The 111374-nt window shown below is 66.5% G+C and carries 108 protein-coding genes, 4 tRNA genes, 1 other RNA gene and 1 pseudogene (2 of these 114 only partly in view); 64 read left to right on the forward strand and 50 right to left on the reverse strand.

Going from position 1 to position 111374, the window contains the following annotated elements; genetic code table 11:
* From AC5P8D_RS10170 to AC5P8D_RS10185, 4 genes are all read right to left on the reverse strand, one after another.
* Window positions 1-589, reverse strand: the start of a protein-coding gene (locus AC5P8D_RS10170) for a phosphocholine-specific phospholipase C (protein WP_049455344.1). Its footprint begins 1520 nt before the window's first position; the window shows 589 of its 2109 coding nt (coding positions 1-589); the start codon lies at window positions 587-589; the stop codon falls past the left edge of the window.
* Between the two features lie 8 nt (window positions 590-597).
* Window positions 598-2976, reverse strand: coding sequence for a TonB-dependent receptor (locus tag AC5P8D_RS10175; protein WP_495203289.1), 2379 nt, complete (start codon window positions 2974-2976; stop codon window positions 598-600).
* Window positions 2977-3091: 115 nt separating this feature from the next.
* Window positions 3092-4018 (reverse strand): c-type cytochrome, encoded by a 927-nt coding sequence (locus AC5P8D_RS10180; RefSeq protein ID WP_019338296.1) that lies wholly within the window; start codon window positions 4016-4018, stop codon window positions 3092-3094.
* Window positions 4015-5361 (reverse strand): c-type cytochrome, encoded by a 1347-nt coding sequence (locus tag AC5P8D_RS10185; RefSeq protein ID WP_019338297.1) that lies wholly within the window; start codon window positions 5359-5361, stop codon window positions 4015-4017. The genes AC5P8D_RS10180 and AC5P8D_RS10185 overlap by 4 nt, the downstream gene beginning before the upstream one ends.
* Window positions 5362-5544: 183 nt before the next feature.
* On the opposite strand from AC5P8D_RS10185, the gene AC5P8D_RS10190 reads away from it, so the two are divergent.
* The gene (locus AC5P8D_RS10190) at window positions 5545-6663 is read left to right on the forward strand and encodes an alpha/beta hydrolase (RefSeq protein WP_071305417.1); all 1119 of its coding nucleotides are present in this window, start codon (window positions 5545-5547) and stop codon (window positions 6661-6663) included.
* A gap of 81 nt (window positions 6664-6744) precedes the next feature.
* Here AC5P8D_RS10190 and AC5P8D_RS10195 read toward each other — a convergent pair whose 3' ends face one another.
* Window positions 6745-7884, reverse strand: coding sequence for an MFS transporter (locus tag AC5P8D_RS10195; protein ID WP_010484275.1), 1140 nt, complete (start codon window positions 7882-7884; stop codon window positions 6745-6747).
* Between the two features lie 184 nt (window positions 7885-8068).
* Here AC5P8D_RS10195 and AC5P8D_RS10200 point away from each other — a divergent pair, with 184 nt between their 5' ends.
* Together AC5P8D_RS10200 and AC5P8D_RS10205 are read left to right on the forward strand one after the other, a co-directional pair.
* Complete coding sequence (locus tag AC5P8D_RS10200) at window positions 8069-8764, forward strand: alpha/beta fold hydrolase (protein WP_099559268.1); 696 nt, start codon at window positions 8069-8071, stop codon at window positions 8762-8764.
* A gap of 132 nt (window positions 8765-8896) precedes the next feature.
* Window positions 8897-11095, forward strand: coding sequence for a TonB-dependent siderophore receptor (locus AC5P8D_RS10205; protein ID WP_495203290.1), 2199 nt, complete (start codon window positions 8897-8899; stop codon window positions 11093-11095).
* A 113-nt stretch (window positions 11096-11208) separates the two neighbouring features.
* On the opposite strand, the gene AC5P8D_RS10210 is transcribed toward AC5P8D_RS10205, so the two are convergent.
* A complete protein-coding gene (locus AC5P8D_RS10210; protein ID WP_049434728.1) occupies window positions 11209-11910 on the reverse strand; it encodes a pirin family protein in 702 nt (233 codons plus the stop codon).
* Between the two features lie 140 nt (window positions 11911-12050).
* Between AC5P8D_RS10210 and AC5P8D_RS10215 the strand changes: the two genes are divergently transcribed.
* Window positions 12051-12971, forward strand: coding sequence for a LysR family transcriptional regulator (locus AC5P8D_RS10215; RefSeq protein WP_043402395.1), 921 nt, complete (start codon window positions 12051-12053; stop codon window positions 12969-12971).
* Between the two features lie 577 nt (window positions 12972-13548).
* Here AC5P8D_RS10215 and AC5P8D_RS10220 read toward each other — a convergent pair.
* From AC5P8D_RS10220 to AC5P8D_RS10265, 10 genes are all read right to left on the reverse strand, one after another.
* Window positions 13549-13625 (reverse strand) — tRNA-Arg (locus tag AC5P8D_RS10220).
* A 32-nt stretch (window positions 13626-13657) separates the two neighbouring features.
* Window positions 13658-13734: transfer RNA gene (locus tag AC5P8D_RS10225), tRNA-Arg, on the reverse strand.
* Window positions 13735-13792: 58 nt separating this feature from the next.
* Window positions 13793-13869 (reverse strand) — tRNA-Arg (locus tag AC5P8D_RS10230).
* A complete protein-coding gene (locus tag AC5P8D_RS10235; protein WP_099559270.1) occupies window positions 13860-14786 on the reverse strand; it encodes an alpha/beta hydrolase family protein in 927 nt (308 codons plus the stop codon). The genes AC5P8D_RS10230 and AC5P8D_RS10235 overlap by 10 nt, the downstream gene beginning before the upstream one ends.
* Window positions 14783-15592, reverse strand: coding sequence for a bifunctional hydroxymethylpyrimidine kinase/phosphomethylpyrimidine kinase (gene thiD / locus AC5P8D_RS10240; protein ID WP_019338316.1), 810 nt, complete (start codon window positions 15590-15592; stop codon window positions 14783-14785). The genes AC5P8D_RS10235 and thiD overlap by 4 nt, the downstream gene beginning before the upstream one ends.
* Before the next feature lie 65 nt (window positions 15593-15657).
* Window positions 15658-16326: a YoaK family protein gene (locus tag AC5P8D_RS10245; protein ID WP_010484284.1), complete on the reverse strand. Its 669-nt coding sequence runs from the start codon at window positions 16324-16326 to the stop codon at window positions 15658-15660.
* Window positions 16327-16338: 12 nt separating this feature from the next.
* Window positions 16339-16845 carry a hypothetical protein gene (locus AC5P8D_RS10250; protein ID WP_159360013.1) on the reverse strand — a complete coding sequence of 169 codons (507 nt, stop codon included), beginning with the start codon at window positions 16843-16845 and terminating at the stop codon, window positions 16339-16341.
* Window positions 16842-18242, reverse strand: a complete 1401-nt coding sequence (locus AC5P8D_RS10255; protein WP_010484287.1) for a PhoH family protein — start codon at window positions 18240-18242, stop codon at window positions 16842-16844. The genes AC5P8D_RS10250 and AC5P8D_RS10255 overlap by 4 nt, the downstream gene beginning before the upstream one ends.
* 84 nt (window positions 18243-18326) lie before the next feature.
* Window positions 18327-18806, reverse strand: coding sequence for a peroxiredoxin (locus AC5P8D_RS10260; RefSeq protein WP_495203291.1), 480 nt, complete (start codon window positions 18804-18806; stop codon window positions 18327-18329).
* A gap of 92 nt (window positions 18807-18898) precedes the next feature.
* The gene (locus AC5P8D_RS10265; protein ID WP_005409051.1) at window positions 18899-19459 is read right to left on the reverse strand and encodes a glycine cleavage system transcriptional repressor; all 561 of its coding nucleotides are present in this window, start codon (window positions 19457-19459) and stop codon (window positions 18899-18901) included.
* A 164-nt stretch (window positions 19460-19623) separates the two neighbouring features.
* On the opposite strand from AC5P8D_RS10265, the gene dapA reads away from it, so the two are divergent.
* Both dapA and AC5P8D_RS10275 read left to right on the forward strand, forming a co-directional pair.
* Complete coding sequence (gene dapA, locus AC5P8D_RS10270) at window positions 19624-20517, forward strand: 4-hydroxy-tetrahydrodipicolinate synthase (protein ID WP_043403360.1); 894 nt, start codon at window positions 19624-19626, stop codon at window positions 20515-20517.
* Window positions 20518-20549: 32 nt separating this feature from the next.
* The gene (locus tag AC5P8D_RS10275) at window positions 20550-21065 is read left to right on the forward strand and encodes a hypothetical protein (RefSeq protein WP_010484296.1); all 516 of its coding nucleotides are present in this window, start codon (window positions 20550-20552) and stop codon (window positions 21063-21065) included.
* 196 nt (window positions 21066-21261) lie between these two features.
* On the opposite strand, the gene fdxA is transcribed toward AC5P8D_RS10275, so the two are convergent.
* Window positions 21262-21585, reverse strand: a complete 324-nt coding sequence (fdxA, locus tag AC5P8D_RS10280; RefSeq protein WP_004153066.1) for a ferredoxin FdxA — start codon at window positions 21583-21585, stop codon at window positions 21262-21264.
* 191 nt (window positions 21586-21776) lie between these two features.
* On the opposite strand from fdxA, the gene AC5P8D_RS10285 reads away from it, so the two are divergent.
* Window positions 21777-23201, forward strand: coding sequence for a sugar porter family MFS transporter (locus AC5P8D_RS10285; RefSeq protein WP_054171462.1), 1425 nt, complete (start codon window positions 21777-21779; stop codon window positions 23199-23201).
* 526 nt (window positions 23202-23727) lie between these two features.
* Here the strand turns inward: AC5P8D_RS10285 and AC5P8D_RS10290 are convergent.
* Window positions 23728-23802: transfer RNA gene (locus AC5P8D_RS10290), tRNA-Glu, on the reverse strand.
* 52 nt (window positions 23803-23854) lie between these two features.
* Between AC5P8D_RS10290 and pcnB the strand changes: the two genes are divergently transcribed.
* The 9 genes from pcnB to AC5P8D_RS10335 all read left to right on the forward strand — a co-directional run bounded on the left by pcnB (window position 23855) and on the right by AC5P8D_RS10335 (window position 33452).
* Entirely contained in the window at window positions 23855-25234 is a 1380-nt protein-coding gene (pcnB, locus tag AC5P8D_RS10295; protein WP_054171463.1) for a polynucleotide adenylyltransferase PcnB, read from the forward strand.
* 3 nt (window positions 25235-25237) lie between these two features.
* A complete protein-coding gene (gene folK / locus AC5P8D_RS10300) occupies window positions 25238-25723 on the forward strand; it encodes a 2-amino-4-hydroxy-6-hydroxymethyldihydropteridine diphosphokinase (RefSeq protein WP_054171464.1) in 486 nt (161 codons plus the stop codon).
* A 34-nt stretch (window positions 25724-25757) separates the two neighbouring features.
* Window positions 25758-26573: a 3-methyl-2-oxobutanoate hydroxymethyltransferase gene (gene panB, locus AC5P8D_RS10305; protein WP_004153072.1), complete on the forward strand. Its 816-nt coding sequence runs from the start codon at window positions 25758-25760 to the stop codon at window positions 26571-26573.
* Window positions 26570-27409: a pantoate--beta-alanine ligase gene (panC, locus tag AC5P8D_RS10310; RefSeq protein ID WP_043402539.1), complete on the forward strand. Its 840-nt coding sequence runs from the start codon at window positions 26570-26572 to the stop codon at window positions 27407-27409. Before panB ends, panC begins: the two co-directional genes overlap by 4 nt.
* A gap of 66 nt (window positions 27410-27475) precedes the next feature.
* Window positions 27476-27973 carry a hypothetical protein gene (locus AC5P8D_RS10315; protein ID WP_049453343.1) on the forward strand — a complete coding sequence of 166 codons (498 nt, stop codon included), beginning with the start codon at window positions 27476-27478 and terminating at the stop codon, window positions 27971-27973.
* An 87-nt stretch (window positions 27974-28060) separates the two neighbouring features.
* Window positions 28061-28441: an aspartate 1-decarboxylase gene (gene panD, locus AC5P8D_RS10320; protein WP_005409061.1), complete on the forward strand. Its 381-nt coding sequence runs from the start codon at window positions 28061-28063 to the stop codon at window positions 28439-28441.
* Window positions 28438-29952, forward strand: a complete 1515-nt coding sequence (pgi, locus tag AC5P8D_RS10325; protein WP_414614563.1) for a glucose-6-phosphate isomerase — start codon at window positions 28438-28440, stop codon at window positions 29950-29952. Before panD ends, pgi begins: the two co-directional genes overlap by 4 nt.
* Before the next feature lie 315 nt (window positions 29953-30267).
* Window positions 30268-30474 (forward strand): DUF6229 family protein, encoded by a 207-nt coding sequence (locus tag AC5P8D_RS10330; protein WP_049483047.1) that lies wholly within the window; start codon window positions 30268-30270, stop codon window positions 30472-30474.
* A gap of 80 nt (window positions 30475-30554) precedes the next feature.
* Window positions 30555-33452: a type 2 lanthipeptide synthetase LanM family protein gene (locus AC5P8D_RS10335; RefSeq protein ID WP_414614562.1), complete on the forward strand. Its 2898-nt coding sequence runs from the start codon at window positions 30555-30557 to the stop codon at window positions 33450-33452.
* Between the two features lie 21 nt (window positions 33453-33473).
* On the opposite strand, the gene AC5P8D_RS10340 is transcribed toward AC5P8D_RS10335, so the two are convergent.
* Complete coding sequence (locus AC5P8D_RS10340) at window positions 33474-34037, reverse strand: response regulator transcription factor (protein WP_495203292.1); 564 nt, start codon at window positions 34035-34037, stop codon at window positions 33474-33476.
* Window positions 34034-35260 carry an ATP-binding protein gene (locus AC5P8D_RS10345; protein ID WP_495203293.1) on the reverse strand — a complete coding sequence of 409 codons (1227 nt, stop codon included), beginning with the start codon at window positions 35258-35260 and terminating at the stop codon, window positions 34034-34036. Before AC5P8D_RS10345 ends, AC5P8D_RS10340 begins: the two co-directional genes overlap by 4 nt.
* Before the next feature lie 114 nt (window positions 35261-35374).
* On the opposite strand from AC5P8D_RS10345, the gene ispG reads away from it, so the two are divergent.
* From ispG to AC5P8D_RS10360, 3 genes are all read left to right on the forward strand, one after another.
* On the forward strand, window positions 35375-36640 hold the full coding sequence (gene ispG / locus AC5P8D_RS10350) for a flavodoxin-dependent (E)-4-hydroxy-3-methylbut-2-enyl-diphosphate synthase (RefSeq protein WP_010484321.1): 1266 nt from the start codon (window positions 35375-35377) through the stop codon (window positions 36638-36640).
* Window positions 36621-37370, forward strand: coding sequence for a phosphatase PAP2 family protein (locus tag AC5P8D_RS10355; RefSeq protein ID WP_010484323.1), 750 nt, complete (start codon window positions 36621-36623; stop codon window positions 37368-37370). The genes ispG and AC5P8D_RS10355 overlap by 20 nt, the downstream gene beginning before the upstream one ends.
* Window positions 37371-37571: 201 nt before the next feature.
* A complete protein-coding gene (locus AC5P8D_RS10360; protein WP_495203294.1) occupies window positions 37572-38219 on the forward strand; it encodes a response regulator in 648 nt (215 codons plus the stop codon).
* A 295-nt stretch (window positions 38220-38514) separates the two neighbouring features.
* On the opposite strand, the gene eda is transcribed toward AC5P8D_RS10360, so the two are convergent.
* The 5 genes from eda to zwf all read right to left on the reverse strand — a co-directional run bounded on the left by eda (window position 38515) and on the right by zwf (window position 44514).
* Entirely contained in the window at window positions 38515-39174 is a 660-nt protein-coding gene (gene eda / locus AC5P8D_RS10365) for a bifunctional 4-hydroxy-2-oxoglutarate aldolase/2-dehydro-3-deoxy-phosphogluconate aldolase (RefSeq protein ID WP_043402561.1), read from the reverse strand.
* Between the two features lie 205 nt (window positions 39175-39379).
* Complete coding sequence (gene edd / locus AC5P8D_RS10370) at window positions 39380-41296, reverse strand: phosphogluconate dehydratase (RefSeq protein WP_010484327.1); 1917 nt, start codon at window positions 41294-41296, stop codon at window positions 39380-39382.
* A gap of 58 nt (window positions 41297-41354) precedes the next feature.
* Window positions 41355-42077, reverse strand: coding sequence for a 6-phosphogluconolactonase (gene pgl, locus AC5P8D_RS10375; protein WP_010484329.1), 723 nt, complete (start codon window positions 42075-42077; stop codon window positions 41355-41357).
* Window positions 42074-43081, reverse strand: a complete 1008-nt coding sequence (gene glk, locus AC5P8D_RS10380) for a glucokinase (RefSeq protein WP_010484331.1) — start codon at window positions 43079-43081, stop codon at window positions 42074-42076. Before glk ends, pgl begins: the two co-directional genes overlap by 4 nt.
* Complete coding sequence (gene zwf / locus AC5P8D_RS10385; RefSeq protein WP_010484333.1) at window positions 43078-44514, reverse strand: glucose-6-phosphate dehydrogenase; 1437 nt, start codon at window positions 44512-44514, stop codon at window positions 43078-43080. Before zwf ends, glk begins: the two co-directional genes overlap by 4 nt.
* A gap of 352 nt (window positions 44515-44866) precedes the next feature.
* On the opposite strand from zwf, the gene AC5P8D_RS10390 reads away from it, so the two are divergent.
* Window positions 44867-45949, forward strand: coding sequence for an ABC transporter ATP-binding protein (locus tag AC5P8D_RS10390; RefSeq protein WP_272774465.1), 1083 nt, complete (start codon window positions 44867-44869; stop codon window positions 45947-45949).
* A gap of 103 nt (window positions 45950-46052) precedes the next feature.
* On the opposite strand, the gene ygfZ is transcribed toward AC5P8D_RS10390, so the two are convergent.
* A complete protein-coding gene (gene ygfZ / locus AC5P8D_RS10395; protein ID WP_049453353.1) occupies window positions 46053-46928 on the reverse strand; it encodes a CAF17-like 4Fe-4S cluster assembly/insertion protein YgfZ in 876 nt (291 codons plus the stop codon).
* A 39-nt stretch (window positions 46929-46967) separates the two neighbouring features.
* Between ygfZ and AC5P8D_RS10400 the strand changes: the two genes are divergently transcribed.
* The 10 genes from AC5P8D_RS10400 to AC5P8D_RS10445 all read left to right on the forward strand — a co-directional run bounded on the left by AC5P8D_RS10400 (window position 46968) and on the right by AC5P8D_RS10445 (window position 54008).
* On the forward strand, window positions 46968-47138 hold the full coding sequence (locus tag AC5P8D_RS10400; protein ID WP_005409075.1) for a DUF1674 domain-containing protein: 171 nt from the start codon (window positions 46968-46970) through the stop codon (window positions 47136-47138).
* Between the two features lie 56 nt (window positions 47139-47194).
* Entirely contained in the window at window positions 47195-47587 is a 393-nt protein-coding gene (gene sdhC, locus AC5P8D_RS10405) for a succinate dehydrogenase, cytochrome b556 subunit (RefSeq protein ID WP_005409076.1), read from the forward strand.
* Entirely contained in the window at window positions 47584-47970 is a 387-nt protein-coding gene (sdhD, locus tag AC5P8D_RS10410) for a succinate dehydrogenase, hydrophobic membrane anchor protein (protein WP_005409077.1), read from the forward strand. Before sdhC ends, sdhD begins: the two co-directional genes overlap by 4 nt.
* Before the next feature lie 31 nt (window positions 47971-48001).
* Window positions 48002-49792, forward strand: a complete 1791-nt coding sequence (gene sdhA, locus AC5P8D_RS10415) for a succinate dehydrogenase flavoprotein subunit (RefSeq protein WP_010484342.1) — start codon at window positions 48002-48004, stop codon at window positions 49790-49792.
* Window positions 49793-49858: 66 nt separating this feature from the next.
* Window positions 49859-50644: a succinate dehydrogenase iron-sulfur subunit gene (locus tag AC5P8D_RS10420; protein WP_025878815.1), complete on the forward strand. Its 786-nt coding sequence runs from the start codon at window positions 49859-49861 to the stop codon at window positions 50642-50644.
* A gap of 73 nt (window positions 50645-50717) precedes the next feature.
* Window positions 50718-50966 carry an FAD assembly factor SdhE gene (locus tag AC5P8D_RS10425; protein ID WP_005409080.1) on the forward strand — a complete coding sequence of 83 codons (249 nt, stop codon included), beginning with the start codon at window positions 50718-50720 and terminating at the stop codon, window positions 50964-50966.
* A complete protein-coding gene (locus AC5P8D_RS10430; RefSeq protein ID WP_049453356.1) occupies window positions 50917-51366 on the forward strand; it encodes a hypothetical protein in 450 nt (149 codons plus the stop codon). Before AC5P8D_RS10425 ends, AC5P8D_RS10430 begins: the two co-directional genes overlap by 50 nt.
* Window positions 51367-51389: 23 nt before the next feature.
* Window positions 51390-52631: a lipoprotein-releasing ABC transporter permease subunit gene (locus AC5P8D_RS10435; protein WP_049453358.1), complete on the forward strand. Its 1242-nt coding sequence runs from the start codon at window positions 51390-51392 to the stop codon at window positions 52629-52631.
* Window positions 52624-53337, forward strand: coding sequence for a lipoprotein-releasing ABC transporter ATP-binding protein LolD (gene lolD, locus AC5P8D_RS10440; protein WP_019661204.1), 714 nt, complete (start codon window positions 52624-52626; stop codon window positions 53335-53337). Before AC5P8D_RS10435 ends, lolD begins: the two co-directional genes overlap by 8 nt.
* Window positions 53338-53558: 221 nt before the next feature.
* Window positions 53559-54008: a DUF6491 family protein gene (locus tag AC5P8D_RS10445; RefSeq protein ID WP_019338334.1), complete on the forward strand. Its 450-nt coding sequence runs from the start codon at window positions 53559-53561 to the stop codon at window positions 54006-54008.
* Window positions 54009-54075: 67 nt separating this feature from the next.
* On the opposite strand, the gene AC5P8D_RS10450 is transcribed toward AC5P8D_RS10445, so the two are convergent.
* The 3 genes from AC5P8D_RS10450 to ftsY form a co-directional block, all read right to left on the reverse strand.
* Window positions 54076-54345 (reverse strand): oxidative damage protection protein, encoded by a 270-nt coding sequence (locus tag AC5P8D_RS10450; protein WP_071305403.1) that lies wholly within the window; start codon window positions 54343-54345, stop codon window positions 54076-54078.
* Window positions 54346-54350: 5 nt separating this feature from the next.
* Window positions 54351-55475 carry an A/G-specific adenine glycosylase gene (gene mutY / locus AC5P8D_RS10455; RefSeq protein ID WP_495203295.1) on the reverse strand — a complete coding sequence of 375 codons (1125 nt, stop codon included), beginning with the start codon at window positions 55473-55475 and terminating at the stop codon, window positions 54351-54353.
* A gap of 83 nt (window positions 55476-55558) precedes the next feature.
* Entirely contained in the window at window positions 55559-56881 is a 1323-nt protein-coding gene (gene ftsY / locus AC5P8D_RS10460; protein WP_395136866.1) for a signal recognition particle-docking protein FtsY, read from the reverse strand.
* Window positions 56882-57010: 129 nt separating this feature from the next.
* Between ftsY and AC5P8D_RS10465 the strand changes: the two are divergent.
* Window positions 57011-57309, forward strand: a pseudogene (locus AC5P8D_RS10465) (hypothetical protein).
* A 168-nt stretch (window positions 57310-57477) separates the two neighbouring features.
* Here the strand turns inward: AC5P8D_RS10465 and htpG are convergent.
* Entirely contained in the window at window positions 57478-59370 is a 1893-nt protein-coding gene (gene htpG / locus AC5P8D_RS10470; protein ID WP_495203296.1) for a molecular chaperone HtpG, read from the reverse strand.
* 647 nt (window positions 59371-60017) lie between these two features.
* Between htpG and rsmD the strand changes: the two genes are divergently transcribed.
* The 6 genes from rsmD (at window position 60018) to AC5P8D_RS10500 (ending at window position 64833) form a co-directional block, all read left to right on the forward strand.
* On the forward strand, window positions 60018-60596 hold the full coding sequence (rsmD, locus tag AC5P8D_RS10475) for a 16S rRNA (guanine(966)-N(2))-methyltransferase RsmD (RefSeq protein WP_019338335.1): 579 nt from the start codon (window positions 60018-60020) through the stop codon (window positions 60594-60596).
* A gap of 26 nt (window positions 60597-60622) precedes the next feature.
* Window positions 60623-61132: a pantetheine-phosphate adenylyltransferase gene (gene coaD, locus AC5P8D_RS10480; RefSeq protein ID WP_010484372.1), complete on the forward strand. Its 510-nt coding sequence runs from the start codon at window positions 60623-60625 to the stop codon at window positions 61130-61132.
* A gap of 60 nt (window positions 61133-61192) precedes the next feature.
* The gene (locus tag AC5P8D_RS10485) at window positions 61193-61684 is read left to right on the forward strand and encodes a hypothetical protein (protein WP_010484374.1); all 492 of its coding nucleotides are present in this window, start codon (window positions 61193-61195) and stop codon (window positions 61682-61684) included.
* 132 nt (window positions 61685-61816) lie between these two features.
* A complete protein-coding gene (locus AC5P8D_RS10490; protein ID WP_010484376.1) occupies window positions 61817-62098 on the forward strand; it encodes a YfhL family 4Fe-4S dicluster ferredoxin in 282 nt (93 codons plus the stop codon).
* Window positions 62095-63825 (forward strand): gamma-glutamyltransferase, encoded by a 1731-nt coding sequence (gene ggt / locus AC5P8D_RS10495; RefSeq protein ID WP_495203297.1) that lies wholly within the window; start codon window positions 62095-62097, stop codon window positions 63823-63825. The genes AC5P8D_RS10490 and ggt overlap by 4 nt, the downstream gene beginning before the upstream one ends.
* Before the next feature lie 120 nt (window positions 63826-63945).
* On the forward strand, window positions 63946-64833 hold the full coding sequence (locus tag AC5P8D_RS10500; RefSeq protein ID WP_053442833.1) for an MBL fold metallo-hydrolase: 888 nt from the start codon (window positions 63946-63948) through the stop codon (window positions 64831-64833).
* A gap of 84 nt (window positions 64834-64917) precedes the next feature.
* Here the strand turns inward: AC5P8D_RS10500 and AC5P8D_RS10505 are convergent, their stop codons facing one another.
* Window positions 64918-65211, reverse strand: a complete 294-nt coding sequence (locus AC5P8D_RS10505) for a PsiF family protein (protein WP_019338338.1) — start codon at window positions 65209-65211, stop codon at window positions 64918-64920.
* 57 nt (window positions 65212-65268) lie between these two features.
* Here AC5P8D_RS10505 and AC5P8D_RS10510 point away from each other — a divergent pair, with 57 nt between their 5' ends.
* Both AC5P8D_RS10510 and AC5P8D_RS10515 read left to right on the forward strand, forming a co-directional pair.
* A complete protein-coding gene (locus tag AC5P8D_RS10510; RefSeq protein WP_231298841.1) occupies window positions 65269-65703 on the forward strand; it encodes an ArsR/SmtB family transcription factor in 435 nt (144 codons plus the stop codon).
* Complete coding sequence (locus AC5P8D_RS10515) at window positions 65675-66154, forward strand: SRPBCC family protein (RefSeq protein WP_019338340.1); 480 nt, start codon at window positions 65675-65677, stop codon at window positions 66152-66154. Before AC5P8D_RS10510 ends, AC5P8D_RS10515 begins: the two co-directional genes overlap by 29 nt.
* 59 nt (window positions 66155-66213) lie before the next feature.
* Here the strand turns inward: AC5P8D_RS10515 and upp are convergent, their stop codons facing one another.
* Window positions 66214-66846 (reverse strand): uracil phosphoribosyltransferase, encoded by a 633-nt coding sequence (gene upp, locus AC5P8D_RS10520; RefSeq protein ID WP_004153184.1) that lies wholly within the window; start codon window positions 66844-66846, stop codon window positions 66214-66216.
* Window positions 66847-67061: 215 nt separating this feature from the next.
* Between upp and AC5P8D_RS10525 the strand changes: the two genes are divergently transcribed.
* The 6 genes from AC5P8D_RS10525 to AC5P8D_RS10550 all read left to right on the forward strand — a co-directional run bounded on the left by AC5P8D_RS10525 (window position 67062) and on the right by AC5P8D_RS10550 (window position 75019).
* A complete protein-coding gene (locus AC5P8D_RS10525) occupies window positions 67062-69575 on the forward strand; it encodes a TonB-dependent receptor (RefSeq protein ID WP_277878494.1) in 2514 nt (837 codons plus the stop codon).
* The gene (locus AC5P8D_RS10530; RefSeq protein ID WP_159360025.1) at window positions 69575-70690 is read left to right on the forward strand and encodes an NHL repeat-containing protein; all 1116 of its coding nucleotides are present in this window, start codon (window positions 69575-69577) and stop codon (window positions 70688-70690) included. The genes AC5P8D_RS10525 and AC5P8D_RS10530 overlap by 1 nt, the downstream gene beginning before the upstream one ends.
* Before the next feature lie 14 nt (window positions 70691-70704).
* Window positions 70705-72054, forward strand: coding sequence for a purple acid phosphatase family protein (locus AC5P8D_RS10535; protein WP_495203312.1), 1350 nt, complete (start codon window positions 70705-70707; stop codon window positions 72052-72054).
* A 10-nt stretch (window positions 72055-72064) separates the two neighbouring features.
* Window positions 72065-72679 carry an inorganic diphosphatase gene (locus AC5P8D_RS10540; protein ID WP_043399251.1) on the forward strand — a complete coding sequence of 205 codons (615 nt, stop codon included), beginning with the start codon at window positions 72065-72067 and terminating at the stop codon, window positions 72677-72679.
* 89 nt (window positions 72680-72768) lie between these two features.
* Window positions 72769-74184, forward strand: coding sequence for a cryptochrome/photolyase family protein (locus AC5P8D_RS10545; RefSeq protein WP_043399254.1), 1416 nt, complete (start codon window positions 72769-72771; stop codon window positions 74182-74184).
* A gap of 139 nt (window positions 74185-74323) precedes the next feature.
* The gene (locus AC5P8D_RS10550) at window positions 74324-75019 is read left to right on the forward strand and encodes a YiaD family glycine zipper/OmpA-like lipoprotein (protein WP_010484399.1); all 696 of its coding nucleotides are present in this window, start codon (window positions 74324-74326) and stop codon (window positions 75017-75019) included.
* 332 nt (window positions 75020-75351) lie between these two features.
* Here AC5P8D_RS10550 and AC5P8D_RS10555 read toward each other — a convergent pair whose 3' ends face one another.
* Window positions 75352-76383 (reverse strand): LysR family transcriptional regulator, encoded by a 1032-nt coding sequence (locus tag AC5P8D_RS10555; protein WP_005409107.1) that lies wholly within the window; start codon window positions 76381-76383, stop codon window positions 75352-75354.
* Window positions 76384-76530: 147 nt separating this feature from the next.
* Here AC5P8D_RS10555 and AC5P8D_RS10560 point away from each other — a divergent pair, with 147 nt between their 5' ends.
* The 6 genes from AC5P8D_RS10560 to AC5P8D_RS10585 all read left to right on the forward strand — a co-directional run bounded on the left by AC5P8D_RS10560 (window position 76531) and on the right by AC5P8D_RS10585 (window position 84355).
* Window positions 76531-76758, forward strand: coding sequence for a hypothetical protein (locus tag AC5P8D_RS10560; RefSeq protein WP_010484401.1), 228 nt, complete (start codon window positions 76531-76533; stop codon window positions 76756-76758).
* Complete coding sequence (locus AC5P8D_RS10565) at window positions 76755-77525, forward strand: SDR family NAD(P)-dependent oxidoreductase (RefSeq protein ID WP_019338346.1); 771 nt, start codon at window positions 76755-76757, stop codon at window positions 77523-77525. The genes AC5P8D_RS10560 and AC5P8D_RS10565 overlap by 4 nt, the downstream gene beginning before the upstream one ends.
* Window positions 77526-77616: 91 nt before the next feature.
* The gene (locus AC5P8D_RS10570) at window positions 77617-78840 is read left to right on the forward strand and encodes an efflux RND transporter periplasmic adaptor subunit (RefSeq protein WP_159360026.1); all 1224 of its coding nucleotides are present in this window, start codon (window positions 77617-77619) and stop codon (window positions 78838-78840) included.
* Between the two features lie 127 nt (window positions 78841-78967).
* On the forward strand, window positions 78968-82138 hold the full coding sequence (locus AC5P8D_RS10575; RefSeq protein ID WP_495203298.1) for an efflux RND transporter permease subunit: 3171 nt from the start codon (window positions 78968-78970) through the stop codon (window positions 82136-82138).
* Window positions 82139-82202: 64 nt separating this feature from the next.
* Window positions 82203-82940, forward strand: coding sequence for an SDR family oxidoreductase (locus tag AC5P8D_RS10580; protein ID WP_414614557.1), 738 nt, complete (start codon window positions 82203-82205; stop codon window positions 82938-82940).
* A complete protein-coding gene (locus AC5P8D_RS10585) occupies window positions 82934-84355 on the forward strand; it encodes an efflux transporter outer membrane subunit (RefSeq protein WP_248854577.1) in 1422 nt (473 codons plus the stop codon). The genes AC5P8D_RS10580 and AC5P8D_RS10585 overlap by 7 nt, the downstream gene beginning before the upstream one ends.
* Window positions 84356-84396: 41 nt before the next feature.
* On the opposite strand, the gene AC5P8D_RS10590 is transcribed toward AC5P8D_RS10585, so the two are convergent.
* A complete protein-coding gene (locus AC5P8D_RS10590; RefSeq protein ID WP_414614556.1) occupies window positions 84397-84774 on the reverse strand; it encodes a VOC family protein in 378 nt (125 codons plus the stop codon).
* A gap of 140 nt (window positions 84775-84914) precedes the next feature.
* On the opposite strand from AC5P8D_RS10590, the gene AC5P8D_RS10595 reads away from it, so the two are divergent.
* Window positions 84915-85178 carry a hypothetical protein gene (locus AC5P8D_RS10595; RefSeq protein WP_021203970.1) on the forward strand — a complete coding sequence of 88 codons (264 nt, stop codon included), beginning with the start codon at window positions 84915-84917 and terminating at the stop codon, window positions 85176-85178.
* A 19-nt stretch (window positions 85179-85197) separates the two neighbouring features.
* Here AC5P8D_RS10595 and AC5P8D_RS10600 read toward each other — a convergent pair whose 3' ends face one another.
* The 6 genes from AC5P8D_RS10600 to AC5P8D_RS10625 all read right to left on the reverse strand — a co-directional run bounded on the left by AC5P8D_RS10600 (window position 85198) and on the right by AC5P8D_RS10625 (window position 90499).
* A complete protein-coding gene (locus AC5P8D_RS10600; RefSeq protein WP_414614555.1) occupies window positions 85198-86052 on the reverse strand; it encodes an endonuclease/exonuclease/phosphatase family protein in 855 nt (284 codons plus the stop codon).
* 138 nt (window positions 86053-86190) lie between these two features.
* Window positions 86191-86418 (reverse strand): hypothetical protein, encoded by a 228-nt coding sequence (locus AC5P8D_RS10605; protein WP_227200225.1) that lies wholly within the window; start codon window positions 86416-86418, stop codon window positions 86191-86193.
* A 59-nt stretch (window positions 86419-86477) separates the two neighbouring features.
* Entirely contained in the window at window positions 86478-86714 is a 237-nt protein-coding gene (locus tag AC5P8D_RS10610) for a hypothetical protein (protein WP_021203968.1), read from the reverse strand.
* Between the two features lie 87 nt (window positions 86715-86801).
* Window positions 86802-87506 (reverse strand): PA1136 family autoinducer-binding transcriptional regulator, encoded by a 705-nt coding sequence (locus AC5P8D_RS10615; RefSeq protein ID WP_019661232.1) that lies wholly within the window; start codon window positions 87504-87506, stop codon window positions 86802-86804.
* A gap of 5 nt (window positions 87507-87511) precedes the next feature.
* Window positions 87512-88384: a glyoxalase III HchA gene (gene hchA / locus AC5P8D_RS10620; protein WP_049483081.1), complete on the reverse strand. Its 873-nt coding sequence runs from the start codon at window positions 88382-88384 to the stop codon at window positions 87512-87514.
* 84 nt (window positions 88385-88468) lie between these two features.
* Window positions 88469-90499 carry an esterase/lipase family protein gene (locus AC5P8D_RS10625; protein WP_414614554.1) on the reverse strand — a complete coding sequence of 677 codons (2031 nt, stop codon included), beginning with the start codon at window positions 90497-90499 and terminating at the stop codon, window positions 88469-88471.
* Between the two features lie 153 nt (window positions 90500-90652).
* Between AC5P8D_RS10625 and AC5P8D_RS10630 the strand changes: the two genes are divergently transcribed.
* Window positions 90653-91114 (forward strand): methyltransferase family protein, encoded by a 462-nt coding sequence (locus AC5P8D_RS10630; RefSeq protein ID WP_049434929.1) that lies wholly within the window; start codon window positions 90653-90655, stop codon window positions 91112-91114.
* 14 nt (window positions 91115-91128) lie between these two features.
* Here the strand turns inward: AC5P8D_RS10630 and AC5P8D_RS10635 are convergent, their stop codons facing one another.
* The 4 genes from AC5P8D_RS10635 to AC5P8D_RS10650 form a co-directional block, all read right to left on the reverse strand.
* Window positions 91129-91614, reverse strand: a complete 486-nt coding sequence (locus tag AC5P8D_RS10635) for a hypothetical protein (protein ID WP_010484437.1) — start codon at window positions 91612-91614, stop codon at window positions 91129-91131.
* 143 nt (window positions 91615-91757) lie between these two features.
* Window positions 91758-93257 carry a S8 family serine peptidase gene (locus AC5P8D_RS10640; protein ID WP_227200222.1) on the reverse strand — a complete coding sequence of 500 codons (1500 nt, stop codon included), beginning with the start codon at window positions 93255-93257 and terminating at the stop codon, window positions 91758-91760.
* A 341-nt stretch (window positions 93258-93598) separates the two neighbouring features.
* Window positions 93599-93991, reverse strand: a transfer-messenger RNA (tmRNA) gene (gene ssrA / locus AC5P8D_RS10645).
* 264 nt (window positions 93992-94255) lie between these two features.
* Window positions 94256-95317 carry a substrate-binding domain-containing protein gene (locus tag AC5P8D_RS10650; RefSeq protein WP_495203299.1) on the reverse strand — a complete coding sequence of 354 codons (1062 nt, stop codon included), beginning with the start codon at window positions 95315-95317 and terminating at the stop codon, window positions 94256-94258.
* Window positions 95318-95636: 319 nt separating this feature from the next.
* Between AC5P8D_RS10650 and AC5P8D_RS10655 the strand changes: the two genes are divergently transcribed.
* Window positions 95637-95825: a hypothetical protein gene (locus AC5P8D_RS10655; RefSeq protein WP_049454717.1), complete on the forward strand. Its 189-nt coding sequence runs from the start codon at window positions 95637-95639 to the stop codon at window positions 95823-95825.
* A 139-nt stretch (window positions 95826-95964) separates the two neighbouring features.
* Here the strand turns inward: AC5P8D_RS10655 and AC5P8D_RS10660 are convergent, their stop codons facing one another.
* Window positions 95965-97953, reverse strand: coding sequence for an XVIPCD domain-containing protein (locus tag AC5P8D_RS10660; RefSeq protein WP_049454719.1), 1989 nt, complete (start codon window positions 97951-97953; stop codon window positions 95965-95967).
* A 154-nt stretch (window positions 97954-98107) separates the two neighbouring features.
* Between AC5P8D_RS10660 and AC5P8D_RS10665 the strand changes: the two genes are divergently transcribed.
* Both AC5P8D_RS10665 and AC5P8D_RS10670 read left to right on the forward strand, forming a co-directional pair.
* Window positions 98108-98539 carry a GNAT family N-acetyltransferase gene (locus AC5P8D_RS10665; RefSeq protein WP_043399309.1) on the forward strand — a complete coding sequence of 144 codons (432 nt, stop codon included), beginning with the start codon at window positions 98108-98110 and terminating at the stop codon, window positions 98537-98539.
* A 141-nt stretch (window positions 98540-98680) separates the two neighbouring features.
* Window positions 98681-99253 carry a hypothetical protein gene (locus AC5P8D_RS10670; protein WP_010484444.1) on the forward strand — a complete coding sequence of 191 codons (573 nt, stop codon included), beginning with the start codon at window positions 98681-98683 and terminating at the stop codon, window positions 99251-99253.
* A gap of 126 nt (window positions 99254-99379) precedes the next feature.
* On the opposite strand, the gene smpB is transcribed toward AC5P8D_RS10670, so the two are convergent.
* Window positions 99380-99883, reverse strand: coding sequence for an SsrA-binding protein SmpB (gene smpB / locus AC5P8D_RS10675; RefSeq protein WP_010484447.1), 504 nt, complete (start codon window positions 99881-99883; stop codon window positions 99380-99382).
* A gap of 57 nt (window positions 99884-99940) precedes the next feature.
* Here smpB and AC5P8D_RS10680 point away from each other — a divergent pair, with 57 nt between their 5' ends.
* Window positions 99941-100366 carry a type II toxin-antitoxin system RatA family toxin gene (locus AC5P8D_RS10680; RefSeq protein WP_010484449.1) on the forward strand — a complete coding sequence of 142 codons (426 nt, stop codon included), beginning with the start codon at window positions 99941-99943 and terminating at the stop codon, window positions 100364-100366.
* A gap of 3 nt (window positions 100367-100369) precedes the next feature.
* Entirely contained in the window at window positions 100370-100627 is a 258-nt protein-coding gene (locus AC5P8D_RS10685; RefSeq protein ID WP_010484451.1) for an RnfH family protein, read from the forward strand.
* 36 nt (window positions 100628-100663) lie between these two features.
* Here the strand turns inward: AC5P8D_RS10685 and AC5P8D_RS10690 are convergent, their stop codons facing one another.
* Window positions 100664-101056 carry an outer membrane protein assembly factor BamE gene (locus AC5P8D_RS10690; RefSeq protein ID WP_010484453.1) on the reverse strand — a complete coding sequence of 131 codons (393 nt, stop codon included), beginning with the start codon at window positions 101054-101056 and terminating at the stop codon, window positions 100664-100666.
* Between the two features lie 103 nt (window positions 101057-101159).
* Between AC5P8D_RS10690 and fur the strand changes: the two genes are divergently transcribed.
* Window positions 101160-101567 carry a ferric iron uptake transcriptional regulator gene (gene fur / locus AC5P8D_RS10695; protein ID WP_005409235.1) on the forward strand — a complete coding sequence of 136 codons (408 nt, stop codon included), beginning with the start codon at window positions 101160-101162 and terminating at the stop codon, window positions 101565-101567.
* 58 nt (window positions 101568-101625) lie between these two features.
* On the opposite strand, the gene AC5P8D_RS10700 is transcribed toward fur, so the two are convergent.
* A complete protein-coding gene (locus tag AC5P8D_RS10700; protein ID WP_100448347.1) occupies window positions 101626-102870 on the reverse strand; it encodes an SGNH/GDSL hydrolase family protein in 1245 nt (414 codons plus the stop codon).
* Window positions 102871-102967: 97 nt separating this feature from the next.
* On the opposite strand from AC5P8D_RS10700, the gene AC5P8D_RS10705 reads away from it, so the two are divergent.
* Window positions 102968-103885: a LysR family transcriptional regulator gene (locus AC5P8D_RS10705; RefSeq protein ID WP_010484459.1), complete on the forward strand. Its 918-nt coding sequence runs from the start codon at window positions 102968-102970 to the stop codon at window positions 103883-103885.
* 100 nt (window positions 103886-103985) lie between these two features.
* On the opposite strand, the gene recN is transcribed toward AC5P8D_RS10705, so the two are convergent.
* Complete coding sequence (recN, locus tag AC5P8D_RS10710; RefSeq protein ID WP_495203300.1) at window positions 103986-105647, reverse strand: DNA repair protein RecN; 1662 nt, start codon at window positions 105645-105647, stop codon at window positions 103986-103988.
* A gap of 115 nt (window positions 105648-105762) precedes the next feature.
* Between recN and hrcA the strand changes: the two genes are divergently transcribed.
* The 4 genes from hrcA to dnaJ all read left to right on the forward strand — a co-directional run bounded on the left by hrcA (window position 105763) and on the right by dnaJ (window position 110790).
* On the forward strand, window positions 105763-106827 hold the full coding sequence (hrcA, locus tag AC5P8D_RS10715; RefSeq protein WP_010484463.1) for a heat-inducible transcriptional repressor HrcA: 1065 nt from the start codon (window positions 105763-105765) through the stop codon (window positions 106825-106827).
* Window positions 106828-106890: 63 nt separating this feature from the next.
* Window positions 106891-107406, forward strand: a complete 516-nt coding sequence (gene grpE, locus AC5P8D_RS10720; protein ID WP_010484465.1) for a nucleotide exchange factor GrpE — start codon at window positions 106891-106893, stop codon at window positions 107404-107406.
* Window positions 107407-107588: 182 nt separating this feature from the next.
* Window positions 107589-109514: a molecular chaperone DnaK gene (dnaK, locus tag AC5P8D_RS10725; RefSeq protein WP_010484469.1), complete on the forward strand. Its 1926-nt coding sequence runs from the start codon at window positions 107589-107591 to the stop codon at window positions 109512-109514.
* Between the two features lie 154 nt (window positions 109515-109668).
* On the forward strand, window positions 109669-110790 hold the full coding sequence (gene dnaJ, locus AC5P8D_RS10730; protein WP_495203301.1) for a molecular chaperone DnaJ: 1122 nt from the start codon (window positions 109669-109671) through the stop codon (window positions 110788-110790).
* Between the two features lie 59 nt (window positions 110791-110849).
* Here the strand turns inward: dnaJ and AC5P8D_RS10735 are convergent, their stop codons facing one another.
* A protein-coding gene (locus AC5P8D_RS10735) for an AraC family transcriptional regulator (protein WP_495203302.1) crosses the window boundary here: on the reverse strand, window positions 110850-111374 show its 3' portion. 273 nt of this gene lie beyond the right edge of the window; 525 of the gene's 798 nt are visible here — the last part of the coding sequence; its start codon lies off the right edge, out of view — the gene reads right to left on this strand; it ends in the stop codon at window positions 110850-110852.

Consider the following 111374-nt stretch of genomic DNA (forward strand, 5'->3'; position numbering starts at 1 on the left):
GCGCGTGTGCATCATTGTGGCCGGTCCACAGGAACACCCGGTTCGGGTTGGTGCCGGCCTGCATCGCGCAGTGATAGGCGTCGCAGATGGTGAAGGCGTCGGCCAGCGCGAACTGGAACGGCAGGTCGCTGCGCTGGAAGTAGCCCATCGAGTGGTTCTGCTTGGCCTTCGGCCATTGCCCCATGCGCCCGTGGTCCCAGGCACGCTGTGCGTCCGGCCAGGTGTGCGGTGTGCCTTCCACCCGCATGTAGCCGAAGTGCGCGGCGGTATCCAGCGGGAACGGCGCGATCGCGCGCGCGCCGCTCGCGTCGGGCTGCAGCCACAGGCTGCGGGTGCGGCCGCCGGCCTGCAGTGCCGGCGCCGGGGCCACGAAGCGATCGCCGAATCCACGTACCCCCGGCAGCGTGCCGAAGTAGTGATCGAACGAACGGTTCTCCTGCATGAACACCACGATGTGCTGCAGGTCTTCCAGACTGCGGGTCTGCGCCGCAGGCGCGATCGCTGCGGCCCGGGCGATGCTGGGCAGCAGCGGGGAAAGGCCGGCGGCAACGCCGGCCTGCAACAACCGGCGTCGGCCGATATCGGTCACGGGCTCACTCACAGGTCCACACGGAAGGAGATGCCGACGGTGCGCGGGGCGCCGATGAAGGCGTTGTCGCGGCCGTCCACCCCTGCAAGATACCGCTTGTCGGTGAGATTGCTCACCACCAGGTTGGCACCCATGCCCTTCAGGCGCGGCGACAGCCCCTGCAGGTCGAAGCCGATGTTGGCGTTGAACACGGTGGCCGAGGGCAGCTTGTTGACGTTGGCGGCGTCGAGGTAGCGCGTGCCCAGGTAACGGCCGGACAGGCCGAAGTTCCAGTTCTCGCCCTGCCAGTCCGCCGACAGCACCAGGGTCTGTTCGGGCTGGCCGATCACCTTGGCGCCATCGACGATGCCCAGCTGGGTATCGCGCGCGGCATCGCCGCTGCCCAGGTACTTGGAGCGGTTGTAGGTATAGGCGGCGTTGAGGCGCCAGCCGTTGTCCCAACCGTAGCCGAACGCCGCTTCCAGGCCGTTGCTTTCCACGCCGCCGAAGTTCTCGTAGACACCGTCGGTCTCGCCGAGATAGTCGATGCCGCTGACGAAACCTGCCGGAAGGTAGACGATGCGGTTGTCGAACTTGATGTTGTACAGGGTCACCGAGGCGGTCAGCGGCCAGCGGCTGATGCGCATGCCCACTTCGATGTTGTCGGCGGTCTCCGGTTCGACGTTGCGGAAGCGCTGCGGGTCGGTCTCGCCGAGCACGCCTGAGGGAATGGCGGCGAAGTTCTGCGAGAAGCCGGCGAACAGCTCCATGCCTTCCACGCCCGGCGCCCAGGTGAAACCGGTCGACAGCAACGGGTCGGACTTGGAATCGGAGGTCACGTGTTCGCTGGCGCCGATCACGCGGCGACGCGACTGGTCGACGAAGAACTGCTTCACGCCCAGGCGTGCACTGAACGGCCCGAAGCGCGCCACGTCCTCCACGTAGTACATCTGCTCGTCGACCTTGTACTTGTCTTCGAACTGAACCCAGTACGGCTGGTGGTCGAAGTCGATGCTCTGGCCGACGTTGAGCAGGCGGTGCCAGTCGCGGCGCGCCGAACGGTCCAGCTTCTCTACCCACAGGCCGCCGCGGATCGTGTTGTCGACCGCGCCGAAGGTCTGCCGCCATTCGACGTCGGCGGTCACGCCCATGCGATCGTTGTCGTAGTGGGTGTGGCGATACGACTGCGCGCCCAGCACGTTGCCGGCGTAGCAGTTCGGATCGTACTCGGCGGTGAAGCCCAACCGTGGCGTGCAGTTGGCCAGCCGCTGTGCCGCGCTGCCATCAGGATTGACGAAGAAGATCTGGCCGCGGTTGCTGCCGCCGTACACGGTCTTGCCACCGAGGTACTCCGACTCGGGGCGGCCCGCACCATCATCGCTGACCTGCGCCAGGTACGGTGGCAGCCAGTCACCGCGGCCCTGCATGCGATGCCCATAGGCGGCCACCGACGCTTTGAAACGATTGCCGCCGTCAAAGGCCGCACGCAGGTAGCCGAAGGTGTTCTCGCGCAGGGCGCGTGAACCGGAGCGGTAGTTCTGGTCCAGGTAGGGAATGCCGGTGAGGGTGCCGACCAGGTTGTCGCGCTCCGGGTTGGTTGCGAAGCCCGTCGGCGAAACGCTGGTGTATTCGGGCTCGTCGGCGTCGTTGTAGGACAGGTAGCCGGTCAGCGTCCAGCGGTCCAGTTCGGTGATGAACTTGCCGGCGATGTGGTCGTTGCTGGCGTGGCCGGTGCCGTCGATCCAGTCGTGCACCTTCGACGAGGAGGCACTGACCCAGGCGCGGGTGTGGCCGCCGAGCAGGCCGGTGTCGTAGCGCACGTAGTACTTGCGTGCCTCGTTGTCACCGGCACCGACCACGAAGCGCAGGCGGCTGTCCTGCAGCGGATCGCTGGTGAGGAAGTTGAGCGTGCCGCCCAGCGCCTCGTTCGAGCGCGAGGAGATATCGGCGGTGCCCTGGCTCACTTCCACCGTCTCCAGATCAAGGGTGTCGATGTAGCGGTTGGCCAGCGATCCACCGCCGTAGCCCGAACCACCGTTCGGCAGGCCGTCGATGGTGGTGCCGATCTGCTGCGTATCGCGGTTGGTGACGAAGCCGCGCATGCTGATCTGCGTGCCCCACACCGACGAACCGGTGGCATCGGCCTCGCTGACCACCACGCCCGGCACTTCATTGAGCGCATCGTTGACGCTGCTCATCACCGTCTGCCGGTTCAGTGTTTCTGCGCGCACCGAGGTCTTGGCGTAGCTGGTGGCCTGGCCGATCACCTGCACCTGGTCGAGGGTGCGGGCATCGCTGCTGCGCGCTTCGGCCGTCTCGCCCTGCGGTGCTTCGGCCAGGGCGTCCAGTGCGGGGGCGATCAGCAGGGCAAGCAGCGAAACACGGGGAAAGCGCGCAATCGTTCGCATCGATACCGGACCTTGAAGGGAGAGAAGCCCCCGAGTGTCGGCAGCACCAATGACATCGACATGACGTAGAGATGCAGGAACCGTGTTGTGTGACGGCCGGCACCTGCTGCCTGCTTCAGTACCGCGCGTCCTTGGGTTTCGGGTCGCGCGGCCAGTCCTTGCCCTTGTTGGCGAAGTCCGGCCGCGGCTGGTTGATGAAATAGCCGGCGATGTCCACCGCGTCCTGGTCGGGCATCACCTGCTGTCCCAGTGGCGGCTCGCGGGTCACCGCCGGCGGCATGTTGTGCTTGACGAAGCCGGCGGCCTTGTACAAGCGCGCCATGCCGGCGCCGATGTTGAAGCTGTGGTCGCCCCATAGTGGCGGGAAGGCGATGTCACCGCTGGCGTCGCGCCGTCCTTCGCCGTTGTCGCCATGGCACGCGGCACACTGCACGGCGTACAGCGCCTGGCCACGGATCGGGTCCGAGGTCAGCGTGCTGTCGATCGGCCCCTCACTGGGGGCGGCCACCTTTGCACCCTCTGGCACAGGACTGCTCAACCACGCCATGTAATCGAGCATCGCGCGCATCTGCGGCGAGTCCTTCGGCAGCGGTTTGCCGTTCATCGAACGCTGCAGGCAGCCGTTGATGCGCTCGGTCAGCCCGATCACCTTGCCCGGGCGCGGCATGTAGCGCGGATAGGCGCCGCCGCCGGTATTGAAGTAGTGATTGCCGAACGGCCGCTTGCCTTCGGCCATGTGGCACGAGTTGCAGTTCAGATCGTTGCCGACATTGTCGGGCAGCAGCCGTGCGGTCTCGTTGAGGATGCGGCGGCCGAGCATCACCGATTCGGCATTGCCGAGCCCGGCGATCTCCTCGGCGCTGGGCGCGCGGTAGTGGCCGACCACCTTGCCCTGCGCATCGAGGATATCGATCGTGCTGGCCACAGCGGCATCCAGGTCCGGATACAGATGACGGTAGGCGAGGGCACCGGCGCCCGCCAGCGCCACGAGGGTGATCGCACTGCCGATCAGCAGGCGGGAACGCGTGCGCGAACGCTTCATTGTGCGGTCTCCTGCGGAACGTAGTGCACGGGCTTGTCGCGCACCACCCGGCGCATGCGCGCCACGTCGACCTCGCTCACTGCGCTGGCCTGGTTGCCCCAGCTGCTGCGGATGAAGGTCAGGATCTGTGCCAGCTGCGCGTTCGGCAGCTGCTCGAAGCCTGGCATGGTGAAGGCCATGCGGTCATGCGGGGTATGCGGCGTGCGGCCGCCGATCAAGGTCACCTGCACCAGCGAACTGGGGTCATCGGCGAACACGATCGAGTTGCCGGCCAGCGCCGGATAGACGCGGGGCATGCCGCGCCCGTCGGCACGGTGGCAGGCCTGGCAGTGCTCCGCATAGGCCAGCGAACCGGCAACACGGTAGTCGCCGCTGCGCAGTGCGGCGGTGGTGGTGTCGGTACCGGGGGACCACTGCGCACTGCGGCCCTCACGCGCCGGCAGCTGTTTCAGGTAGCGGGCCATGGCCAGCAGGTCGGCGTCGGACAGGTACTGCGTGCTGTGCTCGACCACATCGGCCATGCCACCGAAGGCCGCCGATCGATCGGTGCGACCGGTGCGCAGGAAGTCGACGATCTCGCCCTCGCTCCAGCTGGCCAGGCCGGTCGATTCGTTGCGCAGGTTCTTCGCGTACCAGCCTTCCAGCACCGAACCGGACAGGAACTGGCGGCTGCCATCGTCGGCCAACGCCTTTTCCTGGAACGCCAGGCCGCGTGGCGTGTGGCAGGCACCGCAATGGGCCAGGCCTTCCACCAGTTCGGCACCACGCTGCTGGCCGGCATCCAGCGACGGATCCGGGCTGAAGCTGCGCGGGCGTGCGAACAGCAGCTGCCACCAGGCCAGTGGCCAGCGCATGTTGGCCGGCCACGGGATCGTGCTGTCGGCGTTGTCCTGCTTCACCGGTTGCACCGAGCCCATGAAGTAGGCGTACAGCGCCTTGATTTCGGCATCGCTGGCGATCACGTACGAGGCGTACGGCATTGCCGGATACAACGGCTGCCCATCGTGACGGATGCCGCGACGTACCGCGCGCTCGAAGTCGGCGTAGTCGTAGGCGCCAATGCCGGTGTCCGGATCGGGCGTGATGTTGGTCGAGTAGATCGTGCCCATCGGCGTCTGCATGCCGAGGCCACCGGCGAACGGCTTGCCGCCGGGCGCGGTGTGGCAGGCCGCGCAGTCGGCCGCGCGCGACAGGTACTGTCCCTGCGTGATCAGCGCCGGATCGTGGATGTCGACCTGCGCCGTCTGTCGCGGTGCGAACCAGTAGGGCGTGGTGCGGGCGATGCCGTAGGCGGCGGCCAGCGTGGCGGCCAGGGCAATGGCGAGCTTGAACGAGGTGCGCATGGCGGCACTGTGGGGAATCCCGCGCGCGCGTTCATTGATCCGGATCAATGACTGAACGGATACAGCTTTTACACCAAGCTGAATCGTTCCTGCGTTGTCATCAAGCCGTCATCCACGCGCGATAGATGGCCCACGCGCGCGTCGCTAACCTGCCACGCTGTCGCACCTTTTCCCCGATTGCCCATGAAGCGCCTGCTGCTGTTGTTGCTGGCGTGCGCCGGCCTGTGGCTGGCTGCATGCTCGCCCTCGATCAATGCCTCGTCCACCTCGCTCGCCGATCGGCTGATCGCGCCGGGTGGCGTATCGACCCTGCTCGATCGTCCGCGCATTGCCGCAGCCATTGCCGAACTGCCCAATCGCCACGGCTTCGCGCCGGGCCGCGATGGCGTGCCGATCTTCTGGCGTGTGTTCGATCCTGGCGATTACGGCGCGCGTTACCACTACCTGCCGCAGCGCCACGAGAACGGCCTGCCGCTGGATACCGGGCTGAGCCTGGCGGTACCGCAGCCGTTCCGTGCGCAGGCGCCGCGCGGCACCGTGGTGCTGCTGCACGGCTGGATGATGAACGGTGATTCGATGTTGCCGTGGTCGCTGCAGCTGGCCGAATCCGGCTACCGCGTGGTCACGCTCGACCTGCGCAATCATGGCCAGTCCGGTGCGGGGCCGTCGGGCTATGGCACCTATGAATCCGACGATGTGGTCGATGTGATCAACGAACTGCGTGCACGCGGCGAAGTGACCGGCCCGCTGTATCTGTTCGGCGTGTCGTATGGCGCGGCCACCGCTGTGTTCACCGCCGACAAGCTGGGGGACCAGGTGGAAGGCGTGGTGGCGATGGAATCGTTCGCCAACGCCGGCGTGGCCATCCGCACGATGATTCCGCACCTGATGGGGCTGCAGCCGGAAGGCCTGAAGGCGCAGGCGGTCGCCTCCTACGCGCGCTGGCGCTATGGCGGCCAGGACATCAACCAGGTGATCGCCGCCGCCAGCCGCCGCATCGACGTCGATCTGGACCGTGTGGACGTGGCCCGCGCGCTGGCCGATACCCGCGCCTGCGTGCTGTTGCTGCACGGGCAGGGCGACCAGCACATTCCGGTCAGCCAGGGCCGCGAGTTGGCCCTGGCCAACCCACGCGCGCACTACATCGAGATGCGCGGCGAGGACCACATCACCCTGCCGCTGCGGCTGGACCTGCTGGCTGGCGTGGTCGACGACTGGATGGCGCGCGACGAGCACCACCCGAAGAGCGCCTGCCCGGCACCGCAACTGCCGGCCCAGGCCGAGTGGCTGACGCGTAGCTGAGAAAAGGGGACGGAGGGGATCAAGTCGTTTCCCGCACACCAAGGCAGGAAACGACTTGATCCCCTCCGTCCCCTTTTTCTGTCAGGCCACCCGTCGTGCCAGTGCTCGCGCGGATGCGGCTACGCCCAGCAGCAGCGCGGCCACGCACAGGAAGGCGAATCCGAGGCTGGTGCCGTGTGCCAGTGCACCGATCGCTGCCGGGCCGGCGAGGATGCCGGCGTAACCCAGCGTGGTCACCGCAGTGATGGCGATGCTCTCCGGCATCACCCGTTGCTGGCCGGCCATCGAGAACAGTGCCGGCACGATATTGGCGCAGCCCAGCCCGACCAGCACATAGCCCGCCAACGCCACCGGGAACGACGGTACCAGCGTGGCCAACGTGAACCCGGCTGCGGCGGTGATGCCGCCGAAGACCAGGGTGCGGGTGCGGCCGAGGCGCTCGACGATGCCGTCGCCGAACAGGCGCATCGCGGTCATCGCCAGCGTGAACAGCGCGAAGCCGGCGCCGGCCTGGTCACGCGGCACCTGCCGCACTTCGGCCAGGAACACCGCGCTCCAGTCCAGCATCGAGCCCTCGGCGAGGAACACCACGAAGGCCAGCACGCCGATGAACAGCACCACGCCGTGCGGCAGCGCCAGCAGTGGGCCTTCGTGCAGGATCCGTTGCGGTCGCCAGTGCGGCGCCGACAGCACCGCAACCAGCAGCAGTGCCGCCACCGACACCAGCGCGGCCAGCCACAGCGGTGTACCCAGGATCAGCAGGCCGGTCATGCAGCCGGCGCCGACGAAGCCACCGATGCTGTAGAAGGCGTGGAAGCCGGACATCATTGCGCGCCCGGCGTCGCGCTCGACCGCGACCGCCTGCATGTTCATCGCACAATCCAGCGCACCGACGCCGGCGCCGAACACGAACAGGGCCGCGCCCAGCGCCACCGGCGAGGGCGCCAGCACCAGCAAGGGCAGGGCGCACAGCATCATCGCGCAGGTGATCACCATCACCCGTCGGCAACCCAGCCGCCCGGTCAGCGCGCCCGCCAACGGCATCGCCAGCAGCGAGCCGAGCCCGAGGCACAGCAGCACGGCGCCAAGGCTGGCGTCGGACAGCCCGGCCTTGGCCTTGGCGTAGGGCACCATCGGCGCCCACGCGGCGGTGGCGAATCCGGGAATGAAGAAGGCGGCACGGGTGGCGTGCTGCTGGGCACGTGGGGATGAAGGCGTCATGCGCGATGCGAAGCTCCAGGGGACCTTCATGAAAACGTTTTCAGGCCGGATCGGCAAGTGCCATGCGTGACATCGGGCGACGCATACGATTGCAGTGACTCGATCGCGTCACCAGCGATTAACGTCGCCCACGGACAGTGGCTGCACGGTCGGCACCCCGCCGGCCGCTGCCGGAGATCCGTACATGAGCACGACACCGACCATCCTCCTCGTCCATGGATTCTGGGGCGGGGCCGCACACTGGGCCAAGGTGATCCTGGAACTGCATCGCAACGGCCACGACCGGGTGCAGGCGGTGGAATTGCCGCTCACGTCGCTGGCCGACGACGCAGGACGCACCCAGAAAATGATCCGGCAGATCGACGGTCCGGTGCTGCTGGTCGGCCACTCCTACGGCGGTGCGGTGATCAGCCATGCCGGTAACGAGCCCAACGTGAAGGGCCTGGTCTACATCGCTGCCTTCGCGCCTGATGCCGGCGAGAGCCCGGGTGGCATCACCCAGCAGCACCTGCCGGAGGCGGCGCCGAATCTGGCACCGGACAGCGATGGCTACCTCTGGCTGCGTGCGGACAAGTTCCATGAGAGCTTCTGCCAGGACCTGAGTGCCGACGAGGGCCGGGTGATGGCGGTGACCCAGAAGGCGCCGCTGGCCAGCACTTTCGGCGACACGGTCAGCGATCCGGCGTGGAAGCACCGGCCGAGCTGGTACCAGCTGTCCCGCCACGACCGCATGATCGCGCCGGAAAACCAGAAAGCCATGGCCGCAAGAATGCAGCCCAAGCGCCTGCTGGAGCTTGATGCCAGCCATGCCTCACTGGCCTCGCAGCCGAAGGAAGTGACCGCGCTGATCCTGGAGGCCTGCGCCGCCATCGGCGCCTGATCCCGCACCAGCACACCGCACGACAGCCGGGGCGCAGGGGAGTACACTCCTGCGCCTGCGGCCATTCGGCCGCGTCCCTCTCTTCCCTCCAGCCGCCGCCAGAGGATCCCACCCTATCGTGGAGGTCCCGCCGTGCTGTCTGTGCCTGTCCGTTTTCCGCGCTTGTTTCCGCGTCGCCTGCCGCTGCCGCATGCACTGGCTCAAGGCCTGCTACTGCTTGCACTGAGCAGCGGCACCGCTGCTGCCCAGTCCACCCAGGACGAGGACAAGGCCAAACCGGCACCCGCCTCGCAGACCCTGCAGACCGTGCAGGTCACCGCCAACCTGCTCGGTACCATCACCGAGGGCAGCGGCGCCTACACGCCCGGCACCATCGCCACCGCCACCCGCCTGGTGCTGACGCCGCGACAGACGCCACAGACCATCAGCGTGATCACCCGCGCACAGATGGATGACTTCGGCCTGCACGGCATCGATGACGTGATGCGGGTGACCCCCGGCATCAGCATTGTCACCTACGACAGCGAGCGCACCGAGTACTACGCGCGTGGCTTCGCGGTGCAGAACTTCCAGTACGACGGTATTCCGATGTCGCGTGACTCGGCCTACTCGGCGGGCAACACGCTCAGCGATACTGCGATCTATGACCGCATCGAAGTGCTCAAGGGCGCCACCGGCCTGCTGACCGGCATGGGTGATCCGGGCGCGACCATCAACCTGGTGCGCAAGAAGCCGGGCGAGGACTTCGCCGGCAGTGCCTCACTGGGTGTCGGCCGCTGGTATGACTACCGCGCCGAGCTCGATGTCGGTGGTCCGCTGACTGCCGATGGCCGCGTGCGTGGCCGAGCAGTGGGGGCCTGGGAAGACAAGCACTCCAACCTGGACAACTACCAGCGCACCAGCAAGGTCGGCTATGCCGTGCTGGAAGCCGATCTGGGCGAACGCACGCTGCTGTCGGTCGGTGGCGACGTGATGGACAGCGACCCGAAGGGCTCGACATGGGGCGGCATTCCGCTGCTGGACAGCGCCGGCAACTTCAACCGCATGCCGCGCTCGTTCAACAATGGTGCGCAATGGGCCGGCTGGCGCCAGTACGTGCGTACCGGTTTCGCTACGTTGGAGCACACGTTCGCCAACGATTGGATCGCCAAGCTGCAGCTCAACCACCAGGTCAACGGCTATGACGCCGCACTGGCCGGTGCCGCCGCCGGCAATCCCGATCCGTTGACTGGCGAGGGCGTCAGCCTGTGGCTCGGCAAGTACGTCGGCAAGACCGTCAGCAATGCCGCCGACTTCTATCTGAGCGGGCATTTCGGCCTGTTCGGCCGCGAGCATGAGCTGGTGGTCGGTGGCAGTGCCTCGCGCAAGCGCTGGACCAATACCGGCTACGGCCCGCAGGCGGGGTTCCCGGATACGGTGCCGGACTACCGCAGCTGGAATGGCGACATTGCCGAGCCGCAATGGCAGCGCAGCTACGAGAACAATGAAGTGACCCGCGAAAACGGCCTGTACGTGGTCGGCCGCTTCGACGTGGCCGATCCGTTGAAGCTGATCGTCGGCAGCCGTCTGGCCAGCTACCGTTCGCCGGACACGCGCGAGACCGGCGTCTATGTGCCATATGCCGGCGTGGTCTACGACCTCGGCGAGCACTATTCGGTGTATGCCAGCTACAGCACCATCTTCAAGCCGCACAGCGAGCGCGACGAGCAGGGCAAAGCGCTGGATCCGCTGGAAGGCCGCAGCTACGAGATGGGGCTGAAGGCCGAGTTCTTCGATGGACGCCTCAATGCCAGCGCGGCGCTTTTCCAGCTTGATCAGGACAACTTCGCCCAGCCCACCGGCGGTAAGACGCCGGATGGCCAGGATGCCTACCGCGCGTTGATGGGCGTGCGTACCAAGGGCTATGAGCTTGAAATGTCGGGCCAGCTGGCCGAGGGCTGGCAGGTGCAGGGTGGGTTCTCCCACAAGATCGCCCGCCAGGCAGGGACCAAGGTGACCACGCTGGAACCGGAGAACCAGTTCAGCCTGCACACCAGCTATCGCCTGCGCGGTGACTGGCAGGGGCTCACGCTGGGTGGTGGCGCACGCTGGCAGGATTCGACCTTCGGCGAGATCACCAATCCCGCCACCCAGGCCAAGGTGGTGCATCGCACGCAGCCTTACTGGTTGCTCGATGCGATGGCGCGCTACCAGTTCAACGATCGCCTGTCGGCCACGGTCAACGTCAACAACCTGCTCGACAAGCGGTACTACACGATCTTCAACTGGTACAGCACCTACACCTGGGGCGAGCCGCGCAATGTGCGGCTGACCTTGAACTACAGGTTCTGACGCGGGTTTTGTAGAGCCGAGCCCACGCTCGGCTGGCTGTCAAACCGCAGCCGAGCATGGGCTCGGCTCTACACATACGCCCGCGATGCTTTTCGGCATCGCGGGCGTTGTGGTTACAGCGGCAGGTCGAACACCAGCACTTCAGCGTCGTTGCCGTTTTCCAGCGTCAATTGGGCTTCGTCGCTGACCTGCAGTGCATCGCCGGCTTCCAGGGTGATGCCGTTGACCTGCAGCTGGCCACGCGCCACCTGCACATAGGCGCCACGGCCGTTGCCAAGCGCATGGTGCAGCTTCTGGCCGCCGTCGAGGATGGTGGCGAAGATGCGGGCATCCTGGTGGATGCGCAGCGAACCGTCGGCACCGTCCGGCGAGGCGATCAGGCGCAGCTGGCCGCGCTTGGTCTCCGGTGCGAAGTGGGTCTCCTCGTAGGACGGCGTGATGTTCTCGGTATCCGGGAAGATCCAGATCTGCAGGAAATGCACGGTCTCGTCGGCCGAGTGGTTGAACTCGCTGTGGCTGACGCCGCTGCCGGCGCTCATGCGCTGCACGTCGCCGTAGCGCAGCACCGAACCGGTGCCCATCGAGTCCTTGTGCTCCAGCGCGCCACCCAGCACGTAGGAAATGATTTCCATGTTGCTGTGGCTGTGGGTGCCGAAGCCCTGGCCGCCGATCACCTTGTCTTCGTTGATCACCCGCAGCGGGCCGAAGCTGACGTAGCGAGGGTCGTAGTAGTTGGCGAAGGAGAAGGTATGGCGCGAGGACAGCCAGCCATGCTCGGCCAGGCCACGGGTAGCGCTCTTGCGGATCTGCAGCATGATGGAATCTCCTTGTTCGATGGTTTCGATGGGGCGGGGTGGGCCGGTAGCCGCTGTGTTTCCCCGTTGAAGAGAAGTATCCGCTTGCGCCCGGGGTTTGAAAAACGGATAGTTTTGACAGCCATCATCGAAAAATTCGAATGCTCAAGCTCAGCCTCGATGCCCTGCAGATCCTGGATGCCATCGACCGTCGCGGCTCCTTTGCCGGCGCCGGCAAGGCCCTGCACAAGGTGCCCTCGACCATCTCCTACACCGTGGCCAAGCTGGAGGAGGACCTGGGCGTGCAGCTGTTCGACCGGGTTGGCCCGCGCGCCGAGCCGACCGACGCCGGCCGCGCGCTGCTGGACGAGGGGCGGCACCTGCTGCGCGCCGCCCGCGAGCTGGAACTGCGGGTACGCAGGGTGGCGTCGGGCTGGGAGACCGAACTGACCCTGGCGGTGGACTCGGTGTTCCCGACCTGGCTGCTCGGCCCGGACATCGCCGCGTTTCGTGAGGCCGAGGCACCGACCCGGCTGCGATTGATCGGCGAGGCCCTGTCCGGCACCTGGGAGGCCCTGCTGGACCGCCGTGCCGACCTGCTGGTCGGTGCACCGGGCGAGGGCCCCAGTGGCGGTGGTTACGTGGTCGAGCCGCTGGGCACGGTGGAGTTTGTGTTCGCGGTCGCACCCGAACATCCATTGGCTGCAGTACCGGGCGTGCTCGGGCGCGAGCAGCTGGTCGAGCACTGCGCGATCGCCGTCTCCGATTCGGCGCGCCGGCTGTTGCCACGCACGGTCGGCCTGTTGATGGGGCAGGAGATGCTGACGGTGCCTGACATGGCCAGCAAGCTGAAACTGCAGTGCGAAGGCGTGGGCTTCGGTTTCCTGCCCGAGCCGTGCGCGCGCGCCGCGGTCGCGCGCGGCCAGCTGGTGATCCGTGAGGTGGAGGAGCACAAGCCGGAAGAAACCTTCTGGCTGGCCTGGCGCACCGGCGAGGACGGCGCCGCGTTGCGCTGGTGGCGCGAGCGCCTGCGCAGGCCGGAGCTGCTGTCGCAGTGGTGGCAGGCAATGGCCAGGGGGTAGGGGTTTGGCAGGGCTGCGCCCTGCACCCGCCGAAGCAACAGCTATGGCCGAAGCAAAAGCAACAGCAACAGTTGGTTTCCTGAGGGATGGCGGGGTGGGTCCGGTTGCGGGAGACGCCGTAAACCCGTCCATGGGGGCTTGGCCGCGGCATCCATGCCGCGGACACTCCCGCAACCGGACCCACCCCGCCTTCGACAGAGTCCCGCTGCTGTTGGTAGGTGTCGACCTTGGTCGACACGGTAGATCCACGCCATGCGTGGATGCTCTTCGATCAATTATCGAAATACTCGAACTCGATGGAGATTCATCCACGCATGGCGTGGATCCATCAGATCGCGGAAATCTGTCAGAGGTGGGGCGGCATGGGCAGGCAGGACCGTTGGCGGCATGGATGCCGCCATCGAGCCCCCATGGATGGGTTTACGGCGTGTCCTGCCTGTCCATGTCGCCCCGCCAAACCACGGAATGCCAGCTTTTGCTGTTGCCTTGGCTTGAAGCCTCTGCAGGTGCAGGGTGCAACCCTGCCGGAAAACACACATAAAAAAACAGCAGGCCGAGGCCTGCTGTTTCGGTGTAATGGTGCGCCCGGAGAGATTCGAACTCCCGACCGCCTGGTTCGTAGCCAGGTACTCTATCCAACTGAGCTACGGGCGCCAATTACATAAACTTGTTGTGTTGACTGTGTATGGTGCGCCCGGAGAGATTCGAACTCCCGACCGCCTGGTTCGTAGCCAGGTACTCTATCCAACTGAGCTACGGGCGCGCGGTACACAATCAAATTTTAAAACATTTCCAGCGGCGGATGCTGAAAACCTGTCGAGTGGTGCGCCCGGAGAGATTCGAACTCCCGACCGCCTGGTTCGTAGCCAGGTACTCTATCCAACTGAGCTACGGGCGCCCTGCGACAGGAGCGGAATTATGCGGATGTCGGCGCGAACCGTCAACAGTTTTGTGAAAATTTTCATCCAACTGAATGAAAAAGCTGTCAGCCACGGCGTCCGGCGCCTTCAGCCACGCGAAATGATCGGCGCGTGTGCCCAGTTCCTGCGCGGACAGCACGCGCAGCTGCGCGTCCACATTCGGCAGCTTCGCCAGCAGCGTCTGCATCGATCCGGTGGGGGCCAACCAGTCGTGCTCCATCAGCACCGCCTGTGCGCTGCCATGCACGCGCGCCATCTGCGCATCGAGGTCTTCGTCCATGCCGGACGCGGCGTAGTGGTTGTTCAGGCCCACGCGCGCCCAGTCGGCAATCAGCCCGCGCGCTTCGGTGCCACCAAAGCCGAGGCGACGGCCATGCAGGACGCCCTGGCGCCGCGCGATCCACGGCAGGAAGCGGTAGACCAGTGGCAGCAGCCAGCCACGCGGTGGCGGGAACCCGCGCCAGAACGGTGAGCCACTGGCGACCAGCCATAGCCGGTTGAAGTAGTGCGGATTGCGGCCGGCATGCACGCAAGCCAGCTGCCCACCGAGACTGTGTCCACCGATGATCCAGGGCAGGGCGCCGGCGTCGTCATCCGCTGTGGCCAGGACCGCCTGGCTGGTTGGCAGATCCTGTTCGAGTACCTCGCGATAGCCCCAGTCCTGCGTGCGCGACGGGCGCAGTGAACTGCTGCCGTTGCCGCGCCACTCGTGCAGGTAGACCGCCACGCCCTTCGCCGCCAGCGCCAATGCCAGTGGCAGGTAGTGGCGCGCGGCCACGCCCAGTGCCGGCAGCCACAGCAGGCGCGCGACGGGATGTGCAGGCACGCAGGCGATCACTTCGTAGCGATGGCCATCAGCGCACTGCACGGCAAGGACGTCCGGTGTGAGGCTCATGCGTGTGGCGCCGCGCCGAAGTGATCGAGCACCAGCACCTCGCTGCGGCCGGGGGCATAGCCCTGCTGCAGGCCGCGCGCAACGTAGTCGATGCCGGCTTCGCAGGCATTGGCCAGGCTCAGGCCGTTGCACAGCTGCGCGGCGATGGCCGAGGCCAGCGTGCAGCCGGTGCCGTGTGCGTCCAGCGGCAGGCGGGCGTGGATGAATTCTTCGCTGCTGACGCCGTCGAAGTAACGATCGATCACGCGATTGCCCTCATGCAGGTGGCCGCCCTTCAGCAGCACGGCGCCGGCACCGAGGTCGAGCAGGGTGGAGGCAGCCTGTTCGGCGTCATCGCCGTTACCGATCTTCCGGCCGATCAGGAGTTCCGCTTCCGGCGTATTCGGCGTAACCAGCGTCGCCAGCGGCAGCAGGCGCTCACGCATGGCCTTGAGCGCACTTTCCTCCAGCAGGCGCGCGCCGCTGGTGGCGACCATCACCGGGTCCAGAACCACGTGTGGCGGGCGGTGCTTTTCCAGTGCGTCGGCAACGGCATGGATCACCTCGGCGTTGGCCAGCATGCCGAGTTTCACCGCATGGATATCGAAGTCATCGAAGCAGGCTTCGATCTGCGCCTGCAGGAATGCGATCGGTGGCACATGCACGGCGGTGACGCCACGGGTGTTCTGTGCGGTCAGTGCGGCGAACACGGCCAGACCATGCACGCGGTGCGCGGCGAAGGCCTTGAGATCGGCGGGGATGCCAGCGCCGCCACCGGAGTCGGAGCCGGCGATGGTGAGGGCGGAAACGGGGGTGGTCGGGCTCATCCAGCGATTGTGCCGTGGTCCCGCAGGGGAAGGTAGACCCACGCCATGCGTGGATGCGCTTCACCTCAATGCCGCCAGCGCGCCCACTGCTGGTACAGCACATAGCCCAGCCCGGTCAGGCCGGTCAGCAGGGCGGGGGCGAGCAGGGCGTCGTACTGCCAGCGCATGAACAGCCAGGCGCCGATGATGCCGCCGGCGAGGAAGCCGCTGATGATCAGGCCGCTGAGGGTCAGGCGTCGTACCTGCAGCGGCAGCCCACGCAGCAGGTGGCCCAGGCCGATGCCGAGGTCGGTGAACATGCCGCTGAGGTGGGTGGTGCGTACCACCGCGCCACTGAAGGTGGTGGCCATCGCGTTCTGCAGGCCGCAGGCCATGGCGGCGGCCAGTGCGCCCCAGATCTGGTGCTGTTCGAACAGCGGAATGGCCACCAGCAGCAGCGCCGATTCCAGTGCCAGGGCCACGCCGTAGCGACGGCCCAGCTGCAGGGTGCTGTCCTGGATCAACAGGCCGCTGAGCATCGCGCCCAGCGAGAACGCGATCAGCAGTCCCCACAGGTGGCCGACCGCGCGCCAGTCACCCTGGGCCAGCGCCATGCCCAACTGGCTGGTGCTGCCGGTCATGTGGCTGACGGCCTGGTGTTCGAAACCGAGGAAGCCGACGACATTCACCATGCCGGCCACGCACGACAGCGCGACCGCGCCGATCCAGACCCAGGTGGGCAGGCGAATTCCCATCGGCGGGGCCCCTCAGGGCCCGCCGAAGCCGCCGTTGAACTGCAGCTCGCTGAAGGTGTTGCTGGCCGGGTCGAACACCGCGCCCCAGAACTGCGTGCCGCCGTCACAGACGCGGATCGCTTCCCGTGCCGGATTGATGCCGCTGTCGTCGGGCAGGTGGAAGGCGTTGATGTAGATCAGCCGCTTGCCGGCGCTTTCGATGCCGACGTACTGGCGGTCGAAGTCCAGTACCTTCGGTACCTGTGCCTCCAGCGATGACAGCCGCGCTTCCAGCTGGTCGACCTGCTGCCGGCTGGGCGCCCAGTAGCCGCTGACCCGCCCGGCCTCGCGGCCGGGGCTGGGTCGCGAGCAGGTGTCGAGCACCTGCGCGGCGATGATCGGGCGGGTGACCACCCAGGACTGGCCAGTACGTTCGGCGGTCGGCACGCTGGCCGGGCCGCGCGTGGTGGTGCAGGCGCCGAGCACGGCTGCGAGCGTGATCGCAGCCGCGGGCAGCAGCAGGCGGGTGCCGCGGTTCACAACACCTCCGAAGCGTAATCGGCCAGGCGCGAACGCTCGCCACGGCGCAAGGTGATGTGTGCACTATGCGGCCAGTTCTTGAAGCGATCCACCGCGTAGGTCAGGCCCGAAGTGGTTTCGGTCAGGTACGGGGTGTCGATCTGCTCGACGTTGCCCAGACAGACGATCTTGGTGCCGGGGCCGGCACGGGTGATCAGCGTCTTCATCTGCTTCGGGGTGAGGTTCTGCGCCTCGTCCAGGATCAGGTAGCGCGACAGGAAGGTGCGGCCGCGCATGAAGTTCATCGAGCGGATCTTGATGCGGCTGGCCAGCAGGTCGTTGGTGGCCTGGCGGCCCCAGGTGCCGCCTTCCTGGTTGTGCGTGAGCACTTCCAGGTTGTCGGTCAGCGCGCCCATCCACGGCGTCATCTTTTCTTCTTCGGTGCCGGGCAGGAAGCCGATGTCCTCGCCGACGCTGACCGTGGCGCGGGTCATGATGATCTCGCGGTAGCGCTGCTGGTCCATCGTCTGCGCCAGGCCGGCAGCCAGCGCCAGCAGGGTCTTGCCGGTGCCGGCGGTGCCCAGCAGCGTGACGAAGTCGATCTCCGGGTCCATCAGTGCATTGAGCGCGAAGTTCTGCTCACGGTTGCGTGCGCTGATGCCCCATACGGCGTGACTGCCGTGGCGGAAATCATCCACCAGCGACAGCACCACCTTGCCGTCGCCGACCACGCGGCTGACACGCAGTTCGACCTCGTCTTCGCCGGGCAGATAGACGTACTGGTTCGGGTACCACTCCTCGCCATCCTGCGCGAGGATTTCGTAATGCGTGCGGCCCTTGTCGCTCCAGCTGCGCAGGTCGTCGCCGTGGCGCTTCCAGAAGTCTTCCGGCAGCTCGGTGGCGCCGGTGTAAAGCAGGCTGAAATCGTCCAGCGCGCGGTCGTTCTCGTAGTCCTCGGACACGATGCCGGCGATGGCGGCCTTGATCCGCAGGTTGATGTCCTTGGAAACGAACACCACCGGCAGATCCGGCGTCTCTTCCTTCAGGGCCAGGATCGCGCCGAGGATGGCATTGTCGGGAATGACCTTGCCAAAGCTCTTGCCCGCGTCGAAATGACTGGTCTGGAAGCGCAGCTTGCCGGCGCTCTGCTTGCCGCGCAGCTGCAGGCCGTTGGGGCGCTGCAGCGGAATGCCGTCGGCCAGGTTGTCCAGGCCGGATTCCTGCACCAGCTCGTTGAGGAAGCGGCTCACCTGGCGGGCATTGCGGCTTGCCTCGGAGGTGCCCTTCTTGCCGTTGTCCAGCTCTTCGATCACCTGCATGGGCAGGTAGACGTCGTGCTCCTCGAATTTGAACAGCGCGGTGGGATCGTGCATCAGCACGTTGGTATCCAGCACGTAGATGCGCTTGCCTCGGGTCATCGTCGATTCCTGGTTACGGACAGGGAAAAACCACCACGGCCTGCTGCGGGGCAGGGTGATGGCAGACACAGTAGGCAGTGGGACTCACTTGGACTGGGAGGCCTCCAGTTCGGCGAGAACGGCATCGGCATGGCCGGCAACCTTGACCTTGCGCCAGGACTGCACGATGCGGCTGTCGGGGGAAATCAGGAAGGTGCTGCGTTCGATGCCACGTACCTGCTTGCCGTACATGTTCTTCATCTTGATCACGTCGAAGGCGCTGCACAGCGCTTCGTCGCCATCGCTGACCAGCGGAAAGTTGAAGCCCTGCTTGGCACAGAAGTTGTCGTGCGACTTCACCGAGTCGCGCGAGACACCGAGTACCACCGCGCCTGCCTTCCTGAACTTCGGCAGCAGCGCGTTGAAGTCGATGCCTTCGGTGGTGCAGCCGGGGGTGCTGTCCTTGGGATAGAAGTACAGCACCAGCCAGTGGCCGGCGTAGTCGCCGAGAGTGGCCTGTTCGCCACCGGACAGCGCCAGCGGCAGGGAGAGGGTGGTGCTGTCCAGGGTATCGCCGTTGTTCATGAGGTCCTTCTGTCGAGCCTGGGTTCTTTCTACGACAATTGCATGAAACGCCACGCGCCCGTGAGAGGCGCGCGAAAAATCCGCACTTCCGATCAGAATTTCATCGGGTCCATGATCGCGTCCAGGTTCAGGTGGTCGCAGAACTCGAGGAAATCGTCGCGCAGCGCGGCGATGTGCATGTTGGCCGGCACGCCGATGGTGACCTGCGCGCTGAACATTTCCGCACCGGTCTGCATGGCGCGGTAGCGCGTGCTCTGCAGGTTCTCGATGGTTATGCCCTGGCGGTCGAAGAAATCGGCCAGCTGGAACAGGATGCCCGGCTTGTCGGCGGCGATCACCTCGACGATGTACGGCAGCAGGTTGGACTGCGCCTGCTTGGCGGCGGTGCGGTACCAGACCAGCTTCAGGCCTTCCTCGCGCTCGAGCCGGGTCAGCATCGCTTCCAGCTTGGCCACCGAGTCCCACGAGCCGGTGGCCAGGGCGGTGACCGAGACATCGCGGCCGACCGTGGCCAGGCGTGCGTCCACCAGATTGCAGCCGCTGTCGGCGATGCGGCGGGTGACGGACAGCAGGGGGGACTCCGGATGCGTCGTATAGGCGTTGATCAGGAGGTGGTTTTCGCTCGGCGCGGGGCGCGGGGTGGTGTCGGTCAAGGCGATTCCGGGTAATGCATGCGTTAGTCTGAATGCCCGCCAGAGGCGGGGATCCACCAGTGTCCAGCATACTTGCCCGTGCTTTCGCGCCGCAAGTAACATTCAAGTCGCCCCCGGCCTTTCATGGCGGGCGTTTTCCCTTCCCAGCCAAGAGCAGCACGTCCTTGTCCCTTTCCGGCCTCATCACCGCGCTGGCGACCCCGTTCCGGGCCGACGGCGCCCTCGATCCCGACGGTTGGCAGCGCCTGCTGCACCTGCAACTGGAAGGTGGCGTCCATGGCGTTGTCGTAGCCGGCTCGACCGGTGAAGCGGCAACCCTCACCGATGCCGAGTACGACCTGCTGCTGGCCAGCGCGGTCGAGCGCATCGGCGGCCGCATCCCGGTCATGGCCGGTACCGGCCTTTCGGGCACCGCCAAGACCATCGAACAGACCCGCCGTGCCGCCGCGCTCGGCGCCAGCCATGCGCTGGTGGTCACCCCGCCTTACGTGCGGCCGACCCAGGCCGGCCTGATCGCGCACTACCGCGCGGTGGCCGACCAGGGCGGGCTGCCGGTCGTGCTGTACAACGTGCCCGGCCGTACCGGCTGCGACATGCAGCCGGAGACCGTGGCCGAGCTGGCCAGCCATCCCAATATCGTTGGCATCAAGGAAGCGGTGGGTGACACCGGCCGGGTGCAGGCGCTGCTGGCCCTGCGCAGCCCGAAGTTCGCGGTGCTCAGTGGCGACGACGGTACCGCCGCGCGTTCGATCCGGGCCGGCATCGATGGCCTGATCTCGGTCGGTTCCAACGTTCTGCCGGGCGCCTATCGCCGGATGTGCGAGCTGGCCGCCGCGCACGACCACGAAGCTACCGAGTCCTGGGATGCGCGCCTGCAGCCGTTCCATGATTTCTGTGGCGTCGAACCCAACCCGATCCCGGTCAAGGCGCTGCTGCGCCGCATCGGCATCGGTCACGACCTGCGCCTGCCGCTGCTGCCGCTGTCGGCAGCGCATCATCCGGCCGCCGACCATCTTGCCGGCGACATCGCCGCCCTCGAAGCCCTTTCCAGCCACTGACCTTCCGTCTTGGTCTGACCCAGGAGATTCACATGCGTCAATCCGTTTCCACCGTCCGCGTGTTGTCCTACGCCCTGCTTGCCGTGGCTGTCGCCGCCGGTACCACCGGCTGCTTCAAGCGTGGCGTCAAGGGCGACTACGCCCTGGCCCCGGAAATGCGTCCGCTGGAAGTGCCGCCGGACCTGAACCTGCCGACCACCACCGGTGACAACAAGGTGCCGACGCTGGCATCGGCGACCAAGCCGGCCGCGCCTGCGGCTGCGGCCCCGGCCGTGGGCAACACCGGTTTCACCATCGCCGGTGGCAAGGACGAGGCTTTCGCCAAGGTCGGCACCGCGCTGGAAGGCGTGGAAGGTGTGACCATTGCCAGCCGCGCGCAGCTGCTGGGCTCGTATGACGTGGCCTACGAAGGCAGCAACTTCCTGGTCCGCGTGGTCGCCGTCGATGCTGGCGCCTACATCTCCGCGGTCGACCCGCGTGGCCTGCCGGCCACCGCCGAAGCGCCGGTGAAGCTGATCGCTGCGCTGAAGGCGAAGCTGGCGCAGTAAGGGCTGGTCGGGTGGGGGCGGGCCTTGGTCCGCACCCGCTCTGGTGGAGGCCGACCTTGGTCGGCGCTTCTGTGCCAACCAAGGTTGGCACCTACCGGATCGCAAGGTTGGCATACCGGATCTTGCGGTTGGCGTTTAGCGGAAAACAGAAAAGGGCGCCCGTGGGCGCCCTTTTCGTTGCCGCCGTGGGCGCTTCTCAGCGCTCCAGCAGCTTCAGCTTGTCCGGCTTGCCGTCCCATTCGCCGGCGTCGGCGGGCGGGTCCTTGCGCACGGTCAGCACCGGCCACTCCTTCGCCAGTTCGGCGTTGAGGGCCACGAAACTTTCCTGGCCGGCAGGAACATCGTCCTCCGGGAAGATCGCGTTGACCGGGCATTCCGGTTCGCAGAGGGTGCAGTCGATGCACTCATCCGGGTCGATCACCAGGAAGTTCGGGCCTTCGTGGAAGCAATCCACGGGGCACACTTCCACGCAATCGGTGTGTTTGCACTTGATGCAGTTTTCGGTGACGACAAAGGGCATGGGCTGGGGGTGGATCGATTCCTGAACCCGCCAATTCTAGAACAGGTTGGCCCCCGGTGTCGGCGCGGGGCGGAAATCGGGCGTCTGGCAGGCGCGGCCGTGGCGTCATTGGCGGCAGGGGGAGGCCTGTGCGACGCTGCGGGTCAGCCGGCTGCGTCGGATGGCCGGCCCCCTTCCCAGCAGGATCGTCCATGTCCCCAGCCCAGCCCAACATCGCCTCCCATGGCGGTGAGAACACTGCATTCATCGTCCTGATCAGCTGCGTGGCCACCCTGGGTGGATTCCTGTTCGGCTTCGACAGTGGTGTCATCAATGGCACGGTCGATGGCCTGCGCCAGGCCTTCAACTCCAGCGAGGCGGCGCTCGGTTTCGAAGTCGCCTCGATGCTGCTCGGCTGCGCAATCGGTGCCTTCCTGGCCGGCTGGCTGGGAGATCGCCTGGGCCGTCGTGGCGTGCTGATCGCCTCGGCGCTGATGTTCCTGGTTTCGGCGCTGGGTGCCGGTGCCGCACACGCCTCCTGGTTGTTCATTGCCGCACGGGTGCTCGGCGGCTTCGCGGTGGGTGCGGCCAGTGTGATGTCGCCGGCCTACATTGCCGAGGTGGCCTCGGCGCGCTATCGCGGGCGTTTGGCCACGGTGCAGCAGATGGCGATCATCTGCGGCCTGTTCGCCGCCTTCCTCAGCAATTACCTGCTGGCCCGTGCCGCTGGGGCCTCGACCGAGCCGCTGTGGCTGGGCCATGAGGCCTGGCGCTGGATGTTCTGGATGCAGGCACTGCCGTCGGGGCTGTTCCTGCTGTTGTTGCTGGTGATACCGGAAAGCCCGCGCTTCCTGGTCCTGAAGGGGCGTCAGCAGCAGGCGAGGGCGGTACTGTCGCGGCTGTACGGCGAGGCCGCGGCGGCGGCCAAGCAGGCCGAGATCGAAGCCAGCCTGGCCCAGGACCAGCACAAGCCGCGCTTTGCCGACCTGCGCGACACGGTCAGCGGCAAGCTGCGGCCGATTCTGTGGGTGGGCATCGGTCTGGCCATGTTCCAGCAGCTGGTCGGCATCAACGTGGTGTTCTACTACGGCGCGGTGCTGTGGCAGGCGGTGGGCTTCTCGGAAAGCGACGCGCTGCTGATCAATGTGTTGTCCGGCGCGCTGAGCATCGGGGCCTGTCTGCTGACGGTGCTGTTGATCGACCGCATCGGGCGCAAGCCGCTGCTGTGGATCGGCTCGGTCGGCATGTCGGTGGCGCTGGTGCTGATGGTGGTTGCCTTCGCCAGTGGCAGCCTGGCCGATGGTCGCCTGCAGCTGTCCGAGGGCATGGGCCGGCTGGCGCTGGTCGCGGCCAACGTCTACGTGGTGTTCTTCAATATGTCCTGGGGACCGGTGATGTGGGTGATGCTGGGCGAGATGTTCCCCAATCAGATCCGTGGTCCGGCGCTGGCGGTGGCCGGCGCCGCGCAATGGACCTCGAACTTCGCGATCACCGTGACCTTCCCGATGCTGCTGGCCGGCATCGGCCTGGCCGGCGCCTACGGCATCTACGCCGTCGTAGCGATCTTCTCGATTGTCTTCGTGGTCCGCTACGTACGCGAGACCAAAGGCAAGGAGCTGGAGCAGATGGAAGGCTGATGGCGACTGGCTTCGGTTGCATCCCGTCGGCGCCTGCTTGTCCAGAGTGTGAGGGGCCAGGCCGCCCTCTCCAGGACACGCAAAAGCCCATCCATGGTGCTCGATGGCGCCATCCATGGCGCCAACGGTCCTGGAGAGGGCGGCCTGGCCCCTCTTGACAGTTTCATGGTGCGTGCGGATGCGGCGAGGCGCTGGTCAGTTGTTGCCGCAGCTCGTGGGAGACCGTCCAGAGTCGGTGGGGTCACCCAGGGCAGGACCGTTGGCGCCATGGGTCGGGCGCATGCGCCCGACGGGTTGGGCAGGAGCCCAACCCTGGTCTTGCCGAGTGTGCAGGACAGCGCACGCGAGCAAGGCGCCATCGAGCCCCCATGGATGGGTTCACGGCGTGTCCTGCCCTGGGTGACCCCACCGGCTCAAGTCGATAGCAGGGAGGCGCTACTGCGACCAAGCCGATCGATGCCATCACAACCCCGGAAAACAGAAAAGCCCGCACAAGGCGGGCTTTTTCGGTTCCTGCTGCGGCGACTGGCGCTCCCTAGGGGACTCGAACCCCTGTTTTAGCCTTGAGAGGGCCACGTCCTAACCACTAGACGAAGGGAGCGTAACTGTGTCGCTGCCGAGGCAGGAGCGCTAGTATATGCACCTCGATGCCATTGGGCAATCCCGAAACTTCAACCGGAAGCGCCAACATCATTTCCTCTGCTACATCACCGTTCAGCCTGCGCGTCATCCCGCGCGACCAGCACACGATCTCCCGCAAGGACATCAGCCCGAACGCCCTGCGCGTGCTTTATCGCCTGCGCGATGCCGGCTTCGGCGCCTACCTTGTCGGCGGCGCGGTGCGCGACCTGCTGGTCAATGGCCAACCCAAGGATTTCGACGTGGCCACCGATGCCACGCCCGAACAGGTCAAGCAGCTGTTTCGCAACTGCCGCCTGATCGGCCGTAGGTTCCGCCTCGCCCACGTCGTGTTCGGCCGCGAGATCATCGAAGTCGCCACTTTCCGTGCCAACAGCGATGACGGCAGCGGCGACCGCGAGATGGAAAACGGCATGCTCGTGCGCGACAACGTGTACGGCACCATCGAAGACGACGCCATCCGCCGCGACTTCACCTGCAACGCCCTCTACTACGCCATCGAGGACTTCTCGGTGCGTGATTACACCGGCGGCTTCGAAGACGTGCAGGCGCGCCTGATGAAGCTGATCGGCGACCCCGAGCAGCGTTATCGCGAAGACCCGGTGCGCATGCTGCGTGCGGTGCGCCTGGCGGCCAAGCTCGGCTTCCAGATCGAAGAGGGCACCGCCGCGCCGATCCCGCATCTGGCCGGCCTGCTCAACGAAGCCGCGCCGGCACGCCTGTTCGAGGAAGTGCTGAAGCTGTTCCTGTCCGGGCACGGCGTGGCCAGCTTCGAAGGCCTTGAGCGTTACGGCCTGCTCGACGTGCTGTTCCCGGAAAGCGCCAAGGCATTGAAGTCCAACCGCACCGGCGCGCTCCGCCGCATGCTGGTCGAGGGCCTGGCCAACACCGATGCGCGCGTGGCCAACGACGAGCCGGTCTCGCCGGCGTTCCTGTTCGCGCTGCTGCTGTGGCCGGCGTTCTGCCGCGCGCAGGCGACCCTGCTCAAGCAGGGCGTGGCACCGGAGGAGGCACAGCGCCGTGCTGCCGACCGTGTGACCGTGCAGCAGCTGAGCACCATCGCGCTGCCGCGCCGCTTCTCGCTGCCGATGCAGGAGATCTGGCTGCTGCAGTCGCGTTTCGGCTCGCGCCAGCGCAAGCGTGTATTCCGTACCCTGACTCATCCGCGTTTCCGCGCCGCGTTCGACTTCCTCAGCCTGCGTCAGGTGGCCTCGGCCGAGCACGCCGCCGATGTCGAGTTCTGGCGCGAGGCACAGGCGCAGTCCGGCCGCGAGCTGGAATCGTCGCTGGACGTGATGCACAGCGAAGAGGGTGATGACGAGAGCGGGGCACCGCGCAAGCGCCGCCGTCGCCGCCGTCGTCCGGGCGCCCCGGCCGGTGCGGCTGGCGAGTAAACGATGACTCTTGCCTGGATCGGCCTCGGCGCCAACCTTGGCGACGCGGCCGCGACCGTGGGCGCGGCGATTGCCGCGCTCGACGCGCTGCCCGGTACCCGCCTGCGCCAGGCCTCGCGGCTTTATGCCACGCCGGCCTGGGGCAATGAAGACCAGCCGCCGTTCGTCAACGCGGTGGCCTCGGTCGAAACCACATTGCCGGCCGATGAGCTGCTGCAGGCGATGCTTGCGCTGGAGCAGGGTTTTGGCCGCGTGCGCGACCCCGCGATGCACTGGGGCCCGCGCGCGCTGGACCTGGACCTGCTGCTGTACGGCGCGCAGGTACTCGATCAGCCCGGCCTGCAGGTGCCGCATCCTTACCTGCACGAGCGTGCCTTCGTGTTGGTGCCGCTGGCCGAAATCGCGCCGGATCTGGCCATTCCCGGCCATGGCCGCGTGCAGGATGCAGTGATGCGGGTGGATGCCTGCGGGATCGCGCCGATAGGGTGATAATGCCCGGGTTATCTCCCCCGGTTATCAGCACATGAGCACCCACGCAGACAGCAAGCCCTGGACCGTTCCCGCCTTGGCCGAGGCCAAGCGCAATGGCCAGAAGCTGGTCATGTTGACCGCCTACGACGCCGGCTTTGCCCGTACCTTCGATGCCAATGGCGTCGACCTGATCCTGATCGGCGATTCGCTGGGCATGGTCGTGCAGGGCCATGATTCGACCCTGCCGGTGACCGTGGCCGACATGGTCTACCACACCCGCGCCGTAGCCCGTGTGCTGCAGCGTGCGCTGCTGGTGGCCGACCTGCCGTTCGGTGCCGATGCCACCCCGGAACGCGCGCTGGATGCATCGCTGCAGCTGCTGCAGGCCGGTGCCGAGATGGTCAAGATCGAAGGTGCCGGCTTCAAGGTCGACATCATCCGTTACCTGGTCGAGCGTGAGATTCCGGTCTGCGCTCACCTGGGCCTGACCCCGCAGTCGGTGCTGCGCCTGGGCGGCTTCAAGATCCAGGGCCGTGGCGATGCCGCGCGCCAGCTGGTGGAAGATGCCAGGGCCGTGGCCGCTGCCGGCGCCAGCATCATGGTGCTCGAATGCGTGCCGACCCCGGTCGCCGCCGAAGTGACCGCGGCGGTGGATGTTCCGACCATCGGCATCGGTGCCGGCCCGCAGTGCGACGGCCAGGTGCTGGTGCTGCACGATTTCCTCGGCCTGGACAGTGGCCATCGCCGTCCCAAGTTCGTCAAGGATTTCCTTGCCGAAGGCGGTTCGGTGGCCGGTGCCACCCGCGCCTATGCCGACGCCGTGCGCGACGGCAGCTTCCCCGACGAACAGCACGCCTACGCCCAATGATCCAGACCTTCAACGAGCTCGGCGCGCTGCGCGAGCAGATCGCCCAGTGGAAGCGCGAGGGCCTGCGCGTGGCGCTGGTGCCGACCATGGGCAACCTGCATGGTGGCCACCATTCGCTGGTGACCCTGGCCCGCCAGTACGCCGACAAGGTGGTGACGAGTATCTTCGTCAACCCGACCCAGTTCGGGCCGAACGAGGACTTCAGCCGCTACCCGCGCACGCCCGAGGCTGACGTGGCCGGGCTGGAGCAGGCCGGCTGCGATGCGGTGTGGCTGCCCAGCGTCGAGGCGATGTATCCGCTGGGCGTGGACAAGACCACGCAGATGCACGCGCCGGGTGTCAGTGAAGTGCTGGAAGGCGCCAGCCGCCCGGGCCACTTCGACGGCGTGTGCACGGTGGTGGCGCGCCTGTTCCTGCAGGTGCAGCCGGATGTGGCCGTGTTCGGCCGCAAGGATTACCAGCAGCTGGCCGTGATCAGGCAGATGGTGGCCGAGCTGTCGTTCCCGATCCAGATCGTCGGTGCCGAGATCGTGCGCGACGAGGATGGCCTGGCCAAGAGTTCGCGCAACCAGTACCTCAACGCCGAACAGCGACCGGTTGCGACGACCATTCACCGCACGCTGCTGGGCATGCGCGAAGGCTACGTGGCCGGGCACACGCGGGTGCAGATCGAGGCCGACGCCACGGCGGCGCTGCAGGCGGCCGGTTTCCAGGTCGACTACGCCGTGCTGCGCACGCCCGAGCTGGCCGAGCCGACCTTCGACGGCGGTGGCCGCGTGGCGCTGATCGCCGCGCGCCTGGGCACGACGCGCCTGATCGACAACCTGGAGTTCTGAGCCGCACGCGGCTTGGGGGCGCCCGCAACGGGCGCCTCTGCACTTCCCACGGACGGGAGACCGGAAATGAAAGCCCCCAGCACTGATACCGGCCGCCTCGCCCAGGCCTCGATCCTGGCGGTGCTGGCGGCAGGCATGCTGCCGGCCCAGCTGTTTGGCGGCCTGTTGTTCGCGCTCGAATTCAGGCGTACGCCGATGCCTGCGCTCACCGGTGGTGGGCTGATGTTCGTACTGGCCGTCTGCAATGCCATCGCGGTGTTGCTGCCGATGGCGCTGATCCTGCAGTCTCAGCAGCGCCTGCGCCGGGCCGGCTTCGTGCTGGTCGGCTTCGGGCTGGGCGCGCTGGCCATGGCCACCTGCGCCTGGCCGGGGGAAAACCAGGGGCCCTGGCTGCAGCGCCTGCGCTACGTCGATACCTTCGATGTGATCAGCTATGCCCTGCAGGTGCTGGCCGCGGGAGGCTTCGGGCTGGTCGCCGGGCTGGCCTTCCATACGGTGTTCCGGCTGTCTCTGGAAGGCAGTTCCGGGCACGCAGCGCCGCCGCCGCCGGGGGAGGGCACCTGAACAGCCTTCAGCGTCCTGCTGCAGCCCCCTGACGATGGTCAAGCGGGTGCTAGAATCCGCTCTTTCCTTTGCCGTTGCAGCGCCCCCATGCACCTGTCCCTGCTCAAGACCAAGATCCACCGCGCCACCGTCACCCATTCCGAGCTGAACTACGAAGGCTCGATCGCCATCGATGACAACCTGCTGGCTGCCACCGGCATCCGCGAGTTCGAACAGGTGCACATCTGGGACGTGACCAACGGTGCGCGCTTCTCGACCTATGCCATCCGCGCCGAAGCCGGCAGCGGCGTTGTCTCGCTCAACGGTGGCGCCGCGCGCCACGTGCAGGTCGGTGACATCATCATCATCGCCGCGTTCGCCAGCATGACCGAGCAGGAAGCTGACAGCTTCAAGCCGAAGCTGGTGTACGTTGATGGCAAGAACCAGATCACCCACACCAACGACACGATCCCGACCCAGGCCGCATGACAACGAACAACGGATTCGACTCGCTGCATTCCCATGCCCAGCGCCTGAAGGGCGCAAGCATCCCCAGCCTGCTCGCCGCCGAACCCGGCCGCGTGCAGGATCTGGCGCTGCGGGTCGGTCCGTTGTACGTCAACTTCGCCCGGCAGAAATACGATGCCGCGGCGCTGCAGGCATTGCTGGCTTTGGCCGCCGAGCGTGATGTCGGCGGTGCCATCACCCGCCTGTTCCGTGGCGAGCAGGTCAATCTGACCGAACGTCGCGCCGCGCTGCACACCGCGCTGCGTGGCGATGTGGTCGATGCGCCGGTGGCAGCCGAGGCCTATGCCACCGCGCGCACGATCCGCCAGCGCATGGGCGTGCTGGTGCGCGCGCTGGAAGACAGCGGCGTCACCGACGTGGTCAGCGTCGGCATCGGCGGTTCCGATCTCGGTCCGCGCCTGGTCGCCGATGCGCTGCGCCCGGTCAGCGGTGCGCGATTGCGCGTGCATTTCGTGTCGAACGTGGACGGCGCCGCCATGCAGCGCACGCTGGCTACGCTGGATCCGGCGAAGACCGCCGGCATCCTGATCTCCAAGACCTTCGGCACGCAGGAAACCCTGCTCAACGGCCAGATCCTGCACGACTGGCTGGGGGGCAGCGAGCGCCTGTATGCAGTCAGTGCCAATCCGGAACGTGCCGCCAAGTCCTTTGCCATCGCCGCCGATCGCGTGCTGCCGATGTGGGACTGGGTGGGTGGCCGTTATTCGCTGTGGTCGGCGGTCGGTTTCCCGATCGCGCTGGCGATCGGCTTCGAGCGCTTTGAACAGTTGCTGGAAGGCGCGGCGCAGATGGATGCGCATGCGCTGGATGCACCGCTGGAGCGCAACCTGCCGGTGCTGCACGGCCTGACCGACATCTGGAACCGCAACCTGCTGGGCCATGCCACGCACGCGGTGATGACCTACGACCAGCGCCTGGCGCTGCTGCCGGCCTACCTGCAGCAGCTGGTGATGGAAAGCCTGGGCAAGCGCGTGCAGCGTGACGGACAGCCGGTCACCACCGACACCGTGCCGGTGTGGTGGGGCGGGGCGGGCACCGATGTGCAGCACAGCTTCTTCCAGGCGCTGCACCAGGGCACCAGCATCGTTCCGGCCGATTTCATCGGCTGCGTGCACAACGATGATCCCTACACGATCAATCATCAGGCGCTGCTGGCCAACCTGCTGGCACAGACCGAGGCGCTGGCCAACGGCCAGAGCAGCGACGACCCGCACCGCGATTATCCGGGCGGCCGCCCGAGCACGCTGATCCTGCTCGACGCGCTGACCCCGCAGGCGCTGGGCGCACTGATCGCCATGTACGAACACGCTGTGTACGTGCAGTCGGTGATCTGGAACATCAATGCCTTCGACCAGTTCGGTGTCGAGCTTGGCAAGCAGCTGGCCAGTGGCCTGTTGCCGGCGCTGCAGGGTGAGGATGTGGCGATTGCCGATCCGATGACCCGCGAGATCCTGGCGCAGCTGAAGGGCTGACCCGGCCTGCGGATGTGCCGGCGCCGGCCGGCCATCCCATGCCTCTCCGGTTGCCTTCGATCCGGTCGCGCATGAAGGCCGCGCGGCCACGCATTCCGTCCCGTTTCCGCGCTGCGCATGCAGCGCTTCCGCGTGCCTGCCGCAGCGCAGCTTGACTGTGCATTGCGTGCCAATGCAGTGTGCACGGGCGGCTGTACCTGTCATCCAGTATCGCTCGCAGCATGATGTTGATGCCAGGGACTGGCCGTATCCGAAGGAACGTGGAATCGATCCACGTTCTCAACGCCTCATGTTGTGAATGACAGGAGATTGCGAATGGATCTGAATGACGATGTTGTGTCCGGCTGGCTCAACGGCGCGGACGATGTGGATGGATGCGCCAACCCTGCGGGTTCGCTGTTCATCTATGGCGCTGGGGCCACCGAGTCCGCGCTCACGTCGGCCTCCGACACCCTGATCACGGGTGGCGGTACCGAATGCACCACCACGATGTCGGTGGTCAATCACTGCCTGTGCTGTTGATGTAGCCCGAGCCGGCACGCAGCGGCTTGCGCTGCGTCCCGGCGACTGGAACAGACTCTGGACACTTTGCAGGGGGCGTAATGACCGCTTCTCCGGCTGCGGCCGCGTTTGCGCGCATCACCGAACATTTCCTTGCCGAGGCGCGCGCCGCGTTGGCGGCTGGCCTGCATGACCCCGCCATCGATCTGCGGCCGGACGAGCGCGCGCTCCTGCATGAGCAGGGCGATGCGGCGCTTCGTGAACATGCCCAGCTCAAGCTCAACCGCGTGCTGTTGCTGGAACTGCATGCGGCCGCGCGCGGTGGTGACATCGGCCCGCTTGAGGGCGCCGGTGCGCTGGACGAATTCGTGGCCCTCGCCACCGGCGAGGGCTTCCATGAGCATCTGCAGCGACGCTACCCGGTGCTGCTGCCGCGGCTGTCGCGCATGCTCGAAGGACAATGTGCGGCCGTGGTGGAGCTGGCCGCGCGCATCGGCCGTGATCGTGCGCTGCTGACGGACCTGCTCGGCAGTCCGGCAGGATCGCTGCGTGCCGTGTCGCTGGGGCGCGGTGACCTGCACGGTGGCGGACGGACCGTGGCGCGGTTGCAGTTCGACGGCGGTACGCTGATGTACAAGCCGCGCTCGCTGCGTATCGATGCCACGCTTGATGGCCTGCTTGCCGCCGTCTTCGGCGAGGGCCCTGGCCGGGTACGCGTGCCGCACGTGGTGGATCGTGGCAGCCACGGCTGGGCCGCATTTGCCGCGCACCGCTATTGTTCCGGTGACGAGGAGCTGCGGGCCTATTACCGCGGTCTCGGCCACTGGCTGGCCATCCTGCGCCTGGTGGGCGGGACCGACATCCACCTGGAGAACCTGATCGCGGTCGGGCCGGTGCCGGTGGTGGTCGACGCCGAAAGCGTGTTCTCGCAGGTCATCGACGTCGAACCCTCCGGTCTGGGCGATGCCTACGACACGGCCGTCAAGCTGATGCGCAATTCGGTGCTGCGGACCGGTATCGTGCCGTTCCGCACCACCGGCCTCGGCATGGAAGGCGTGGACCTGTCCGCCGCCGGCGCACTGCCGGGCGAGCAGCCGCGCGTGCAGGTGCCGGTGATCATCGAAGACGGGACGGCGCCGGCGCGGCTGGGCCTGGTCGAGGCAGAGGTCGCCATCGCACAGAACCATCCAAGCCCGCAGCCGGATGTTTCGTTGTACTGGGACCACATCAGCGAGGGTTTCGTCGATGCCAGCGGGCGCCTGCGTGCGCTGGATGCCAGGGGCGAACTGATGCCGTTGCTGGCCGGCTTCGAAGGCTGTCAGGTGCGCGACGTGCGGCGGCCGACAATGGCCTATGCAGAGCTCGGGCGGATGCTCTGGCATCCAGCCTCGCTGCACAACGAAGCCCAGGCGGTTGAACGCGCGATCGATCTGCTGGTGCGCAATGCGGCGGTGTCACCGGCTGCGCCATCGGACCTGGACACCGTCCGTAGCGAAGTGGATGACCTGCGCCACGGTGACATTCCGATCTTCACTTCGCAGCTGGACGCAGCGCGCATCCGCTCCATCGCCGACAACTGGCGTGCGATGCGTATCGACCTGGAAGACGTGACCATCCGCAGCACGCTGGTGGCCACCGATCTGAACCAGCATGCGCTGGCCCGCGCCGAGGCCCGGTCGGGCTACAGCTACGCGGCGCGGCAACCGCGCGCGGACGATCTGGATCAGCGCCGACGTACGCTGGCGGCACGTGCGGTGGAGAATCTTCTGCGGCTTGCCGTGCATGGTGAAGACGGTTCGATGACCTGGATCACGCCCGAGGTGACGCGTACCGGGTGGACGGTTCAGCCCGTGCAGCCTGACCTGTACTTCGGGCTGGGAGGCATCGCTTTCGCGCTGGCCGCCTACCGTCGCGAAGTGGAGCAGGGGCGCGCCGACGCCGTGGCGGGGCTGGATCCGGCCATCGAGGGCGCCATCGCGGTGTTCCAGACCATGTGCGAACGGCATCCCGCCGAGATTGATGGCGGATTCGTCGGTACGGGTTCCCAGATCTGGACACTGCTGGCACTGCACGATCTGCTGCAGCGGCCAGCCTTGCTGGCGTTGGCCGAGCACTGCGCGGACGCGGCGGAACGCCGCGGCTTCCAGGGGCTGGTGAAATTCGAACTCATTGATGGCGTGTCGGGCATGATCCTGCCGTTGCTGGCGCTCGCCGAGGCCACCGGCAATACGCGGTGGCTGGCATTGGCGGCTGCAGCGGGGCGCCGCATGCAGGAAGCGGCGATCGTCGATGCCGACGGCGCACGCTGGCCGACGCCACAGTTCCGAGAGCCGATCGGTGGCTTCGGCCACGGTGCGATGGGCATGGGCTGGGCGCTGGCACGGCTGGCGCGTTCGGATGCCGGCAGCGTGCCTGAGCGAGCGGCCTGGCGGCAGTTGGCTGAAGGAGCGTTTGCGTTCCAGGCGGCGCTGTTCGAACCGCATACCGGGCACTGGCGTGACATCCACCTGCAGGATGGGCAGAAGAACTTCCCGACCTGGTGCCATGGCAGCGTTGGTATCGGTCTGGCGGCGGCGGATCTGTATGCCCGCACCGGCGATCCCGCGCAGTTGCGTGACATGCGGCGGGCTGTGGCCGACGCGCGCGGCAAATGGGGGTTCAGCCACACCCTGTGCCACGGCGATGTGTCCACCCGGGAGCTGCTGGTGCTGGCGGCTGCGCTGGATCCGGAAGGATGTCCCTATCCGCAGGATGAGGCGGCCATCGAGATCGTTTCTTCGATCGAGGAGCACCGGGGCATGGTCGGCGGACTGACCCGCGCAGCCTTTACTCCGGGCCTGATGATCGGCCTGGCAGGTGCGATCTATGGCTTCCTGCGCATGCATCCGGCCTGCGCGCTGCCGTCGCCGTTGCTGCAGGAGACGTCAGCGTCGCCGGTCGATGCGTCGGCGTCGCGTTCCAGCGCCGCGCAGGACCGAGCGGTGCTGGCCGAGGTCTGAGCCGGACGGGGCCGGTCGCGATCAACGGCTGGGATCGCGCTCCGGGCTCGGCCGCTTGGCCAGCTTGCGCTGCAGCGAACGCCGGTGCATGCCGAGCAGGCGCGCTGCCGCGGACACGTTGCCACCGGTCTCATGCATCGCCTGCTGGATGTGTTCCCACTGCAGGCGGCTGATCGGCGTCATCGCGTCCGGTACTTCCATTTCGCCATCGTCGGCCGGGCCGTCATCTTCCTCGCCGAGGGCGCGCAGGATCATCGGCACCGTGGCCGGCTTCGGCAAGTAGTCGTCGGCGCCGAGCTTGATCGCCTCCACGGCGGTGGCGATGCTGGCGTAGCCGGTCACCAGCAGGATGCGCATGTCCGCGCGCAGCCCGCGCAGTGGTTGGATCAGTGCCAGGCCGGAATCGCTGCCCAGCTTCAGGTCAATCAGTGCGAACGCCGGTGGATGCTGGCGGGCCAGTGCCAGTGCACTGGCGGCGTCCTGCGCGGTCTGGGTTTCCAGCCCCTTGCGGGCCAGGCTGCGCTGCAGGGTGCGCAGGTACAGTTCGTCGTCGTCGACCAGCAGGCCGAGTGTTGAGGTGCTCATGGGGTTTCCTCGCGTGGGGCCAGCGGCAGGCGGAAGCCGACGCGGCTGCCGGCGCCCTGGGCCGGGCGCATCCACATCTCGCCGTCGAGGCGTTCGATGGTGGCATGGGACAGGGCCAGGCCGACGCCCATGCCCTCGCTTTTGCTGCTGCCGAACAGCTTGCCCGGCAGCACGGCAGCACGGGCGTCGAAGCCATGGCCATAGTCGCGTACTTCGCCGATCAGGTCGTTGCCTTCGATGCGCAGGTCCAGGTCCACGCGCGGCCGGCCGGCCTGTTCGCCGGCATCCGCGGCATTGTTGAGCAGGACCATCAGCAGATGGCCCACGCCGGGATCCAGCGGCAGCCGCAGCGGTGCATCGTCGTTGCGGTGCAGATCGATGGTCGGACGCACCAGTCGCCACTGTTCCAGCACCTGCTGGGCCGTGGATACCGCCCGGCCCGGGCCGTCCGCCGAGGCCGGTGCGGCCAGCGCCAGCACACGCTCGCGGCACTGCACCAGCAACTCGCGCAGGGTTTCCATGTCCTCGCGCACTTCCGGCTCTTCACTGCGCTCGGCCACGTCGTCGGCGAGCAGGGTCATGGTGGCCAGCGGTGTATTCAGTTCGTGCGCCACCGACGCGGCATGGGTCGCCAGGGCGACGATGCCCTCGTTGCGGGCGAAGCGTTCGCGCAGCGCCGACAGTTCCAGTTCGCGCTGGCGCAGCGCCAGTGCCAGGCGGGTGGAGAAGGCCAGCACCACTGCGGCGGAAATCAGGAAATTGGCGACCACGCCCCAGCGGTTGAGGTCCTGCGCACGGAAATAGCCATCCGGCAGCGACTGGCCGAAGATGCCGCTGGCGGCGTAGCCGAGCAGGCAGGCCAGCGCGACCGCCAGCGCCCAGCGCAGGGGCAGGGCGAAGGCGGCCAGTGCGATCAGGATCAGGAACAGTGAACTGAACGGGTTGGCCATGCCACCGCTCCAGCCCACCATCCAGGTCAGGATGATTACGTCCACCAGGATGTGGCCGAACGCGGTCAGTGGCGCGGTGTCGGCCGCTTCCGGGCGCAGTTGGGTATAGACGTTGAACAGGGTCAGCACGGCCACGCCGGCCCACAGCGGCAGCTGCGGCAACGGCAGGCCCAGCACCCAGGTGGCGACCAGGATGGTGGCGGCCTGGCCACCTACGGCAAGCCAGCGCAGGCTGCACAGGGTTCGGAGAAACGGGGCGTCGGGACCGGTCATTCACGCTCATCCTATGCGTTCACGCGTGACCGTGCCTGCGACAATCGGCCGCAGCCGTGCCGCCGGCTGAATGCGAGTCACCCGGAATGCGGGAGCGGGCGGTAGAATGCGCCCATGCACGACGCCGTCACCCGCCCGACTCCCCCCTCCGATGCCACCTCCTGGCCCCGCCGCCAGACCCATGCCGTGCAGATCGGCGGGGTCACCGTAGGTGGAGGCAAGCCGGTGGTGGTGCAGTCGATGACCAACACCGACACGTCCGACGTGGCCTCCAGCGTGAAGCAGGTGGCCGAGCTGTGGCGTGCCGGTTCGGAAATGGTGCGTTTGACCGTCAACACCGTTGAAGCCGCTGCGGCGATCCCGCGCATCGTCGACAAGCTGGCGATGATGGGCATCGACGTGCCGCTGATCGGTGACTTCCATTACAACGGCCACCAGTTGCTGACCGCCGAACCGGCGTGTGCCGAAGCGCTGGCCAAGTACCGCATCAACCCGGGCAACGTCGGCTTCGGCAAGAAAAAGGACCTGCAGTTCGCCCAGCTGATCGAGTTCGCGATCCGCTACAACAAGCCGGTGCGCATCGGCGCCAACTGGGGCTCGCTGGACCAGGCCCTGGCGGCGAAGCTGATGGACGAGAACAACCTGCGCGAACAGCCCTGGGACGCCGGTCGCGTGCTGCGCGAGGCGCTGATCCGCTCGGCGCTGGATTCGGCCGAGCAGGCAGTGGAACTCGGCCTGCCGCGCGACCGCATCGTGCTGTCGGCCAAGGTCAGCGGCGTGCAGGAACTGATCGCGGTGTATCGCGACCTGGCCCAGCGCTCGGACTTCGCCCTGCACCTGGGCCTGACCGAGGCCGGCATCGGCAGCAAGGGCATCGTCGCCTCGTCCGCGGCGCTGAGCGTGCTGCTGCAGGAAGGCATCGGAGACACCATCCGCATCTCGCTGACCCCGGAACCGGGCCAGTCGCGCACGCAGGAAGTGATCGTCGCCCAGGAACTGCTGCAGACCACCGGCCAGCGTGCCTTCACGCCGCTGGTCACGGCCTGCCCGGGCTGCGGCCGCACCACCTCCGAGTTCTTCCAGGAGCTGGCCAAGGTGGTGCAGAACCACGTGCGCGAGAAGATGCCGCTGTGGAAGATCCAGCACCCGGGTGCAGAGAACATGACCCTGGCGGTGATGGGCTGCATCGTCAACGGGCCGGGTGAGTCGCGCCATGCCAACATCGGCATCTCGCTGCCGGGCACGGGTGAAACGCCTGCAGCGCCGGTGTTCGTCGATGGCGAGAAGAAGGTGACCCTGCGTGGCGACAACATCGCCCAGGAGTTCGTCGCCCTGATCGACGATTACGTCGAACACACGTATGTCCGAAGCGCCGGATAAGCCTGCGATCCTCGCTGCACCGGAGTCCGCCTCCGGCTTCCGCCACTGGATGGCGCGCAACGCCTGGCGCCTGGTCCTGCTGTTCGGCGGTGTGTTGCTGCCGCTGGCCGGCTTCGTCGCCCTGGCTGACGAGGTGCACGAGTTTGAATCGTTCCATTTCGACGCGCCGCTGCTGTGGCAGATGCATGGCCTGCATTCGCCGCTGCTGGACCGCTTCTTCGTGCTCATCTCCAAACTGGGCTACGAATGGTTCCTGATCCCGGCCGACGTGCTGATCATCGGCGCGCTGCTGGGCTACCGGCGTTGGCGCGAGGCCACCTTCGTGGCGGTCAGCTTCGTCGGCTCGGCGCTACTGAACATGGGCAGCAAGCACTTCTTCCAGCGCCAGCGCCCCAGCCTCTGGGAATCGATCGCGCCGGAATCGACGTTCAGCTTCCCCAGCGGCCACGCGATGGGCTCGATGACCCTGGCGGTGACCCTGGTACTGCTGGCCTGGAACACCCGCTGGCGCTGGCCGGTGCTGCTGCTGGCGCCGGCATTCAGCCTGCTGGTCAGCGTGTCCCGGGTCTATCTGGGGGTGCATTACCCCTCCGATATCCTGGCCGGGTGGTGTGCCGCGCTGGTTTGGGTGGTAGGGTGCTATCTGGTCATGTTCAGTCGCCGGCACCCCTGGCGACGTCACGGCCCGCCGCCAGCGAAGGCCAGCGAAGCATCATCACAGGGGGATTGACGTGGATGGCCCTTGAGGGACGTCTACGTGATAGATCAGTTGTTTCGTTGCAGCAGGTTCTGCAAGACAGGGGGCAAGCACAACGCGCGGTACTGTGATGCGCAAGGCAGATTGCCGGGGTCGCATTCCGAACGCGCTTGCAGGGGTATCGGCACCCCACCTAGCTTGACCTGCAATGGCCGCATTCGAAGAGGTACGTGAATGACGATTCGAGTCTACCTGGTGGATGACCACGCGCTGGTCCGCACCGGGATGAAGATGATTCTGTCGGGGGAAACCGACATCGAGGTGGTGGGCGAAGCCGAGACCGGCGAGGACGCGCTGCGCGAGGTCCGCCAGCTGCTGCCGGACGTAGTGCTGTGCGACCTGCATCTGCCGGGTGTGAGCGGCATGGAAGTGACTGAGCGCATCGTGCGCAGCCACCGCAATACCCGCGTGGTGATCGTGTCGGTGCTGGAAGATGGCCCGCTGCCGAAGCGGCTGCTCGAAGCTGGTGCTGCCGGCTACATCGGCATGGGCTGCGATGCGCAGGAACTGCTGCGCGCGGTGCGCGACGTGGCCGGTGGCCGTCGCTACCTGGGTACCAGCATCGCGCAGAACCTGGCGCTATCGACGGTGGAAGGCAACGGTTCGCCGTTCGACAGCCTGTCGCCGCGCGAGCTGGAAGTGGCGTTGCTGCTGACCCAGGGCCTGCGCCAGGAAGACATCGCCCGCCGTCTGAGCCTGAGCGCGAAGACGGTGAACACGCATAAGGCGCGGTTGTTCGAGAAGATGGGGATCCACGACAACATCGCGTTGGCGCGGATGGCCAGCCAATACGGGCTGGTGGATCCGGCACGGCCGCTGTAAGGGATTCGGCCAACGGCTGAGCCCCTCGCGGTGGTGGTTCGGTTGGATTCTGGGGGATGGCCGGGCGGATGGGTTGAGCAGGGGACGCTGCAAGTACGTCCCTGTAAGCTCGGTCGCCGCATCCATGCGGCTCACGCCCCTGCACAACCCATCCGCCCGGCCACGGACAGTTTCCGTGCGCGTCCACCGCGGAATGAAGAAGGAAGAGCGGGAGCGGGTCGCGCGCTTTGCGCGCTCGTAGCTTGGAGTCGGATCCCTTTCCCGACGGGAAAGGGCTCTGACCCCGATCCTCTTGTCAGTGGCCGCGCACGCGCTTGATGATCTTGGCGGCGTCGGTGGCGCTGGCGCGCACCTTGTCCCATTCGCCATTGGCGATCCAGTTGCCCGGCACCATCCACGAACCGCCGATGCAGACCACGTTCTTCTGCTCGAGGTACTCGGCGGCGGTGTTTTCGGTGATGCCGCCGGTCGGGCACAGCTTCAGGTCGGCGACCGGGCCGGCCAGGCCCTTGATCATCGCCAGGCCACCCACGGCCGTGGCCGGGAACAGCTTGCACACGCGGAAGCCGCGCGCATAGAGCGACAGAAGCTCGGTCGGCGTGGCCGCACCCGGCACCACCGGTAGCGGCGCAGCGGCCAACGCATCGGCCAGCGCCGGCGGCGTACCCGGCGTCACCAGGAAGTCCGCGCCCGCATCGATCGACTGCTGCATCTGCTCCACGGTCAGCACCGTGCCCGCGCCCACCACCACATCCGGCAGCTCGCGCTTGAGCATCGCCAGCGCTTCCATCGCCACCGGTGTCCGCAGCGTCAGCTCGATGGCCGGCAGGCCACCTTCCAGCAGCGCCGCACTGACCGCCCGCGCCTGGTCCAGCGTATGAATCGTCACCACCGGCAGGATGCCCGCCGCATGCAACAGCTCCGCCGCCTTCACCTGATGTTGTTCGATACCCATGCTTTTGCCCTTGCCTTTGCTCTTCTTGATTCAGTGGCCGCAGCGCAGATGACGCGCCGGGAATTGTCCAAGGGCAGTAGAGCGCCCTGGCGGGGACCGTGAGCGGCATGGATGCCGCGATCGAGCCCCCATGGATGGGTTTACGGCGTGTCCCGGCCAGGGCGCTCTACTGCCCAGGCCGGGAAGCCTGCCGCGGCTTTTCGCTTCAGGCGTCCTTCGCCTCATGCGGTGCCGCCGCCGCCGCGGCATCATGTCCCAGCTCGTACTCCGCGTCGTAATCCCACGGCCCACCATCGGCCGCCGCCGGCCCACACGAAATCGAAATCGCCCCCTGGTCCGCCGGACCCACCATGCGACGGTTGATCGCAAACAGATTGCGGCCCAGGTCATGCGCGGCCGGCGCGGTGTTCGGCGCCAGCGGACGTGCTGCCCATTCCGCCGCATCCACCAGCACTTCCAGCGTGCCGGCCTCGCCATCCAGGCGGATCATGTCGCCTTCGCGCACTTTGGCCAGCGGGCCACCGCGCGCCGCTTCCGGCGTCACGTGGATCGCCGCCGGAATCTTGCCCGAGGCGCCGGACAGGCGGCCGTCGGTGACCAGTGCCACACGCCGGCCCTGGTTCTGCAGCAGGCCCAGCAGCGGCGCCAGCGAATGCAGTTCGGGCATGCCGTTCGCACGCGGGCCCTGGTATCGCACCACCGCCACAAAATCCTGCGGCAGCAGGCCACCGGCGTGCAGCTTGTTCAAAACCTGTGGTGCATCCACCACCACCGCCGGTGCTTCGATCGTGCGGTACTGCGGCTTCACCGCCGACAGCTTGATCAGCGACTTGCCCAGGTTGCCGCGCAGCAGGCGCAGGCCGCCCTGGTGTTCGAACGGGTTGTCGACACCGCGCACTACTTCGTCATCGGCGCTGCGTTCCAGGCCCGGCAGATAGACCAGCTGGCCGTCGCGCAGCTGCGGCTCGCGCGCATAGTCGGCCATGCCGCCACGCGCGACGCTCACGAGGTCGCCGTGCATCAGGCCCGCCTTGATCAGCTCGCCGAACACGAACGCCGGGCCGCCGGCCGCAGCGAAGCGGTTCACGTCGGCGTCGCCGTTCGGATAGACGCGGGCCAGCAGCGGGATCAGCTGCGACAGCTCGTCGAAGTCGTCCCAGGTCAGCACGATGCCGGCGGCGCGTGCCACGGCGATCCAATGGATGGTGTGATTGGTCGACCCACCGGTTGCCATCAGCGCGATGACCGCGTTGATGATCGCGCGCTCGTCGATGATCCGGCCCAGTGGACGGAAGTCATCGCCCAGCGCGGTGATGTCCAGCGCACGTTCGGTGGCTTCGCGGGTCAGTGCATCACGCAGCGGCGTGCCCGGGTTGACGAACGACGCACCCGGCAGCTGCACGCCCATCGCTTCCAGCAGCACCTGGTTGGAATTGGCGGTGCCGTAGAAGGTGCAGGTGCCAGCGCCGTGGTACGACGCGGACTCGGCTTCCAGAAGCTCTTCGCGGGTGGCTTCGCCGGCGGCGTAGCGTTCGCGCACTTCGGCCTTCTGCTTGTTCGGAATGCCCGGGGTCATCGGGCCGGCCGGCACGAACACCGCCGGCAGGTGGCCGAAGGCCAGTGCGCCGATCAGCAGGCCCGGCACGATCTTGTCGCACACACCGAGGTAGACGGTGGTGTCGAACATGTCGTGGCTGAGCCCGATGGCGGTCGCCTGTGCGATCACATCGCGCGAGAACAGCGACAGTTCCATGCCGCCTCGGCCCTGGGTGACGCCGTCGCACATCGCCGGCACGCCGCCGGCCACCTGTGCGGTGGCGCCCAGCTCGCGGGCGATCTCGCGGATCTGCTCGGGATAGGTCTCGAACGGCTGGTGCGCCGACAGCATGTCGTTGTAGGCGGTGATGATGCCCAGGTTCGGCGTCACGCCACCGCGCAGGCGGCTCTTGTCGGTGCCGCCACAGGCGGCGAATCCGTGGGCGAGGTTGCCGCAGCTCAGGCGGCTGCGGAACGGGCCCTCACGCAGGGAGGCATCGATCGCGGCCAGATAGGCGGCACGCGAGGCGGCGCTGCGGCGGATGACACGCTCAGTGATGGCTTGCAGTTGCGGATGGAGGCTCATTGGCTACCGGCGTTCGTGGTGGCGAGAGGCAAGCGGCGGCGCGGCGCCGCCGCCGACATCAATCAGCCCAGTGCACGCGCAGGCGCGCGCCGTCCAGGTTGATTGCATTGAGGATCGGGTACTGCTGGGCGTCGTTGCTGTCCAGCGCCTGGCGCAGCACCTGCAGCTTCTGCTTGCCGCGCAGCAGCAGCAGGCGCTGGCGGCACTGGCCCAGCCCGTGCGGGGTCAGCGTGATGCGCAGCGGCCACTGGTTCGCGCCCGGGCAGCCGGTGGCGTCCAGTGCCGCGTAGGGCAGGGTGCTTTCCAGTGCGCGGGCCAGGTCCTTCGAGCCCGGGAACAGCGAGGCGGTGTGGCCGTCGTTGCCCATGCCCAGTGCCACCAGGCTCGGCGGCTGGCTGTGCTGGGCCTGCAGGTTGGCGGTGTAAACGCATTCCGGCAGCGGCTTTCCGATCCGTACCAGCGGATCGAAATGCGCACCTTCGGCGCGCTTGAGCAGGTGCTCGCGCACCAGCCAGGCGTTGCTGTCGCGATCCTGCGGCGACAGCCAGCGCTCGTCGGCCAGGCTCACTTCCACCCGGTCCCAGTGCACGTCCAACTCGGCCAGCGCCTGGTAGACCGGCGCCGGCGTGGTGCCGCCGGACAACAGGATGCGGGCGCGGCCCACTTCGTTGATGTCGTGGTTGAGGGTCTGCGCCATCTCGGCGGCCACTGCCTCGATCCAGCCATCGGCATCGCCGTGGCTGATGAACTCGATGCGGTCGTCGTGGAAGGTGGGACTCATGCGGCAACTCCAGGTGCGTCACGTTCGGCGTCGGCGGCATAGGCGGCGGCGCCCAGCAATCCGGCGTGGGGATGCATCACGGCCAACGAGGGAACGCGCGCCATAATCGAAGAGAACCGCCCCTTGTGTTCGAAGCGCTGGCGGAAACCAGAGTGCTGCAGCGAATCGAGCATCTTCGGAGTCAGACCGCCGGTCAGGAATACGCCATCCCAGGCACCCTGGGTCAGTACCAGGTCGCCGGCAATGGCGCCGAACACCGCGCAGAACACGTCCACAGTGCGCATTGCCTGCGGATCGCCATGCAGGGCACGGGCGGTCACGTCCACCGGCTGCAGCTGGCCGGGATCGATACCGGCCATCTCGCACACCGCGCGATGGATGTTGACCAGGCCGGGGCCGCAGATCAGTCGCTCGTTGGAGACGCGGCCGAACTGCTCGGACAGGATTTCCAGGATGCGGATCTCCTCCGGGGTTCCCGGCGGGAAGCTGACATGGCCGCCTTCGGTTTCCAGCGGATAGCAGCGTCCGTGGCGCAGGATCAGGCCACCGACACCCAGGCCGGTGCCCGGACCGATCACCGCGTAGTTGCGCGGCTGGCCCGGCTTGCCCGGCACCCAGGCGGCACCGCCAACCTGGACCACGTCATCGGGCTGCAGCAGTGAAATCGCCATCGCCTGTGCGGCGAAATCGTTGATCAGGTGCAGTTCGTCGAACCCGAGCATCGCTGCGGTGCGGCTGCGCGAGATCACCCACGGATGGTTGGTGATGCGCGCTTCGTCACCATCAACGCGACCGGCCACTGCGAACACGCCGCGGCTGGCGGTGGCGCCGATCTGTTCCAGATGGTGGCGCGCGGCATCACCCAGCGATGGGAACTCCGCCACCGCGTACTCGCGGATGCTGTCCTTCTGCAGCGGTGCGTCCTGCGAGGTGTCGGCCAGGGCGAAGCGGGCGTTGGTGCCGCCGATGTCGGCGACCAGCACCGGCTGCGAGCTGGCACTCATGCCGAGGCTCCGCTGTCCGGCGCGTCCACGCCCTGCGGCAGGAACTCGCCCGCATTGCTCGGGCCCCATTGGCCGGCGGGGTAGGGCTCCAGCGGCAGCTTGGCGTCCTTCCAGGCATCGGCCACGCTGTCGATCCACGCCCAGGCGGCGCGCACTTCGTCATCGCGCACGAACAGCGTGTGGTTGCCGTTGAACGCATCCAGGAACAGGCGCTCATACGCGATGCGGCGGTGCAGGCCGGTCGGCACCGACAGCTCCAGCTCCAGCGGGTGCAGTTCCAGCGCGCCCCATTCCGGGCCGGCCAGGCTGCTCATCAGGCCCAGTTCGATGTTTTCCTGCGGCTGCAGCTGGAACACAAGGCGGTTCGGTGCGGCCTGCGCGCGCTGCGGGCGCTCGAACAGCCAGTGGGTGACCGGCTTCAGCGTGACCACCACGCGGGTGGTGCGCTCGGGCAGGCGCTTGCCGGTGACCAGGTGGAACGGCACGCCGCTCCAGCGCCAGTTGTCGATGTGCGCGGTGACACCGGCGAAGGTCTCCACGTCGCTGCCTTCCGGCGGCTGGTAGGCCTGGGCCGGCTGGCCGTTGATGGTGCCGGCGGTGTAGCGGCCGCGGATGCTGTCACGCGCGGCGTGCTTGGCATCAAGCGGACGCAGGGCACGCAGCACCTTGACCTTCTCGTCGCGGATGCGGTCGGCTTCCAGCGACGCCGGCGGTTCCATCGCCACCATGCACAGCAGCTGCAGGATGTGGCTCTGCACCATGTCGCGCAGCGCGCCGGAGCGGGCGTAGTAGGCGTCGCGGCCATCCACGCCTTCGCTCTCGGCCACCAGGATGTGCACCGATTCGATGTAGTTGCGGTTCCACACTGCCTCCAGCAGCGTATTGCCGAAGCGCAGCGCGATCAGGTTCTGCACTGCCGCCTTGCCCAGGTAGTGGTCGAGGCGGAACACGCGGTCCTCGTCGATCCACTGGCCGATGGTAGAGATGATCTCCTCGGCGCTCTCGCTGTCGCTGCCGATCGGCTTCTCCAGCATCAGGCGTGCCGGTGCGGCAAGTGCGCCGCCCTTGGCCAGGCCTTCGCAGGTGGAGATGTACAGACCCGGCGGGATGGCCAGGTAGCTGACGCACTTGCGGTGCACCAGGTCGGAGACCGCGGCGGCAACCGAGTCGACGTCGCGCAGGTCCACCGAACGGTAGTCGATGCGGCGCAGCAGGGCACTGATGTCGTCCTGCGTGGCCATCGGCATGGCCTGCTGCAGGCGCGGGCGCAGGATGTCATGGAAGGCTTCGGTGTCATGCCCGGACAGGGCCAGCGCACGGATACGGAAGTCCTCCGGCAGCAGGCCGTCGCCAAGCAGGCGAAGCAGCGAAGGGAACAGGTAGCGCTGGGCCAGATCACCTGTGGCACCGAACAGGAAGAGGGTGTCGTGCATCGCTCGAGTTTCAGATCCGGGTGACATCGTTGTCAATCGCTTCATGGCTGGGTTCGGGGGACATCCGCGCAACTGCCTGTCCGAGGTTCGTCAGGGGCGATCTCCGGGGTAGCGGGAGACCGTTCCATTCGAAACCACTGCTCCGGCGGAAGCTTCGTTCCACCGCCGACGCAGATCGGTGCGCACCGATCATCGGATAGTGCCACGTGAAAACGTTTACATGGCAGAATGGGCAACTGTATTCGATTGCAGTGCTCGCCGTCATGCCGCAAGCGCGCAATCATCACTGCCATCGGGAGGGCCGAGGCAGTCCCAAAAGACAGCCCGGCTTCGGGCGGACCGGATAGGTGATATGGCAAAAGTGCAGTTGCAGGGTGTGCGCAAGGTCTATGACAACGGCCAGGTCGCGGTGAAGGACGCCAGTTTCGAGGTCGCCGATGGCGAGCTGATGGTGCTGGTCGGTCCGTCCGGCTGTGGCAAGTCGACCCTGCTGCGGATGGTGGCTGGCCTTGAAGAAATCAGCGGCGGCACGCTGACCATCGGTGATCGCGTGGTCAACGACGTGGCGCCGAAGGATCGCGACATCGCGATGGTGTTCCAGAGCTACGCGCTGTATCCGCACATGACCGTGGCCGAGAACCTGGCCTTCGGCCTGAAGCTGCGCGGGCATGACAAGGCGACCATCGACAAGCGCATCGCCGAAGCGGCGCAGACGCTGGGCCTGACCGAGATGATGGACAAGCTGCCCAAGGCGATGTCCGGCGGCCAGCGCCAGCGTGTTGCGCTGGGCCGGGCGCTGGTGCGCGAGCCGGCGGTGTTCCTGCTCGACGAACCGCTGTCCAATCTGGATGCCAAGCTGCGCCACAGCGTGCGCACCGAAATCGCGCAGCTGCATCGCAAGCTGGGCACCACCATGATCTACGTGACGCACGACCAGGTTGAAGCGATGACCCTGGGCCAGCGCATCGTGGTGCTGAAGGACGGCATCATCCAGCAGATCGATACGCCGATGGCGCTGTACGACCGCCCGGCCAACCTGTTCGTGGCTGGTTTCCTCGGCAGCCCGGCGATGAACGTGCTGCGTGGCACGCTGCAGGGCGATGCCGGTGGCGTGACCGTGGTCGACGGCGAATGGCGTGTACCGCTGGGTCAGGCCACGATCGATCCGGCGTGGTTGCAGAAGCCGATCGCGGTGGGTGTGCGGCCGGAGCACCTGCAGCCGGCGGCCGCCGATGATGCGCATGCGTTCACTGCGCGCATCGAAGGCATTGAGCCGGTCGGCAACGAGATCTTCGTCAACCTCAGCAGTGGCCAGCATGCGCTGACCATGCGCGTGGCGCCGCAGGCGCTGCCGGCGGTGGGCGAGCAGATCCGCGTGGCGATCCACCCGCAGGGGTTGCATTTCTTCAACCCGGAAACCGGCGAGCGGCTCTGACTCTGTAGAGCCGAACCCACGCTCGGCTGCTTCGTTGCGGTGCGGACCAACGGTCCGCACCCACCATGGCGGCGGTAGCGCCGGGCCGTGCCCGGCGTGAATCTCAGCGCGCCAATCCATCCAGTAGCGGCACACGCTGCGCCACCGCACCACCCACCTGCAGCTCGGCGTCGCTAACCTCCAGCGGCAGCACCGCCAGCGCCAGTTCACCGGCCACGCTGGCAATCGTGCCCAGCGCTGCGCCGTCCTGTTGCACGCCATCGCCGGCCTGCGCCGGTGCTGCGGCATGCAGCAGCTGCACCGCGCGCTTGGCCTTGCCGAGGAAGTGGGTGCGCGCGACGATTTCCTGGCCGGGATAGCAGCCCTTCTTCACGCTGTAGCCGTTCAGGCGGTCCAGGCCCAGCTGCTGGGGGGTCCACACTTCGCGCTGGCTTTCTTCCAGTCGCGGCAACCCGTAGCGCAGGTCGGCCTGGCGCCAGGCCAGGGCGAAAGCGGCCTCATCGGTTTCGCTGCCGGCGGCAAATGCATCAGCTGCGCCAATGCGCAGGGTGCGCGGCAGCGCATCGCTGCCCAGGTCAAGTTCCCAGCCGTCCGCTGCGGCGTGCGCAATCGCGGCGTTGCTGGCGGCTTCGGGCGCGGTGAAGGCGCCGGCCACCGCCAGATCGCTGCGCACCTGCACCTTCACCTTGCGACGGAACACGAAGCGCTGCAGTTGCGACGCAATCGCATCGGCATCGCCGTCGGCCAGCACCAGCATCACGTGGTCGTCGGCCAGCCGAAGCAGCTGGAACACCGCCAGGGTGCGGCCTTTTGCGCTCAGCCAGGCGCTCCACTGCCAGTGCAGCAGGGGCAGGGCAGTGACGTCGCCGCTGAACTGGGCGTGGGCGAAAACGGCCGCATCCGTGCCCTGCAGGCTCAGCAACTGGTGGCCGGGCAGGCGCGGATATCCGACGAAAGCAGGGGGCAGGTTGTCAGGCACGTGAACGAGGTCTAAAATTTGTGCGTTGCGAGACCGAACATGATAGGCCAAACAACCCCCACTCCCGACGACGAATCTGAAGCCCCGCTGGTCCCCGCGGCACCCGTGCCCGTGGAACAGGAAAAAGCAGAGGAATTCGGCGGCCGCGGCGGACTTGATCCGGTGCGGTATGGCGATTGGGAGAAAAACGGACGCTGCATCGATTTCTGATCAGCATTGAGCCAACGCGGCCGTGTGCCGCCCAGCCGAGACAACGAGCCCAGCGAATGGCGACCAGACAACGCCCACTTTCCCCGCACCTTCAGGTGTATCGCTGGCAGATTCAGATGGCCACCTCGATCCTGCATCGAGCCACTGGCGTCTTTCTGTCTGTTGGTGCCCTCATCATCGCCGCCGGCCTGCTGGCCCTGATGATGGGGCCCGAGTCCTGGAACTGCTTCACCGGCCATGCCGGGGCCTGGTATGGCCGCGTGTTCCTGTTCGCGTGGACATGGTCGTTCGCCTATCACCTGTGCAATGGCATCCGCCACGTGGTGCAGGACTTCGCTATCGGCTTCAGCATCCCCGCCTTCATCCGCAGCAGCTGGCTGTCGGTCACCGGCAGCCTGGTGATCACCCTGCTGGTGTGGGCCTATGTGATGTTCGGAGGTGCCGCGTGAGCAAGTTCCGTACCCCGCTGAAGAACGTGCGCGGCCTTGGCTCGGCCAAGACCGGCACCGAGCACTTCGTGCACCAGCGCCTGACCGCCGCCGCGCTCGTGGTGCTGGGCATCTGGTTCCTGGTCTTCGTGCTGGGCCTGCTGGGCTCGGACTACGCGACCGCCGCCGCCGCCGTGGCCAAGCCGTGGAACGCAGTGCCGCTGATCGGCCTGCTGATCGCCATGTTCTGGCACGCGCAGCTCGGCATGCAGGTCGTGCTGGAAGACTACATCCACGAATCGCTGCTGGCCCTGGTGCTGCAGACCGCGGTGAAGTTCGTCGCCGTGCTCGGCATGATCGTCAGTGTGTTTGCGGTGGGCCGCATCGCCCTCGGCGTTGCCTGAGCCCAGGCACCAACACAGGAATCCAGATTAGATGTCCGCTTACAAGATCACCGAACACAAGTACGACATGGTCGTGGTCGGCGCCGGCGGCGCCGGCCTGCGCGCCACGTTCGGCCTGGCCGCCAAGGGCCTGCAGACCGTGTGCCTGACCAAGGTCTTCCCGACCCGTTCGCACACCGTTGCCGCCCAGGGTGGTATCTCGGCCGCACTCGCCAACATGGGCGAGGACGACTGGCGTTACCACTTCTTCGATACCATCAAGGGTTCGGACTGGCTGGGCGACCAGGACGCCATCGAATACATGTGCCGTGAGGCCATCCCGGCCATCATCGAGCTCGAACACTACGGCGTGCCGTTCTCGCGCACCGCCGAAGGCAAGATCTACCAGCGTCCGTTCGGTGGCATGACCACCAAGTACGGTGAAGGCCCGGCGGCGCAGCGTACCTGCGCGGCGGCCGACCGTACCGGTCATGCGATGCTGCACACCCTGTACCAGCAGTCGCTGAAGCACGACGCGCGCTTCATGATCGAGTACTTCGCGCTCGACCTGATCTTCGACGAGGAAGGCGCCTGCCGCGGCGTGCTGGCCCTGGACATGTCCGATGGCACGCTGCATCTGTTCCGCGCCCAGGGCGTGGTGCTGGCCACCGGCGGCTACGGCCGTGCCTACTTCAGCGCCACGTCGGCGCATACCTGCACCGGCGACGGTGGCGGCCTGGCCATGCGTGCCGGCATCGCCATGCAGGACATGGAGTTCGTGCAGTTCCACCCGACCGGCATCTACGGCGCCGGCTGCCTGATCACCGAGGGTGTCCGCGGTGAAGGTGGCATCCTGCGCAACAGCAGTGGCGAGCGCTTCATGGAGCGCTATGCACCGCACTACAAGGATCTGGCCTCGCGCGACGTGGTCAGCCGTTCGATGACGATCGAGATCCGCGAAGGCCGCGGCGTCGGCGAGCACAAGGATCACATCCTGCTCGACCTGACCCACCTCGGCCCGGGCGTGATCGACGACAAGCTGCCGGGCATCGCCGAAAGCGCCCGCATCTTCGCCGGCGTCGACGTGCACAAGCAGCCGATCCCGGTCATCCCGACCGTGCACTACAACATGGGCGGCATCCCGACCAACTACCACGGCGAAGTGGTGCAGAAGGTCGGCGACAACGACAATGCCGTAGTGCCGGGCCTGTACGCGATCGGTGAAGCGGCCTGCGTCTCCGTGCACGGCGCCAACCGACTGGGCTCGAACTCGCTGCTGGACCTGGTGGTGTTCGGCCGTGCGGTGGCCAACCGCTGCGCCGAGACCATCAAGCCGGGCGCGTCGCACAAGCCGCTGGCGTCTGATGCCTGCGACAAGGCGCTGGGCCTGCTGGACAAGCTGCGCCACGCCAACGGCGATACCCCGACCTCGGTCATCCGCGATCGCATGCAGCGCACCATGCAGGCCGACGCCGCCGTCTTCCGTACCAGCCAGACGCTGAAGGAAGGCTGCGAGAAGATGGACAAGATCTTCGATTCGTTCCAGGACGTGAAGGTCTCCGACCGTTCGCTGGTGTGGAACTCGGACCTGATCGAGACCTACGAGCTGAACAACCTGCTGCTCAACGCGGTGGCGACGATCAACTCGGCCGAACAGCGCAAGGAAAGCCGCGGCGCGCATGCGCACGAGGACTTCCCGGACCGCGACGACGTCAACTGGCAGAAGCACACCCTGGTCAGCGTCGACGAGAAGGGCAAGTGCAGCTTCGACTACCGTCCGGTGCACATGTACACGTTGACCGATGACGTGTCCGTGGTGCCGCCGAAGCCGCGCGTGTACTGATCCGACCCCGCCTAACATGCAATCCGCGCCTTCGGGCGCGGGCCGCCTGAGCCAACGAGAGCAGCCATGGCCGAGTTTTCACTCCCCAAGAATTCCAAGATCACGAAGGGCAAGCACTTCCCCGCCAAGACCGGCGGCAAGAACGTGCGCACCTTCAAGATCTACCGCTGGAGTCCGGACGACGACAGCAATCCGCGCACCGATACCTATGATGTCGATCTGGACGCCTGCGGCCCGATGGTCCTGGACGCGCTGATCAAGATCAAGAACGAGATCGACCCGACCCTGACCTTCCGCCGCTCGTGCCGCGAAGGTATCTGTGGTTCGTGCGCGATGAACATCGACGGCACCAATACCCTGGCCTGCACCCGAGCCATCTCGGACTGCGGCAAGAAGGAAGTGCCGATCTACCCGCTGCCGCACATGAACGTGGTCAAGGATCTGGTTCCGGACCTGACCCACTTCTACGCGCAGTACGCCTCGATCAAGCCGTGGATCCGCACCCAGACCCCGGCACCGCCGGACCGCGAGCGCCTGCAGTCGCCGGAAGACCGCAAGAAGCTGGACGGTCTGTACGAGTGCATCCTGTGCGCGTGCTGCTCGACCAGCTGCCCGAGCTACTGGTGGAACGGCGAGCGTTACCTGGGCCCGGCGATCCTGCTGCAGGCCTACCGCTGGATCATCGATTCGCGCGACGAGGACACCGGTGCGCGCCTGGACGATCTGGAAGATCCGTTCAAGCTGTACCGCTGCCACACCATCATGAACTGCGCCCGGACCTGCCCGAAGGGCCTGAACCCGGCGCTGGCGATCGCCGAGATCAAGAAGCTGATGATGGAACGCCGCGCCTGATACGGCGCAGGGTAGTTGCATGACCCCAGTAGAGCCACGCCATGCGTGGCTTTGCTGTGTCTGGAGAAGCACGATGGAAGAAGACGTTCTGCTGAAGAAGCTGCGCTGGCGCTGCCGCCGCGGCATGCGCGAGCTGGACCAGCTGTTCGGCCGTTACCTCGACCACGAATGGAGCACTGCGCCGACCGAAGAGCGCGAGGTTTTCCTGTTCCTGCTCGACTGCGAGGACGATAAGTTGTGGCGCTGGTTCATGGGTTATGAGGCCTGCCCGCATGCGCACGCGATCCCCCTCATGCAGAAGATCCTCGCCCTCAAGCCTTGAGTGGCGCCCCTCGCGGCTGCAGGCCGCCGCCCAGCTGGCGGTGCTGCTGGCCGCACCCTGGCTGCTGCGCGCATCGGATCTGCCGCCGCGGCTGTTGATGCCCGCGGTGTTGCTGGCCTGGGGCATCGGGTTGGCCGAACTGGCCTGGCGCCAGCGCAGGCCACGCGTGCAGGTGCTTCTGCCGGTACCGTCCGAGCCGCTGCAGGTGGCCGGGCAGGACGTCGATGCACCACAACTGGTCGTGCGCGGCCCCTGGCTGCTGTTGCTCTGGCGTGAGGATCGGCGCCGCCGGCGCCTGCTGTTCTGGCCGGATGTGCTCGATTCCGGGCAGCGACGTGAACTGCGACTGGCCGTCGCCGCACGCAGCGTTTCCCGTCAGCCCCGGTCGATGGCACCATAAGCTGAATTGACTGGCGTGCCTGCATGTTCAAACCCATTCCCGTGGCGATCGGCCTGCGCTACCTGCGCGCCAAGCGCCGCAACGGCTTCATCTCCTTCATCTCGATGGCATCGATCCTGGGCATCGCGCTCGGCGTGACGGTGCTGATCACCACCTTGGCCGTCATGAGCGGTTTCCAGAAGGAAATCCGCAGCCGCCTGCTGCAGATGACCGCGCACACCACCATCAGCCGCGACGGCGAGCCTATGCCGGACTGGATGCGCGTGGTGGACGTCGCCCGCAAGGACCCGCGCGTGGCCGGTGCCGCACCCTACATCGAGATCCAGTCGATGATCAGCGGCCCGCGCGTGCAGGGGGCGATCATCCAGGGCATTGATCCGGCGCTGGAGCCGAAAGTCTCGGTGATCGACAAGAAGGTCACCAAGGGCAGCTATGACAGCCTCAAGCCAGGCAGCTTCAACCTGCTGCTGGGCAAGGAGCTGGCGATCTGGCTGGGCGTGGACGTCGGCGACCAGGTACTGGTGACCTTTGCCGAAGTGCAGGGCACGCCCGCCGGCGCGGTGCCACGGATGAAACGCTTCACCGTCAGCGGCATCTTCGAGGCCGGCTACAACGAGGTCGATCGTGGCGTCGGCTTTGCCAACATGCAGGACCTGGAGCGCGTGCTGCGCAGCGATGGTGCCACCGGCGTGCGGCTGAAACTGCACGACATGGACCGCTCGCTGGAAGTGGGCGTGGACCTGGCGCAGAGCCTCGGCGGTGCTTACCGCGTGAGTGACTGGACCCAGCAGAACGCCAACCTCTACCACTCGCTGCGCATGGAGAAGGTGGTGATGGGCATCCTGCTGTCGCTGATCATCGCCATGGGTGCCTTCAACCTGGTGTCCTCGCAGGTGATGCTGGTGACCGACAAGCAGGCCGACATCGCCATCCTGCGCACCCTCGGCCTGACCCCGGGTGGCGTGATGCAGGTGTTCATGGTGCAGGGCTCGCTGATCGGCATCTTCGGCACGCTGGCCGGCCTGATCGGTGGCATCACCCTGACCCTCAACCTGGAGCGCATCCTCGGCGCCATCGAGAGCGTGTTCAACGTCAAGCTGATGCCGGAGGATGTCTACTACATCACCGGCCTGCCGACCGACATGCAGACCGGCGACGTGGTGGCGATCACCGTGGTCGCACTGCTGATGAGCTTCCTGGCCACCCTGTACCCCGCCTGGCGGGCAGCACGCACCCAGCCGGCGGAGGCCCTGCGTTATGAATAAGGTCTTCAACCGCGGCGATGAAGTGATCCGCGCCGAAGCACTGGGCAAGACCTACGCCGAAGGGCGCATGCAGACCCCGGTGTTCGATGGCCTGGACCTGACCGTGACCGCCGGCGAAACCGTGGCGATCATCGGTGCCTCCGGCGCCGGCAAGAGTACGCTGCTGCACCTGCTGGGTGGCCTCGACATTCCGACCGCGGGCGAGGTCTATGTGACCGGCCAGCGCATGTCGGCGCTGTCGGACACCGCGCGCGGCCTGCTGCGCAACCAGGCGCTGGGCTTCGTCTACCAGTTCCATCACCTGCTGCCGGAGTTCACCGCGCTGGAAAACGTGATGATGCCGGTGCTGCTGGCTGGCACCGCGGTGGCCGAAGCGAGCAGCCGCGCCACCATGCTGCTGGAAGCGGTCGGCCTCGGCCATCGCCTGGACCACAAGCCGGGCGAGCTGTCCGGCGGCGAGCGGCAGCGTGCTGCGGTGGCGCGGGCACTGGTCAATCACCCAGCCTGCGTGCTGGGCGACGAGCCTACCGGCAACCTGGATGACCGCACGGCGGCAACGGTGTTCGAGCTGATGCTTGAACTCAACCGCGCGCGCCATACCAGCCTGGTGCTGGTGACCCATGACCGCAGCCTGGCGCGTCGCCTGGACCGGGTGCTGGAACTGCGGGAAGGGCGCCTGCACGCACTGGCCCACGCCGACGTCTGAGCGGTCGGACGGACTCTGGTAGAAGCCGACCTTGGTCGGCTGCTCCTGCAGGGCAAGCGCCAACCAAGGTTGGCGACTACCGGAATCCGACGTTCTGGACCCGCTTTGGCAGAGGTCGACCCTGGTCGACCGCCGACCGGCGCCTGAATGGGGCCGTCGGCCGTCGCGCCGGCGTTGCCAGGCCAGGCGCATGATGGCGACAGTTCCCCGAGGAGATCGCCATGAAGACCCCGCTTCTGCTGGCCGGCCTCTGCCTGGCCCTGGCCGCCTGTGCCACCACCGGCCGGCTCAGCAGCGCCGAGAAGCTTGACCTTTACCGTGCCCACGCCGGTGCGCCGCAGAACGACATGCAGTTCTTCGGCACCCTCAATGGCTGGACCGAGCTGGGTGACAGCGCGCTGGCGGTGTGGACGCGACCCAGCGAGGCCTACCTGCTGGAGCTGAGAGGCCCCTGCCAGGACCTGCCGTATGCCACCGCCATCGGCCTGACCAGCCAGATGAACCGTGTCTCGGCGCGCTTTGACAAGGTGCTGGTGCGCGACCCCACCGGCGGCCCGCGCATGCCTTGCTTCATCAACAGCATCCGCAAGCTGGACGTGAAGGCGCTGCGTGCCTCCGAGCAGGAGCTGCGCCAGGCGCAGGTGCAGGAGCGCGAGGAATCCGGGAAATAAACGGGTAGCGCCGGGCCATGCCCGGCGGATGCCTGGACGCCGGGCATGGCCCGGCGCTACCGGCAGGTCAGGCTTCCGGAACGAAGCCTGCGGGCTTCTCCGCGTCCTTCTCGAACAGGAACTTGACCAGTTCGCCTTCAAGGAACGCGCGATGCTCCGGCGTGCGCGGTGACAGCCGGTTCTCGTTGATCAGCATGGTCTGGTGGGCCAGCCAGGCGGCCCAGGCCTGCCTGCCGATGTTGTTGAAGATGCGCTGGCCCAGCTCGCCGGGGTAGGGCACGAAGTCCAAACCTTCGGCATCGCGTTGTTCGTACTGGCAGAAGACGGTTCGGGGCATGGCACTCACTCGTGGTTGCGGGGCTTCTTGGAAGTTCGTTTCGACGTCTTGATCGTGGCGCCGTCGAGCAGTTTGCGGATCGGCGCAGGCAGGCCCAGCGCGGGAAGTTCATCGCTCGCGACCCAGCGCAGCGTGGGTTCTTCCACGCGCAGGCCGTGCACCTGCCGCGACAGTACCTGCAGATGCAGCCTGTAGTGGCTGAAGGTGTGCTGCAGCACGGGCAGCTCCTCGGCGTCTTCCAGCGAACCTTCAACATGCGCATCGAACCAGTCCTGCAGCACACTGCCGGCGTCGGCCTGCGGCAGCGTCCACAGCTGCGCCCAGATGCCGGTGTCCGGCCGCTTCTGCAGCAGCACGCGCTGCTGGGCGTCGCGCAGCAGCAGGGCCACTGCTTCGCGCTCGGGCAGGGTCTTGCTGGGCTTGGGCGTGGGTAGTTCAGCAGTGCGGCCTTCGCGGCGCGCCAAGCACGCGTCCTGCAGCGGACAGATCACGCAGGCCGGTTTGGCGCGGCTGCATACGGTCGCGCCCAGATCCATCTGTGCCTGGGTGTAATCGGCCATGCGCCCGGCCGGCACCTGCGCCACGTGCGCCTCGGCGATGGCCCACATCTGCTTCTCGATGGCTGGCAGGCCGGGGAAGCCCTCGACGCCGTGGTAGCGGCTGAGCACGCGCTTGACGTTGCCATCGAGGATCGCGAACGGGTCGTTCCAGGCCTGGCTGAGGATCGCGCCGGCAGTGCTGCGGCCGATGCCGGGCAGGGCGTGCAGTGCATCGAAATCGCGCGGCAGGTCGCCGTCGTGCAGTTCCACGCAGCGCTTTGCAGCGGCATGCAGGTTGCGTGCACGGGCGTAGTAGCCGAGCCCGGCCCACTGCGCCATCACCGCGTCGTTGCTGGCGGCGGCGAGGTCGGGCAGGGTCGGGAAGTGCTGCAGGAACCGCTGGAAGTACGGGATGACCGTGGCAACCTGGGTCTGCTGCAGCATGATTTCCGACAGCCAGACCCGATAGGGGCTGCGCGGGTGCTGCCAGGGCAGGTCGTGGCGACCGTGGTCGTCGAACCAGTGCAGCAGGCGGGCGACGAAACCGTCTTCCTGGGCAGTGCTGGCGCTGGCGTGCGGCTGGCGAGGCATCGGTGTTCCAGAGAGGCAGCCACCCGTGGGGTGGCTCTACCAGGCTGCAGTAGAGCCGCCCCATGGCTGGTTGCACGGGTGTATCAGGCGCCCAGCGCTTCGGGCAGCAGGGCGTCGACGAAGGCTTCCGGGTCGAACACGCGCAGGTCTTCCGGGCGCTCGCCGATGCCGGCGAAACGGATCGGAATGCCGAACTCGCGGGCCAGCGCGAACACCACACCGCCCTTGGCGGTGCCGTCCAGCTTGGTCACCACCAGGCCGGTCACGTTCACTGCGGCATTGAACTGGCGCAGCTGCGACAGCGCGTTCTGGCCGGTGGTGCCGTCGATCACCATCAGCACTTCGTGCGGTGCGGTGGGGTCGATCTTGCCGAGCACGCGGCGGATCTTGCCCAGCTCGTTCATCAGGCCGGACTGGGTATGCAGGCGGCCGGCGGTATCGGCGATCAGCACCGAGGTGCCGCGGGCCTTGCCGGCCTGCAGTGCGTCGAACGCCACCGAAGCGGCATCGGCGTTCTGCCCCTGGGCGACCACGGTCACGCCATTGCGCTCGCCCCAGGCCTGCAACTGGGCCACGGCGGCGGCGCGGAAGGTGTCACCGGCGGCCAGCATCAGGCTGTGGCCTTCGTCCTTGAAGCGCTTGGCCAGCTTGCCGATGGTGGTGGTCTTGCCGACGCCGTTGACGCCGACGGTCAGCACCACGAAGGGCTTGGCAGTGCGGTCGATCACCAGCGGCTTGGCCACCGGCTGCAGGATCGCGATCAGCTCGGCGCGCAGCGCGGCCAGCAGTGCATTGGCGTCGGCGAACTCGCGCGACTTCATGCGCTTGCGCAGGCCCTCGACCAGATCGGTGGTGGCACCTACGCCGACATCGGCGGTGATCAATGCAGTTTCCAGCTCGTCGAGCAGGTCGTCGTCGAGCTTGGGATTGCGCGAGAACAGGCCACCGAAGCTGCGCGCGATGACGCTGTTGCGCAGGCGCTCGCGCCAGCCGGGCTTGCCGGCAGTTGCGGGCACGGCGTCGACCGAGGCGGCGGCCGGCAGATCGTCGGTGACCGGTGCCGGTGCCGGGGTGGGCCCAGGCAGCGGCGCGGGTGCCGGTTCGATGGCCGGGGTCGCGATGGGGGCGACGTCGATCTGCGCCGTCGGCGCTGGAGCTGCCGGAACCGGTGCGGCTGGAGCCGGAATCACCGGGGTGGGTTCGACAGCGACTGGAACGACGGCTGCGGGGGGCGACTCGACCGGTGCAGGCTCGGCCGCTACGGCTGCCGGTGCCGGCTCTTTGTCCTCGACCGGCGCGGCCGACGGAAACGCCGCCGCCAGCTCTTCAGCCGAGTAGTGCTGGGTCTTGGGTGCCTCCGCTGCGGGGGCATCCTGGGGCTTCTTGCGGCGGAAAAAACTGAGCATTGGCAAAAGGCGCTGAAATCAGAGGGATATGCTACCACTCGGGCCTGTCGGGCCGATGTGGGCTCAAGGTTGCGGCCCATCGGCCGTTAACCGGTCCGGAGGGCTGCGCAGTGCGGTCCGGAGACCGCCATGAACAACGTGATGGGAACGGCACGCGGTGGCATGCGTGCAGCCCAGCAGGGGGTGCGCTGGCCGCGCACAACGTGGCCAATCTGGCGACCCCGGATGCCCAGCGCCTCCAGTTGCAGCGCAGTGCCGCCGAGCAGGGTGGGGTGCAGGCCTCGGTGATTCCCACCGGCACCGATGCCGCCGCACCGCTGGGAGATCTGCTGGCAGCGAAAGCCGAGGTGGTGGCCTTCGCCGCCAATGCCACGGTGATCCGCCGCCAGGACCAGATGCTGGGCTCGCTGCTGGATCGCGAAGCCTGAGCCCCCTCGGCAGGCGCCAACCGTCGCCCCTGGTGGGTGCCAACCCTGGTTGGCATGCTTGACCTGCCCTGGTAGGCGCCAACCTTGGTTGGCACGCTTTTGGTGCGCCAACCAAGGTGGGCCTCTACCAAGGCACCGCCGGGCCATGCCCGGCGACCACCGCCTCGATCAGGCCGACAGCTCCAGCAGCAGTTTGTTCAGGCGCGCCACGTAGGCGCCCGGGTCCTTCAGGCTGTCACCGGCGGCCAGCGCGGCCTGGTCGAACAGCACCCGGCCCAGGTCGTCGAAACGTGCGCCATCGCCTTCGGCATCCAGCTTGGCGATCAGCGGATGGCCCGGGTTGATCTCCAGCACCGGCTTGCTGTCGGGCACCTTCTGCCCGCTGGCCTCCAGGATCTGCCGCATCTGCAGGCCCAGGTCCTGTTCGCCGATGGCCAGCACCGCCGGCGAATCGGTCAGGCGGTGCGACACGCGCACCTCGGCCACGTCATCGCCCAGCACCGTCTTCAGGCGCTCCACCAGGGCCTGCTTGTCCTTGGCGGCGGCTTCCTGTTCCTGCTTGTCCGCTTCGGTCTCCAGCGCGCCCAGGTCGAGGTCGCCACGGGCGATGTCAACGAAGCCCTTGCCGTCGAAATCGGTCAGGTAGCCCATCAGCCACTCGTCGATGCGGTCGGTCAGCAGCAGCACTTCCACGCCCTTCTTGCGGAACACTTCCAGGTGCGGGCTGTTGCGCACCTGGCTGTAGCTCTCGCCGGTCAGGTAATAGATCTTGTCCTGGCCTTCGGCCATGCGGCCGATGTAGTCGGCCAGCGACACGGTCTGCGCATCGGCGTCGCCACGGGTGGAGGCGAAGCGCAGCAGGCCGGCCACCTTCTCGCGGTTGTTGTAGTCCTCGGCTGGGCCTTCCTTCAGCACCTGGCCGAATTCCTTCCAGAACGTGGCGTACTGCTCGGGCTTGTCGGTGGCCAGCTTCTCCAGCATGTCCAGCGAGCGCTTGGTCAGCGCGGCCTTCATCGAGTCGATGACCGGACCGGACTGCAGGATCTCGCGCGAGACGTTCAGCGACAGGTCGTTGGAATCAACCACGCCCTTGATGAAGCGCAGGTACAGCGGCAGGAACTGCTCGGCCTGGTCCATTACGAACACGCGCTGCACGTAAAGCTTGAGGCCCTTGGGCGCGTCGCGGTGGTACAGGTCGAACGGCGCGCGGCCGGGCACGTACAGCAGCGAGGTGTACTCCAGCTTGCCTTCGACCTTGTTGTGGCTCCACGCCAGCGGGTCGCTGTGGTCGTGCGCGACGTGCTTGTAGAACTCGGTGTACTCGGCGTCACTGATCTCGGTGCGCGGGCGGGTCCAGAGCGCGCTGGCGCGGTTGACGGTTTCCCATTCGACCGCAGCGCCTTCTTCGCCGCCTTCCTTCGGCATCTGGATCGGCAGGCCGATGTGGTCCGAGTACTTCTTCAGGATGCTGCGCAGGCGCCAGCCATCGGCAAAGTCATGCTCGCCTTCCTTCAGGTGCAGCACGATGCGGGTGCCGCGCTCGGCCTTGTCGACGGTGGCTACCTCGAAATCGCCTTCGCCGCGCGAGGTCCAGCGCACGCCTTCGCCTGCAGCCAGGCCGGCGCGGCGCGAGGTCACTTCCACTTCGTCGGCAACGATGAAGGCGCTGTAGAAGCCGACGCCGAACTGGCCGATCAGCTGCGAATCCTTCTTCTGGTCGCCCGACAACTGGCGCAGGAAGTCGCCGGTGCCGGACTTGGCGATCGTGCCGAGGTGGGCGATGGCTTCGGCGCGGCTCATGCCGATGCCGTTGTCTTCGATGGTGATGGTGTGGGCGGCGGGGTCGAAGCTGACGCGCACGCGCAGTTCGCTGTCGCCTTCCAGCAGAGCCGGCTGGGTCAGGGCCTCGAAGCGCAGCTTGTCGGCGGCGTCGGCGGCGTTGGAGACCAGCTCGCGCAGGAAGATCTCCTTGTTGGAGTACAGCGAGTGGATCATCAGCTGCAGCAGCTGCTTGACTTCGGTCTGGAAGCCAAGGGTTTCGGTCTGGATGGTGTCGGTCATCGATAGGGCTCCATGTGCAATGCCGCGCCAGCGCGTGCGGCCTCGCCAAGGGGTATGGCTGATTGTCCCGAAATCAAGGGGTTGGTCGGGCAGGGCTTGCAGCCCTGCACCTGCAGAGGCCGAAGCAACAGCAACAGCAACAGCGGGCTATCCGTGGGATGGCGGGGTGGTGTGGGTTGGCAGGACACGCCGTGAACCCGTCCCTGGGGGCTCGATGGCGCCATCCATGGCGCCAACGGTCCTGCCAACCCACACCGCCCCACCTCTGACAGGTTCACGCGGCTGTTGGTAGGTGTCGACCTTGGTCGACACCTCTGTCAGATATCGAAATAAAACTGGGGTCAGATCCGTTTTCCGCAGGAAAACGGATCTGACCCCAAGAGCCGTTCCGACAGATCGCAGGAAACTGTCGAAGGCGGGGTGGGTCCGGTTGAGGGGGCGTGAGCTGCATGGATGCGGCGACCGAGCTTACATGGACGTACTTGCAGCGTCCCCCTCAACCGGACCCACCCCGCCAACCCACGGATAGCCGGCTTTTGCCGTTGCTTCGGCCGCTGCCGTGGCTTCTGCGGGTGCCGGGCGCCGCCCGGCCGAACTACAATCCCGCTCATGCTGAAATTCTCGAATACCTCCCGCCGGGGGCGCCGGTGAGCGGCCGTGGGGGCAATGACGGTCAGGTCCGCATCATCGGCGGGCGCTGGCGCAATACCCGCCTGCCGGTGCCGACCCTGCCAGGGCTTCGGCCCAGCAGCGACCGCGTGCGCGAGACCCTTTTCAACTGGTTGATGCCCAGACTGGGAGGCGCGCGGGTGCTTGACCTGTTCGCCGGCAGTGGCGCGTTGGGCCTGGAGGCGGTCTCGCGCGGCGCCGCCCACGCCACTCTGGTCGAGCGCGACGCGCAGCTGGGACGCAATCTGACCGCGGCCGTGGCCAAGCTGCAGGCCTCCGGCCAGGTCACCGTCGTGCAGGCCGATGCCCTGCGCTGGCTGCAGGGCGCACCGGCACAGCAGGCCGATCTGGTGTTCATCGACCCACCGTTCGCCGATGGCCTGTGGCAGGACGTGCTGGCCCAGCTGCCGCGGCATCTGGCTGCCGATGCCTGGCTGTACCTGGAATCGCCGGCCGGCCACGTGCCGGTGCTGCCGTCGGACTGGCTGCTGCACCGCGAGGGCGGCACCCGCGAGGTGCGCTTTGCCCTGTACCGCCGCGCCACTGCTACACTTTGACCTCATCTGAACATCTGCAACCGCCCATGACCGTGGCCAACCGCCGCATCGCCGTTTATCCCGGCACGTTCGACCCCATCACCAACGGTCATATCGACCTGGTGAGCCGGGCCGCGCCGCTGTTCGAAAAGGTCGTGGTCGGCGTGGCGCAGAGCCCGTCCAAGGGCCCGGCGCTGCCGCTGGAGCAGCGCGTGCAGCTGGCACGTGGCGCACTCGGCCACCACAGCAACGTCGAGGTCATCGGCTTCGATACCCTGCTGGCCCATTTCGTACGTTCGGTCCAGGGCGGGGTGCTGCTGCGCGGCCTGCGCGCGGTATCCGACTTCGAGTACGAGTTCCAGATGGCCAGCATGAACCGTCACCTGATCCCCGAGGTCGAGACCCTGTTCCTGACCCCGGCCGAGCAGCACAGCTTCATTTCGTCCTCGCTGGTCCGCGAGATCGCGCGCCTGGGCGGCGACGTGTCCGGTTTCGTGCCGGCCGCGGTGCTCGAAGCCCTGCGCAAGGTCCGCGAAGCGAAGGCCGCACAGTCGTAAGCCCCGCTGTACCCGCACCCCATTACGTACAACACCACGCACCATTCCGGGAGGAAACCCATGAACACCACCATGCGCGCGATGCTGATCGCTTCGTTGGCCCTGGCCTTCACCGCCTGCAAGAAGGAAGAGGCCGCTCCGGTCGACGAGGCCAAGCAGGCCCTGGTCGCGCCGTCCAAGGACGACGATGCAGGCTGGAAGAAGTACCTGCAGGAAGTGGCCATCCAGAACATGGGCAACATCAGCAACAGCCCGTTCCTGTACTACCTCTCGCCGGAATCGGACCCGGACTTCCAGGCCAAGTACGAGCGCCAGACCGAGAGCGCGACCCAGGCCGTGGCCCGTGGCGTGCAGCCGGGCAACATGCTGGCCTTCGGTTCGTCGGCCTCGGGCAAGATGGCTGACATGATCCAGGCTGTGTTCAAGGACGTGGCCCCGGATTCGATGAAGGGCGTGCGCGTCGTCTTCATCGGCCAGTCGGCCGACAACGCCCGCGTGCAGGCGGCGGTCCAGCCGACCGGCGCCGAGTACATTTTCGTCGAAGCCAAGTAATACCGAGCCATGGCGGCCATGCTCCGGCATGGCCCGGGCGGCACCCCGCAAGGGTGCCGCTGATGACCTGACCGGCCCGCGCGCCCGCGCTGGCCGGTCCTTTGTCCCAAGGCGCGGGCGAGGAGTATCGCCATGTCGCTGAAAATCAACGAGCTCTGCGTCAACTGCGACGTCTGCGAGCCGGCCTGCCCGAACCAGGCCATTTCGATGGGTGAAACCATCTACGTGATCGACCCTGCGCGCTGTACCGAATGCGTCGGTCATTTCGACGAGCCACAGTGCGTGGTCGTCTGCCCGGTCGAGTGCATCGACCCGGATCCGGAGATCGTGGAAACGGAAGACCAGCTGCTGGCCAAGCTGCGCCAGCTGCAGCACGATCACCCCGAACTCTACGCGGAGCCCCCATCCGAATGAAGACGCTGATCGTCCGCCCCCTGTTGCTGCTCGGCCTGCTGCTGAGCCCGATGGCCTGGGCCGACAGCCCGGCCCGTGCCGAGCGCCCCGATGGCGCAGCCATTGCCAGCGGCCACGCGCTGGCCACCCAGGCAGGTATCGATATCCTGGTGCAGGGCGGCAACGCCTTCGATGCCGCGGTCGCGGTGTCATCCACGCTGGCGGTGGTCGAGCCGATCAGTTCCGGGCTGGGCGGCGGCGGCTTCTTCCTGCTGCACGACGCGGCCACCGGCAAGGATGTGATGCTGGATGCACGCGAGACCGCACCGGCCGCGGCAACTCCGCAGGCCTTCCTCGACAAGCAGGGCAACCTGGACCGTGATCGTTCGGTCAACGGCGCCTGGTCGGCCGGTATCCCGGGCCTGCCTGCAGCGCTCGTCGAGCTGTCGGCCAAGCACGGCAAGCTGCCGCTGTCTGCATCGCTGCAGCCGGCGATCCGCATCGCGCGCGAAGGCTTCCCGGTGTACGACCGCATGGCCAAGGGCTATGCGTCGCGCCGAGAAGTGATGGAGCGCTATCCCGGCACGCGCGAGGTCTACCTGCGCAACGGCAAGCCGATCGCCACCGGTGACCTGTTCAAGCAGCCGGAGCTGGCACAGACGCTGGAGCGCCTGGCCGCGGGTGGCTTCGATGGGTTCTACAAGGGCCAGACCGGAAAGCTGTTGCTGGCCGGCGTGAAGCAGGCTGGCGGCAAGTGGAGCGCCGAAGAGCTGGCCGGCTACCGCGTGAAGCAGCGCGAGCCGATCGTGTTCAACTACAACGGCTGGAAGATCACCACCGCGCCGCCGCCGTCGTCCGGTGGCATCGCACTGGCCAGCATGCTGCAGATCCTGGAAGGCTGGGACATCAGGAAGATGGACCCGGCGCACCGTACCCACCTGGTGGTGGAGTCGATGCGCCGCGCGTACCGCGACCGCACCTTCTTCCTCGGCGATCCGGACTTCGTGCAGATCCCGCAGAAGGTGCTGACCAGCAAGGACTACGCACAGGGCCTGCGCGCTACCATCCATCCGGAGAAGGCCACGCCCAGCGACCTGCTGTCGGGCAATCCGACCCCGCTGGAAGACGACGAGACCACGCATTTCTCGATCATCGACCGCGACGGCAACCGCGTCGGCGCCACCCAGACCGTCAACCTGCTGTACGGCTCGGGGTTGATTCCCAAGGGCACCGGCGTGCTGCTGAACAACGAAATGGACGACTTCGCGCTGAAGCCGGGCACGCCCAATGCGTTCGGCGTGATGGGCTACGAGGCCAATGCGCCGAAGCCGGGCAAGCGCATGCTCAGCTCGATGACCCCGACCTTCATGGAGAACGCCGACAAGGTGGTGGTGCTGGGCACCCCGGGTGGCAGCCGCATCATCACCATGGTGCTGCTGGGCATCCTCGGCTACGACGACGGCCTGGATGCGCAGCAGGTTGCCGCGCTGCCGCGCTACCACCACCAGTGGCTGCCGGACCTGATCGAAGCCGAGGACGATGCGTTCGACGCGGCGACGGTGAAGCAGCTGCAGGCGATGGGGCACAAGATCGACCTGCCGGGCAATGTGGCCGCAGGCGGCCGCGGGTCCAGCCATGTGTGGGGCAACCTGCAGACCGTGGAATGGGACCGCAAGTCGAACAAGCTGTTCGGCGGCAGCGACCCGCGCAATCCGGTGGGCAGTGCCCAGGTCGTCCCGGCGCGCTGATCCGGTCGTGCCGGCTGCTGGCCGGCAATCCGGCTGATTATCGAAACCCCGCCTTTGCCGGCGGGGTTTTCTGTTTCCCTTCTAGCGATTATTTAACGAGCCGGCGCCGATAATCGACACATGAAACTCTGGTCAATTCGTGGAAACTCGCAGCGCCTCGATGGCGGCGCGATGTTCGGCAACGCGCCGCGCGCGTTGTGGGAAAAATGGGCGGCACCGGACGAGCTCAATCGCATCGAGCTGGCCTGCCGTGCGCTGCTTGCCAGCCCGCTGGAAGGCAAAACCGTGCTGTTTGAAACCGGTATCGGCGCGTTCTTCGACCCGCGCATGCGCGAGCGCTACGGCGTGCAGGAAAGCCAGCATGTGCTGATCGATTCGCTGCGCGAAGCCGGCTTCGAGCACGAGGATATCGACGTGGTGGTGCTCAGCCACCTGCACTTCGATCATGCCGGCGGCCTGCTGGCGGCGTGGAGCGAAGGGCGTGAGCCCGAGCTGCTGTTCCCCAACGCAACCTTTGTGGTCGGCGCGCAGCATTGGCAGCGCGCCGTGCAGCCACACCCGCGCGACCGCGCCAGCTTCATTCCGGAACTGCCGGGCCTGCTGCAGGCCAGTGGCCGGCTGGAAGTGGTGGACGGGGAGTACTCGAAGGCGCTCGGCCGCAGCGTGCGCTTCAGCTACAGCGACGGGCATACGCCGGGGCTGATGCTGGCCGAGATCGTCGGTCACGCGCATGCCGGCGAAAGTGCGCACGGTGGCGTGGTGTTCTGTGCCGACCTGATCCCGGGGCGCTCATGGGTACACGTGCCGATCACCATGGGCTACGACCGCAATGCCGAGCTGCTGATCGACGAAAAGCGGCAGTTCCTTGAAGACAAGCTGGCGCGCAACGTGCGGCTGTTCTTCACCCACGACCCGCAGGTGGCGTTGGCGCAGCTGGGCAGGGATGACAAGGGGCGTTTCGTGACCCTGCACGAACAGGGCGAGCTGAAGGCACGCGCCCTGGGGTAATGGAAAGGCCGGGCAACGCCCGGCCTTCACTGATGGCGGCAGGTCCACGCCATGCGTGGATGGCGTTTCATCCGGATGCGACCGTTACGATGCCTTCAGGCAACTGCTCATGAAGGTCTTGCGCGCATCACCGGTCAATTTTTTCGTGCCGGCATCGGCGTTGCATTTGCGCATGCGTTCCTGCGGCGTTGTCGCGGCCTTGGTCTCGGCGGCATGGCCGCTGAGGCAGGAGCTCTGTGCAGTCTTGTAGGCATCCCCCTTCAAGCCCTTGTTCTTGGCTGAGCATTCGGCCATGCGCTGCTGCTGCGGAGTGGTGGCATTGGCAGCCAGGGGCAGGCCGACCAGCAGGACGGCGGCCAGCAGGAAAGAGGCTTTCATCGGGAGCTCCAAGGGGGGCGGGTGCGCGGAGCATTCGCTTCCAGCCTGCAAGGCCACGTGAAGAACCACGCCATTGCCGCGCCTGCTTGCGGCAACGTTCAGATCGGCGTATTACTTAGCCATATGGGTAAGTATGATCCCGCCATTCAAGACGTCTTCCAGGCATTGGCCGACCCGACCCGGTGCGCGATCGTGGCTGTGCTGGGGCAGGGGCCGCGCACGGTGTCGATGCTGGCCGGGCCCTTCGAGATGGCTTTGCCTTCTCTGATGAAACATCTGGCCGTGCTGGAGCGCAGCGGCGTGGTGCGCAGCCACAAGCGGGGGCGCGTACGCACCTGCGAACTGGTGCCGGCGCGGTTGGGCGAGGCCGAGCAGTGGCTGGCCGAACAACGTGCCGTATGGGAAGCGCGCGCCGACCGCATGGTCGATTTCGTTGAAACCCTTCACCGACAGGAGCGGGCCCATGGCCGTAGACGCAGGCAACAACCCTGACACCGACCTGGTCATCAGCCGTGTGTTGAATGCACCGCGTGCCGCCCTGTGGCGGGCCTGGACCGATCCGGAACTGCTGCGCCAGTGGTGGTGCCCGAAGCCGTGGACCACCGAGGTACGCGCATTCGACCTGCGCCCCGGCGGGGCCTTCCACACCTTCATGCAGGGCCCAGATGGTGGCAGCAGCGACAATCCGGGCAGTTTCCTGGAGATCGTGCCGCAGCAGCGCCTGGTGTTCACCTCGATGCTGGGCGCAGGCTGGCGACCGCAGTCACCTTGGCTGGGCTTCACCGCCGTCATCACGATGGAGGATGACGGGCAGGGCTGCCGCTATACCGCGCGGGTGATGCACCCGGACAAGGCCCTGCGTGACCAGCATGAGCAGCTGGGCTTCTTCGACGGCTGGAACACGGTCATCAGCCAGCTGGAAGCCTTCGCGGCCGGCCTGTAGGCCGCGCTTGGGGTCAGATCCCTTCCGCTGTGAAAGGGCGCTGACCCCGGTTCGCCGGATCAGCCGACGCGGGTCCCGAAGATACGGTCACCGGCATCGCCCAGGCCTGGCAGGATGTAGCCCTTGTCGTTGAGCTGGGCGTCGATGGCCGCGGTGTAGATCTCCACGTCCGGGTGCACGGCCTTGACCGCCTCGATGCCTTCCGGCGCGGCCACCAGGAAAATGCCCTTGATGCGGCGGGCGCCGGCACGCTTGAGCATGTCGATGGTGGCGATCAGCGTGCCGCCGGTGGCCAGCATCGGGTCCAGGATCAGCGCGTCGCGCTCTTCCAGGCGGCCGGTCAGGCGCTCGAAGTAGGGCACCGGCTGCAGGGTTTCCTCATCGCGCTGCAGGCCCACCACGCTGACGCGGGCGGCCGGGATCAGCGACAGCACGCCGCTGAGCATGCCCAGGCCGGCGCGCAGGATCGGCACCACGGTGATCTTGGCGCCCGCAATGCGCTGCACGGTGACCGGGCCGGCCCAGCCGGGCAGGGTGTGCGGCTCGGTTTCCAGGTCGGCGGTGGCCTCATAGGCCAGCAGCGTACCCAGCTCGTTGGCCAGTTCGCGGAAATCCTTGGTGCTGAGCGCAGCGTTGCGCATCAGGCCGATCTTGTGCTGCACCAGCGGGTGGCGCACTTCGACGATCTTCATGGTCGGGAAGGGGAAAAGGAGAGAGGGCGCCATTTTGCCGGATTGGGCGGCCAACCCCAAACCGGGGCCGGAGACGGCCAGCATGAAATGCGCAGGCGCATGTCACGGCCATGCAATCTTGCGGACATACCGTGCAGACCCATTCTTAACAGGAATGGGGATTCCCAGTGCATATCAAGACTCCGTTGGCCGTTGCCATCACGCTGACCCTGGCAATGGGGGCCGCAGCACCGCTGCATGCCGCCGGGCAGCAGGCGGTAGCCGCCACCGGCGCCGTGGCGTCGGACGCGGTCGACCTGGACCGCATCGAAGTGCGCGCCCAGCTCGAATCGCAGATCCGCGCGGTCGACCTCAAGCGCAGCAGCGACGCCATCGAAGACGCGGTGTCCTCCGATGCGCTGGGCCAGTACCCGGACAAGAACGTGGCCGAGTCGCTGCAGCGGCTGCCGGGCATCAGCGTCACCCGCGACCAGGGCGAGGGCCGCTTCGTGGTGATCCGTGGCCTGGATGCCAATCTCAACAGCGTCAGCGTGGATGGCATCGCCGTGGGCACGCCGGAGGATTCCAGCCGTGCCGCGCCGCTGGACGTGATCCCGTCCGACTCCACCGAACGCCTGCGCGTGGTCAAGTCGCCGACCCCGGACATGCCCGGTGATGCCATCGGCGGCGCCGTGCTGGTGGAATCGGCCTCGGCCTTCGACCGCGACGGTCGCAGCCTGCGTGGCAAGATCGAAGGCAGCCACCAGCAGTTGTCCGGCGAGACCAGCCCCAAGGCCGCCTTCAACTACAGCGAAGTGTTCAACGACACCTTCGGCGTGGCCCTGGGCGTGAACTACCAGAAGCGGAAGTTCGAGTCGGACAACACCGAAGTGGAGTATGACGGCGAGGATGACGCCGCACCTGGCGACGTCACCGCGATCAACCTGCAGCACCGCAAGTACGAGATCGAGCGCAAGCGCATCGGCGCCAACCTCAACCTCGACTGGCGCCCGAACGAAGACAGCAAGTACTACCTGCGCACGCTGTACAGCCAGTTCGACGATGCCGAAACCCGCCAGCGTGTGATCTTCAACTTCGACGACGCCAAGATGGTCAAGACCGGCACCGACCAGTACCGCCTGGATGGCATGCCGAAGGATTCCATCGACAAGCGCATGCGCTACCGAACCAAGAAGGAAAACACCTTCGCGGCCAGCCTGGGGGGCGAGAACAAGCTGACCAACGCCGTGGTCGACTACAGGGTTGGCTACACCCGTACCGAAGAGCGCGTGAATGACGAGATGGAGGCGCGCTTCAAGCTCAACGGCAAGGCCTTCAACGGCACCCTGGACCAGAGCAGCCGCTTGCCCAGCTACAGCTTCGACAATCCGCAGTGGCTGGACAACAGCAACTACGCGTTCGACCGCTTCGTGCTTTCGCCCAAGCAGGTGAACGACAAGGAGCACAGCGCGCAGGTCAACGTGCGCTTCGACGGCGACAGCAGCAGCATCAAATTCGGCCTGCTGGGCCGCTGGCGTGACCGCGACGTCAATGTGGATGAGCGCGAACTGCGTGTCGGCCCGAAGGTGGCGCTGTCGAGCTGGAGCACCTCCTCGCCCGAACACCGCCACGGCAACCTGGGTGATGGCATGGATTCGGCCGCGATGCGTGCCTTCTGGGCGGCCAATGGCGGCCAGTACAGTGCCCGTCCGCAGGACGTCGGTGGCAACGCGATGACCTCGCTGGAAGAGGACTACGTGGCCAGCGAAGACATCTTCGCCAGCTATGCGATGGGCACCTGGGATGTGGGCGCGCTGCGCATCATCGGCGGTGTTCGCGTGGAAAACACCCAGTTCAAGGCAGTCGGCAACCAGGTGGACGTGGCCGCCAACGGCCGCAGCTTCACCGTCACCCCGCGCGTGGCCAACAGCAGCTACACCAACGTGCTGCCGGGCCTGCACCTGCGCTATGACGCGGCCGACGACTGGGTGCTGCGCGCCTCGGCCAACAAGACCGTGTCGCGCCCCTCGTTCGGTGACATTTCACCGCGCGTGGGCTACAGCCGCGGTGACGAGGAAGTGCGCCTGGGCAATCCGGAACTGGACCCGTACGAGTCGAAGAACATCGACCTGTCGGTGGAGAAGTACATCGGCAGCAGCGGCATCGTCTCGCTGGGCCTGTTCCACAAGTCGATCGATGGCTACATCGTGGAGACCGTGCGCACCAATGATCCGGCCTACGGCGGCCTGGACGTGACCCAGCCGATCAACGGCCGCAAGGCCACCGTGCGCGGTGCCGAGTTCAACTGGCAGCAGCAGCTGGCCTTCCTGCCGGAGGGCCTGGATGGCCTGCTGGTCGGCGCCAGTGGCACGTGGCTGGATACCGAGTTCGATGCCGGCATCAAGGATCGCCCAGGCGAGGACTTCACCCTGCCGCGCGCCTCCAAGCACGTCTACAGTGCCCACATCGGCTATGAGAAGTACGGTCTGAGTACGCGGCTGGCGGCGGTGTACCGCAGCGAGTACCTGGACAGCATCGGCAAGGGCCGCGCCTTCGACATCTACGTCGCGCCGAACACCCAGCTCGACTTCTCGCTGGACTACAAGTTCACCCCGCGCGTGAGCATGTACCTCGAAGCGCAGAACCTGCTGGACAAGCCGCTTGAGCTGTACCAGGGCACGCGCTCGCGCACCCTGCAGATGGAAGAGTATGGCCGCACCTACGCTCTGGGCCTGAAGGTGGCACTGTGATGGGGCGTCGCATCACTGCCTTGGCCACCGCGCTGGCGATAGCGCTGGCTGCCGGCTGCACGCCGGCCACCGGCAATGACCCCGCCATGGCCGCGACGTCAGCGAAGGCCAGCGGCGAGCGAGCGGTGACCACCATCGCCGAGGCCTTCCTTTCGCCGATGACCCCGGCTGACAACATCGACTCGCCTGCGGCCTGGCGAGCTCCGGATGGCAGGCTGTGGCTGATCGCCACCGCAAAGGCCACCGACAAGCTGGTGGTCTACGACGGCAGCACCGGCCAGCACCTGCGTGACGTGGGCAGCAGCGGCACCGCACCGGGGCAGTTCGACCGCCCAAACGGCATCGCGGTGATCGACGATCTGCTGTGGATCGTGGAGCGCGACAATCATCGCGTGCAGGTATTGAGCCTGCCGGACTTCGCACCGCTGGCGACGTTCGCTGCGGAGGACCTGCGCAAGCCGTACGGGCTGTGGGTAGACCGCCGCGCCGATGGCTACAGCGTCTACGTCACCGACTCCTGGGACAACGGCGAGGATGCGCAGGGCCGTGACATCCTGCCGCCGCTGGCGGAACTGGACAAGCGCGTGCGCCAATACCACGTGAGCCGCGACGATGCGAAGGTCGAGGCGAAGCTCGTCGCCAGCATCGGTGACACCAGCGAAGCCGGTGCACTACGCGTAGTCGAATCGATCTGGGGCGACCCGGAAAACGACCGCCTGCTGATTGCCGAAGAGGACGAGAGCTACGCCAGCGAGTTCAAGGTCTACACCCTGTCAGGTCGCTTCACCGGTACCACCTTCGGTCGCGACGTGTTCAAGGCCCAGGCCGAAGGCGTGACCCTGCGCACCTGTGGCAAGGACGGCTGGTGGATCACTACCGAACAGGGCAAGCAGCGCAGCGTGTTCCACCTGTTCGACCGGCATACGCTGAAGCCGGTCGGTGCGTTCCAGGGCAATACCGTGGCCAACACCGATGGTATCTGGATGATGCAGCAACCCAGCGCGCGCTTCCCGCACGGTGCGCTGTATGCCGTGCACGACGACCAGGGCGTGGTTGCGTTCGACTGGGAGAGCATCGCCAAGCAGTTGGCGCTGCCGCTGGAGTGTGGCGCATGAGCGGGCACTGCGTGATGCGTACGCTGGCGCTGAGCTTGCTGCTGGCGTTGCCGTCATTGTCGTTCGCAGCGGCCGAACCGAATACCCAGGTGCCGGCGGGCAGCCGCCACTACGCAGCAACGACGGTACCTGACCGCATCGTCGCCTCGCCGGCGGTCGATCCCAGCCATGGATTCGCTGTCGCCTGGCGTACCGACGGCAGCGTGCAGGCACCGCTGCTGGAGATTGCCCTCGCCGGAGATTCGCCGGCCATCGAGGGCATCCGCCAGGTGCGCGCAACGACCCGTTCGCTACAGACCGAGAATGGTCTGTCGCATCATCATCGCGCCGACATCAGCGGCCTGCAGCCGGATACCCAGTACGTCTACCGCGTGCAGGGCAACGGCAGCTGGAGCGCCTGGAACCAGTTGCGCACACTGGCCGCGGCCGACCAGCCGCTGACCCTGCTGTACTTCGGTGATACCCAGAACAAGAACGTCAGCCATGTCAGCCGGGTAGTGCGCGCCGCGCAGAAGGCCGCACCGCAGGCGCGCATGAGCCTGTTTGCCGGCGACCTGGTCAGCGGCGGCGACAACATGGATGACAGTGAGTGGGGCGAGTGGTTTGCTGCGACCAGCTGGCTGGCGCAGGAAACCCTGGTGGCCCCGGCCATCGGCAACCACGAGTATTTCGAGGAGTTCGAGGACACCCCGCAGGAACGCCGCGTGCTGGGCAAGCATTGGCCGGTGACGTTTGCGCTGCCGGGCAATGGCGCCAGCGCCGCGCAGCAGACCAGCTACTGGTTCGATGCGCAGGGCGTGCGCGTGGCCGTGGTCGATGGCACTTCGGCACTCGACCTGGGCACCGCCAAGGCACAGGCACAGTGGCTGGACAAGGTACTGGGCGGCAATCCGCAGCCGTGGACCATCGTGCTGCTGCACCAGCCGTTCTACTCGCCGCGCGAAGGACGCGAGAACGCCGCGTTGCGTGACGTGCTGCTGCCGGTGGTACGCCGCCATAACGTCGACCTGGTGCTGCAGGGCCACGATCACACCTATGGTCGCCGTGGTGAAGGGCAGGCCGCGACGCCGCAGTATGTGGTCACCGTGGCGGGGCCGAAGCAGTATCGCCTTTCCGACGAAGCGCGCAGGACGATGGACCCGGTGGCCGAAGACACCCAGCTGTTCCAGGTGTTGAACATCGATCCGCAGCACCTGCGCTATGAAGCACGCACCGTGACTGGCCGTCTCTACGATGCCTTCGAACTGCGCCGTGATGCCAAGGGTGGCAAGCAGCGCATGGAGCTGACCGAAGGCCGCATCACGCCGCGTGACTGCCCGCGCGCGCAGACTGCCAAGGGCCGCGCTGATCGCTGCTGGGAATGAGGAAATCCAGATGAAAACCGTACGCCGTCTTGTCCCCATGGCTGCCATCGGCGGGGCCCTGCTCCTGCTCGCGACGGCGGTGACCGCCGCCGATAGCGTGCTGCATCCGTTCCTGGCGGCGCAGCCGAAGCAGGCCCCGCAGGAAGTGAATCTGGCGGTGGAGATTCCGGCCGGCAGCTTCACCAAGTACGAGATCAAGGAAGACGGCCTGGTGCATGTGGACCGCTTCCAGTCGATGCCGGTCGCCTATCCGGCCAACTACGGTTCGATGCCGCGCACCCTGGCCGGTGACAACGATCCGCTGGATGCACTGGTGCTGACCCGCGAACCGCTGCATCCGGGCGTGATCGTGCGCTTCCGGCCGATCGGCTACCTGAAGATGATCGACGGCGGCGAGCACGACGAGAAGATCATCGGGGTGCCCACCGACAAGGTTGATCCGAGCTACGCCAACATCCGCGATCTGGCCGATCTGCCGGAGATCGAACGGCAGCGCATCGAGGCCTTCTTCCGGGTCTACAAGGACCTGCCGGCCGGGCGCAACCCGGTGCAGCTCAACGGTTGGGGCAACGCCGCCGAGGCGCGCGGGCTGATCAGTGAAGCGATGGAGCGATTCAAGCAGTAGACCCACGCCATGCCTGGATGGCCGGGCGCGCGCATCTCCTTCACCACCGCTGGCTATCATGTGCGCCTTCCACAACGAAGGCAGTGCCTGTGTCGGTAGCGTTGGTATGGTTCCGCCGTGATCTGCGGCTGCAGGACAATCCGGCCCTGCAGGCCGCGCTGGATGCCGGTCACGACGTGGTGCCGGTCTACATCCATGCGCCGCACGAAGAAGGCGGGTGGGCGCCGGGTGCCGCCTCCGATGCGTGGCGCCACCGTTCACTGGCCGCGCTGGATGCGGACCTGCGCACGCGGGGTTCCTCGCTGGTGCTGCGCAGTGGTGACAGCCTGCCGGCCCTGCAGTTGCTGATCGAGCAGACCGGCGCCGGGGCGGTCTACTGGAACCGCAAATACGAACCGGCCACCCAGCCACGCGACGCCACCATCAAGCGCATGCTGCGCGAGCAGGGCATCGACACGCAGAGCTGCAATGGCAGCCTGTTGTTCGAGCCTTGGGACATCGCCACCCAGCAGGGCCAGCCGTACAAGGTATTTACGCCGTACTGGCGCAACGTACTCAGTCATTGGCGCCTGCCTTCGCTGCAGGCCGCAGCGAAGGCACTGGCGGCACACGCGGTCGACAGCCTCGCACTGGATGATCTCCAGCTGGCACCGACGCTGGACTGGGATACCGGCTTCTGGGAACACTGGCAGCCGGGTGAAGCCGGTGCGCTGGAAGCACTGTCCGTCTTTGAAGATGGTGCCCTGCGCGGGTATCGCGAGCAGCGGGACCTGCCGGACCGTGTCGGTACCTCGCGGCTGTCACCGCACCTGCATTTCGGCGAAATCGCCCCCTGGCGGATTGCCCATGCGCTGGAAGGGCTGCGTAGTGCCGGCACCGACGCCGACATCGACGGCTACCTGCGCCAGCTGGGCTGGCGTGACTTTGCCTACCACCTGCTGCATCACTTCCCGAAGACGCCCACCGACAACCTCAACCCCCGTTTCGATCGCTTCCCATGGGCAACGCCCAGTGACGCGCAGCTGCACGACTGGCAGCGCGGCAACACCGGCGTGCCGATCGTCGACGCAGGCCTGCGCGAGCTGTGGCACACCGGCTACATGCACAACCGGGTGCGGATGATCGTTGCCAGCTACCTGTGCAAGCACCTGCGTGCGCACTGGCTTCACGGCGCGCGCTGGTTCTGGGACACCCTGGTCGATGCCGACCTGGCCAACAACACGATGGGCTGGCAATGGGTGGCCGGGACCGGCGCCGATGCCGCACCGTACTTCCGCGTGTTCAACCCGGTCACCCAGGCCGAGAAGTTCGACCCGCAGGCCCGCTACATCAGCCGCTGGGTGCCCGAACTGGCGGCGCTGCCGGTGAAGGCGCGCTTCGCGCCGTGGCAGCATCCACAGTTGCTGGCGGCGCATGCCCCGGGCTATCCGCGTACGCCGCTGGTGGATCTGGCGGCTGGCCGCGATGCCGCGCTGGCTGCCTACCGGCAGTCAGGAGCGGGGTAAAGTGCGGGTTGAGTGATCCGGTCAGTTAGCTGAACGCGGCCCTGTCGGCGTGCCCGATCATCATTCCGGCATCGCATCGGGCTGTTTATTCTCTTTGCGCCCGCAGGCCGCCGGCCAACCGGAAACCAAGGAGAACCTCATGATCCGCAACACCACCCGCAACGTCGCATTGGCCCTGATGAGTGCGGCCGTCCTGTCGGCCTGCGCCACCGGCGGCTCCTACGTACAGAGTGACCAGTACGGCAACCCGACCGAGCAGCAGAACCGCACCGGCCGCAACGCCCTGATCGGTACCGCCATCGGCGTGGCCGCCGGCCTGCTGACCGGCGACAGCGCCACCGAGCGCCGCCAGCATGCCCTGATTGGTGCTGGTATCGGCGCGCTCAGCGGCGCCGCGGTCGGCCAGTACCAGGATCGCCAGGAACGCGCACTGCGCGAGCGCACCGCCAATACCGGCATCGATGTGCAGCGCCAGGGCGACAACATCATGCTGAACCTGCCGGACGGCATCACCTTCGATTTCGGCAAGTCGACCCTGAAGCCGCAGTTCTATGGTTCGCTCAACGGCGTCGCAGGCACTCTGCGTGACTACAACCAGACCATGATCGAAGTGGTCGGCCACACCGACAGCATCGGCAGCGACGCGGTCAACAACCGCCTGTCGAAGGAACGTGCCGACTCGGTCGCGCAGTACCTGATCGGCCAGGGCGTGCAGAGCGTGCGTATCGAAACGCTGGGCGCCGGCAAGTCGTACCCGATTGCCGACAACAGCACCGACGCCGGCCGCGCCAAGAACCGCCGTGTCGAAATCCGTGTGATTCCGCTCAAGCAGTAACGCTACGCGTTACTGCTTGAGCCGTTCCGGCCATCGGCCGGAACGAAAATGCCGCCCTTGCAGGCGGCATTTTTGTGGGTGCCGAGCATTGCTCGGCACGCCGATAGCGCCTGTAGAGCCGAGCCACGCTCGGCTACCTCTTCTGGTAGATGCCAACTTTGGTCGGCGCCGTTCGGAAGGCAGTCGAGCATGGCTATGCCGGTCGTCCTGACCGGCACCCGTCGGGCCGTCGCAAGCGACGTTGGTAGCGGCTCCTGCCGCTACCTTCGACGCTACAGAAAGCGGCATCGCGCGCTCGGGTAGATCCACGCGATGCGTGGATACCCTCGGGGTCATGCCGCCGAAGCGGCCACCTTCTCCAGGATCCGCTTGCCGCTGCTTTCCAGCGCAGCGTCTTCCTTTTCTTTCTGCTGCTGTGCCAGCTTCGCGCCCGGGCATTGCGCCAGCATGTAGTTGGCGTCGAAGTTGAGCTTCTCGACCAGGAAGTCGACGAACGCACGCACCTTCGGCGAGACCAGGCGGCCACCGGCGAACACGGCGTTGAAGTCCACTTCCGGGCCGGTCCAGCCGGCCAGCACGCGGCGCACCATGCCCGATTCAACGAACGGCTTGGCCATCACGTCGCCGGTCAGCAGCAGGCCTTCGCCGCACACCAGCGCACCATTGAGCGCAGACATGTCGTTGGCGGTCATCAGCGGGGTAACAGGGAAGTCGCGCAGCTCGCCGCCGTTCTCGCCCAGCTGCCAGGTGAAGCGCGGCGAGTTGCCGGTGTGGTACGGCTTGCGCATCGCCAGGATGCGATGGAACTGCAATTCTTCCGGATGCAGCGGCTCGCCATAACGTTCGATGTAGGCTGGGCTGGCGAACACCTGCGTGCGCAGGCTGCCGAGCTTGCGCGCGACCAGATTGGAATCGGGCAGGGCACCCACGCGCAGCGCCAGATCGGCTTCGCCGGCAATCAGGTCCAGCTTCTCGTTGCCCATATGCATGTCCAGGCGGATCTCTGGATACTGCGCATGGAACTGGCCCAGCAGCGGCGCAATCCAGGTGATGCCGATCGAGTAAGGCACAGTGAAGCGCAGCCAGCCACGCGGCCCGGACTGCAACTGGCTCACTGCGCTCTCGGCTTCTTCAAGCTCGCGTGCGATGCGTTGGCAATGTTCGTGATAGATCGAACCGGCTTCGGTCAGGCCGAGGCGGCGCGTGGTCCGGTGCAGCAGGCGCGCACCCAGGCGCGTCTCCAGTTCCTGCACCTTGCGGCTGACCGTGGTCTTGGGCAGGCCGAGCGATTTGGCAGCGGCAATGAAGCTGCCTTGCTCGACCACTTTGACGAAGATCAGCGTCTCGTTGAGATCGTGGGACATGGTCTGGGATCCTGGACGTCGGGGATGGGACAATCGTGACAGAACGATTGGACCGGGAGCGGGATGATTATTCCCCTTAATCAGGACTAATCAAGTAAAGGTTTGAGGTCTATCGTGGCGCCATTCGTTAATTGGAGCCCGTCCGCCATGAGCCTGCGCAACATTCTTGCCCGTCTCCGGAACGCCGGCCAGAGCAGCCTGGACCTGGCAATGACCGTTGAAGTCCGCCCGAGTTCCTTGGTACACAAGGACTTTCGTGAGTTTACCGCGCCCATGCGTCAGCAGCGTGGCGGTGCCATCCGTCTGGTCCCGCACAAGGGCGACCGGCTGCGTCGAATCGGGACTATCCCGGATTTGGGAGGAAATGTCCCGTGAATGGGATGCTGACGCCCGAAGTCCTGGTCCTCGGCGGCACCGGTGCCGTCGGCCAGGGCGTGGTTGGCGCATTGCTGGAAGCCGGCAGCCCGGTGCTGGTGGTCGGTCGCGATCCGGGCCGGCTGGCGGCGCTGCATGAGCAGTTCGCCGACGAGCCGGGCCTGGAGACGCTGCTGGGTTCGCTCAGCGATGACGGCTCGGCGCGCGCACTGGCCGAACGCATCGCGCATCGCCCGCGTCCGCTGGCCGCCGTGATCGCCGCAATGGGTGGTCCTTATCGTCGCGGCCGGGTGACCGACCGCAACGGCGATGAACTGCTGGGCGCGATGCAGGCCGACCTGATGCCGCACGTGCACGCGGTGCGTCACCTGCTGCCGCTGCTGCAGGACAACGTGCACGCACGACGCTACGTGATGATCGGCAGCCCGGCCAACGCCAAGCCGTGGGCGGGCTACGGCGAGACCTCGATTACCACCGCCGCGCTGCGCATGTACGCGCAGGTGGTGCACCAGGAAGCGCAGGCGCTGGGCGTGCGCGCGCAGATGCTGGAAGTCTGCAGCCCCGTCTGTACCCCGGCCAACGCGGCCAATGCCTGCATCGAGTGGCCCAGCTCGCTGCTGGTCGGCCGTCGCGTGGTCTCGCTGCTGGATGGTTGCCGCGACAACCGCGCCATCGTCCGCTGTGACAGCAGCGATGCCGAACTGCCGCGTGGCCTGCTGCACTTGGAAGTTCCCCCTTTGTGGCGCGATACCGCAGGCGTCGCTTGACCTCGACCATGGTTGAGGTCGCAGTATGCGGCGCCGATTTTTGCAACACGTTCTCATCTAGCTGTACCACCCCTCCGTACGGATGCATGCCATGACTTCCCCCAATACCACCCCACATCGTTTCGGCCATCGCATCGCGATGGTCGGCGTGTCGATCCTCGCCGCCGCCGTGCTTGCGGCCTGCAGCGGCGGCCACGCCGAAGAAGCCGGTGCACCGCCGCCGCCGCAGGTCAGTGCTGCACCGGTGCTGGTCAAGCAGGTCAGCCAGTGGGACGAATTCAGCGGCCGCGTCGAAGCGGTACAGAGCGTTGAACTGCGTCCGCGCGTGTCCGGCTACATCGACAAGGTCAACTACGTCGAAGGCCAGGAAGTGAAGAAGGGCGAAGTGCTCTTCACCATCGACGCGCGCAGCTACCAGGCCGAGTACGATCGCGCTGCCGCCGAACTGGCCCGTGCCCGCACCCAGGCTACGCTGGCCCGCAGCGAGTCCGAGCGTGCCAAGCGCCTGTCCGAGCAGCAGGCGATCTCCACCGAGACCGCCGAACAGCGTCGTGCGGCGGCCGACCAGTCCGGTGCTGCGGTGCAGGCCGCGCAGGCGGCGCTGGACGCGGCCCGGCTAAACCTGGAGTTCACCAAGGTGCGTGCACCGATCGACGGCCGTGCCGGCCGCGCGATGGTCACCGCCGGCAACCTGGTCACTGCTGGCGACAGCGCCAGCGTGCTGACCACGCTGGTCTCGCTGGACACGGTGTTCGTCTACTTCGATGCCGACGAGAGCACTTTCCTGCGCTACGCCCAGATGGCGCGCAAGGGCGAGCGCCCGAGCGAGCGGGACAGCGAGCTGCCGGTGAAGGTCGGCCTGTCCGGGGAAGAGGGCTATCCGCACTCGGGTAAGGTCGATTTCCTCGACAACCAGGTGGCGCGCAGCACCGGCACCATCCGCGTCCGTGCGCTGCTGGACAACGCCGACCGCCAGTTCACGCCGGGCCTGTTCGCCCGCGTGCAGCTGCTCGGCAGCGGCCAGTTCCAGGCCCTGCTGATCGACGACAAGGCCGTGCTGACCGACCAGGACCGCAAGTACGTCTACGTGGTCGACAAGGATGGCAAGGCCCAGCGCCGTGACATCCAGCTCGGCCGCACCGCCGATGGCCTGCGCATTGTCGAGAACGGCCTGGCCGCCGGCGACAAGGTGATCATCGACGGCGTGCAGAAGGTCTTCATGCCGGGCATGCCGGTGCAGGCCAAGGCCGTGGCGATGCAGCCGCAGGCTGCGCCGGCACCGGGCCGTGATGCCACAGCTGCGCTGAACCACTGATCCGCCCGCTCCTGATCCGCGTCCCCGCTTAGCTGCCGGCGCCAGCGGCAGCCTTCCGTGCCTTCGTCATATCGACGAGGGGCAGGGTGGCTGTTGCCCGCCGTCGGCCTTTCCCAGGAATTCCTCCATGGACTTTTCCCGTTTCTTCATCGACAGGCCGATCTTCGCGGCGGTGCTGTCGATCGTGATCTTCGCCGCAGGCCTGATCACGATTCCAATCCTGCCGATCAGCGAGTACCCGGAAGTGGTGCCGCCGTCGGTGGTCGTGCGTACGGTGTATCCGGGCGCCAACCCCAAGGTCATTGCCGAGACCGTCGCCACGCCGCTTGAAGAGGCCATCAACGGCGTCGAAGGCATGATGTACCTGAAGTCGGTTGCCGGCTCGGACGGCGTGCTGCAGATGACCGTCACCTTCCGCCCGGGCACCGACCCGGACGCGGCGGCGGTGAAGGTGCAGAACCGCGTGGCGCAGGCGCAGGCACGCCTGCCCGAGGACGTGCGCCGGCAGGGCGTGACCACGCAGAAGCAGTCACCGACCTTCCTGATGGTGGTGCACCTGACCTCGCCGCAAGGCAAGTACGACACCCTGTACCTGCGCAACTACGCGCGCCTGCACGTCAAGGATGCGCTGGCGCGTATTCCGGGCGTGGGTGACGCGCAGATCTTCGGCGGCGGCGACTACGCCATGCGCGCCTGGCTGGACCCGGACAAGGTGGCTTCGCGCGGCCTGACCGCCAGCGACGTGGTGCGCGCCATGCGCGAGCAGAACGTGCAGGTGTCGGCCGGCCAGCTCGGCGCCGAACCGCTGCCGGACAGCAAGTTCCTGACCCTGATCAATGCCCAGGGCCGGCTGAAGACCGAAAAGGAGTTCGGCGACATCGTGCTCAAGAGCGGCACCGATGGCGAGATCGTGCGCCTGTCCGACGTGGCCCGCCTGGAGCTGGGTGCGGGCGACTACACCCTGCGCTCGCAGCTGGACGGCAAGAACGCGGTCGGTATCGGTATCTTCCAGTCGCCGGGTGCGAACGCGCTGGAAATCCGCGACCAGGTCATCTCGACGATGGACGAGATGCAGAAGACCATGCCGGCCGACGTGAAGTACGAAGCCGTGTATGACACCACCATCTTCGTGCGTGACTCGATCAAGGCCGTGGTCTCCACGCTGCTGGAAGCCATCGCCCTGGTAGTGCTGGTGGTGATCCTGTTCCTGCAGACCTGGCGTGCCTCGATCATCCCGTTGATCGCGGTGCCGGTGTCGGTGGTGGGTACCTTCGCCGCGTTGTACCTGCTGGGCTTCTCGATCAATACGCTGAGCCTGTTCGGCCTGGTGCTGGCGATCGGCATCGTGGTCGACGATGCGATCGTGGTGGTGGAGAACGTCGAGCGCAACATCGAGGAAGGGCTGTCGCCCACCGCAGCGGCCCACCAGGCCATGCGCGAGGTCTCCGGCCCGATCGTGGCGATCGCGCTGGTGCTGTGCGCCGTGTTCGTGCCGATGGCGTTCCTGTCGGGTGTTACTGGACAGTTCTACAAGCAGTTCGCGGTCACCATCGCCATCTCCACGGTGATCTCGGCGATCAACTCGCTGACCCTGTCGCCGGCCCTGGCCGCGCGCCTGCTGAAGGCCCACGGTGCCCCGAAGGACGGCCCGAGCCGCCTGATCGACCGCCTGTTCGGTTGGGTGTTCCGTCCGTTCAACCGCTTCTTCAAGTCCAGCTCGGAGAAGTACGAGCGTGGCGTGGCTCGCATCCTCGGCCGTCGCGGTGCGGTGTTCGTGGTCTACGCGATCCTGCTGGTCGGTACCGGCGTGATCTTCAAGCTGGTGCCGCCGGGCTTCATCCCGACCCAGGACAAGCTGTACCTGATCGCGGGTGTGAAGCTGCCGGAAGGCTCCTCGATCGCGCGTACCGATGAAATGTTGCGCAAGGTCGCCAAGATCGCCCAGGAAACCGATGGCGTGGCCCACACCATCTCGTTCCCGGGCTTGAACGCGCTGCAGTTCACCAACACGCCGAACACTGGTGTGGCGTTCATTCCGCTCAAGCCGTTCGCCGAGCGCCATGGCCGCACCGCCGCGCAGATCAACGCCGAGATCAACCAGAAGATCGCCGGGCTGCAGGAAGGCTTCGCCTTCGCGATGATGCCGCCGCCGATCCTCGGCCTGGGCAACGGCAACGGCTACCAGATGTTCATCGAGGACCGGGGCAACCTGGGTTACGGCGCGCTGCAGAATGCCGTACAGGCGATGCAGGGCACCGTGGCGCAGACGCCGGGCATGGCCTTCCCGATTTCCAGCTACCAGGCCAATGTGCCGCAGCTGGATGCCGAGGTCGACCGCGTCAAGGCCAAGGCGCAGGGCGTGCAGCTCACCGAACTGTTCGACACCCTGCAGACCTACCTCGGTTCGGCCTACGTCAACGACTTCAACCAGTTCGGCCGTACCTGGCAGGTGATCGCCCAGGCAGACGGTCCGTACCGCGAGACGGTCGAGGACATCGGCAAGCTGCGCACCCGCAACGACCGTGGCGAGATGGTGCCGATCGGTTCGATGGTCACCATCAAGCAGACCTTCGGCCCGGACCCGGTGCTGCGCTTCAATGGCTATCCGGCAGCGGACCTGGCCGGTGAAGCCGACCCGCGCCTGCTGTCCTCCGCCGAGGCGATGAACAAGCTGACCGAGATCGCCGGCAAGGTGCTGCCGGTGGGCATGACCACCGAATGGACCGACCTGAGCTACCAGCAGGCGACCCAGGGCAAGGCAGCCTTCATCGTGTTCCCGGTGGCGATCATGCTGGCCTTCCTGGTGCTGGCCGCGCTGTACGAGAGCTGGTCGCTGCCGCTGGCGGTGATCCTGATCGTGCCGATGACCCTGCTGTCCGCGCTGTTCGGAGTGTGGCTGAGCGGTGGCGACAACAACGTGTTCGTGCAGGTCGGCCTGGTGGTGCTGATGGGCCTGGCGTGCAAGAACGCGATCCTGATCGTCGAGTTCGCCAGAGAGCTGGAGATGGGCGGCAAGGGCATCGTTGAAGCGGCATTGGAAGCCTGCCGCCTGCGTCTGCGCCCGATCGTGATGACCTCCATCGCGTTCATCGCCGGCACCGTGCCGCTGGTGTTGTCGCACGGTGCAGGCGCCGAAGTGCGCTCGGTGACCGGTATCACCGTGTTCGCCGGCATGCTGGGCGTGACTCTGTTCGGCCTGTTCCTCACCCCGGTGTTCTACGTGGCCCTGCGCAAGTTCGTCACCCGCAACGGTGGTGGCCAGCTGGTGCAGCACGGCGAGCCGACCATCCACCACTGATACGGAACCCCGTCGCCGCCGGTCATTGGCCGGTGGCGGCTTTCCCCTCACAAGGCATGCATCCATGAACACCCATCAGAACAAGATCGCGCTGGTCACCGGCGCCACCCGTGGCATCGGCCTGGAAACTGTGCGCCAGCTGGCCCAGGCTGGCGTACACACGCTGCTGGCCGGTCGCAAGCGTGAGACCGCCGTGGAGCTGGCACTGAAGCTGCAGGCTGAAGGCCTGCCGGTCGAAGCCCTGCAACTGGACGTGACCGACGCGGCCAGCATCGCCGAAGCGGTCGAGCAGGTGCGCCAGCGCCATGGCCGCCTCGACATCCTGGTCAACAACGCCGGCATCATGATCGAGAACCCGGCGCAGGCACCGTCGGAACAGTCACTCGATACCTGGAAGCGCACTTTCGACACCAACGTGTACGCGCTGGTGGCGGTCACCCAGGCCTTCCTGCCGCTGGTCAAGCAGGCCAAATCCGGGCGCATCGTCAACGTGTCCAGCATGCTCGGCTCGCAGACCCTGCACGCCGACCCGACGTCGGGCATCTACGATTTCAAGATCCCGGCCTACAACGCCTCCAAGGCGGCGGTGAACAGCTGGACCCTGAGTCTGGCCTACGAACTGCGCAATACCCCGATCAAGGTCAACACCGTGCATCCGGGTTACGTGAAGACCGACATGAACGGCGGCAACGGCGAAATCGAAATCAGCGAAGGCGCACGTTCCAGCGTGGAAATGGCGTTGATCGGTGAATCCGGCGCCAGCGGCAGCTTCACCTACCTGGGCGAGGTGCTGCCATGGTGATCCGCACGTTGGCGATGGCCGTCTCCAGCCTGGTGCTGGCAGGCTGTGTCAGCGTCGGCCCCAACTACAAGGCGCCGGTACAGGAGCCTGTGGTGCTGCGGGGTGCGCAGCAGCCGGTGTTCAGCACCACCTCGCCGGTGGCCAGCTGGTGGGCGCAGTTCGATGATCCGGTGCTGGAACAGCTGGTGCATGGCGCACTGTCGGACAACCTGGATCTTCGCGTGGCCGTGGCCCGCGTCAGCCAGGCCCGCGCGGTGTTCGTCGAAAGCCGTTTCGACCAGGCCCCGCACATCACCGCAGGCGGCAGCTACGACCGCCGCAAGCAACCCGATCCGCAGCTGGGTGGGCAGCGGGTGTTCAGTGAAAGCTACCAGCTCGGCTTCGACGCCGGCTGGGAGCTGGATCTGTTCGGCCGCAAGCGCCGTGCTGCAGAAGCCGCGCGCGCCGACCTCGACGCCGAGCAGGCCAACCTGGCCGATGCGCAGGTGCTGGTCGCCGCCGAAGTGGCGCGCAACTACTTCGAGCTGCGCGGTACGCAGAAGCGCATTGCGGTGGCCCAGCACACGCTGGTCAACCTGCGCGATACGCAGAAGCTGACCGAGGCGCGCTGGGAGCTGGGCGCCGGCAGTGAGCTGGACGTGCAGAGCAGCCGTGCACGGCTGAAGGCGATCGAGGCCGACATTCCGCTTCTGGAAGTGGCCGAGACGCAGTCGCGTAACCGGCTGGCGGTGCTGCTGGGCCAGCGCCCGGAAACGCTGACCGCCATGCTGGCACCACATGACGTGCCGGCATTCGCCAAGGCACTGCCGCTGGGCGATACCCGCGAGCTGCTGCGCCAACGCGCCGACGTGCGCGTGGCCGAGCGTCGCCTGGCCGCTGCTACCGCACGCGTGGGCGTGGCTACTGCGGACCTGTTCCCGCGGTTGTCGCTGTCCGGCTTCGTCGGCTTCCTCGGCGGCGATGCCAGTGGCCTGGTCAATGGCAACAACAAGGCCTGGTCGCTGACCCCGTCGCTGAGCTGGGCAGCATTCGACTTCGGCACCGTGCGTGCACGCCTGCGTGCGAGCAAGGCCGAGGCCGAAGGCGTGGCAGCACAGTATGAGCAGGCCGTGCTGCTGGCACTGGAAGACACCGAAAACGCGCTGACCCGCTATTCCAAGCAGCAGGCGCGGCTGGCGATCGTGGTCGAGCAGGCGCAGGCGGCACGCCGCGCTGAGTCGCTGGCGCAGATCCGCTACCGCGAGGGCTCGGAGGACTTCCTGACCCTGCTGGATGCGCAGCGCACGCAACTGGCGGCCGATGATGCGTTGGCGGCGGCTGAGTCCGAGGTCAATGTCAGCGTGGTGGGCGTGTACAAGGCGCTGGGGGGATGGGGGCAATCACCGCAGCCGCCGAGCGTGGCGCAGGTGGAGTAACCGCAGGGGACGGAAGCAGTGGCTTCCGTCCCTTTCTTCTGTCAGGGCCAGTGATTGGCCGGTGCGTCGCGCTCGCGCATGCGCACGATGCAGAAGCGATGGCCAGTGGGCGCTTCCATCACCCACCAACGTTTGACGAAGCCGATCCGGCGCGCGCCGAGCCTCTCCAGGCGGTCGGCCTCGGCGTCGATGTCGTCGCTCTCGATGTCCAGGTGCACCCGTGACGGGTGATCGACGCGCTGGACTTCAACGTCCAGGCCCGCCGGAGCACCGAGCAGGTCGGCGTACTCGGCGGCGTCTTCGGCACGGGCGGGCCGCGCCTGCAGGCCAAGCGCGGCGGCCCAGAAGCGGGCGCCTTCGTCGGCGGGAATGCCCTCGCAATCGATGATGAAACCGGCCAGGCGACTCTGGTGTGCCATGCCCTTCTCCACAGTTTGGGAACAGGGGCAGGGTAGCGCGGCGTCTGCTGTGGACGTTGTCACAGTCGTGACGTTTCTGACTCTGCCGGAAGCCGTGTCCGCCGTGTAACTAGTGGGGCAGATTCCAGGGAGTACACACGATGAGCGATGACAGGCGGGATACCCAGCGCATGCTGTTTGGCGACCCGGGGCCACCCGGTGCGGGCCTTTCGGTGGCGGTCGTTGTGCTGCTGGTGCTGGCGACGATGGCCGCTGCGATCGGTTTCCTGCGACTGCCCGATCCGATGCTGGGGCTCGGGCTGATCGGTGTCGCCGTGTTCCTTGCCGTCGGCGCCCGCATCTGCCAGGCGCGCAACCAGCACCAGGCGTTGTACCGGCTGTTGTCGCGGCAGCCGCCGCCGTAGCCACGGCTGCCGCGGGAATTCAGGGCTTCGGCCAGTCCAGCTCGACCACCAGCGGGAAATGATCCGACGGCAGCACGCCGTCGATGCGACGATCATCGGTAAGGAAGCTGCGCGCACGGAAGCCACGCACCAGCACCCAGTCCAGCTGCACGGTGGCCTTGCCGGTGAAGTCGTGGAAGGTCGGGCGCGGACCCTGCGGTGTTTTCACCTGGGTACGGGTGTCCTGCAGCAGGCGGGTGAACGCCCTGTAGGTGTCACCGCCGGGCTCGCTGTTGAAGTCACCGGTCAACACCACCGGCAGGTCGTCCGGCAGGGCTTCCAGGCGCTTGCCGATGAGCTCGGCACCCTTCACCCGGCGCGGTTCGTCCTCGTCGCGGTAGGGCAGGTGGGTATTGAGGAAGTAGAAGCGACGGCCATCGTCCAGGCGCCGGAACAGGGCCCAGGTGACCATACGCGGGTACAGGTTGCCCCAGCTGATGCTGCCAGGGACGTCCGGCGTATCCGAAAGCCAGAAGTTGCCGGATTCCTCGATGGCCAGCACCTTGCTGTCGTAGAACACGCCCATGTGCTCATCGCCGCTGCCACCGCGGCGGCCTTCACCGAACCAGCGGTAGCCGGGCAGGTGCCCTGACAGGTAGTCGGCCTGTTCCTTCACCAGTTCCTGGGTGCCGATCACTGCCGGGTGCGCGTCGAGGATCACCTTGACCATCGCATCACGGCGGTCGGGCCAGCGCTTGCCCGGCTCGGTGTCAGCCGGGGTACGGACGTTGAATGACATCACCTTCAACGGCGCCGGCGTGACGGCCCAGGCAACGGCAGGCAGAGCAAGCGCCAGCAGCGCACTCAGCGCCGGGCGACGGAAACGCGACAACATCGTGGAATCCCTCCATTCCATGAAAACGGTTTCATGGAGCATGCCATGGAAGGCGGGGGCAGTGGTATGCCGGGACGGGCGACTTGGAGGCGCCGGGCGGACGCTGGACGCTCCGCCCGGCAGATGCCCCTTGCCCGATCAGGGGTCGTAGATCATCCCGTTCTCGTCGCGGTTGTAGTGGTCGCTGGCCACGCGGGTGCCGTCGTCATGGACCACGTACAGCGTGCAACGCTGGTGGAACACGTTGCCGCTGATGCGGAAGGGCACGCACTCCTCCTGCAGGCCGACCTCTTCGGCTGCATTCGCCGGCGGCGAGGGCACCAGGGCCGCAAGTGCAACTACTGCAGCGAAAGAAAAAGCGGTCATTCGATTGTGCAGCGTCATTGATCACACTCCTTGTAGCCGTAGTCGGTGTCCGATGCAGATCAGTCTGCCGGGAGGTACCACTGACCGTTCTCGTCTATCCAGTACACCGACGTGAAAACGGTGCCGTCTGCCAGAGTGCGGGTGACGGTGCAGCGCTGATGCACGAGGTTGGGCCCAAGTCTTACGGGCACGCAATCGGTCGTCGATCCGGGGGACCCGGCCGCGTGGCCAGTCGCCGGTATCCCACTACCCAATGCCAACATCAATGCGGCCATCGCGGCCAGTTGCAGTTTCATAAGCATCATCCTTGCTTTCTGCAATCGCGCACATGCGCATGGCGTGTGTAACACGCGAACCAGAGATCCGGAAGTGCCTCGCCGCGATCAGTCTTCGATCTCGCCGCGACGGCTGGCGGCACGCACTGCCTGCGCGGTGGTCGCCACACCCAGCCGTTGCCGCGCGTGGCGCAGGTGGTTCTCCACCGTGCGCGTGGAAAGCCCAAGCGTGGCCGCGATCTCAGCTTGCCGGCGCCCGGCGGCGACCCAGCGCAGCACTTCGCGCTCGCGGTTGCTCAGTGCGCTTCCCGAACGCTCGGCAGGCGATTCGGCCAGACGGCGCGCGGCCCGGAATGCTGCGGTTGCAGCAGCTTCCAGCCGCAGGCGCGCGTTGGCCGACGCGTCGATTGACGTACCGGCAACGCTGACCGCGCCTTCCAGGCCGGTGATGCCGAACACCGGCACCTGCAGCCCATGCAGGCCTTCGCCGCGAGGCTGCTTCACCACCTGGTAGCGCTCGCCGCGAACGCCCAGGCGCTTGCTCCAGAAGAACGGCGCGTTGCTGTCCAGCACGTGGCGATTGACGGGGCAGGCGTGGAGGTAGCGCGCAAGGTCGGTATCGCTGCCATCGCCGAACCAGTCGCCCTCGATCCAGTACACGCGTTGCGTACCCCGCTCCAGCCCGGTGCCGGTGGCAAACACCAGCACGCGGTCGAAGCCGAGCGGTGCCGCGATGCCTCGCAGGACTGCACCCACCGCGCTCAGCGAACGGGCGCGTTCCAGCTCCAGCAGCGCCTGCACCAGCTCGGTCATCCGGCTCAGCGCCCGGCCAAGGCGTCGAGCAGGGCGCGTGCAGCCAGTTTGCCCAGCGCATTGCCAGCCAACGGGCTGTCGCCGGTCAGCAGCAGGCGGTCCTGCAGCACGCTGCCATCGATGCCGTCATTGACGATCTGCACGCCCCGCTGTGCCAGGCGCTCACCGAAGAACCACGGCAACTGTCCAGGCATGTAGCCGATCTCCGGCGTCTGCCGGTCCATCGCATCGGGGAAGGCGCAGATGCGGTAGCCGCGGAACAGCGAACCGCCATCGGCCTCGTCCACGCCCGCGGCCAGCAGTGCGGCCGGACCGTGGCAAAGGGTGATGATGTGGCGTTGCTGGGCCATCGCCCAATGCAGGACGGACTTCACCGCGCGGCTCTGCGGCAGTCCGATCAGGGCGCCATGGCCACCGGGGATGAACACTGCCGCATAGTCCGAATCTGCATCGAGCCCGGCGACCACCTCGTCCAGTGGCAGCGGCTGGCGGAAGCACGAGGCATAACGTTCGTACAGCCCGCCGATTTCCTTGTCCTCGTTTGGAAATGCCCACCACTCGAACTTGGCGGGGTTGCCCGACAGCGTGGCTACATCGATGCCGAAGCCGGCCTTGTCGAGGTGGTACATCGGCAGCAGGGTCTCCACCGGATGGTTGCCGGTGGAGAACAGGTGGCCATTGGCAGTTGGCAGATAGCGTTCGTCGGCAGCGATCATCAGCACCTTCCAGCGGCCATCGCGGCGCGCATCCGGGTAGTCGGCACCGGAAAGGTTGCTCTTGGGCGATGTGAACTGTGACAGCGAGTAGGGCGACGGGAAGAAGGCATCGCGCTCGGCCGGGTCGGGGCTGGGCTGGCGGCTGGGCTCTTGCGTGTTCATGCAGACCTCCTGCGGGAAATGTGAGGCCAGCATAGGAGGGTGGGTGCGCACGCGCGATGAGGGATTTCCCTCAGCTGCCCACGGCTAATTGGCCTGGTTCCCGTGTTGCTGCATGTCCTCATGCAGGATCCGCCGCAGTTCGACGATGGCCGGCGTGGCTTCCTGCACGCTGTGCCCGGACACGATCACCTTCTCCGAATCCGCGTGCGGCAGGTGCGAGCTCCAGTAGGGCACCAGCCCGTCGTCGGTCTTTTCCAGCGGACCATCGGCCTTGGCCCGCGCGATGATCGAGTGGTAGTGCACCTTCGGCGACATCGGCAGGTCGGCCACGGCGCGGACGAAGGGATCGTCCTTGTCCAGATTCTGGATGCTGTTCATCTGGTAGCCGTGCTTGCCGTCGTTGCGATCGATCTGGCCGTCGTTGGCGATGGTGGCGACGTCTTCCAGCACGGTCAGCGGCAACCGCACCAGGCGACCGATCCAGCGGCCCAGGCGGGTGCCCGCCACATCGGTGCCGCGGTGTGGCGTGGCGATGAATACCACGCGCGATACTTCCGGCTCCGGCAGGAAGGTCAGTACCGGTGCGCCCTTGGTACGCAGCAGTTCACGCTGTGCCGGCGTCATCTGCGCAGTCTCCAGCAGGGTGTCGACCAGATGATCGCCGGAAGAGGAGATCATCAGCCGCGCGATCACCCCACCCATGCTGTGCCCGACCAGCACCATGTCATGCGAAGCCTGCGCCTTGCCGCTGGGGTCGAAATGCTTGAACACCTCATCCAGCGTGTGGCGCATCGAATCGTGGCTCATCGCGATGGGCATGTTGGTGGGGTAGTAGAACTGCCAGACCTGGAAGTCCTGGCGGATCTCGTCGTCGCGCATCAGCTCGTTGGCGACGTTGACCCAGGCTTCCGGACTGCTGGCCAGGCCATGGATCATCAGCAGCACGCGGCGGTTCGGATCGTAGGGCTGCATCATGTACAGATGCGGCGTGTCGATGCCGCCCTTGCCGCCGAACAGCGAGCGCAGCGACTGGTGGCTGAAGTTGGAGCGCGCCAGCCACAATGCGTAGCCTGCGGTGAAGTTCGCGGCCAATGGCACCTGCTGCCCATGCAGGGTGACTTCCGTGACCTGGTAGGGATCGTGGATCTCCAGTTCCGGCTCGTCGTCGTGCAGCACTTCCCACAGGTTCTTTCCGGAGAAGCGCAGCAGTACCGTCATCGATGGCGACGGCATCTCGCTCCAGCTCTGCGTCACCGGTGTGGCGGCCTGCGCGGCGGGTGTTGTGGCCGGCGGCGTGGTGGCGGTGGTGGCGGTGGTGGCGGCCGGATCCTCCATCACGGCCACCAGTTCGGCACCGAAGCCATCGCGGCGATGCACGCTGCGCAGCGTGCCGGTGAACGACAGCGAGGCCGCCGGTACCAGTTCGGTGGGGGTACGCGTATCCAGCGGCGATGCCTCGCCTGAAGGTGCCAGCACGAAGGTCCAGCGGCCCAGCTGGAAATGGCTGGCCTGGCTGTGCACGCGCCCGGTGGCATACGCGTTGTACAGCTGCACCGAGGCTTCCTGCACGGCCAGGTTGTAGTAGTCGCGCACCTGGGTCTGGCGGTCCTCGAAACCGCGCTGGTTGGCCGTTCGCTCGGTGAAGAACAGGTAGGCGTAGGCCTGCCGCGCGACCTGCATCCACGCGTCCAGGCGCGGCTGGAAGTCGGCATCCAGTTCGGTGATCGCACTCTTGGCACGGCCGGAGGTGGAGTACTCGCGCTTGGGCGCGGGCAGGGTCATCGCATACTGCAGCCACAGCTCGGCCAGGCTTGAGCGCTTGTCCTCCTCGCGCACCACGATGCTGCCTTCCATGGCCTCGATGCAGGGCAGGCCGGGCTTGGCGCAGACGCCTTCGTCGAGACCGGCCACGCGCAGGGTTTCCATGGTGGCCGAACTGAGCTTGCCGGTGGTGAGGATGTCGCCGCGCTTCAGGGCGATGTACTGGCCGGGGCTGACCGAGGCCACCTGCACCGACGGCCCGAACTGGCGCAACGTGGCGCAGCCGCCCAGGGTGAGCAACACGGTGATGATGAGGGTCGTGCGGCCGATGAAGCCCAAGCCCGTGGTTGCCATACGATCCTCCTGCGCGGTGGCGCCACTCTAGCGGTCGGCATGTCAAAGCGGAAGATACCGGGCGGTCGGTTTGGAGTGCGGAAGTGCCGCCAACCGGGCGATTCAGGCATTTCCGTGTGACACTGGGGTGAACAGGATGAACGCGGGGCTGCGATGCGATGGCTTGAGACCCGTGTTCCTCCGCCTCTTGCGATGCTGTTGTGTGCCGCCATCGGTTATATGGGCAGCCGATGGCAGCCGGGCGGGGCGTTGCAGCTACCGATGCCTGAGTTGCTTGCGGGTCTGGTGATGGTCTTCGGCGTGGTCTTGAACCTGCTGCCGAAGCTGGCCTTCCGGCGCGTGGGCACCACGGTCAACCCCTTGCGGCCGGCGGCGTCGAGCGTGCTGGTCACGCACGGCGTGTACCGCTACACGCGCAACCCGATGTATCTGGGGCAGGCCACTGTCCTGGCAGGTGCCATGCTGTACCTGCAGAACCTGGCCGCACTGCTGGCTGTGCCGCTGTTCGTGCTGTACATCAACCGGTGGCAGATCGTACCGGAAGAGCGGGCACTGTCGGCCCGCTTTCCTGGGGCGTACGCAGCCTTCCGCCAGCGAGTACGACGCTGGCTGTAGCGCGGGTCAGGCCGTTACGGCGCGATCTGGCACTTCACGGCGGCGGAATAACCTTCGTAATCGTCACCGGCAATCACGTGCAGGGTGTGGCGCTTGTCGATGCGCTTCACGTACGAGGGCTCTTCGGTGTTGGCGTATTCGTTGACCGTGGTCACCGACCAGGTCTTGGCGAGGCGCTTCGGATCGACACCGTTCAAGTAGACGAAGACGCTCTTCTCGCCCTCGGCGACATTCACATCGGCATGGGTGACGGTACCGCCGAACAGGGCGACTGGCGTGGTTTCCGGCTCGAACGTACCGCCAGGCTTCCTGGCCAGGCCGGCTGCCTGCAGGGCATCGATGGCCTCGGCTTCGCTGAAGTTCGAACCTGCCTTGCAGGCCAGCAGGGCCTCCAGCGTTGCGGTGCCGGCGGGGGCGATGGCAGGCGGGGCTGCGTGGGTAGCCGAGCTCGCGGCCAGAGCGGTCATGACCACGGCGAACGCGGTGTTTCTGGTTCTCATTGCAGGTCCTTCTGTACGTGACGGAGCAGCGCGCCCGGCACCGGGCGCGGAACCGGATTATGGGCCTGCTGATGTTGCCTGCGTGTACAGATCGGATGCGCGACGAAGGCGCAGCGACCTTGCCGGGCCGCTGCGCCATGCCATCAGTTGCTGGCCGCCTTCACCGCTTCTGCGGCGTCGACAATGCCTGGCCCGCAACCCCCCGGGCAGTTTGCTGCCGCGATCGGGCGCGCAGTGCGACGCAGGATGTCCTTGACCTGGTCGGTGGTCTTGGGCACCGGCGCCACTGCCTGCATCAGCGCGACGATGCCGGCGACGTGCGGCGCCGCCATCGAGGTGCCGGACATGAAGTCGAAGGCGTTGTTGCCCACGGTGGACAGGATGCCCTGTGCCGGATGCTGGCGGGTCGGTGCGCAGTTGGTCTGGTTCGGCGGCGTGGCCAGCGGCAGGAACTCGCCGACGGACGCGCGGCAGGACCAGGTTTCACCACCGGGTGCGGTGATGTGGATGCCTGCGCCGTAGTTGGAGTAGAACGCACGACGACCGCCCTGATCGTTGGCGGCAACCGCAATCACGCCCTTGCAGTTCGCCGGAGCAAACTCGGACACATCCAGATTGCTGTTGCCGGCGGCGACCACCACGATCGTGCCCTGCGCGGTGATGTCGTCGATTGCATCCTGCTCGGCCGGCGAGCAGGCCCGGCGGCCGCCGAGGCTGAGATTGATGACTTCAGCCGGGTTGGCATTGGCCGGGACGTTGGGCACGTTGATACCCGCACTCCAGAGCATGCCGTCGATGATGTCGGCGGAACCGCCATTGCCCTGGTTGCCGAGTACGCGCACCGGCACGACCTTCGCGTTGTAGGCCACGCCGGCGACGCCGATCTGGTTGTTGGTCACCGCTGCGACCGTCCCAGCGACGTGGGTGCCGTGAGCGATGCCCGAGGCATCGAAGGCATCGGCGTCGCGTCCGTCGCCATCGTCGGAGCCACCACAGCCGGGATTCATTCCCCCGATGATGCATTGCCAATCACTGAACGGGCGGGTGGACGAGATCATGTCGTAACCTGGCAACAGGTTCGCCTGCAGGTCGTTGTTGTTCAGATACCCCGAATCGACCACAGCCACCACCACACCCTGGCCGGTGGAGCGGTCCCACGCGGCCGGCAGGCGCGCACCGCTGGTCGGATTGCTGTAGTGCCACTGCTCGCCGTAGCGCGGATCGTTCGGTGTGGCGAACGCGCTCATCATGTAGTTCGGCTGCACATACTCGACGTCCGGATCGTCGGCGATGCGCTGCATCAGGATCTGCGCTTCCGGAAGATCCAGTGCCTTGTCCGTGGTGACGACGTCGGCGCCACCGCCCATGCGGCGCTGGTGGGTCACGGCTGGGGCCGGCGCAGCGCCGATCGAGCGCTTGCTGCGTTGCTGGATGCCGAGGCGCTTCTTCAGCGCATCCTGTGCGGTGGTGGCCGAAACGCGCTTGCTGCTGCCGTCCCGGTACTTGACGATGAAACTGCTGTACTGCTCGTTGCTGGCCATGCCTCGCGTCCATACCCGTTCGGTGGGTTGGGCGAAGGCGGGGGCGCTGACCAGAACCAGGGTGATGGCGCTGGCAAGGGAAACCCGAAGCGACGTACGCATGGATACAGTTCCTTTGTGAAAGGTGTGTCGAACAGGCCGTGCCCTCGGGCGCGGCTTCATGTGAAGGGTGCGGGTGCTCCGTGGTCTCCTCTTGATGGCGACCAGGGGCGAACGGCTTCGCGGACACATCCCCCCCAATGGGAGGCTGGGAAAATTCTGAAGTGATTTAGTGATGTCGAAGGTGAGAGAAGATGCGTGGTGTCGACATTGCTTCACGGCATCGGATCGCGACTGCGCCTGGGCGGTGAACTCCGCGGCGAGGCGAGGCGGCCAATAAAAAAGCCCGGAAACCCACGTTGGTGGAATTTCCGGGCTTCTCCGGTCCTTGACGAACCGTTCGTTGGTGGAGGTGGGCGGAATTGAACCGCCGTCCGAAGGCACTCCATCCCCAGCACTACATGCTTAGCTCACCGTTGAATCTCATCCCCGAGCAGCACGGTGTGCAAAGCGCACCCGGGAACCAGCCTGTTGTGTTCTAGTGCCGGACTGACAGGCAGCCGCCCAGCGCGATTCCATGATAATGACTCTACGCTGCGAGCATGGACACAAGCAGTTTCGAGGCTCCGCCTAAGTCGGCAGAAGGTCACGCACCGCAGTTTTTAGGCTGCGAGAGCGACCGGAGCGTAGTTGTCGTCGTTGGCAACTAGAGTTTTGCAGCTGGATTTACGAGGAAAGCTACCCCCTCGGCATGCGCCAGGCGACTTCACAACCCCCGTCGAAACCAATGCACCCCCGGTTTCTTCAAGTGCTGCAAGGCTTTGGGGCCAATGCCGTCATAAACGCTGACACTGACCCTGCCCAACGAAACGGATCTTACGGCAATCTTCCTGAACAGTCACGCGCGGTCAGGGCCGACGCTGAAATCGTTCAGCCGCCGCTGCTGTCCAGAGGCAGGCAGCGGGGCAGAGGCCGGCATGACAGCCGGCCCCTGTTTTCCAACGTCGTGATGTCGCATCCCTGCTAGGGACGCCCCATTCCATTGCAGGCGTCCGGGTTGTTCAGTCCGGTCGAACTACTTGCAAGAGCGAATCGTGTCTGGATCGCCTCACGCCAACTCCTATCCAGTGGGTAGAACCAGTGCGCCCGTAATGTCGCGTCATTGGGCCCTTGATCCTGGCTGGAATCACCTGCGCTTCCGTAGTGATTGAAAAGGAATGAACGAATGGCGCTTGCAACACGTTTGTGGGCGGACTAACGGCACCGATCGTTGCGGGGATGCTCACATATTTGGGCGAGAACCCAATCACGCGGGCCACTTTCGTGGCATCGTCCGGGTTGACCATCAAGTCTGGGCCAGTGTATCCAATGCGGCCATTACCAGAATTGACGGTATCAAGCAGCGAGGTGTCTCCCGTTGCCACGGCAGGGAGAAAGTTTGAGGGCGCCGTGTTGTTTGAGAACAAGCCGGCGAAGCTCGTCTGGATCGAGAAGCCCGGCGCCGATCCACTCCAGTTGCTTTGCTGTTTGAGACTAGTCCCGAACAAATCAACCGACTTGCATGCCGCAGACAGAAAACGCGTGAGAACTTCAGTGCTACCGCTGCTCTCCGAGCGGTAAACCACAGTGATCGGGCCACTCTGGCCCGACGACAAACCCGATGATAGTTGAGACCAGTCCGCTATCTTGCCTGAGAAGACACCGCAGATATCGTTGATGGACAGGTCAAGCTTCGCGCCGGGCTTGTTGAAGGGGATCACGACTGGTACGAGCGCCGTGGGAATCTGGATGAGCGCTCCATATTTTTGGTTGGTTGTGGGTACGTTGTAGGCGTTGGTGTAGTCGGACAACTCGGTCGCCGTAAGAACGGAATCGCCTGCCGCAAAATGTACTGTGCCGATGTTCCCGAAGAGACTGGGATCATTGCTGAGAAACGCTTTCTTCCCTTTGCCGGAGCCCGTTACGGCGTAGCTGAAGCTGTTTGGAAGAATGCTGTCTGCTGATCCCTTGTAGAGATTTGCCGGTACCGAGGCGCCGCCGCCTTGCACTGGGGGCTGGGCGTAAGCCAAGTGGAACGGACTGGACAACGAGATAACGAGCAAAGCGGTCCTGATCGATTTCACGTTTACCTCTTGGCGGGCCGCTTTTGCAGAGGGGCGTCAAGGGAGGTTGCACAACGGTTGCTCGAACCCTCCAAGCCCCCCTATCCCTGAAGGACGATTCGATGTTCGATTGAATCAATGACATGCCGCTTAGAAATCCTGTGGAAGATCAAACGGTCATCCTTCTGTGAAGCCATCACGCTGAGAACCGGTGGCCATTGGAGGAGAAGGGCCAGTCCATGGATGGTGGTGCTGCTTTTCTTTTCCCTGCAACAGGCTTGGAGGCGGGTCCAAGGCATGCAGAGGGCGGCACTCTCGCCGCCAGACGCTGGAGAAGGACATGGAAGATGAGCGCCATAAGGCTCAGGTGGTCTCGATGGAGGCCTTCAAGGCAGCCCGGATGGGAAAGATCCCACCGGAGCTGCTGGATATGTATGACGAGCTGACGCGCGATCAGGATGCGTTGGCGCAGATCTCGATCATTCTAGTGGCGGCGCTGCGGAGACGATTGGGCCTGCCGGACCTGTAAGGTCCAAGGGGCCGCCGCGGCGGCCCCTTCAGGAACTGGCGCCGCTGGAAGCGGCATGATTCAGCTATGGCCAGGCATACGCCAGTGGCAGTTCATCGGCGACGCTGGACAGCACAAGCCCTGCTGACCCGGAGACAGGTCATAGTCCTCGCGCCGCCATCAGTCGCGTCTCATGCTCGTGTTCTTGAGTACGCAGATCGCTCTGTGCACGCGATTCAGAGGCCACCTCCAATCTGGAGAAACTGTCCTCGATCGGTGTATTCAACGCCGTCTGATAATCGAAACCCGCCCGCAGATGCGCCGGGGAGTCGAGTGCCCCCTGCACGACAAAAGCTTGGCCACGATTTCCGACCACAAGGTGATCCACCTGACTCAACCCAGCCCGCTGGGCTGCGATGGTTCCGGCCATCGCCAAACGCTCAACTGCCTGATCCGGCAATCCACCCTGGGTGCATGCCAGTCTTTCTGCCGCTTGGAAATTCTGCTTGTAGATGGCATTTGCCTCGTGGTCCGAATGGCGCGGATCGAGGGTGGCGGTGCGGCCAGCCGGTGAAAGGGGGGCCGGAGCCTGCTGCTGCGATTGAACCGGCGCATTGAGCAGCGTGCCGTCTGAGCGCGTGAGTTGCGCATTGATCGGGTGGACAGGCCCACGCGGGTCACCGTCCTGCGCCACACGCTGTAGATGCTTGCCGAACTGATCGGCATTACCCTGCAGGCTACGGGCTATCCCGATTGCGAACTCAAGACCATCGCGCTGCGGCTGGTCGCCATAGCCAGCGCGAGCGATACCTGCCAATGGATCGAGATGTCCGAGGGGGCGCTCGACCATCTTCTGGGTTCGCTGCATGAATTCCTGCATCTGCGCTTCGCTGAAGCTGACCGAGACTTTTTCACCGGGACGGATCTGTCCCGGGCCCTCGGTCGATCCAGTTAAAGCCAGGTTCAACCCGGTGGCGATGTTGCGCTCCTCAACGGCTTCGTTTCGGCCACCAACCACCTTGTCCATAAAGCCGGGGGTCGGCACATCCGTGTCGACAAGGAACTGATACCTGCGCGCATCCACGTCCTCGCGGAGCGTTTCTCCGTCACGGATGAAGGCGCGCACAATCGTCAGCTTCACGTTGTCGTCATAGCTCAATTGCTGGGTGACTGTGACCTTGCCGTCGGGAGCCGTGCTCTGGATCGCCGTGCCAGTATTGCGGCGCCCCGCGATATCGGCACTCACCAGGTCATTGACCAGTCCCACTTGCAGCCGCTGCTGGGAGCTGTAGTCCAACCGCTCCAGCTGAGCCACGTTGCTCACGCCCGGCGTCTGATCGGCCACCTGGCCTGTTGCGAGCATTCGGATGTAGGCCGCACGCGCATCCGGGTCGCGCAGGTCAAAGTCGGCGGTCTGCAGTTTGGACTGTCCAAGCGCATCCTGGCGACCGGCCATCACGCGCGCAATGCCTAGATCGACGCCCACGCCCTGCAGGGATTCGATCGCCTTGTTGGGCCCCGTAACGACCCGGACATGGTGTTCGTCCAAACGGCTGATCGCGACACCGACCCCCTCCGCTTCAGTGAGCTGGTTCACCGTTGCGATGTGGCGGAACGCAACTTTCAACTCACTCTGCTGGAATTGCTGGCTATCCAGCAACACCCGGCCACCAATCGGCAGCGTGGTAGGGTTGAAGGGGTTCACTCTGGCAGCTTGCTCAGCCGTTGCAGGAGTGGATTTTCCGGTTTCAGATGCGGTGGTGTCAGGCAGGGAGACGCGATAGCGCACACGGGCACCCACCTGCGATCCGGCTTCAAGCTCGATACCAGCCAGACGCTCTTTGCCTTTGACTTCGGCGCGTGCGCCAACTGCAACCGACGCCTCAAGGCTGAACTGGGTGATGCGTTCGCGCTCGATACGGTTCTCGCCTGCCGTACCCGTTACCTCTGTCACCTTCTTCAACGTGGCGCCTGCAAGAGCCACCTCTGCCTGAGTCTTCTCGATACTACGTCCGGCAACCTTTACCGCGCCGTCTGCGGTCCGGGTAATCGAAGCGCGGTCACCCGGCAGTTTTGCACTGTGCTCAGTGCTAGAGCCGGAGTAGGTGGGGTCAATCGAATCGTCAGGATTGGAGGCCGTCGCAGTCATGCGAACTTCCTATGAAGAGGCGAGCCAGCCCAGAGTATAGACACCCTTCGGTTGATGGGGGGCGGGACGGTTGGCCGTTCTGCCTGACCCCAGCAGCAAAATATTGGGGTTGATAGCATCCAGACTCTCGATCTGCAGCCAATGGAAGGACGCCATGTCGCTTGAAGTCGCCGTAACCGATGATCCCAGCGACGAGGCGCTGGACCTAATTGGCAGTGGCCTGGACCAGTTCAATCTGAACGCAGCGGGTTACGCCGATCGGCGCACACTCGCGGTGCTGGTCACCGATCCGGCCAGCGGCGAGGTGGTGGGGGGGCTTACCGGGCGAACTTCACTGGGCCTGTGGTTCGTGGATCTGTTCCATCTGCCAGCGGCCTATCGCGGCAACGGGCTGGGATCGCGCGTGCTGAAGGCCGCAGAGGATGAAGCACGGCGTCGTGGTTGCCGTTCCGGCGTGCTGTACACCCTCAGCTTCCAGGCGCCCGACTTCTATGTGAAGCATGGATGGGTCGTGTTCGGCCGGGTGCCATGCGATCCGGTCGGCACATGCAGGGTGTTCCTCAGCAAGGATCTGTCGGCGGGGTGAGTGCTGCGGGCGAGTCGCGCGTCCTGTCAATCCGCAACTTGTTGTAGAGCGTCTGTCATAGCGGATTGCTAACTTCGTGGGCACGAATTTGCGACACACTGGCGACGACCATCCAGGCCAGGACAGACACGGAGACGGTGGGTGACCGATGCAAGCCAACAACGCAGCCTGCGGCAGCTGATCGGACCGGTCGGTGCCGATTACCAGCGACGCGCGTTGCCGCCGGGCTGGGTATGGGCGGTGCTGGCGGTGCTGCTGGCGGCCACCTGGGTGACCGAGTTGCCGGCCACGGCCGCTGCGGCACTGGTCGCCAGCGCGGTGGTGGTGCACTGGTCGCAGCGTGGTCGCATCCATTGGCTGGGGTGGCGCCTGCCTGGCCTGGCGGTGCTGGCGGCCTTGTTGTGGGGGCCGGAAGTGCTGTCGCAGTGGTTCGAGCACGGGTTGGCCGTGGTGCTGATGTCGCTGGCCAGCCTGAGCATTGGTGTGCACGTGTGGCAGTCGCGACAGATGGCCCGCCGGCTGCAGGGTGCGGCCGACGCGCTGGACGATGCGCAGCTGCTGGCGCTGCTGCCGGCTGATGCCGCACAGCTGGCCCAGCAGTGGCGCTCGGGCGATGATCGTTACGCGCCGGAGCTGGCAGTGGTGATGCATCTGGCGGTGATGCACGCGGCACTGGCGCCGCGGGTGCGCAGGCAGGGCATGCTGGCGGGGTGACCAGCGTCTTGTAGAGCCGAGCCTGCGCTCGGCTGCTCTTCTTGCCGAAGCCGAGCGTGGCTCGGCTTTACAGACAGCCAAAGCAGTCGAGCATGGCTCGACTCTACAGGGTGATGCGCAACCGCCTTACGCGTCGCGGTTGCCGCGACGCATGACACGCTGCTTCTCGATCGCCCAGTCGCGGTCCTTGGCGGCATCGCGCTTGTCGTGGGTCTGCTTGCCCTTGGCCAGCGCGACTTCGAGCTTGATCTTGTTCTTGCTCCAGTACATCGCGGTGGGCACGATCGTGTAGCCATCGCGCTCGACCTTGCCAACCAGCTTGTCGATCTCGCTCCGGTGCAGCAGCAGCTTGCGATCGCGCCGGTCGTTGGCCACGACATGGGTCGAGGCCTGGATCAACGGCGTGATCTGCGCGCCGATCAGGAAGATCTCACCATCCTTCACGTAGGCGTAGGCGTCGACGATGTTGCCGCGGCCAGCACGGATCGATTTCACCTCCCAGCCCTGGAGGGCCAGGCCGGCTTCGAAGCGATCTTCGATGTGGTACTCGTGGCGGGCACGCTTGTTCAACGCGATGGTTTTGTTGGCCGTCGCGCTCTTTGCTTTATCCTTGCCGCTGTTCTTGCTCATTTCCGTATTGTCTCCGATTCGGGCCCGCCCGGTCGATTGCCGAAACGTCCTGTATTCATGCCTACTATCCGCCGCAGCGCCCTGGTCGAACATTCGGCCGCGCGCATGTTCGACCTGGTCAATGATGTCCAGGCCTATCCGCGCCGTTTCCGCTGGTGTTCGGCTGCCCAGATCCTGGAGCAGGGCGAGGACCGACTGGTAGCGCGCCTGGATCTGGGCCTGGGCTCGTTCAGCACCTGGTTCCAGACTGAAAACACCCTGCAGCGCCCGCACAGCATCGACATGCAGCTGCGCGATGGTCCGTTCAAGCAGCTGCATGGCCGCTGGGAGTTCCATGCGCTGGCCGAAGATGCCTGCAAAGTCACCCTGACCCTGGACTTCGAGCCCAGTTCGCGCCTGCTGGGGCCGGCGCTGGCGTTGGGCTTCCAGAGCCTGGCCGACCGCATGGTCAACGACTTCATCCGCGTTGCCGACGAGGCCTGAGCAATGATCGAGGTCGAGGTGGTGCTGGCCTGGCCGCAGCGGGTGCTCTCGCGCCGGTTGCAGCTGGACGAGGGCGCGACCGTGGCCGAGGCCATTGCCGCTGCTGCGCTGGAAGGCAGTGCAGGCTGCCCGGCGGCGGCCGTGCATGGGGTACTGGCGCGCCCGCAGCAGGTACTGCTGGATGGCGACCGCATCGAGCTGCTACGCCCGTTGCAGGCCGACCCCAAGGACAACCGCCGGCGTCGCGCGCTCGGCGGTTGATTCCTGCCGCCCGTCCGTGCGGACGGGCAGGGGGCGTCAGCGACCCTTCTTCTTCTTGTCCTTCGGCAGATTGCGGCCGAACTGGCGCACGGTCTGCTGGGCCAGGGCCTTGTCGTTACCCGGGAAGTAATCGCCTTCCCAGCGGGTCACGTTGTCATTGTCGAAGAACACGGTGAAGTTCTTCACCTCGGTGCGGCCCAGGCGGTTCACGCGCTGGCTGGAGGTGTAGTCCCAGCGCTGGGCGTGGAACGGGTCCGGAATGGACGGGGTGCCCAGCAGCGCAGTGACCTGCTGCTTGCTCTGCCCGACCTGCAGCTTGGCCACGGCATCTTCCCGGATCAGGTTGCCCTGATAGATGGGTTGCTTGTAGATGATGCCGCACCCGGTGGTGGACAGGGCGACGGCGGCGACCAACAGGAGATTGCGCATCGGGACTGGCGGTTGGGGAAATCAAACCGATGATACACTCCCGGCGTGCCACCGCGACCCAATCCGAGGCAGCTGGCGCTAAATCGCCAATGAACGGAGACCTATGGAAACCCACGACCTGCGAAAAGTCGGCCTGAAGGTGACCCATCCACGGATGCGGATCCTGGCGCTGCTTGAACAGCGCAATGCCCAGCACCACATGACCGCCGAAGATATCTACCGCCAGCTGCTCGAGCATGGCGACGAGATCGGCTTGGCGACGGTCTACCGGGTGTTGACCCAGTTCGAGGCCGCCGGCCTCGTGCTCAAGCACAATTTCGAAGGCGGCCAGGCCGTCTACGAGCTGGACCGTGGCGGCCACCATGACCATATGGTCGACGTGGACAGCGGCAAGATCATCGAGTTCGAGAGCCACGAGATCGAGGAACTGCAGCGCAAGATCGCTGCCGACCACGGCTACGAGCTGGAAGAGCACTCGCTGGTGCTGTACGTGCGCAAAAAGCGCAAGTAAGCCGTTCCTGCCAGCTGGATGCGACCAAACCCCGGGCTTGCCCGGGGTTTTTCGTTGCTTACGGTAGATCCACGCGATGCGTGGATGGCCCCATGAGCACCTCAAGATCGACCGCCTCGGCCATGGCCCGGTTGCCCGCATCGCCCGGGTGCAGGTGGTCACCGGAGTCGTAGGCGGCCGCCATCTGTGACGGATCGGCTGGGTCCCGCAGCGCGGCGTCCAGGTCGATCACCGCGTCAAAAGGGCTGTCCGTGCGCAGCCACGCATTGAGCTGCCGGCGCAGGACATCCTTGTCCGGGTGGTAGTAGTCATCCAGCGGCGTGTCGGGCAGGGCGCCGGCGAACGGTGCCAGGGTGGCGCCTACGATCCGGATACCTCGGCCTCGGGCCTGCTCGGCCAGGGCGCGATACCCCGCCTGTAGTTCCGCCAGCGCGGGCCGGGCCTGGTTGCGGGCGAACGCGGTGCCAGGCCAGCTGATGTCGTTGATGCCGATCAGCACGATCACACTGGCCACGCCGGGCTGATCCAGTGCATCGCGCTGCAAGCGGGCCAGAACCGACTCACCCATGCCGTCGCGCAGCAGCCGCCCCCCGGATATACCGGCGTTGACCACGGCGATGCCCCGCGGTGCCAGACGCGCGGCCAGGTGGTCGGTCCAGCGCTGGTCCTGGTCGAGGCTGGCGGTGGCGCCGTCGGTGATCGAGTCGCCGATCACCACCACGCTACGTGCGCGGGCGGCGGCCTCGACCTCGATGCCGGCCAGGAACAGGCGGGCAGTGGTGCTGCTGGCCGCGCTCAGAGCCTGGGCCCGGCTCTGGTCGCCGGGCGCAGTCCAACTGGTCTGGCGGCCTTCCCAATGGAACGTCTGCACCGGCGTCGGCCCGGGCACGAAGATACTGACCTGCAGCGCCTGCCGGTCATCCGTGGCCAGTGACAGCGGATCGCTCAGCCGTTCCTGTCCGGGGCCGATCAGCACCCCGGGCTGGCCGTCGAAACTGAGCGGCTGCGGGGTGGCTCCCGCACGTGCGGCCACGCTGGCCGCCCCGATCCGCAGCGGCTGGGTGCCGTAGGCATTGCTCAGCCGCACCCGCAGCCGGGGCCCGCCCAGGCTGATGCGCGCGGTCTGGCGGAAGGTCTGGTCATGCAACGTGGCCGGGACCAGGGTCGGGAACAGAAAATCCGCGCCCCAGACCGGTTGCGGGCTGGCCTGCCAGCTGGCAACCCAGTGCGGGGCGGATGCGGCACTGGCGACGCCGGACAGGGCGAGCAGGGTGGTGGCGGTAAGGTGGCTCAGGCGGTTCATCGGGCGGTCCCGGGTGGAGGGAACACCATGGTGATTCCGTGGTTATCTGTGAACTAGACTGCGCATGGATAATCATCTGTGAACTGGATTCATTGCCATGGCGCGACCAGACATCAACCGATCCGGCGAGCTGGAAGTGTTCGTGCGGGTGATCGAGACCGGTGGCTTCTCCGCCGCCGCCCGCACCCTGGACATGACGCCCTCGGCGGTGAGCAAGCTGGTGGCCCGGCTGGAACAGCGGCTGGGCACGCGCCTGCTGCAACGCTCCACCCGCCAGCTACAGCTGACCCCGGAAGGCTGCGCGTTCTATGAACGTGGCCTGCGCGTGCTGGCCGACCTGGAGGAGGCCGAACGCTGCGCCAGCGCACATGCCGAGCCGCGCGGACGGCTGCGGGTCAATTCCAACGTGCCGTTTGGCCAGCACTTCCTGTTGCCGCTGCTGCCGGCGTTCCTGGAGCGCAACCCGCAGGTGGGCGTGGACCTGACCCTCAACGACGAGGTGATCGACCTGCTGGAGCAGCGCACCGATGTGGCGGTGCGGGCCGGGCCGCTGAAGAGCTCCAGCCTGGTGGCGCGGCGGCTGGGCGCGACGCGGATGATGATCGTGGCCGCGCCGGCCTACGCGCAGCGGCATGGGCTGCCGCGCGACGCTGAGGAGCTGCAGTCGCACAATCGGCTGGACATCGGCCATGCTCGGGCGATGCAGGGCTGGCCATTGCTGCAGGACGGACGCGAGCGGATGGTGCTGCCCAGTGGCAATGCCCGCGCCAGCAACGGTGATGCACTGCGGCAGCTGGTGCTGGGTGGTCTGGGCATGGCACGGCTGGCAGCGTTCCAGGTGCAGGCCGACATCGCTGCCGGACGCCTGCTGCCGGTGCTGGAGGAAGCCAATCCCGGTGACCTGGAAGAGGTGCACGCGGTGTTCCTGGGGCAGGGCGGCTACCTGCCGCTGCGGGTGCGCGCGTTCCTGGATTACCTGGTGGAAACGGTGGACCTGGCACGGCCCTTGGGGTGAGAGCGCCGGCGGACAGAAGCCGAGCATGGGCTCGGCTCTACATGTCGGTTTCGTTCGGGACGTTCCTGTAGAGCCGAGCCCATGCTCGGCCCGGTCGGCGTTACACCTGCAGCAGCTTGCGTGCGGCGGCGCGCGCTTCCTTGCTCACTTCCACGCCGCCGAGCATGCGTGCCAGCTCTTCCTCGCGCGCCTTGCTGTCCAGCTTTTCCACTGCGCTCTGGGTCATGCCTTCCACTGGCGCCTTGCTGACCCGGTAATGCGCGTGGCCCTTGGAGGCGACCTGTGGCAGGTGGGTCACGCACAGCACCTGGCGCTTCTCGCCGAGGGCACGCAGCTTCTGGCCGACAATGTCGGCCACGGCGCCGCCGATGCCGGAGTCGACCTCGTCGAACACCATGGTCGGCACCGCATCCAGGTCCAGCGCGGCGACTTCGATGGCCAGCGAGATACGCGACAGTTCACCGCCCGAGGCGACCTTGCGCAGGGCGCGCGGCGGTTGGCCGGCATTGGCCGCGACCAGGAACTCCACGCGCTCGGCACCCTGCGGATCGGGCTTGCCGGCATCCTGCGGCTCCAGCTCGATCAGGAACTGGCCACCGCCCATGCCGAGCTCGGCGATGATGCCGGTGGTGGTGGCCGACAGTTCGGCAGCAGCGCTGCGACGGCTGGCGGTCAGCACTTCAGCCTGCACACGCCAGTCGGCGGCGGCCTTGTCGATCTCGCCGGCCAGGCGCTGCAGGCGTTCGTCGGCGCCGCGCAGCTGCTCCACTTCGGCGTGCATGCGCTCGCGCTGCGCGCCCAGCTCGTCCATCGGCACGCGGTGCTTGCGGGCCAGGTCGTGCAGGCGGCCGAGACGGCGCTCGTTCTCTTCGAACTGCTCCGGGTCGGCATCGAGGTCATCGTGCACCCGGTCCAGCAGCGACAGGGCTTCGTGCAGCTGGATCGAGGCGTTCTCGATCAGGCCGTCCACCTCGCCCAGGCGCGGGTCGTGTTCGATCAGGCGCGACAGCTCGTGGCGCACCTGCTGCAGCAGGTCCAGCGCGGAGCTGCCGTCATCGCCGTTGAGCTGGTTGCTGGCGGCCTGGCAGGCGCTCAGCAGGGCGCTGGCGTGGGCCTGGCGGCGATGGCTGGCACCGAGCGCCACGATCGACTCCGGCTCCAGGTCTTCGCGGTCCAGTTCGCGCAGCTGGTGCTCCAGGAAGCCGATCCGGTCACTCACGTCGCCCTGTTGCGACAGCGCCAGCGATTCATCGACCAGTGCCTGCCATGCGGCCGCGGCGCGGCGCACCTGGCGGCGCTCGTTCTCGTTGCCGGCATAGGCATCCAGCAGGGCCAGCTGCGACGGGCGCGCCAGCAGGGCCTGCTGTTCGTGCTGGCCGTGGATCTCCACCAGCAACGAGGCCAGGTCGCCCAGCTGGGCCAGGGTCACCGGGCGGCCATTGATCCACGCCCGCGAACCGCCGTCGGCACGGATCACGCGGCGCAGCTGGCATTGTTCTTCGTCGTCCAGCTCGTTGTCGGCCAGCCACTGGCGCGCGGCCTGCAGCTGGTCCAGCGCGAACTCGGCCGAAAGCTCGGCGCGCGCGGCGCCGTGGCGGACCACGCCGCTGTCGGCGCGCAGGCCGGACAGGAAGCCCAGCGCGTCGACCATCAGCGACTTGCCGGCGCCGGTCTCGCCTGAAACGACGGTCATGCCTGGCCCGAACTCCAGTTCGGTGGCGCGGACGACGGCAAAATCCTTGATCGAAAGATGTCTGAGCATGGGTAAGGGGGTATCAGCAGCCGCGCAACGCTAGCACGTGGGCGAGGGAGGTCCAATGACTTGCCAAGGTGATGCGCCGCCATTATCTAGTGTCCGTGTCTCACAGGTTGATTCCATGCACGGTTCTCCCGACCAGCTTGCCCCGCGTGCGCGCCATCTGCTGCGCACGCTGATCGCGCGTTACATCCAGGACGGTGAGCCGGTCGGCTCGCAGACGTTGGCGCGCGTGGCCGGCCTGGAGGTCAGCCCGGCCACCATCCGCAACATCCTCGGCGACCTGGAGGACCTGGGGCTGCTGGCCTCGCCGCACACCTCGGCCGGGCGCGTCCCGACCGCACACGGCTACCGGGTGTTCGTCGACAGCCTGCTGCAGATGCAGCCGCCGGGCGAGGGCGAGCTGGCCCGGTTGCGTCAGGAACTGGCTGGCGGCGGCAGCACCCAGGCCCTGCTCGGCAGCGCCTCGGAGCTGCTGTCGGCCATGAGCCACTTCGTCGGCGTGGTCAGCGCGCCGCGGCGCGAGCAGTTCGCCTTCCGCCAGATCGATTTCGTGGCGCTGGACGGGCGCCGCGTACTGGCGATCCTGGTGTTCGCCGACAACGAGGTGCAGAACCGGGTCATCGAGACCCGGCAGGAGTTCGCGCCAGGCCAGCTGGAGCAGGTCGCCAACTACCTCAACGCCCATTTCGCCGGCCTGCCGATGGCCGAGATCCGCACCCGCCTGCTGCTGGAGTTGCGCGACGCCCGCTCCGAGCTGGAACAGCTGCTGGCGCACAGCATCGAGCTGGCCGAGCAGGCCCTGCAGCCAGCGGCCGACGACATGCTGGTGGCCGGCCAGACCCGCCTGATGGGGGTGCAGGACCTGTCCGACCTGGAGCGCCTGCGTGAACTGTTCGAGCTGTTCTCCAGCAAGCGCGAGATCCTGCAGCTGCTGGAGCGGACCATCCAGGCGCCGGGCGTGCGCATCTTCATCGGCGAGGAGACGGGGATGATGCCGCTGCAGGGCGTCTCGCTGGTCACCGCCCCGTACACCGCCAACGGCCAGGTGCTGGGCGTGCTGGGGGTGATCGGCCCCAAGCGGATGGCCTACGACCGCATGATCCCGCTGGTGCAGGCCACCGCCGATGTGCTCGGCGCGGCCTTTTCACCCGCCGGGCGCACTCCCGGAACATCCGACGCTTGAAACGCAGCATCCCGCCCACACTAGGGTGGGTGGAGGCGGAGAGTGACCGCCAGGGACCCAGACATGAACCACGAACAGCCAGATATCGAATCCCAGCAGAGTGCCGCTGATGCGGCTGCCGCCGCCGGCGTCAACGACGAAGTGGAGCGCCTGCGCGCCGAAGTCGAGCAGATCAAGGCCGATGCGCTGCGTGAGCGCGCCGACCTGGAGAACCAGCGCAAGCGCGTGGCCCGTGACATCGAGCAGGCCCGCAAGTTCGCCAACGAGAAGCTGCTCGGCGAGCTGCTGCCGGTGTTCGACAGCCTGGATGCCGGCCTGAAGGCCGCCGGCGACGACCCGCACCCGCTGCGCGAAGGCCTGGAGCTGACCTACAAGCAGCTGCTGAAGGTTGCCGCCGACAACGGTCTGGTCCTGCTGGACCCGACTGGCCAGCCGTTCAACCCGGAACACCACCAGGCCATCAGCCAGGTGCCGGCCCCGGGCGCCGCCCCGGGCAGCGTGGTGACCGTGTTCCAGAAGGGCTACCTGCTGAACGAGCGCCTGCTGCGGCCGGCGCTGGTGGTGGTGGCCGCCGATTGATTGACTGGGCCGGGTGATGCCCGGCCCCGGTCGAGCCAGGCCATGCCTGGCAAGGTTTTCCAGGCGCTGAACACAGCGTTCGGGAGATGGCTTGAATGTTCCACGAGCCTCCCCCACATCGTATTCATCCACCGGCCGAACGGCCGGACTGACCCCAACAAGCATCCTCAGGAGTCTCCCCCATGGGCAAGATCATTGGTATCGACCTCGGCACCACCAACTCGTGCGTGGCGATCATGGACGGCGGCAAGGCCCGCGTCATCGAGAATTCGGAAGGCGATCGCACCACCCCGTCGATCGTCGCCTACACCAAGGACGGCGAAGTCCTGGTCGGCGCCTCGGCCAAGCGCCAGGCCGTGACCAACCCGAAGAACACCTTCTACGCGGTGAAGCGCCTGATCGGCCGCAAGTTCACCGACGCCGAAGTGCAGAAGGACATCGCGCACGTCCCCTACAGCATCCTCGCCCATGACAATGGCGATGCCTGGGTGGCCACCAGCGACGGCAAGAAGATGGCGCCGCAGGAAATCTCGGCCAAGGTGCTGGAAAAGATGAAGAAGACCGCCGAGGACTTCCTCGGTGAGAAGGTCACCGAAGCGGTCATCACCGTGCCGGCCTACTTCAACGACAGCCAGCGCCAGGCGACCAAGGACGCCGGCCGCATCGCCGGTCTGGACGTCAAGCGCATCATCAACGAGCCGACCGCGGCCGCGCTGGCCTATGGCCTGGACAAGGGCGACAACAAGGATCGCAAGATCGTGGTGTACGACCTGGGCGGCGGCACCTTCGACGTCTCGGTGATCGAGATCGCCAACGTCGACGGCGAAAAGCAGTTCGAAGTGCTGGCCACCAACGGCGACACCTTCCTGGGCGGCGAAGACTTCGACAACCGCGTCATCGAGTACCTGGTTGAAGAGTTCAACAAGGACCAGGGCATCGACCTGCGCAAGGATCCGCTGGCCCTGCAGCGCCTGAAGGACGCTGCCGAGCGCGCCAAGATCGAGCTGTCCAGCGCCCAGCAGACCGAAGTGAACCTGCCGTACGTCACCGCTGACGCGTCGGGTCCGAAGCACCTGAACATCAAGCTGACCCGCGCCAAGCTGGAAGCGCTGGTGGACGACCTGATCAAGAAGTCGATCGAGCCGTGCCGCGTCGCCCTGAACGATGCCGGCCTGCGTTCGAGCGACATCAGCGAAGTGATCCTGGTCGGCGGCCAGACCCGCATGCCGAAGGTGCAGCAGGCGGTGACCGAGTTCTTCGGCAAGGAACCGCGCAAGGACGTCAACCCCGACGAGGCCGTGGCACTGGGTGCGGCGATCCAGGGCGGCGTGCTGGGTGGCGACGTCAAGGACGTGCTGCTGCTGGACGTGACCCCGCTGTCGCTGGGCATCGAAACCATGGGTGGCGTGTTCACCAAGATCATCGAGAAGAACACCACCATCCCGACCAAGGCCTCGCAGGTGTTCTCCACCGCCGAGGACAACCAGTCGGCCGTGACCGTGCACGTGCTGCAGGGTGAGCGCGAACAGGCCCGCTTCAACAAGTCGCTGGCCAAGTTCGACCTGTCCGGCATCGAGCCGGCCCCGCGCGGCCTGCCGCAGGTGGAAGTGTCCTTCGACATCGACGCCAACGGCATCCTGCACGTGTCGGCCAAGGACAAGAAGACCAACAAGGAACAGAAGGTCGAGATCAAGGCCGGTTCGGGCCTGTCCGAGGAAGAGATCGCACGCATGGTCGCCGACGCGGAAGCCAACCGCGAAGAAGACAAGAAGTTCCAGGAACTGGTGCAGGCCCGCAACCAGGCCGACGCCCTGATCCACGGCACCCGCAGCGCGATCACCGAGCACGGCAGCAAGGTCGGTGGCGAAGTGATCGGCAAGGTCGAGGCGGCCCTGGCCGATCTGGAAACCGCGATGAAGGGTGACGACAAGGCACAGATCGAAGCCAAGTCGAAGGCGCTGGAAGAAGCTGGCCAGTCGCTGTTCGCTGCCGCTTCGGCCGACCAGGGCGGTGCTGCGCCGGGTGCCGACGCCGGCAACGCAGGCAAGGCGCAGGATGACGTGGTCGACGCCGAGTTCACCGAAGTCAAGGACGACAAGAAGTCCTGATCCGGACCGACACGGGACGCTGGCCATCAGCGTCCCGTTGTCGCATCAGGGTCCTGACCGCCCACCGGCGTGTCGGGGCGCCCGACGCAAGAGCGGACCTGGTTCCGCTCTTCCGCTTTGACGAATCCCGACTTTCCGGAACCCGATTCACGATATGAGCAAGCGCGATTACTACGAAGTGCTGGGCGTTGCCCGCACCGCCACCGACGACGAGCTGAAGAAGGCTTACCGCCGCTGCGCGATGAAGTTCCACCCGGACCGCAACCCGGGCGATACGGCGGCCGAAGCCTCCTTCAAGGAGTGCAAGGAAGCCTACGAAGTACTGTCCGACGGCAACAAGCGCCGCATGTATGACAGCCACGGCCACGCGGCGTTCGAGCACGGCATGGGCGGCGGTGGTCCGGGCGGCCCGGACATGAACGATATCTTCGGTGATATCTTCGGCAACATCTTTGGTGGCGGCGGTGGTCCGCGCCAGGCCCGTCGCGGCGCCGACATCGGCTACGTGATGGAGCTGGACCTGGAAGAAGCCGTGCGCGGCGTCGAGCGCCGCATCGAGATTCCGACCCTGGCCGAGTGCGGCGACTGCGATGGCAGTGGCTCCGAAGACGGCAAGGTCGAGACCTGCAACGTCTGCCATGGCCGTGGCCAGGTGCGCATCCAGCGCGGCATCTTCGCCATGCAGCAGGCCTGCCACAACTGCGGCGGCCGTGGCCAGATCATCGCCAAGCCCTGCAAGACCTGCCATGGCAACGGCCGTGTCGAGGAAGACAAGGTGCTGTCGGTGAAGGTGCCGGCCGGCGCCGACACCGGCGACCGCATCCGCCTGCAGGGCGAGGGCGAAGCCGGTCCGGCCGGTACGCCGCCGGGTGATCTGTACGTGGAAGTGCGCGTGCGCGAGCATGCGATCTTCCAGCGCGATGGCGACGACCTGCACTGCGAAGTGCCGATCCGCATCTCGCAGGCCGCACTGGGCGACACCGTGCGCGTGGCCACGCTGGGCGGCGAGGCGGAGATCCGCATCCCGGCCGAGACCCAGACCGGCAAGCTGTTCCGCCTGCGTGGCAAGGGCGTACGTTCGGTGCGCAGCCGCAGCGAGGGCGACCTGTACTGCCGTGTGGTGGTGGAGACCCCGGTCAACCTCACCAACGAGCAGCGCAAGCTGCTGGAGCAGTTCGAAGCCACCTTCGTCGGCGAGGAAGCGCGCAAGCATTCGCCGAAGTCGGCCACCTTCATCGATGGCGTGAAGGGCTTCTGGGACCGGATGACGTCCTGAGTTTTCAACACAAGCGTTGAACGCTAGCGCCGGGCCATGCCCGGCGTTTTCGTTTGCGGTCAGCGGAAAAACGCCGCGGGTGTCTGCCCCAGCTGCCGCTTGAACATGCTGGTGAACGCGCTTGGGCTGTCGTAACCCATCGCCAGCGCGACATCGATGACCTTGTCGCCGACCGCCAGCCGTTCCATCGCGGCCAGCAGCCGCGCCTGTTGTCGCCACTGGCCGAACGTCATGCCCAGTTCGCTGGCGAAATGGCGCTGGATGGTTTTCACGTCCACCTGCAGCGCCTGCGCCCAATCCTGCAGCGTGGCGTCGTCGCCGGGATGCTTCTGGATGTGCTGGCAGATCCGCTGCAGGCGCGGGTCGGTGGGGGAGGGCAGGTGCAGCGGCAGCACGTCCATGCGGTGCAGCTCGTCCAGCAGCAGGCGCACCAGGCGGCCGTCGCGGCTGTCGTCCACATGCGCGGTCTCGATCAGGCTGGCGGCCAGCAGCAGCTCGCGCAGCAGCGGTGCTACCTGTACTGCGAACGCCTCGTCCGGCAGCTGCGGCGCGAAGTCCGGCTCCACGTACAGGCTGCGCATGTG

Source organism: Stenotrophomonas sp. YJH_SMC_101-4, assembly GCF_059370395.1.

Bases quoted from the DNA above. Each gene is read 5' to 3' on its own strand.
- AC5P8D_RS10175 (WP_495203289.1), bottom strand. From the start codon at position 2,976: ATGCGAACGATTGCGCGCTTTCCCCGTGTTTCGCTGCTTGCCCTGCTG.
- AC5P8D_RS10180 (WP_019338296.1), bottom strand. From the start codon at position 4,018: ATGAAGCGTTCGCGCACGCGTTCCCGCCTGCTGATCGGCAGTGCGATC.
- AC5P8D_RS10185 (WP_019338297.1), bottom strand. From the start codon at position 5,361: ATGCGCACCTCGTTCAAGCTCGCCATTGCCCTGGCCGCCACGCTGGCC.
- AC5P8D_RS10190 (WP_071305417.1), top strand. From the start codon at position 5,545: ATGAAGCGCCTGCTGCTGTTGTTGCTGGCGTGCGCCGGCCTGTGGCTG.
- AC5P8D_RS10195 (WP_010484275.1), bottom strand. From the start codon at position 7,884: ATGACGCCTTCATCCCCACGTGCCCAGCAGCACGCCACCCGTGCCGCC.
- AC5P8D_RS10200 (WP_099559268.1), top strand. From the start codon at position 8,069: ATGAGCACGACACCGACCATCCTCCTCGTCCATGGATTCTGGGGCGGG.
- AC5P8D_RS10210 (WP_049434728.1), bottom strand. From the start codon at position 11,910: ATGCTGCAGATCCGCAAGAGCGCTACCCGTGGCCTGGCCGAGCATGGC.
- AC5P8D_RS10215 (WP_043402395.1), top strand. From the start codon at position 12,051: ATGCTCAAGCTCAGCCTCGATGCCCTGCAGATCCTGGATGCCATCGAC.
- AC5P8D_RS10235 (WP_099559270.1), bottom strand. From the start codon at position 14,786: ATGAGCCTCACACCGGACGTCCTTGCCGTGCAGTGCGCTGATGGCCAT.
- thiD (WP_019338316.1), bottom strand. From the start codon at position 15,592: ATGAGCCCGACCACCCCCGTTTCCGCCCTCACCATCGCCGGCTCCGAC.
- AC5P8D_RS10245 (WP_010484284.1), bottom strand. From the start codon at position 16,326: ATGGGAATTCGCCTGCCCACCTGGGTCTGGATCGGCGCGGTCGCGCTG.
- AC5P8D_RS10255 (WP_010484287.1), bottom strand. From the start codon at position 18,242: ATGACCCGAGGCAAGCGCATCTACGTGCTGGATACCAACGTGCTGATG.
- AC5P8D_RS10260 (WP_495203291.1), bottom strand. From the start codon at position 18,806: ATGAACAACGGCGATACCCTGGACAGCACCACCCTCTCCCTGCCGCTG.
- AC5P8D_RS10275 (WP_010484296.1), top strand. From the start codon at position 20,550: ATGCGTCAATCCGTTTCCACCGTCCGCGTGTTGTCCTACGCCCTGCTT.
- fdxA (WP_004153066.1), bottom strand. From the start codon at position 21,585: ATGCCCTTTGTCGTCACCGAAAACTGCATCAAGTGCAAACACACCGAT.
- AC5P8D_RS10285 (WP_054171462.1), top strand. From the start codon at position 21,777: ATGTCCCCAGCCCAGCCCAACATCGCCTCCCATGGCGGTGAGAACACT.
- folK (WP_054171464.1), top strand. From the start codon at position 25,238: ATGACTCTTGCCTGGATCGGCCTCGGCGCCAACCTTGGCGACGCGGCC.
- panB (WP_004153072.1), top strand. From the start codon at position 25,758: ATGAGCACCCACGCAGACAGCAAGCCCTGGACCGTTCCCGCCTTGGCC.
- panC (WP_043402539.1), top strand. From the start codon at position 26,570: ATGATCCAGACCTTCAACGAGCTCGGCGCGCTGCGCGAGCAGATCGCC.
- AC5P8D_RS10315 (WP_049453343.1), top strand. From the start codon at position 27,476: ATGAAAGCCCCCAGCACTGATACCGGCCGCCTCGCCCAGGCCTCGATC.
- panD (WP_005409061.1), top strand. From the start codon at position 28,061: ATGCACCTGTCCCTGCTCAAGACCAAGATCCACCGCGCCACCGTCACC.
- pgi (WP_414614563.1), top strand. From the start codon at position 28,438: ATGACAACGAACAACGGATTCGACTCGCTGCATTCCCATGCCCAGCGC.
- AC5P8D_RS10330 (WP_049483047.1), top strand. From the start codon at position 30,268: ATGGATCTGAATGACGATGTTGTGTCCGGCTGGCTCAACGGCGCGGAC.
- AC5P8D_RS10335 (WP_414614562.1), top strand. From the start codon at position 30,555: ATGACCGCTTCTCCGGCTGCGGCCGCGTTTGCGCGCATCACCGAACAT.
- AC5P8D_RS10340 (WP_495203292.1), bottom strand. From the start codon at position 34,037: ATGAGCACCTCAACACTCGGCCTGCTGGTCGACGACGACGAACTGTAC.
- AC5P8D_RS10345 (WP_495203293.1), bottom strand. From the start codon at position 35,260: ATGACCGGTCCCGACGCCCCGTTTCTCCGAACCCTGTGCAGCCTGCGC.
- ispG (WP_010484321.1), top strand. From the start codon at position 35,375: ATGCACGACGCCGTCACCCGCCCGACTCCCCCCTCCGATGCCACCTCC.
- AC5P8D_RS10355 (WP_010484323.1), top strand. From the start codon at position 36,621: ATGTCCGAAGCGCCGGATAAGCCTGCGATCCTCGCTGCACCGGAGTCC.
- AC5P8D_RS10360 (WP_495203294.1), top strand. From the start codon at position 37,572: ATGACGATTCGAGTCTACCTGGTGGATGACCACGCGCTGGTCCGCACC.
- eda (WP_043402561.1), bottom strand. From the start codon at position 39,174: ATGGGTATCGAACAACATCAGGTGAAGGCGGCGGAGCTGTTGCATGCG.
- edd (WP_010484327.1), bottom strand. From the start codon at position 41,296: ATGAGCCTCCATCCGCAACTGCAAGCCATCACTGAGCGTGTCATCCGC.
- pgl (WP_010484329.1), bottom strand. From the start codon at position 42,077: ATGAGTCCCACCTTCCACGACGACCGCATCGAGTTCATCAGCCACGGC.
- glk (WP_010484331.1), bottom strand. From the start codon at position 43,081: ATGAGTGCCAGCTCGCAGCCGGTGCTGGTCGCCGACATCGGCGGCACC.
- zwf (WP_010484333.1), bottom strand. From the start codon at position 44,514: ATGCACGACACCCTCTTCCTGTTCGGTGCCACAGGTGATCTGGCCCAG.
- AC5P8D_RS10390 (WP_272774465.1), top strand. From the start codon at position 44,867: ATGGCAAAAGTGCAGTTGCAGGGTGTGCGCAAGGTCTATGACAACGGC.
- AC5P8D_RS10400 (WP_005409075.1), top strand. From the start codon at position 46,968: ATGATAGGCCAAACAACCCCCACTCCCGACGACGAATCTGAAGCCCCG.
- sdhC (WP_005409076.1), top strand. From the start codon at position 47,195: ATGGCGACCAGACAACGCCCACTTTCCCCGCACCTTCAGGTGTATCGC.
- sdhA (WP_010484342.1), top strand. From the start codon at position 48,002: ATGTCCGCTTACAAGATCACCGAACACAAGTACGACATGGTCGTGGTC.
- AC5P8D_RS10420 (WP_025878815.1), top strand. From the start codon at position 49,859: ATGGCCGAGTTTTCACTCCCCAAGAATTCCAAGATCACGAAGGGCAAG.
- AC5P8D_RS10425 (WP_005409080.1), top strand. From the start codon at position 50,718: ATGGAAGAAGACGTTCTGCTGAAGAAGCTGCGCTGGCGCTGCCGCCGC.
- AC5P8D_RS10430 (WP_049453356.1), top strand. From the start codon at position 50,917: ATGCGCACGCGATCCCCCTCATGCAGAAGATCCTCGCCCTCAAGCCTT.
- AC5P8D_RS10435 (WP_049453358.1), top strand. From the start codon at position 51,390: ATGTTCAAACCCATTCCCGTGGCGATCGGCCTGCGCTACCTGCGCGCC.
- lolD (WP_019661204.1), top strand. From the start codon at position 52,624: ATGAATAAGGTCTTCAACCGCGGCGATGAAGTGATCCGCGCCGAAGCA.
- AC5P8D_RS10445 (WP_019338334.1), top strand. From the start codon at position 53,559: ATGAAGACCCCGCTTCTGCTGGCCGGCCTCTGCCTGGCCCTGGCCGCC.
- AC5P8D_RS10450 (WP_071305403.1), bottom strand. From the start codon at position 54,345: ATGCCCCGAACCGTCTTCTGCCAGTACGAACAACGCGATGCCGAAGGT.
- mutY (WP_495203295.1), bottom strand. From the start codon at position 55,475: ATGCCTCGCCAGCCGCACGCCAGCGCCAGCACTGCCCAGGAAGACGGT.
- ftsY (WP_395136866.1), bottom strand. From the start codon at position 56,881: ATGCTCAGTTTTTTCCGCCGCAAGAAGCCCCAGGATGCCCCCGCAGCG.
- htpG (WP_495203296.1), bottom strand. From the start codon at position 59,370: ATGACCGACACCATCCAGACCGAAACCCTTGGCTTCCAGACCGAAGTC.
- coaD (WP_010484372.1), top strand. From the start codon at position 60,623: ATGACCGTGGCCAACCGCCGCATCGCCGTTTATCCCGGCACGTTCGAC.
- AC5P8D_RS10485 (WP_010484374.1), top strand. From the start codon at position 61,193: ATGAACACCACCATGCGCGCGATGCTGATCGCTTCGTTGGCCCTGGCC.
- AC5P8D_RS10490 (WP_010484376.1), top strand. From the start codon at position 61,817: ATGTCGCTGAAAATCAACGAGCTCTGCGTCAACTGCGACGTCTGCGAG.
- ggt (WP_495203297.1), top strand. From the start codon at position 62,095: ATGAAGACGCTGATCGTCCGCCCCCTGTTGCTGCTCGGCCTGCTGCTG.
- AC5P8D_RS10500 (WP_053442833.1), top strand. From the start codon at position 63,946: ATGAAACTCTGGTCAATTCGTGGAAACTCGCAGCGCCTCGATGGCGGC.
- AC5P8D_RS10505 (WP_019338338.1), bottom strand. From the start codon at position 65,211: ATGAAAGCCTCTTTCCTGCTGGCCGCCGTCCTGCTGGTCGGCCTGCCC.
- AC5P8D_RS10515 (WP_019338340.1), top strand. From the start codon at position 65,675: ATGGCCGTAGACGCAGGCAACAACCCTGACACCGACCTGGTCATCAGC.
- upp (WP_004153184.1), bottom strand. From the start codon at position 66,846: ATGAAGATCGTCGAAGTGCGCCACCCGCTGGTGCAGCACAAGATCGGC.
- AC5P8D_RS10525 (WP_277878494.1), top strand. From the start codon at position 67,062: ATGGGGGCCGCAGCACCGCTGCATGCCGCCGGGCAGCAGGCGGTAGCC.
- AC5P8D_RS10530 (WP_159360025.1), top strand. From the start codon at position 69,575: ATGGGGCGTCGCATCACTGCCTTGGCCACCGCGCTGGCGATAGCGCTG.
- AC5P8D_RS10535 (WP_495203312.1), top strand. From the start codon at position 70,705: ATGCGTACGCTGGCGCTGAGCTTGCTGCTGGCGTTGCCGTCATTGTCG.
- AC5P8D_RS10540 (WP_043399251.1), top strand. From the start codon at position 72,065: ATGAAAACCGTACGCCGTCTTGTCCCCATGGCTGCCATCGGCGGGGCC.
- AC5P8D_RS10550 (WP_010484399.1), top strand. From the start codon at position 74,324: ATGATCCGCAACACCACCCGCAACGTCGCATTGGCCCTGATGAGTGCG.
- AC5P8D_RS10555 (WP_005409107.1), bottom strand. From the start codon at position 76,383: ATGTCCCACGATCTCAACGAGACGCTGATCTTCGTCAAAGTGGTCGAG.
- AC5P8D_RS10560 (WP_010484401.1), top strand. From the start codon at position 76,531: ATGAGCCTGCGCAACATTCTTGCCCGTCTCCGGAACGCCGGCCAGAGC.
- AC5P8D_RS10570 (WP_159360026.1), top strand. From the start codon at position 77,617: ATGACTTCCCCCAATACCACCCCACATCGTTTCGGCCATCGCATCGCG.
- AC5P8D_RS10575 (WP_495203298.1), top strand. From the start codon at position 78,968: ATGGACTTTTCCCGTTTCTTCATCGACAGGCCGATCTTCGCGGCGGTG.
- AC5P8D_RS10580 (WP_414614557.1), top strand. From the start codon at position 82,203: ATGAACACCCATCAGAACAAGATCGCGCTGGTCACCGGCGCCACCCGT.
- AC5P8D_RS10585 (WP_248854577.1), top strand. From the start codon at position 82,934: ATGGTGATCCGCACGTTGGCGATGGCCGTCTCCAGCCTGGTGCTGGCA.
- AC5P8D_RS10590 (WP_414614556.1), bottom strand. From the start codon at position 84,774: ATGGCACACCAGAGTCGCCTGGCCGGTTTCATCATCGATTGCGAGGGC.
- AC5P8D_RS10595 (WP_021203970.1), top strand. From the start codon at position 84,915: ATGAGCGATGACAGGCGGGATACCCAGCGCATGCTGTTTGGCGACCCG.
- AC5P8D_RS10600 (WP_414614555.1), bottom strand. From the start codon at position 86,052: ATGTTGTCGCGTTTCCGTCGCCCGGCGCTGAGTGCGCTGCTGGCGCTT.
- AC5P8D_RS10605 (WP_227200225.1), bottom strand. From the start codon at position 86,418: ATGACCGCTTTTTCTTTCGCTGCAGTAGTTGCACTTGCGGCCCTGGTG.
- AC5P8D_RS10610 (WP_021203968.1), bottom strand. From the start codon at position 86,714: ATGAAACTGCAACTGGCCGCGATGGCCGCATTGATGTTGGCATTGGGT.
- AC5P8D_RS10615 (WP_019661232.1), bottom strand. From the start codon at position 87,506: ATGACCGAGCTGGTGCAGGCGCTGCTGGAGCTGGAACGCGCCCGTTCG.
- hchA (WP_049483081.1), bottom strand. From the start codon at position 88,384: ATGAACACGCAAGAGCCCAGCCGCCAGCCCAGCCCCGACCCGGCCGAG.
- AC5P8D_RS10625 (WP_414614554.1), bottom strand. From the start codon at position 90,499: ATGGCAACCACGGGCTTGGGCTTCATCGGCCGCACGACCCTCATCATC.
- AC5P8D_RS10630 (WP_049434929.1), top strand. From the start codon at position 90,653: ATGCGATGGCTTGAGACCCGTGTTCCTCCGCCTCTTGCGATGCTGTTG.
- AC5P8D_RS10635 (WP_010484437.1), bottom strand. From the start codon at position 91,614: ATGAGAACCAGAAACACCGCGTTCGCCGTGGTCATGACCGCTCTGGCC.
- AC5P8D_RS10640 (WP_227200222.1), bottom strand. From the start codon at position 93,257: ATGCGTACGTCGCTTCGGGTTTCCCTTGCCAGCGCCATCACCCTGGTT.
- AC5P8D_RS10655 (WP_049454717.1), top strand. From the start codon at position 95,637: ATGGAAGATGAGCGCCATAAGGCTCAGGTGGTCTCGATGGAGGCCTTC.
- AC5P8D_RS10660 (WP_049454719.1), bottom strand. From the start codon at position 97,953: ATGACTGCGACGGCCTCCAATCCTGACGATTCGATTGACCCCACCTAC.
- AC5P8D_RS10665 (WP_043399309.1), top strand. From the start codon at position 98,108: ATGTCGCTTGAAGTCGCCGTAACCGATGATCCCAGCGACGAGGCGCTG.
- smpB (WP_010484447.1), bottom strand. From the start codon at position 99,883: ATGAGCAAGAACAGCGGCAAGGATAAAGCAAAGAGCGCGACGGCCAAC.
- AC5P8D_RS10680 (WP_010484449.1), top strand. From the start codon at position 99,941: ATGCCTACTATCCGCCGCAGCGCCCTGGTCGAACATTCGGCCGCGCGC.
- AC5P8D_RS10685 (WP_010484451.1), top strand. From the start codon at position 100,370: ATGATCGAGGTCGAGGTGGTGCTGGCCTGGCCGCAGCGGGTGCTCTCG.
- AC5P8D_RS10690 (WP_010484453.1), bottom strand. From the start codon at position 101,056: ATGCGCAATCTCCTGTTGGTCGCCGCCGTCGCCCTGTCCACCACCGGG.
- fur (WP_005409235.1), top strand. From the start codon at position 101,160: ATGGAAACCCACGACCTGCGAAAAGTCGGCCTGAAGGTGACCCATCCA.
- AC5P8D_RS10700 (WP_100448347.1), bottom strand. From the start codon at position 102,870: ATGAACCGCCTGAGCCACCTTACCGCCACCACCCTGCTCGCCCTGTCC.
- AC5P8D_RS10705 (WP_010484459.1), top strand. From the start codon at position 102,968: ATGGCGCGACCAGACATCAACCGATCCGGCGAGCTGGAAGTGTTCGTG.
- recN (WP_495203300.1), bottom strand. From the start codon at position 105,647: ATGCTCAGACATCTTTCGATCAAGGATTTTGCCGTCGTCCGCGCCACC.
- hrcA (WP_010484463.1), top strand. From the start codon at position 105,763: ATGCACGGTTCTCCCGACCAGCTTGCCCCGCGTGCGCGCCATCTGCTG.
- grpE (WP_010484465.1), top strand. From the start codon at position 106,891: ATGAACCACGAACAGCCAGATATCGAATCCCAGCAGAGTGCCGCTGAT.
- dnaK (WP_010484469.1), top strand. From the start codon at position 107,589: ATGGGCAAGATCATTGGTATCGACCTCGGCACCACCAACTCGTGCGTG.
- dnaJ (WP_495203301.1), top strand. From the start codon at position 109,669: ATGAGCAAGCGCGATTACTACGAAGTGCTGGGCGTTGCCCGCACCGCC.